Raw genomic sequence first — 111,189 nt, 5'->3', positions numbered from 1 at the left:
TGGCGTTCCCATAGGGGTGTGGTGGGAGGCGGGTCGTTTCAGCGTTCGGATTCGTCGGACTCGGTTGCGCTCTGTTCGCCCGACCTCTCCGCCGACCCCGACTCGAGTATGGGTGGCGGTCGAGCCGTCCAGGGATGACAACTATTATACACTACCCGCCCGTCGAGTACGCAACGACCGATACCGATGGACAGATCCGACGAGCGTGGGGCGACGGCCCCGCCCGCGATCCGCGTCGACGGCCTGCACAAGACCTTCGGGAGCGGCGAGGCCGCGGTGACGGCTGTCGACGACGTCTCGTTCGAGATCGAACGCGGGACCGTCGTCGGCCTGCTCGGGCCGAACGGTGCCGGGAAGACGACCACCATCAAATCAATGCTCGGGCTGATCGTTCCCGACGCCGGCACCGTCGAAATCGGCGGGATCGACGTCCACGACCAACCGACGCGAGCCTACGGCCGCATCGGTGCGATGCTCGAGGGCGCGCGCAACGTCTACTGGCGGCTGACCGTCCGAGAGAACCTCGAGTTCTTCGCCGGGCTTGGGGGTGACTCCCCCGAAACCGTCGGCGACCGTCACGACGCGCTGCTCGAGGGGTTCGGCCTCGCCGACCGGGCGGACACGGTGGTCAACGAACTCTCCCGCGGAATGAAACAGAAGGTGTCGCTGGCCTCGACGCTCGCCCGCGACGTCGACGTCGTCTTCATGGACGAACCGACGCTCGGTCTGGACGTCGAGACGTCGCTGGAACTGCGCGCCGAGATCCGTCGACTCGCCGATCGGGACGACGTCACGGTCGTCGTCAGCAGCCACGACATGGACGTGATCGAAGACATCTGTGACGGCGTCCTCGTCCTCCAGAACGGCCGGATCGTCGCCGACGAGGACGTCGACGCCCTGCTCGACGTGTTCCGCTCCCGGGAGTACCGGATCGTCGTCGACGCGGCCCTGCCCGCGGCGGCCCGGAACCGACTCGAGGACGCCGTCGACGCCGACGTCACCCGGCGAGGAGACCGCAACTCCGGACGCGGACAAACGACGATCACCTTCACCGCGACCGACGGCGACGACCTCTACGACGTTATCACCGTGTTGGGGCGCTTCGACCTCCCGCTCCGTGACGTCGAGTCGGTGACGCCGAACCTCGAGGACGTGTTCCTCGAGCTGACGGGCGACGGGGCAGATCGACTCCCGGAACGGGAACCGGAACCGGAACGGGAACCGGAACCGGAACCGGAACGAGAACGAGAGGTGACCGAGCGTGACGACTGATCCGGACGGCTCGGACAGGGCCGCGGGGCGGGGGTCGGAGTCCACCCGGGCGACCGACGCGAGCGCCTCGAGCACGCTGGCGGCGACCGGGACGACCAGTGAAACGGCAACGATCGCCGACGCCTCGATCCTGCCGCTCCTGCGGGTCATCGCGAAAAAGCAGTTCGTGTTGCTCGTCCGGTACCCGCTGAACACCCTCTCACGGTTCCTGACGATGCTGATCTTCTTCCTGGTGGTCTTCTTCGGCGGGCGAGCCGTCGCCGGTCCCGCGATCACGGAGTCGCTCGACGGGATCATCGTCGGCTTCTTCCTCTTTACGCTGGCCATAACCGGCTACGCCGGACTCGCCTGGAACGTCACCCGCGAGGCCCAGTGGGGGACCCTCGAGCGGCTATTCATGTCGCCGTACGGGTTCGGAACCGTCATGGCCGTCAAGGCCGTCGTCAACGTCTGCCTGAGCTTTCTGTGGGCCACGGCCCTGCTCCTCGTGATGATGCCCGTCACCGGCCGGTGGCTCTCCATCGACGTCGTGACCGTCGTCCCGCTGGCAGCGCTGACGATCGCGTCCGTGATCGGGATCGGCTTCTGCTTCGCCGGGCTCGCGCTGGTGTACAAGCGGCTCGAGAACCTGTTCCAGCTCGTCCAGTTCGGGTTCGTCCCGCTGATCGCCGCGCCCGTCTGGAGCTACGAGTGGCTGAAGCTGTTGCCGCTGGCCCACGGCAGTTTCCTCACGCGGGTCGCGATGAGCGAGGGCGTGCGACTCTGGGAGTTCCCGGCGTCCGAACTCGCCGTGCTGACGGCCGTCAGCGCCGCGTACCTCGCCGCGGGCTACTACTGTTTCGTCCTCGCGAGCCGGAAGGCCCGCCGGGAGGGGCTGCTGGGCCACTACTGACGTCGGACTCGACCGGTGGCAAGCCGTATTCTTCGCGACGAGATGCCGTGAGCTTTAAGCGACCGTCACACCCGTGTCAGGGTATGAAAGCCACCGCGATGGCCCACCCGATCCAGGGCCTGGTGAAGTACCACGGGATGCGAGACGACATCGAGCGGCTCCCCTACCACGACAGCATCAGCGTCTGTACGGCCCCGAGCCACACCCGGACGACCGTCGAGTTCTCCATGGACTACGACGAGGACACCTTCGTCGTCGACGGCGAGGAACTCGAGGGCCGCGCCCACGAGCGCGTCGAAGCCGTCGTCGAGAAGGCCCGCTCGCTGTCCGACGCGGCCCACACCGTCTACCCCGTCCGCCTCGAGAGCGAGAACAGTTTCCCGACGAACGTCGGGCTGGGCTCCTCGTCGTCGGGCTTCGCCGCGGCGGCGATGGCGCTGGCCGAGGCGGCGGAACTCGACGCCTCGCGCGAGGAGATCTCGACGATCGCCCGGGTAGGCTCCGCGTCGGCGGCCCGCGCGGTGACGGGCGCGTTCTCGCAACTGCATACCGGCATGAACGACGAGGACTGTCGCTCCCGGCGCATCCCCTCCAATCTTCACGAGGACCTGAAGATCATCGTCGGACTCGTCCCTTACCACAAGGAGACCGAGGACGCCCACGACGAGGCTGAAGACAGCCACATGTTCCAGGCTCGCAACGCCCACATCCACGAACAGATCGCGAAGATGCGCGACTCGCTGCGCAACGACGACTTCGACTCGGCGTTCGAACTCGCCGAACACGACTCGCTGTCGCTGGCGGCGACGACCATGACCGGCCCCGAAGGGTGGGTCTACTGGCAGCCCGCGACGCTCGCGATCTTCAACCGCGTGCGTGAACTCCGTGAAGAGGAGGACATCCCCGTCTACTTCTCGACGGACACCGGCGCGAGCGTCTACGTCAACACGACCGAGGAACACGCCGAGTACGTCGAGGAGGAGATCAGCGACACCGGCGTCTCGACGACCATCTGGGACGTCGGCGGCCCCGCGCGCCTGCTCGAGGACGAGGACGACCACCTCTTCTAGCGCCGAAATTTCACCTTCCGGGTGCGTTCGTACACCGTCGGTCCATCTCGAGACTGAGCACTCCGCTTCCCGTTCGTTCCGGCCGGCCACCCACACCGGTCGTCGGCCCGCTCGTTCACTGATACGGATCGCTGTCCCGATGTACCGACGAAACCGCGATCCGGCGGCGGTTGCGCCGGAACTGACGGACGGTAAACCGTATGACTCACGGCCGGCGGCCGTTCGTCGTTCCGCGGCGGGTAGTACCGTCGCCTTGCCCGTTGACGGTCGCTTTCCCGTCACTCCAATCCGAGTTCAGTGCATACAGACAATTCAGCCCCCGACACGTCAGAGGACGTTTAATAAACACCCATCTATCTTTATTTACTCAGGAAGCGTAGGGGTATACGGTGAAGAACAATGAGTTTCTATCCGGCTGAGAAGAACGTCGGAGGCCTGGACCGCCTCCTCCGACTGATCGTAGGGCCTGTCCTCCTCGTCGTTTCGGTCGCGGCAGCGGTCGGCGTCATCGCCGTTTCGCCCGTACTGGTCGCGCTGGGCGCCATCGTCGGCCTGATCCTGACGGTTACCGGCCTGACCCAGAAGTGCCCGTTGAACGGCCGCCTCGGGATGAACACCTACAGGGGGCGAACGGAAACGGACACCGCGACGGAGCGGGAAGGCGTCGAGAGACCTTCCTGAACGACCTGTCCCCATTTTCCGTAAGCGGTATTTCGTGACCGATGGGACGAACTGACGCGGGTCCGACCAGTTGATCTCGAGGGTCGGTCCCGACAGCAGCCGTCGGTCCACCCTGCACAACGGAATCGAGGGAACCAGCCGCGTCGTCGACTGCCTGCAAGATATACGCTCTCGATCCGGCAGGAGTCCAAACCCCCGGAGTCACGGGCGTACGGAGCTGTGCTCCGCTATTCGAGCCGCTATCTTAAAGCGGCCGCCACGTACGCGGCGAGTCGTTCAGCCGCTCGTGGCCGTCCTCGGTGACGACCACCAGATCCTCGATCCGGACGCCGAACTCGCCCTCGAGGTAGACGCCCGGCTCGACGCTGAAGACCATTCCCGGCTCGAGTTCGCGGTCGTTGCCCGCGGTGATGTAGGGGGGCTCGTGGACGTCCAGGCCGACGCCGTGGCCCGTTCGATGGATGAATTCGTCGCCGTACCCTCGCTCCTCGAGGACGTCGCGGGCGACCCGGTCGATCTCCTCGGCGGGCACGCCGGGCTCGACGGCCTCGACAGCCGCGTTGTGCGCCTCGAGGACTGCGTCGTGGACTTCCTCGAACGCCGCCGGTGGTTCGCCGTCGAAGACGACGGTGCGGGTCTGGTCGCCCGGATAACCGCCGGCCCGGGTGCCGAAGTCGAGGACGACCGGGTCGCCGGCCTCGATGGTCCGATCGCCGCTGCGGTGGTGGGGCCGCGCGCCGTTCGGCCCGGAGCCGACGACGGTCTCGAAGGAGACTCCTTCGCCGCCCGCGTCGGCGAGTCGCTCCTCGATCTCGGCCGCGAGTTCGTTTTCGGTCATGCCGATCGCCTCGGCCCCGAGCGCGCGGATCTCCTCGCTGACCGTATCGGAGATTTCGGCGGCCTCGCGCAAGGCCTCGAGTTCGGCCTCGTCCTTGCGGAGCCGCAGTTCCTCGGTGACCTCGCTGGCCAGGCCGAACGAGGCCTCGGGGAACGCCGTACGGAGGTCCTGGGTGAACAGCGCCCACATCCGGTCGTCGACCAGCAGACGACCCCCCGAGAGGCCGAGTTCGTCGCCGACCCGTTCCACCAGCGCGACAGGGTCGTCGCCGTCGCTCCAGGTGCGGATGTCGGTCACCGGCGAGGCGTCACGGAGCTGGTCGTCGTACATCTCGGGGGCGACGAACAGTTCGGTCTCGGGCGTGACGAACAGGAACAGGTGCCGTTCCATCGGCTCCTCCTCGAAGCCCGCGAGGTAGCCCATGTTCGAACTCGGGAAACAGACGAGAGCGTCGATCCCCCGCTCCGAGAGCCGGTCGCGGGCACGCTCGAGTCGACGCTGGACGACGTCGTCGGACTGATCCGTGGTCATAGCCGTCGATTCGGGAGCAGGGGTAAAGTTCCCGCCGATACCGACCGTTTGGCTGCCAGTATATGGGCGTGGAATCCCAACGTCCGGTATGCACGTCGTCGTTCTCGGCGGTGGCTACGCCGGATTGACCCTGACGCGACTGCTCGAGCGGTCGTTGCCGGCCGACGCCGAGTTGACGCTGGTCAACGAGACGCCGGACCACCTCGTCCAGCACGAACTCCACCGCGTCATCAGGCGTCCGGAACTCGCCGACGCGATCACCGTCTCGCTCCCCGCCGCCCTCGACCGGGCGAGCGTCCGCGTCGCCCGCGTGGAGGGGATCGACCGGGAGCGACGGGTCGTTTCCCTCTCGAGCGGCCGGCTCGAGTACGACGTCGCGGCGATCTGTCTCGGTGCCCGCACGGCGTACTACGGTCTCGAGGGCGTCCGCGACCACTCCCTGCCGCTCAAGCGACTGCGACACGCGAACCGGATCCGGAAGCGCGTTCGGGAGGTCTGCCACGGGGACTACGACGGGCAAACGCCGCGGATCGTCGTCGGCGGGGCCGGTCTCTCGGGGATCCAGATCGCCGGCGAACTGGCCGAACTCGTCCGTGAAGAGGGGAGTCGGGCGACGATCACGCTCATAGAGCAGCGCGAACGCGTCGCGCCGAACTTCCCGGCGAACTTCCAGCGGGCCGTCCGGGACGCGCTCGAGGACCAGGGCGTCGAGGTTCGCACCGCGACGGCGGTCCAGCGCGCCGACGACGACCGTGTCTTCCTCGAGTCCGACGAGACGCTCCCCTACGACGCCTTCGTCTGGGCCGGCGGGATCGGGGGCCCCGACGCGCTCGAGGGGGAGCGGCCGACGGTCGGGAGCGACCTGCGACTCGACGACCGGACGTTCGTCGTCGGCGACGCGGCCCGGGTGGTCGACGCCGACGAGGAGTTCGTCCCGGCGAGCGCGCAGGCGGCGGTCCGCGAAGCGCGGACGGTCGCGACGAACGTCTCCCGGGTGGTCGACGGACAACTCGATTCCGAATTCGATCCCGAACCCGACCACCCACCCGACGGAGGCCCCGATCTCGAGTCGTTCAGATTCGAATCGCCCGGCTGGATCGTCAGCGTCGGCGACGAGGCGGTCGCGACGGTTGGCTCTCGAGTCCTCACAGGCCGATCCGCGAAGGCGCTGAAGGCGAGCATCGGCGTGGGCTACCTCTCGGGGGTCGGCGGCGTCGGCAACGCGGCCGACCTCGCCTCCAAGGAGTTCGTCCCGGAGCGGTTCCGACGGGGAGGGTGAGCGGACGATCGTCGCCACGACGAAAAACGAAGCGTGAGCCCGGGCGTATCAGGTCCAGCGATCCAGTCCCGTCTGCGTGACGCTCTCTTCGATCCGTTCGAAGCCGCGGGCGACCTCGTCCCGGTCGACGCCCCACTCGTCGGTGACGTACTCGCGGGCCGCCTCGAGGTCCGGATCGAGCGTCGTCTCGAACTCGTAGTCGTCGGTGACGTTCGGATCGCGGAACAGTTGCCGGACGCGGTCGCCGTACTCGACGGTGTCGCCGCGGGCCTCAAGGACGCTCCAGAGGTCGCCGTGTTCGGTGATCTCCGTGATGGCGGTCTTGGGGCCGATGCCGGAGACGCCCTCGTTGAAGTCCGTGCCGATCAGGATGGCGGCGTCGATCAGTTGCTCGAGCGTGAGGTCGTGCTCCTCGAGGGTCGCCTCCAGGTCCATCAGTTCGGGGTTGCCCTTGCTCGTGAGCTGGCGCAGCGTAAGCGGCGCGCCGAACAGCAGGGCGTCGTAGTCCTCGGAGCCGACGTAGTCGGCGTCGCCGTGTCGGACCATGTGTGCCGCCTGGGCCTCGCCCTCCGCGGGGGCCTCGACGATCGGCACGTCGAACAGGCGCAGCAACTCGCGGCTGGTCTCCTGGATGGTCGGCGTCAGCCGCTGGGTCCGGGACTCGAGTTGTGCGATGGCGACCTCGTCGCCCTCCTCGCGGGCGGTCTCGAGCTGTTCCTCGTAGGAGCGGCGCTGTTCGCGCCGGGACTCGATCTCATCGGCCTTTAGCTCGGAGGGGCCGCCGTCGAAGACCATCACGGGCGTGACGTCGTTCTCGAAGAACTTCGGTAGGCCCTGAACGATCCCGACGAGGTTGGCGACCTCGGTGCCGTCGGCGGTCGTGTAGATGTCGCTGTTAGTCCACTTGACCGTCGTCGTCAGGTACCGGTAGAGCCAGTTGTGCGCGTCGACGGCGACCACACCCTCGATCTCGTCGAAGGGGATCTCCTCGATGACCGCGATGTCCCGAAGTGCAGCGTTTCCCATTACGTGTGCGTTGGCGCGACTGGGATTTGAAACGTTGGCTTCCCGAACGCCGGTTCCCGCCCGCGTTGCTCGAGGAGAAAGTATTTACGAGCCAGTTATGACAGTGATGTCGAATGACTCAGGTCCCCGAATCGGCTCCCAGTCGGCGGGCGTTGCTCGCCGGACTCGGCTCCCTTCTCGGTGCGGGCTGTCTCGGAGCCAGCCGTTCCGACGGCTCCGAGCGGCCGGCGACCGATCGGGACGACGAGTGGCGCATGTACGGCCGCGACCCGGGTCGGTCACGATACGTTCCGGACATCGACGTTCCGCGCGAGGAGCCCGAAGTCGTCTGGGATCGGCAGGTCGGCGCGTCCGGCTGGCGGCCGCCCGTCGTCGCCGACGGAACCGTCTACTGCCAGTACGCGAACGGCCTCTTCGTCCTCGACCTCGAGACGGGAGCGGGCCGGCTCACGAACACCTACGGAGGGTTCGGCCGGGGAACCGGCCCGATGGCGCTCCCGCGGACGGAGATCTACCGCGACGGAACGCTGGTCGTCCCCTACGGCGAGGCGATCGCCGGCTACGCGGCCGCCCCGAAACGCTTCCCCGGTGAAATCTCGGGGTTCGGCGACGGGTTGCTGCGGTGGTGGTCCGACGGGGAGACCGTCGGCACCGACGCCGCCGGGATCGGTTCCCGCTCCCTCGGCCCGGAGTTCACCTCCGTCTCGTCCGCGCCGGTCGCGGTCGCCGGCGACCTCGTCACCCTCCACGCCATTTCCGACTCCGTCTCCGCCGTTCGAGCCGACGACGGCAACCCGCGCTGGCGGTACGACCTCGAGGACGCGGCCCCGGACGACTGGGATCACGGCGTCGGCCCGCTCGGCCACGTCGTCGACGAGGCGACCGACACGGTCGTCGTCGCGGGACGGCTGTTCACAGCGCCGTACCTGATCGGTCTCGATCGCGCCACGGGCTCGCTCGAGTGGACCGTCGACGGGCGAACGACCGACGCACGGGCGCGCTCGAGCGGCGAACCGAACGGACTGCTCGCACGCGACGGCACGGTGTATGCCGTTTCGATGAACGCGGAGCGGGAGCTGCGGCTGCTCGCGGTCGACGCCGCCTCGGGCGAACGCGGCTGGAAGCGAACGCTGTCGCGCTCGGCCCACGTCGGGCTCGCCGCCGGAGACGACCGGCTGTACTCCGTCGCGACCGTCTCACAGGAGGGGACCGACCCGCTCGCGATCACGGCGCTGGACATCGAGGACGGGCGCGTCCGCTGGGAACGCGTGCTCGAGGACCCGACGCGTGGCCCACCACTCGCCGGGGGGCAACCACCGACGGTCGCCGGGAACGCGGTGCTCGTCCCGGGCGAACGCGGATTGCACGCGCTCGAGGGGACGACCGGCGACCACCTGTGGACGTTCACCGAGACCGTCGGAACCTCAGGCGGGGGCGAGACGGAACGGGCCGCGGTGACGCCCGCGGTCGTCGCGGACGATCGTCTCGTCGTCGGAACGACCCTCGCGCTGTACGGGCTCGAGGTGGCCTGAAATGAGCGGTTTCGAACCCTCCGATCGGGACACGAACGAGCCGGGCGATACCGGATCCGGCAGCGACTCGAGCCCGGACTTCGTAGGGACCCTTCGATCGGCGGCTAACACAGTTCGCGACCGACCGGCAGCCGTCATCCCCTTCCTCCTTGCCGGGATCGTCGGCGCAGTCAGTACGCTCGGCAGGATCGAGACGCCCTATCCCGTCGGCATCGCGTCGGTCGCCCACGGCTCGTTCGCGATTCCGATTCCGCTGGTTCCCCGCCTCGAGCCCGCAATCGAACTCTCGCCGACGCTGCTGTACGGCCTGGAACTCGAGTACACCGCCGGGTTCGTCGGCTGGCAGGCGACGATCGCTGTCGTCACGGCCCTCACCTTCGGAATCGGTCTCCGGACGGCGGCGAGCGAGCGCGGCCATTGCCCGCCGGCAGCCCGTCTCGGCTGGCTCGCAGCGTACGTCCTCGCGGTCCAGGCGCTTCCCTTCGCGATCGCGGTCGCTTTCGGGCGCTGGAACGGGTACGAGTACGGGTTCGGACTCGGCACAGCGCTGCCGGTCGTCGCCGCGGTAGTCGTCGGGGCCGCGTTGCTGGTCGCGCCCGCGTCGATCGTCGTCGGCGGGAATCGTCCCGTCCGGGCGGTCCGCGAGAGTCTCGCCGTCGCGGCCGCTCGACCGTTCTCGAGCGTGGTGCTGGTCCTCTGTCTCGGCGTCCTCGCCGCGGCCCCCGTGTCGGCCGCGACCGCCGTTTCCCGCTCTACACTCGCGCTCGGCGTCGGCACCGTCGCGAGCGTGACCCTCGCCGGAACGGCACAGGCGGCGGTCGTCGCCCGATTCTACGAGGGGGGATAGGCTCAGCAGCGCTCGGTGGTCTACGATTCCGTTCGATCCGCCGCGGGTGGTTCGCCTTCGGCTCGGTCCTCGAGGAACGCCTCCTCCTCGACCGAGAGGTCGCGATCGCGAAACTCCTCGAGTCCCGCCCGATAGCGTTCGATGGGGTCCGACCCGCCATCGCCCGTCGGCCGCGGATACTCGAGTACCAGTTCCGCGATCCCCGTCGTCTCCCCGGTGTAGCCGAATCCGGCGCGGTACAGCGCCTCGTAGGCGAAGGGGTTGTTGACCGCGATCCGGAGTCGCTCGTAGCCGCGCTCGAGCGCGCGGTCCCGGACGAGCCGACAGAGCCGCGGTCCGATCCCCTCGCCGCGGCGGTCGAGCGCGACGGTGACGTAGCGCAGCCACAGCGTGCCCTCGTCGGTTCGATCCTCGTTGAACGCGAGGGCGGCGACGATGCCCCCCGTTTCCGTTCCCCGTTCGGCTTCGTCGGCCTCGCGGGCGACTGCCTTCCCCGTGTTCGACATGACGAACTTGCCGGCGTAGCTGAACCGCTCGTGATCGAGCCGGAGCGTCGGTCCGTCCGTCGGCCAGCCGAGTATCTCGTACTCCAGGTCCACGGCGGGCGTACGACCGCCGGCAACTAAGTCCCTCGTTCCCGTCCCTCATTTCCCGTTCCCCGTCCCTGCCCACAGCGAAGACGTCACCCGCGCTCGAGATCGGCGCGCGGATTTTTGTCGGTCGGCGTGGAACCCTCGAGTGATGTCCGACGACGAACACGATCCCCAGAGCGAGACCGAGATCGAAGACGACGAGGAGACCGAATCCGAATCCGAAGACGAGGTAGAGGAAGAAGAGGAGGAAGAGGAAGAGGAAGAGGAAGAGGAAGAAGAACTCCTCGAGACCGAACTCGAGGTCCCGCTCCGAGAGGTACCGGACAGCCTCCGCGAACTCGCAGACGCCCTCGAGGAGGCCGCCGAGGGCGGTGACAGTGACGACCGAGAGGGAGGCGAACTGACACTCGAGGCCGAAGGCACCTCCGTAACGGTTCCGACGCCCGCTGGCGACGAGATCGTAGAGTACGAGATCGAACTCGAGCGCGAACACGAGGACGAGGGCGACGAGTTCGAACTCGAGGTCGAACTCGAGTGGACGATTCCCGGCGAGGAGTCGTCGGTCGATATGGAGGAGGACGCCGAAGACGACGAGGATTCCTGACGACCCGCGATCAGAACCGATTTCGCCACCGCGTCGTCCGCAACACCTCGTCTTTCATCGCCGAGCAGTGTTCCTTCGCTCGTTCCTCGTCGAACTCGTCGGTCATATCGTCGACGCAGGACTCCCAGGAGCCGCCGATCGACGACCAGTACTCGAGGACGCTGTCGCGGTCCCACCCCTCCGGAAGCCCGTCGAGCGCGTCGACGTCTTCGTCGACGACGTCAGTCAGCGCGTCGCCGTCCGTCGCGTCGGTCGCCTCTTCGTCCTCGAGATCAGTCTTCTCGAGTGCCGACGCACGGTAGACCCTGGAGCCGACGGTCTCGAGGCCGACGACGTAGGCCGGTCGGTCGTCGCTGGCGTCGACCGGGACGAGGTCCTCCCCACCCTCGTCTCCGTCGCTGCCACCCTGCGGGAACTCGAAGTCGTCGGTCAGGACGGCAGCCACGACGCCACTCCCGTCGGGCGCGGCCACCTGGTCGCCTTCCTCGTATCGGGTATCGCTCATAGCGGGACGTTCGGCCGGAACCGGCGTAGGGACAGTGCACGGATTCGCAAGGAATCGGCAACCAGCGTTAACTGGACACGGTCGCGAGTGGGGAACGGTGCTCGAAAGCGTCGATACGATGCGGACCGCCCTCGAGGCGGTCACTTCGACGGAAGGTCGGATGGCAGTCAGCGTAGGCCTGGTTCTGGTCGCAGCACTCGTGGGCTTCGTCCTCGCGCCGATCGTCGTCCGGCGAGCCGTCGCTCTCGTCGGTCGTACCCTCCGGGAGAGCGAGGCCGGAACCCTGCTCGAGACCGTCGACGACCTGCTCGATGTACCGTTCCCGATGCGGGCGGTGGTCCGGATCCTACAGGCGGCGGTGCTCGCCGCAACCGGCCTCGGGTTGCTCGTCGTCTGGGGATACGCCTCGCTGGCGGCGCTTGCCGTCTCCGGGTTCGCCGAGGTGCTCCCGTACTTCCTCAAAGTGCTTCTGACGGTCGGGCTCCTGACCGGCGCCGTCGTCGGGACGCGATACCTCGAGCAGCGCCTCGAGGACTGGCTCGCGGACGCGAACTACGTGACGGCCCACCAGGAGGGCGTCGTCTTCCGGGTGTTGCAGGTGACGATCTTCATCGCGGTCGGCCTCGCGACGCTCTCGCTGTGGCGGGTCGATCTCGGCGGCCTGCTCGTCGGGGCCGGGTTCCTCGGGATCGTACTCGGCATGGCCGCCAGGCAGACGCTCGGCTCGCTGATCGCCGGCTTCGTGCTGATGTTCTCCCGGCCGTTCGAGATCGGCGACTGGGTCCGGATCGACGACCACGAGGGGATGGTGATCGACATCACGATCATCAACACGCGACTGCGGAGTTTCGACGGCGAGATCGTCGTCCTGCCGAACGATCGCGTCTCCTCGAGTACGGTCATCAACCGGAGCAAGCGCAACCGGCTGCGACTGCGCCTCGAGGTCGGCGTCGACTACGATACCGATCTGGAGCGCGCCGAGAACGTCGCGATCGAGGCAATGGAAGCGGTCGACGACGTCGCCCCGGCCCCGAAACCGCAGGTGATCCCGACCGAGTTCGGCGACTCGGCGATCACCCTCGAGTGTCGGTTCTGGATCGATCAGCCCAACGCCCACAAGAAGTGGACGACGATCCGGTCTGTCGTCCACGAACTCAAGACGGCCTACGACCGCGAGGGGATCGGGATTCCCTACCCCCAGCGGCAACTCAGCGCCCGCGGAGACGGGGTTCGCGTCCTCGAGGACGGAACTTCCGGAAAAGCGTGCCGTGCGGACGCCGAGAACGGCGGGAACGGCGACGAGTTCGCGTACTCCGAACCGGAGTGATAGGGTTGGACGATCCCGACGTCGTCGCTGTTCGGTCGAGTAGGGGAGAAGTGCGCGGACCGGGATTTGACCCACGCCCGAGAACCTGCTCACTTCGTTCGCAGAACCTCGGTCTGATTTGAATCCTCGTACGATTGCTGTCGCTCACGAGTTTGTTCGCGACAGCAATGCGCGGACCGGGATTTGAATCCGGGCCATGAGCTTGGAACTGTAATACGTACCATCCGGTCTACCAGTGTTTTCAGTTGATCACGATCTCTCACCGTACGGGGTCTCAGTGATCGATCCGAACGATTACCCGAATGTGAAGGCAGACTACGTGATCACTGATCCTGATTTCCCGACCGACGACGGACTCGAGAACATGACACCTGAGGCGATTCGTGTGCGATTGCTGCGGTTCATCGGGCGACGCGACATGGACCGTCACCAGGGGATTACGACGCGATAGCCGACGAATCTCAAAACTCCGTCTCAGAATCGTACCGCGCCCGGATGATCCTCGGAAGTCGCGTTCGCGTCACTTCCCACAGTAGTCCGACGGGAGTGTCTTCCAGAAAGTCGACGCCCTGGTACTGGTAGTCGCTCCCCGGCGAGGCTCGCTGCTGAAAGTGGTCGAACGGGATGTCCGACTCCTCCGGATGCGGTTGTCGGTGCCAGCCGCAATCGTAGCCCGACGACTCGACGTAGTGGAACTTGAACTGGTCGTCGATCCCGACCGGATGCGTCCACCAGTTGATCTCGAGTTTGGCTTCGTCCGCGTCGACGAGCCCATCGACCAGGATCTGCGTATCGAAGTGAGCGACGAGTTTCCTGTCTTTCTGGTCACGTGTCGGTCTGACGGCTACCGTCTCGGTCGCGGGGTGGTGGTTCAGGTTGACCCGTAACTGCTCGAAGATCCGACCACGACGACCGGAGAGCCCGATCGGGTCGGATCCGCCATCTGCCAGCAAAGCGCCGAGATACATTTATACAGCAGAATCTACCGGCGGTTGGTAGTGCTCGCTGAATTTCTCGTATCGCTCGAGCGCTTCCTCTGCTATCGAGACCATGTGCGAGTGTGAGTCCCACTCGGAAGCCTTTTTGAAGTATTCCCGCGCCTCCGTCGAGGAGGTGTCTTCAGCCGTCGCGAGTTTCCGCAGTTCGTCTGGGCTCTCGACACCGTACGTTTCCCTGAGTTCCTCGATGTCCTCCTTTGCAGTGACCGCTATCGTCTCGATCTCGTCGCGAGTATGTTCCTCGATCAACTGTGATACTTCTTTGAACCGCTGGTACGCGGCATCTGGGTAGTACGTCTTCGCACCTCGCTGTTCGACGGCACTCAGGATATGTAGATCAACTAACCGCTCGAGGTGCCCCCGTGCCGTCGTCGGTGATACCTCCGCTTGCTCCGCGATCCAGTCCGCCGTCCGCGGTTGTTCGAGCGTCAACGCGACCGAAATCACGCGGTCGACTCCCGGCATCTCCTCCGTCCATTCGTCGGTATGTTCCGCCTCGTCCCCGATCTCGATCGCTTCGGGTGGTGCCAGAGATTCGTCGTCAGCCATATCTTGATCTATTATTTGACCTCGAGAACAATAACCTTGTGCGTGAGCTAATTATTTGGACAGAAATCATCCCATCTGCTCGAGCGCGGCCTCCCAGACCCGCTCCCGCTCGTCACGCGTGAGAAAATCGCGCGGACTGTGGAGCGATCGCGATCCAAACGATAGTTTCGGCCCCCATTCGACCGCGCTATCGAACTCGTATCGCTTCCACTTGAACAACGTCTGCACCGTTTTCTGACAGCAGTGGTTGTAGCTCTGGGAGTGATCCGTCTCTGATAACTCTTCCATCCAGGCGTCCGCATGTGTGGGCGTGATCTTCTCTGTGTATCGATTCTCTGCTTCCACGTTTTTCGGTAAAGCGTATCGAGACGGTACGCTCGTTGACGAGTCGTCGAAAGGGCGTAGCCGGTCGATCGCTTCGGGTGTTTTCCCTCGGATAGCATCCAATCGACGAGCTTGCGTCGATGGTCTCGGTAGGAAATGCGCTGCCGAGAGTTGAGGTGTTTCGCTGATGGTTCGGGTACGAGGACGATGTTCTCGGTTTCTTAATGGACCGTGTACTGTCTATGTGAGGAAACCCGGAAGCAACGAGCCACGTCTCGTCCAGTTTCACGTGAACCTGTTCGTGGGTCGCTGGCTTACTGCACTGAGATGCTCTTCGATCGAACCGGCGTTACCGACGCGGAGAACGAGGTATGTGCGGACCGGGATTTGACCCACGCCCGAGAACCTGCTCACTTCGTTCGCAGAACCTCGGTCTGATTTGAATCCTCGTACGATTGCTGTCGCTCACGAGTTTGTTCGCGACAGCAATGCGCGGACCGGGATTTGAACCCGGGCCATGAGCTTGGAAGGCTCAGGTCCTACCACTAGACCATCCGCGCGCACCCTGGATTTTTCGCTCCGTGTTTAAGGGTCTTCCTTTTTCGTTCGGCCGTCCTCTATCGATCTCGAGCGAACACGGAAGCGAACGAACCCGCCGTATCGGTTCCTGGAACCGGATGTGGGTGTAGTTGGCCGTCGGAACGGCCTCGGTGGCGATTTCGGTGGCTGTGGTGGGTGTGGGGTGTGTCGATGTCGTGGGGGTCGGTGGTGTGTCGATCGGTGATCGGGAGCGAACCGTCGAACCGGCGGACCGTCGAGCCGGCGGATCGACGACCGATCCGCCGCTCGAGCGCGTTATCGCTCGAGGACGATCCCGCCGCTCCCGACTGCGAGGTCGACGCTGCCGCGGTCGACGGCCTGCAGGTTCTCGCCGACCGGGGTCGCGTTCTGGGTCCACTCGCCGTCCTCCTGCTCGAAGATCACCCCACCGCCGCCGACGGCGTAGCCGTCACGGCCCTCGGTCTCGACGTCGAAGAGGTCGGCGTCCCCGAGGCTCTCTGGGATCCACTGGCTCCCGTCGTACTCGAAGATCGAGGCGTTACCGCCGCTGACGGTGACGTCGTCCGCGGCGTCGCTGTCGAGGCCGTAGAACGTGACGTCGGCGTCCTCGATGCCGATGGGGTTCCAGGTGACGCCGTCGTCGGTGGCGAAGACCTTGCCGTTCGTGTCGATGGCGTGGCCCGCGCGGTCGTCGTGGAACTCGATGGCGGGGAAGCCGGAGCCACTGCCGGGGACCTCGTACTCCCAGGTCCCTTCCTCGCCGTTCTCGAAGCTGTAGTGGATCGACCCGGAGTCGTCGGCGACGTAGACGTCCGCATCGCCGGCGGGGCCGGTGACCGCGACGTCGTTGAAGTTCGCGGTGAAGTCGTTGGGCGCGGAGCGGTCGACGAGGTTCCCGGTGATCACGTCGTACTCGCCGATCGCGCCGCTCGCGCCGACGATCCAGAGCCGCTCGCCGTCGTCGGTGACGTCCGCGCCGAAGAGGTCGTTGCCGTTGCCGGTGGGCCCGCCCTGGAGGACGACCTCCCAGCCCGCGTCGGTGCGCTCGATCACGAGGCCACCGTCCGCGACCGCGTGTGCGTTCGTCGCCGTGTGGGTGACGTCGTGGAGGGTACTGTCGATGGGAGTTTCGGCGACGGTCCAGCGCGTCTCCTCGTCCTCGGCGGAAACCGTCGCGGGGACGGTAACTGCGGCAAGCGATGCGCCTGCGAGCTTCATCATCGAACGTCGGGTGGTACGCGTCATGGCGCAGTCGAGGCTGGGGGTGTGGAGATCATAAAATCCGGAAGCGGTTAACGGGGATTACGGACCCTTGCAGACGTTTTACTTCATTTAGTTCCATTTCTTGAAGAAGAATGTTTTATCGTCCGGGCCTGACTGACGGAAAATCGGTGAATATGCTCGTGGCTGACAATTTCGCTCCGTGTGGGGTTGCAGTATCGACCTCACCGTACAGAACCGTCGGCCCCGGCGACCGTCGCGTAACAGTTGCCGCTCGAGAGTTCCCAGTCGACGACCTCGAGGTCGCTGCGCTCGAGTTGCCGTTCGAACTCCTCGGGGGCGTAGATGTGGTAGAACCGGTCGACCGTCTCGCCGCCGGGTAGAGTCCACTCGACGGTCGTGTCGAAGCCCTCGGTGCCGTCGGCGTCGAACCGGTCGTGGGCCGTCGACCACGCGCTGACGAGCGCGCGTCCGTCCGGCGAGAGGACCCGTGCGAGTTCGTCGAGGCTCGCGCGGCGCACGGACGCGGTCGGGAGGTGGTGCAGCGTCGCGACGTAGACCGCGAGGCCGACGGTGCCGTCGGCCAGCGGAAGCGTCGATGCGTCCCCCTGGCAGAGTTCGACGTCGAACCCTTGCTCGCCCGCTCGCTCACGGCCGGTCTCGAGCAGGCCGCGACTGGCGTCGACGCCGACGACGGTCTCGAGGTCGGGTACGTCGGCCAGTAGTTCGGCGTGTCGACAGTTGCCACAGCCGAGATCGAGGCCGACGGTGGGGGCCTCGAGGCTCCCGTGATCGTCGACGAACGCCTCGACTTCGGGCCAGGGGTACTCCCGGGTGGAGGCGAAGTGCGAGGCGATCCGATCGTAGGTGTCACGGACCGCCGCTCGATCCGGCTCCCCCGGTTCCGTCGATTTCGACCCGGCTTCCGGTTCGGCACCCGTTCCGTCCGGCTGATCGTCGGCCATCGTCGGCCGTTCGTCGTACACGTAAAAAGGGTTCGCGGTAGGCGACGACGGGAGCTATCCGAGGAACGTGAACAGCACGACCGTCAGCGCGATCATGACCGCAGCGTGTTTCGCGCCGGCCCGAACGTCGCCGGTGCTCAGTTGGCCGGCGATCAACCCGGACAGTAGCCCCTGGACGAGGGTCGCGTGGTAGAAGAGGGTGCTGTAGGTCGTCGCCGCATCCTCGGAGAGGCCGCCGAGGCCGTCGACCTCCGGGCCTCCGCTCGCCGCATCGACGCCCTCGGTCGGCAGGTTCGGCAGCAGGTAGCCCGCGAGCACGGCGATGATAAAGAGGAAGACGAAAAACGAGACGTAGACGACGATCGTGTACTCCATCATCGCCTGCTTTCGCTCCCGCTTGAGCCGACGGTCGGCCGCGGCCTGGCGAGCGGCGATCCGAAGCACCGTCGAGAGGTTGCCGCTCGCGTTCATCGCCTCCGTCAACAGGGTTACGACCCGCGAGGTCGCTCGGGTTCGAACGCGGGTCTCGAACCGCCGGAGGGAGGTCTGGAGATCTGAGCCCCACTGGACGTCGGCCCAGACGCGATCCAGTTCGGTTCCTAGCGGCCCGAGATCGGACTCTCGGACCTTGTCGAACGCGGAGACGACGGACATCCCTGCCTCGTTGACGCTCGCGAGTCGATCGAGCAGGTCCGGGACGGCGGCCTCGATCGCGTTGATCCGTCGCCGGTGGAGTTCGTAACAGATCGCGAAGACGGTCAATACCCCGAACGCACCGACCGCGATCGTATCGTCGACGACCGTCGGATCGAAGCCCTCCCCGACGAACGCCGCGGGAAGTTTCCGGAGCACCGCCGCGAGCGCGACCGGTGCGGACACGGCGATCGCCATGTTCGGCCGCTCGAGCAGGGTTTCGACCGGGCGTCCGAGTTGCTGCCGGACTCGGTCTACGTGGCGGTAGTAGCGGACGCGCTCGACGTTTGCGGAGACGGTGTCCGTTCTCCCATCGTCGTCCCCGACCGTCGAACCGCCATCGGTTCGTCCACCTGTGGCTCGCCTCGAGTCCGTGCCGGCGGCCGGACGGGAAGCGACGTCGTCGTCATCGTCCGCACTCGATCCCGAACCCGAACCCGAACCCGAACCCGAACCCGAACCCGGTACCACCGACTCGGTCACCATGCTCAGGTAGACGATGAACCCGAAGTTAGCGAACGGCAGAATCAGGTAGATCAGCGCCCGGAGCGGGGTGATCGTGTTGCCGACGGCGATTCCGATGACCACGAGGATCGTAATGAGAAAGAGCGGACCGGCGACGAGGACCGTCACGTAGGCCTCGGCGAGCGTCCCGAGCAGTTCGATGGTCGACTCCTGCTGTGACTCGGACTCCTCCTGGTAGTCGTGGTACTGGCGCTCGAGGAACGACGAGAGGCTGTGTCCGCTCTGGAGGACGCTGACGAGGTTCTCGGTGAACTCCTGAAACTGTGGGCTGGGGGTACGCCGCCCCATCTCCTGGAGGGCACTGACGAGGTCCATCCCGAAGGTGTCCATGTTCCGGACCGCGATCTCGAACTCGGCGGCGGCCTCGCCGTACGTGTCCTCCTGGGCGGCGACGATCCGGACCACCTTCGGGAACTCCATGCCGCTCTTCGAGAGGGCGTAGACGAACGCGACCGTCGAGGGCAGCGCAGTCTCGATCCGCCTGGCCCGTTCGTCGGCGACGTACCCGGGATACCACCAGCGCAGCCAGTAGGTCGCGGTCCCCGAAAGCGCCCCGACCGTCAGCGAAGAGACGAGCACGAGGACGAACAGTTCGCCCGCCGATAGCGTCGGGACGCCCCCCAGATTCGCCAGGAACTCGAGGGCGCCCGGCAGCGCCTCGCGCATCATTTCGGGGTCGATCGCGAGCAGTCGGAGCAGACCCCAGATGGCGTAGATACCGAGGATCGCCCCAACGAGCGCGAGGGTCGCCGCGTACAGCACCGTCTTCGAGCCGTACTCCCGGTAGGTGACCGGGAACTGCGCGGCCCGCAGCGCCGACTGTCTGTCGGGATGTTCGCCCCGGAACTCGTCGACGTAGTCGCCGAACAACCGGATCGAGGTCCGGGTGACGAGACGATCGAACCCGCTGTGGACCGTCCCGAGGGCGAGGGCCGCACACAGGAGCAAGGCGAAAGCCAGCGGAACGGCGTTCGCGAGCACGGGGCTCATCGTCGTCGGCCGTCCCCGCGGTCGGCGGCGTCGGCGTCCGTGTCGGCGGTGCCGCCGTCGGTTTCCGTTTCCGTTTCGGTTTCGGTTTCGGTTTCGTTCCCGGTAGCGCCCCCGTCACGGCTCGAGGTGATGTCGTCGATCGTCACGCGGCGGTTCTCCGGGTTATCCTGGTCCTCGTCCTTGGCGTCGGCGTCGGCGTCGGCCTCCTCGGCCTCGATCGTCTCGAGGACGCGCTCCTTGTCCGCGTAGTACTCGTTGACCAGCGCCGTGAACCGCCGGTAGTCGGTGATCCCGTTGTCCCACAGGTACTCGAGGAACCGTTTCCGGTTCCGCAGTTCCGTCAGCAACTCGCTCTGGGACCAGCCCCGTTCGTCCCGGATCTCGGTCAGGACGTGGCTACCGCTCGACCGGAAGGTGTCGGTCTCGCCGTCCCAGGTGTAGGCCGTCGAGTAGTCGAGTTCACCGGTCCGCTGGTCGATGCCTTCGATCTCGGCGATTACCTTGTTGCGCCGGACGCGACCGTCGTCGAGCCTGGTGAGCGTCTGGACCGAGAGGATGTCGAGGCTCTGGACCATCGGTCGCGGGACGTTGATCGGCTCGTTCTCGAGGCGGTTGATCACCGTCTGGACCGAGTCGGCGTGCATCGTCGAGTAGGTGGTGTGGCCGGTGTTCATCGCCTGGAAGAGGGTGATCGCCTCCTCGCCACGGACCTCGCCGACGACGATGTACTCGGGGCGATGGCGCAACGCCGACCGCAGCAGGTCGTACATCGTGACGTCTTTCCCCTCGTGAAGGCGCTCGCGGGTGACCGAGGAGAGCCAGTTATCGTGGTACAACTGGAGTTCACGGGTGTCCTCGATCGTCAGCACCTTCGAACGGGGCGGAATGAACATCGAGATGGCGTTCATACTCGTCGTTTTCCCCGAGGCCGTCCCGCCCGCGAAGATCAGGCTCTTGTTGTGCTCGATCGCCAGCCAGAGGTAGGCCATCTGTTCGACGCTGAAGGTTCCGTACTCGAGCAGGTCGATCGGGGTGAACGGCTCGTCCGCGTATTTTCGGATGGTAAACGCCGACCCCCGTGGAGTGACTTCCTCGCCGAGTGCGAGTTCCGCGCGCGAACCGTCCGGAAGCGTGGTCTCGACCATCGGGTCGCCGATCGAGATGTGCCGGCCGGAATGCTGGGCGAGTCGGACGACGAACCGGTCGAGCGCCTCCTTCTCGAAGTCGACGTTCGTCGCGACGTCGGTGTACTCCTCGTGGTAGACGAAGATCGGCAGGTCGTAGCCGTCACAGGAGACGTCCTCGACGCGGGGGTCGTGCATGATCGGATCGAGTCGGCCGTACCCCCGGAAATCGCGGTGGATGTAGTAGAACAGGCGGTAGAACGTCGCGACGTCGACCTCGGCCCCGTACCGTTCCAGGTACTCTCGGATCGTCTCCTGAAGGATCGACTCGACGTCGTCGCCGTCGGCCTCCCGATACAACAGCGGATCCCGAACGTCGTCCTGGAGCGTCTCGATCAGGACCCGTTCCTCCGCGGTCAGGGTCGGCTCGACGGTCCGGTACCGGTGCTGGTTGCGTTCCGCATCGTAGCCGATCGTAACGAAGGAAAACGGCGCGTTAACCCAGTAGCGATCGACCTCCTCGATTCCGTCTTCCCCGTCGAACGAGACCAGCGAGCCGTGGACGCTCGGGTCGTAGTCGACGACCTCGATGCTCGAGCCGCGGATCGTCTCGAGGACGCGCCGGATCGTCCGGCGGGCGGTCGCGAACAGCGAGTCCGTCCCGTTCTCGCCCGTGGCGGTCTCGGCGGTCTCGGCCTCGAGGGTGGAGCCATCTGAGTCGGGCCAGACCCTATCGCTGGCTTGCCGACCGTCGGCGTCGGCGTCGCCGTCGCTGTTGCCGTTGGCGTTGCCGTCGGCGTTGGTGTCGGTGTCGGCAGCATCGGGCACCACAGCCGCGTCGTCCGTGGCGCTGACGTCCGCGCGGGCTTCGGTGTCACTCCCGACACCCGCTTCGGGTCGGTCTCCCCCCGCTCCCCCGTCCGGTTCGCGCTGGTCAGTCATCGTAGCTGCCGCTCGTGTCACCGACTATCTCGAGCGGACGGTCTTAAAACAGGCGGCCACGCGCCGAGGGGCGAGTCCGTCGATGGTCCGTTTCCGCGTGCAGGCGGTTCGTTTCGACGATCCGTCGTGCGTTACGTTCATACGCTGGGAGGACTAACTACGAACCACGGAATGAGGCGCGAGCACTTCACGCTAGACGTCGATAACGTCGAGTGGGTCGACACCGACGACGAGCCTTGCAAACCCTCGGTATCGATCGACTTTACCGGCCCGGCGACGATGCTCCGCGAGCGCCTTACGGGGACCGACGGCGACGTCCTCGAGGCCGGGGAGACGGACGTCGCCCTGCGGCTTCAGGACCCGCTCGGCGACGACGCCCGCGGCGTCGTGAGCGTGACGAACCGGATCACTGGCGAATTCATCCTCGAACTCAACGAAGCGGCCGACGACGTCCTGAAGTTCATCCGCGCGGCCCGCGGCTATGGCGAGGCCGCCAACGACGACGACGGGCGGTACGAGGTCGAGATCACTCTCGACGGGGAACCCTACGTCACTTACGACAAACGGACGTTTCTCGTCTACGACGACGAGGGGAGCCTGCTCCGCCAGCACAGCCTGATCCCCAGCGGCGTCGAACTCTGAGTCTTCGTTCGTGTTCCCAGGTGGCTGGAACGGACCGGCAACTATAAGTGTTTTAGGCGTCCCTAAACCTATGTACGCCGGCAGACGCCGGAGTCGACCATGGCGAACGGGCAACTACTGACGACGGCCGCCGACGAATCGACGGCGACCCCAGAAGCGACGGGAGACGTCGTGCTGGAACTCGAGGACGTCGCCAAGCAGTACGGGGCCGAAGAGGTTATCTCGGAGCTGTCGCTGTCCGTCCACGACGGCGAAATTCTGACCCTCCTCGGCCCGTCAGGCTGCGGTAAAACGACCACGCTGCGGCTGATCGCCGGCCTCGAGAAACCGAACGCCGGCCGGATCACCCTCCGTCACGACTCGGTCGCCGGCAACGGCCGGTTCGTCCCGCCGGAGGATCGGGGCGTCGGCGTCGTCTTCCAGGAGTTCGCGCTGTTTCCCCACCTCACCGCGCGCGAGAACATCGCATTCGGCCTGCAGGACTGGAGCCAGGAGGAACGGGACGCCCGCGTGGACGAACTGCTCGAACTGGTCGGGCTCTCGGAACACGACGAGGACTACCCCGACGAACTCTCCGGCGGCCAGCAACAGCGGATCGCGCTCGCCCGTTCGCTGGCACCCGAACCGGAGATGCTCTTGCTCGACGAACCGTTCTCGAACCTCGATGTCGACCTCCGGGTCGAGATGCGCGAAGAGGTCCGCCGGATCATCAAGGAAACCGGCGTCACCGCCGTCTCGGTCACGCACGACCAGGAGGAGGCCCTCTCCATCTCGGACCGCGTTGCCGTGATGAACGACGGGAACATCGAACAGGTAGATACGCCCGAGCGCGTCTTCCAGCAGCCAAAGTCGCGGTTCGTCGCGGGCTTTCTGGGACACGCGAGTTTCCTCTCGGGTGAGGTACAGGGCGATCAGGTCCGGACGGCAATCGGTCGCGTGCTCCGGGACGACGTCAACGGCCTCGCCCACCAGTACGACGGCAGCAAGATCGACCTGCTCGTCCGCCCCGACGACGTGACCGCGTTCCCGGCCGACGACGGCGAGACGAACGGGCGCGTCGTCTACCGCCGGTATCTCGGCCCGACGGTGCTGTACCGCGTCGAACTCGACTCCGGGGAAACGATCGAGTGCATGCACAACCACTCCGACCGGATCGACCTCGACGAGCGCGTCGCCGTTCGCGTGACCGCCGACCACGAACTCGCGTGGTTCCCGGCCGGCCAGCGAAACCGGGACGTGACCGTCGCGGACGACTGATCGGTCCCGTTCGACCGCGCTACCGTGCCACGCCTCGAGTCCCCTCGCTGGAGGCCGTCGCCACCCCATCGCCCGTTTCTGCCGTTGCGCGCTTCTCGATTCCTCGGGTCGTCCATGGTGGCAGTCGTGATCGACGCTGAATCGCCCCCCGGCAGCGGGGCTGAACCGCTGTCGTCGGGCCGACGCTGACGAACGCTCGAAATCGCCGTCAGCCTTCGAGGGACCCGTCCACGCCGGTTTTGCGACTGAGGGCCACACAACCCTTAAGCCCCGACCGTCCGTATGCGCGGACATGCACAAGGACGAACTTCTCGAGCTTCACGAAGAACTCGTCGTCATCATGGAGTACTTCTCCCAGCGGGAGGACGTCGACGAGGAACTGTTCGACCCGTACCACCAGCTCGACGTCGACCCCTCCCACGTCCACAAATCGAAGAGCGAACACAAACACGCCGTGTTCGTCCTCGGTAACGCCCTCGCGAAGGGAATGAGCGAGGACGAGTTCTCGAGTGCCGGCCGGATCGGCAAGCGGATGAAGGAGCTGGCCGAGGACGCCGAGTCGAAGATCTAGGCGAAACGTATTTGGTGGGGTTACCGCTTGTTAAATTATGGACCCACGCACGCAAGAACGCGTCGAGCAGTGGGATTCTCGCCCGTTCAGCGGCGGTTACGATGGTCTCTCCGATCTCGCCGCCGACGACTTCTCGGGGGCGGTTACCGCGGCGGGCACCTGGCTCTTTCTGCTCAACGGCCGTATCGTCGGCGTGTTCGACGGCGACATCGAGGACTTCCGGAACGCGTCCGGCACGCTCTATCAGGCACCGCATCCGTCGCTGCCGCTGCTGTGTACGATGGAAGAACGCGGCGGCGACACGCGGGCCAAGTACTACACCAACGACACGCCCCTGAAAGAGGTCGATAGCACCCTCCAGGACGGGTCGTTCACCGGGTACATCGAACTGAGCGAGAACGTTCTCAGCGGCGACTACTACGCGGTTTACTACGGCGGTCGCCGGATGGCCGCCGCCTACATCGGCAACGCCGAACGGCTCGTCACGGGCGAGGAGGCGTTCGAACGCGCGGCCGACGAGGTCGGCATCTACGAGGTGACCGACGTCGACATCGAGGTGACCGACGTTCCAGGCGAGGAGGAACCCGACGAGGGAACGGCGGGATCCGGAACGGAATCGACCGCGACGGAACCGGACGCCGGCCGGACCCAGTCCGAACCCGGAACCGACCCCACGGAGTCCGCGATCGAGCAGATCGACGTCTCGAGCGGCGACCCGAGCGGGGCCGACGTCGATCCCGGAGCCGGCATCGAGGCGGGAGCCGACGAGTCCAGCACGTTCGACGTCACGCTCGAGGAGTCCGACACCTCCGAGACGGACGCGAGCACGGATCCGTCCGGGATCACGACTGACGATGCCGACGATCTCGAGGGTGGGTCCCGCGGTATCACCGACGGCGAGTCGTCGGGTGACTCCGCGGTCGAGGACGACACCGCCATTCCCGCCCCGCCCGCCGATACCGACGCCGACGCGTCGATCGAGGAAGCCGAGCCGTCCACGCCCGAGCAGGCAACGGAGTCGACACCCGACTCGAGTTCCGAGCCCGCGAGCGCGTCGACTTCAACCTCGACCGGCTCCCCCGACCCCGAAGCGGTCGAAGCCGCAGCCGAACAGCTCGATCAGAGCGGGATTTCCTGGACTGCCGAGGACGAGGAAGACGCGGAGCCAGAACCGGAACCGCCCGCCACACCCGACCGGACCGGCGACGAGCAGACGGAGGACGACCTCGAGGAACGGTTCGAGGAGGAAGAACAGTGGCGCGAGACCAGGAGCATTCCGTCGATCGATCCGGAGAAGACCACAGACGAGTCGGGAGCCTCGAGCGCCGCGTCGGGAGCCGCCTCGAACGCGAGTGCCGGCGCTGGCGCTGGCGCAGGTGCGGCCGCGGGCGGGAACTCGCCGTCGGCCCGCAACGCTGGCTCCGGTTCCGGTTCCGGTTCCGGTTCCAGTTCCAGTTCCGGAGCAGGAGCAGGATCAGGGTCGGCATCCCCATCCAGCACACCTCGCGACCCAACCGACCCCCAGGCCGGGTCCCGTAACACCGAGAGTAGACGGCGATCCGGGACGACCGCCGACGGGAAAAGCGAACGCGTCAATCAGTTGGCCCAGCGCGTCGAGGAACTCGAGCAGCGCCGCGACGCAGTCGAGTCGAAGGCCAAGGAACTGGCTGCCGAACGGGACAAGCTCCGCGAGGAAAACGAGGAACTGTCGGCACAGGTCGACCGCCTCCAGTCCCGCATCGACGAACTGGAGACCGAACTCGAGCGGGCACGCGATGGCGGCATGCAAGAGGCCGGAACCGAGTCCTTCGCGACCGACCTCGCCCCATCACGGGCGCTCTCCGGCACGAACCTCTTCGTCCGGTACGATTCGAAGAGCCAGCCGACCCTCGAGACGGCCCACGACGGCCAGGCCGACCGGGGCGACGTCGCGACGAACCTGCGGCTCGAGCACCATACGGAGTTCGACGCCAGCGAGGTCGCGGTCGACGGCCAGTCCTACGAGGAGTTTCTCACCTCGTCGATGGCCTACCGGTTCGTCGAGTGGCTCACGGAGCGGGCGCTCTACGAGATCCGCGATACGGGCCACGCCAACGGGCTCGCCGACCTCTACGACGCAATCCCGCGGATCGACCGCGCGGAACTGGACGCCACTATCTCGCTCGAGGACGACGACACCGAGGACGTTCCCGATCGAGTGACGTTCGACGTCGTCGCGTTCGACAAACGGGGGAACCCGCTCGTGGCCGCGACGCTCAACGACTCCCGCGACCCGGTGACCGAGTCCGCGCTCGCCGAACTGGAGGAAGCGGCCTCGGCGGTCAAGGCCAACTACCCCGACCTCGCGGCCGCCATCGCCGTTACCTCGAGTTACTTCGAACCGGGGGCGCTCGAGGTCACGGAACAGGCGACCAGCAGCGGATTCCTCAGCCGCGGCTCGAAGCTGAGTTACGTCAACCTCTCGCGCAAGCAGGGGTACCACCTCTGTCTGGTAGAGTCCCGGTCGGAAGGGTTCCACATGAACGTCCCCGAACTGTAAGGGGGATCACGGTCCACGATTTCGGGTCGTGTTCGAGTCGAGACGCTCTCGAGACGCGTCAGGTAGGTGCCGAGTCGACAGCGGATCCTGTGACTGTCCAGTTACGTTACGATTGCCCTCGCCAGTCGGAACTGGTGTGGGATCGCGTATTCGACGAAGGAGAACAGAAAAACGGTCAGTCGATACCCCACGTCGGCGTCGCTCCGGGCGATCGGTGGAGGTGGATATCGACTGCGAGTCGGTCCGATAGTCGGCGTTAGTTTTCGACTTCGGGGACGTCCTCGATCTTCATTCCGTCGAGTTTGTCGATGATGTCGTCGAGTTTGCCGTCGAGTTCGTCGACGAATTCGGCGGTGCGCTCGGTTTTGATCGCACCCTGGCTGGAGGGCTCGATGAGGTTTTCTTCTTCGAGGACGCGGAGGGAGTAGCGAACCTTGTGGTGGGGGTAGCCGGTCTCGTTCGACATTTTGACGATCCCGATCGGCTCGTTCTCGATGACCATCTTCAGGACCTGCAGATGCCGTTCTAGCATATCGACTTCCTTCTCAAGTCTATCTATCATGGCATTTGTTAACTTGTCTTTGTACCCTTTAAAGGTTACTCTCGCAGAAACAGGTCGACCACTCTCAACCCGAAGATAGTTCTTGCGAGTAGTTAACGCTTCGGGTTGCGGAGGCCGGTCCGACGCCGATTTTGAGGAGTTTCGAGTTGAGAGACGGGAGACTGCGATCCGAATCCGAGAAACGTGTCGGAGGTCGGCCGCTCGACCGGTGACGACGGCTGTCAAGCGGGACTGCTGCGTGTCACTCGAGGGGAGGGACCCAGCGGATAAAGAGGATTCGATCCCGGACGGCGTCGGGATCTCCGACGCGGGCAGGGTGCCGCCAATACCGTAATCTGTTTATCGGCCCGGCAAGAATCCGCCGCTGTTATGACCGTCACAATCGTCGGGTCGCAACTCGGCGACGAAGGCAAGGGTGGCGTCGTCGACCTGTACGGCGACGCTGCCGACGTCGTCGCCCGGTATCAGGGCGGCGACAACGCTGGACACACCGTCGTCCACGACGGCGAGACGTACAAGCTATCGCTCGTTCCCTCGGGGGCCGTTCGCGGCAAGATCGGCGTGCTCGGCAACGGCTGCGTGATCAACCCGCGAACCCTCTTCGACGAGATCTCTACGCTCCAGGAGAAGGGCCTCGATCCGGACGTTCGAGTCGCGGAACGGGCCCACGTCATCCTGCCGTTCCACCGCGTGCTCGACGGCATCGAGGAAGACGTCAAAAGCGAGTCCGACCAGGAGGTCGGCACCACCGGCCGCGGTATCGGCCCGACCTACGAGGACAAGGCCGGCCGCCGCGGGGTCCGGATCGGCGACCTGCTCGACCCCGACGTGCTCCGGGAGCGCCTCGAGTACGTCGTCCCCCAGAAGCGGGCGCTCGTCGAGGACGTCTACGACATCGCCGTCGAGGACCTCGATGATCCCGACGCGTTCGACGTCGACGCGCTCTTCGAGGAGTTCCGCGAGTTCGGCCAGCGCCTCGAGGAGGAAGAGATGACCGTCAACGCCAGTACGTTCCTCACGGACGCGATGGCCGACGGGCAGACCGTCATGTTCGAGGGCGCGCAGGGGACCATCATCGACATCGACCACGGCAACTACCCCTACGTCACGTCCTCGAACCCGACCGCGGGCGGCGCGGCCGTCGGAACGGGACTCAGCCCCGGTGTCATCGCCGACGGTGAAGTCATCGGAATCGTCAAGGCCTACCTCACTCGCGTCGGCAGCGGTCCGCTCCCGACCGAACTCGGCGGCGTCGTTGGCGACACGCCGGGCTACGACGAACAGGGCGACGGCGAAAACGAGGAACTGGCGACGTACATCCGCGAGGAGGGCGGCGAGTACGGCACCGTCACGGGCCGTCCCCGCCGCGTCGGCTGGCTCGACATGCCGATGCTTCGTCACTCCGCCCGCGTGAACGGCTTTACCGGGCTCGCCGTCAACCACATCGACGTCCTTGCGGGGCTCGACGAGGTGAAGGTCGGCCACAGCTACGACCACGAGGGCGAGGAAATCTTCACGATACCCTCGACCACCGAGCAGTGGGGCGAGTGCGAGGCCAACTTCCGCAGCTTCGACGGCTGGCCCGAGGTCGACTGGGAGGCAGTCGCCGAGGACGGGTACGACGCGATTCCGGAGAACGCCCGGACCTACCTCGAGTACCTCGCCGACGAACTCGACACGCCGATCTACGCGGTCGGGGTCGGCCCCGGTCGCGAGGAGACGGTCGTCGTCGAGGACCCCTACGAGTAACGCCCGCCTTCCCGTGGCATCCGGATCGGGACGGTTCGGATCGTCGGCCGACCGATCCGGCCCGATCGACGGACCGCGGTACCGTCGCATTCCCGAAACCTTTTGCTGGAGGCGGCCACCCTTCGTACTATGAAGGAGTCGTTGCTTGAGATCCTCCGCTGTCCGCTCGATAAACACGAACTCGAACTCGAGGACGCCGAGTACGCCGACGACGAGGACGCAGACGAAGACGAGGTCGTCTCCGGCACGCTCGTCTGTACGGAGTGTGGCGAGCGGTACCCGATCGAGGACGGCATTCCGAACCTGCTGCCGCCGGACATGCGCGAAGAAACGCCCGCGTAGTCGGCCGGCCGCAGCCAGTCCAGTATCGCGCCGACACCGAACGCGGAACCGATATCACCGACCCACCGTGTCGACCAACGAGATCACCGTCCACGTCAACCGGGGCCGGAGCGACTCGCTCGAGGTCGAAGCCACCGGCGACGACACGGCGACCGACACCGAGCCCGCGTCCGCAGCCGCGTCTCCCGACCCCACCCTCGAGTTCGAGGGGGCACGGTCGGGAACGCTGATTCTCCGGGGGCACGAAACCCCCGCGCACGTCCACTGTCGACTCGACGGAGATCTCGCTCGCGTCGCCCCGATCGACCAACCGAACTACTACGTCGAACCGGGCGACGTCACGACGGTTCCGATCGCCCTCCAGCCCGACATCGATCTCGAGGGGCCGATCGAGGGTCGCCTGGAGGTGCTGACCGGCTACGGATCGGAGTCGGTAGCGATCGACGTGATCGTGCGACCCGGCCCCCCCGAGATCGACGTCGACGAGACGCTCGCGGAGCCCTCGAAGACGGAGCCCGATCCGTCGCTCGTCGAGCGCCTAGCTGCCGGGAGCGGGATCGACCCCGGCACGATCGCGGTCGGCGCGCTCGGCCTCGTCGCGGTCGCTATCGCCACGATGACCGCGATGACGATCGGCGGGCTGGCAGCGACGATCGGGCTGGCCGTGGTCGTCGCCGGCGTTCTCGTGGCCGGGTTCCTTCTGCTCTCGGGATAAGTCGTCCCGTTCGAAACGCGGAATGATCGTAGTCGCTGAGTCGCGCTAGTCTCCCTTCGGGCCGGAGGACGAGGTATCCGCTAACTCGAGTCCGTCCTCGTCGAACCGTTTCGCCCGGAGGTACCGCGCCCGGTAGCGGTTCGCGCCGTCCGCGACGTCGGCCTCCCGGATCTCGTCGGTTCGACCCTCCGCGACCGCGTCGATCAGGGCCTCGAGTTGCCGGGCCTCGCTCGGCGTCAACTCGAGTTCGTACGTGCGTTCGGGTTCCCGCTCGAGGTCGGTCCACGTCCGCGCCGCGGCGACGACGAGCGAGCAGGGTTCCCGACAGGGGAACGGGCCGTCGCCGCCGTCGACGGCGAGTTCGTCCTCGGGCGCGTACTCCCACTCGCGGCGCTTGAGACACTGGGAGTCGACGCAGCAGGCTTCGGCCATCCACTCGACGGCCTCCCGCGGGAGGTCGGCGACGTCGGCGTACATGCCGGTCTGTCTGTCGGCCGTCTCCCGCCAGTGGTCGACGTCGAGGTCGCCGCGCAGTTCGCGGTGCCAGTTGGCGATCGTCGCCGGGTAGACGGTATCGACCGTCTCGACGAGTTCTGCGCCGGAGAGGCCGACGAAGGCCCATCCGGAGACGAGCGTCGGCGCGGTCTTCAGCGGCCGGTACCGTCCGTCGTCGTCCTCGGTCGCGATCCGACGGGCGTCCCGTGGCCCGTCCTGGATCTCGAGGTCGGCGAGGTCGCGGTCGGCGTCCGCGCGGTGGGTAAGGTCGTAGACGCGCTCGCCGGGCGCGGTTTCGGGGTCGTCGGTCAACCGCACCGTGATCCGCAACTGCCCCCACTCGCGGTCGATCCCGTCCTCGAGCGCGGCGTATCGCTCCGGGACCGGCAGCGGCTCGCGGTCGTCCTGGGGAGTGGTTTCCGTCTCGGCCGCCGCGAGGGGCGCGCGCTCGCACCAGCGCAGGAAGGCCCGGCGAGCGGTCCCCTCGCCGTCGACGTCCTGCCAGTAGCGCCAGTTGGTGAGGTAGGCCGTCACGGGCGGCTCGGCGTCGGCGAGGTCCGCCGGAGAGACGCCCCCTCGTTGCGTCTTTGGCGTGACGAGATCGTACGTTTCAGCGGTCGCAGGCTCGAGTCGTAGCCCGTCGAAGTCGACACCATTGGGGTCGATTCGGGCGAGTAGCGACTCGAGGGCGCCGGGATCGAGCGTCGCCTCGAACCGCGGCTCGGACGCGGTCATGCATCCTCACCTCCGGCCTCGAGCGTCCGTTCTTTCCCCGACTCCGACTCCGGCTCCGGCTCTGGCTCTGACTCCGGGGGCGTACCGGCGCCCTCCGCGGTCGGGTCCGAGTCCGCATCCGGGTCCGGATCCACCGCCGCGTCGATATCGACGTCGACGTCGGCCCCGGCGTCGATCGCCCGCTCGAGGAGCACGTCGGCCAGCAACCCCTCGGTGCCGACCGCGCCCGCGTACCAGATCCGGTGGCCGTCGACGTCGACCGGGACGTCCCAGCCGCGCCGGTAGTCGTCGGTCAGGCCCACGTCCTCAGGGATGTCCTCCCGGGTGTGATAGCCGTCTGCGACGAACAGCGGTACGAGGACGACGTCCCGGCTCTCGAAGTAGTCGGTGACGTCGTCGACTTCGGGCTCCTCGTCCATGAACAGCGCCCGGACCTCGTCGAACCGCTCCCGGTCGCGAACGCGGTCCGCGTGGTACTCGATCGCCTTCGCCGAGTTCTCGTTTCGCTCGGTGCCGTGGCCGACGACCGCGAGGCCGAATCCCTCGCCGACCCCGGGGTCGCCCGTCACCGACTCCGCCCGTCGAACGATCACGTCGGTCATCGCATCGTGGGTCCCGACCGGACCGCAGTAGTGAACCGTCTTCTCGACGTCTTCCGCCTCGAGCGTCGCATGGGTTGCGCTCGTCCCGTCGGAATCCCACAGGTCGGGGTCCCACCCCTCGAGCCGGAGCTCGCGGGGGATCACCCGCTCGGTGAAGTACCCCTCGCTGATAAACAGCGGGACGACGAAGACCTCGTCCGACTCGAGGGTGCGAAGCACCTCGCGGAAGTGTGGCTCTTCCTTCCAGAACGCTTCCCGGACCTCGTCGAACCGCTCCCGGTCGCGGACGGCGTCCGCGTGGGTGTACGCGGGATCGGAAGCGTCCGGATTGAGGTGCGACCCGTGGGCCGCGACGACCAGCGCTTGCATACGGGCGGGTTGGGACGGCGGCCGCTTATAGGCCCTGCCGAATATCGTTTCCTCACTCCGGGACCGTAAAGTCGGTCCGGGCCTCGCAACTCGTTTCCCGTGCCCGCAGTTCCGCGACGGCGGTGTAGTCTCCCGGGATGGGGTCGGGCCACTCGGCCCCGTAGGTGGCCGTCTCGTCGGGTGCGAGCCGCTCGGAACTGATCATCTGTGTGAACGCGCGGCCGTCCGTGTACCGCCAGACCTCGCGCCCCTCGTCCTCGACGACGAACTCGGCCTTGGCTGCGTCGGCGAACTGGAGTTCTTCGGGGGTCGATCCCGCGTTCGTCACCGTGAACTCGAACGCGACGGTGTCGTCGACGCCGTCGGTCGATACGTCCGCCTCGAGCGTGCCCTCGAGTGTCATAGCTGTTCGCCCCTTCGAGGGTACGGTGGATAGTTCTTCCTCCGGCCGGCGTCGAACGGTATATCCGTTCCGACCCCCAACCCGGGAACGAGACGTACACGTGCAACTGGTCGGATACGAGCCGAGCGGCCGGGGGTCGGCGCTGTTGGTCGCCGGCGAGGTCGGCGACGGAAACACCGACGGCAACGCGACGCCCGTCGACCGGCGCGAACTGGCCGCCGGCGATCGCCTCTCGTACTCGCTGGGTACTCGTCGCTGTGCCGGGACGATCGACGACGGCGACCACGTCGCCTGCGATCGCCCGAGCGCGCCCTACTGCGAGTACCACACGGACACCTGGATCTGTGCCCGCTGTACCGGCACCTGCCTGAAAGCGGAGATGGACTGCTACGAGGACCACGCGGTCTATCTCGCGGCATTCGCCCCGGAGACGTTCAAAGTGGGCGTCACCCGCGAGTGGCGACTCGAGACGCGGCTCCGCGAACAGGGGGCCGACCGGGCGGCCCACCTCTATACGGTCTCGAACGGCCGGATCGCCCGCGAGATCGAGGCCGAAATCGCACGCCTGCTCACCGACAGGGTCCGGACCGGGCCGAAGGTCGCCGCGCTCGCGAACGAGGTCGACGTGGACGCCTGGGAGTCGACGCTCGCGGAGTTAGCGGGGTTCGTCGCCGACGCCGAAATCGACTTCGAGTTCGATCCCGCCGCCGAGGACCTCGAGCGCGGCGTCCACGAGAAGTTCGCGTTCGACTACGGGATCGACCTCGAGACCCGTCCCGTCCGGGAGACGATCGCGAGCGGAACCGTCGTCGGCGTCAAGGGCCGGCTGCTCGTCCTCGAGAACGGCGGGACGACCTACGCGGTCGACATGCGCGATCTGGTCGGCTACGAACTCGAGGACGGGGAGACGGACCGGGAGCTCCAGTCGTCGCTGGGGTCGTTCGGCTGACGGCCGCCTCCTGCGCGAGTCAGCGTGTTTCGACGAGACGACGCGTTCAGTCCCGCTCCGAAACGACCGCGTCCCCGACCTCGGCCGTCCGCTCCGCGACGTCGACAAGCGAAAACCAGGTGTTCAACGCCGCACGAAGGGCGACGACGTCCTCGGCGTCGATCTCGAGGACGATCGTCGCGCCGGTCCGATCGATAGTCGTCCGCGAGCGCTCGTCGTCGATCTCGCCGATCTCGCGAGCGACGCTGTCGGCGACGAGGCGCGCACGGGACGTCGAGTCGTAGTCGAACTCGAGCGTCGCGCCGTGAGAAGACACCGTTGCGTTACTGGACGTCGACTTCCTTGACGTCGCGGCTGCGTTCTTTCAGGAGTACGCGGTGTCCGCAGTACGGACAGCGGACGCCGCCGTACTCGTCGAGCTGGACGTCGCGTTTACAGCGGGAGCACTTGTAGCTCATGCGAATACTGATTCGTATCGCTCGTTATTCGTCGTCCTCGGCCAGTGCGGCGCGGATCGAGCGCTGGACGGTACGGCCGGCGGGGGTCTCCGGACGGTACGCGCCGCCGGTGAAGACCTCGCCGGTCTCCTCGTTCTTCCAGATGCCGGTCCCGACGCGAGTGACGTCGTCGCCGTCGAGCTGGGCGTTCTCCATGTCGTCTTCGATCTCGCTGACCCGACGTCGGGCGACGCGACCGTAGCGTGCGCCGAAGCGGCCCGCACTGCCGACGTTTCCTTTGTCGCTCATAGTAGGGGTAGCTATCCCCAGCGGATTATTAAACCTGTTGAGTCGTATCGGCCCGACGGGGAACGCGGCGGTCACGCCGACCGGCCGACCGGGCCGACGAGCAACTCCCGGAAGACGAGCGCGAGCGCGGCCAGGTAGCCGGCCGGGGCCAGCGGGGCGGCGAGCAACCCGGTAGCGACGCCGGTCGTCGCGATCAGCGATCGGAGGGCGAGTCCGCTGAGGGCGAGCAACGGGATCGCAGCCAGGACGGCGTCCGGTCGCTCGAGCATGACTAATTACATCTCATTACGGACGCGCGGATAAGCCCGGGACAACCAGCAGAGGGTGTCACTTCCAGAAACTCGTGACCGCCACGGCCGGCGACGGATCCACCCGCGTCGGCCTGAGCCGGGGTTTCGTTGTCCGCATCGATTAGTGACAACGAATGACAATCACTCGCGTGCGTGACACCGTATTATGACTCGAGCCGTGGTATGCAGACTATGCGGCGCCGGAGATATCTCGCTACTGGGGGGAGTCTGGTGGCGACACTGGCGGACGGGAGGGAAGCGATCGAACGCGAGCGTTCGGTACGAGACGTCCGTACCGACGACCACGACGACGGGGACGGGGACGGGGACGGAAGCGACGTCGAAGTACGCATTCTCGAGACGAACGCCCCGGTTCGTGGCGGTTCGCTGCTGGAGGCGGCGGTCGAGGTCGAGAACGTCGGACCGACGCGGGCCAGACCGGGGATCGAGTTCTCGTACGAGGGCGAGTACCGGTGGACGATCCGGACGACGGTCGAGGCGGGCGAAAGCAAGACGATCGATCCCATCCGGTTTCGAACCTACCCCGTCGAGTCGGACGACGAAGTGACGGTAGGGGCCGCAGTCGAGAACGGCGGCGACGCCGACGAGCGGACGGCCGTCGTGCTCGCGGTCGATCCCTTACACCCCGATCGGACCCGCCCGGACCGGCATCTCTCGGTACGGCCGGAGACGTCGCTCCTGTTCGAGGTCCTGGACGTCGAGCGGTACGGCGGCCGATCGCAGTGGTTCGTCGACCGCGAGCACGCGGGCGCGTCGATGGGGCCCTGGTACGGCGCGTACTACGAGCGGGAAGGGGCCGACTTCTGGCGGACGTCGTTCGAGTCGCCGGGGACACACGAGGTCGCCGTTGCCGTCCTCGAGGACGAAGACGAGATCCGCCGGGCGACGTGGTCGGTCGAGGTGGCCGAAACCGGGGTCGAACCCCCGTCGATCGAGGCGATCCGCCCCGACGAGGAGTCGCTCGAGGTGAGCCGCGGCGAACCGACCGAACTGCAACTCGACGTGGCCCACCCGGACGGGCTGCTCGATCGGGTCGTCTGGTGGCTCGGCCACGCTGACGTCGTCCTCGACGTCACTCCAGTGAGCGGAACGACGGATACGGCAACGTACGAACTCGAGAGTTCCTGTCACCGCTGTCCGATCATCGTCTGGGTCGTCGCCGAGAACGGGAGCGTCGCGTCCGCGAGCCCCTGGGTGATCGACGGGGTCGACGACGCCCCCGACGCGGAACTCGGCGTGACGATCACGGAGACGAACGACCCCGTCGACGCGGGGGAGGTCCTCGAGGTGAGCGCACGGGTCGAGAACCGGACGGACGGGGCGATCACCCGGGACGCCGAGTTGATCGTCGGCCACGATCCGACGCTGGTCGACCGGGCATCGGTAACCGTCGGCGGCGGCGAAACCGAGACCGTCGACCTCGAGTTCGAAACGGCGGTGGTCAGGCGAACCCAGACGTTCCCCGCACGGGTCGAAATCGGGGAGGCCGCCGACGAACGGACGGTCGAGGTGATCGGTACCGGGGACGTCGGGCCGTCGGTGACGATCACCGGGACCAACTCCCCGGTCCGGACGGGCGAGGTCCTCGAGGTGACCGCCGAACTCGAGAACCCCCACTCGTCGACGTTGACGCGCGAGGTACAGCTGGTCGTCGGCCACGACCCTGAGGTCGTCGAGACGAGAACGGTGACGCTCGAGCCGGGCGCGACCGAGACGGTGATCCTCGAGTTCGAGACGGCCCTCGTCGAGCACGACCAGGAGTTCCCGGTTCGGGTCGAGACGGAGGGAGACGCCGACGAAGTCCCCGTCTTCGTGTACGTCGAGGCGCCCCCGATGCTGGTGCGCATCCTCGACACGAACGATCCCGTCGCCACGGGCGACGTCCTCGAGGTGACCGCCGAGGTCGAGAACGTCGCCCGGTCGACGGCGACGCGGGACGTCGATCTCGTCGTCGGTCACGATCCGACGCTCGTCGACACCGAGACGGTGACCGTCGGCGGCGGCGAGACGCGGACGGTGGTCCTCGAGTTCGAGACGGCACTCGTCCGACGAACCCAGACGTTCCCCGCTCGGGTCGAGAGCGGCGACGACGCGGCCGTCCGGGACGTCGAGGTGATCGGCACCGAGGACCTCGAGGTCGACGTGACGATTACGGGGAGCAACGATCCCGTGGACGCGGGCGAGTGGCTCTCGGTGACGGCAGTCGTCGAGAACGCGAGCGACGTCGCGGTCACCGGGGAGTTCGAGTTCGTCGTCGGCCACGATCCGACGGTCGAAGACGGCGCGACGGTTCGGCTCGGTCCGGGCGGGACGACGACCCTCGAGATGGGGTTCCGGACGGCGATCGTGGAAAACGACCAGACGTTCCCTGTCCGGGTCGAGAGCGCGCTCGCGAGCGACGAACGGACGGTCGAAGTCCGGGGCACCGACGGCGCGTAGCCGTCGATCGAGTCCCTCGGACACGGAGGCCCAGACGGCTCGAGCGGAGTACGGTCCGTCCGGAGACCGAACGGAACGGCCGACGCTACTGGAAGTCCGCCTCCGACAGCACGTCGTTGAGGTCCTCCCGGATCCGTTCGCCCATCTCCCGATCTCGAGCCGTCGTCACGACCCGGTTCTCCTGAACGCTCGAGCCGTCCCGCAAGAGCATGCGAACGTTACCGCCGTCGTCGGCCCGGGTGACCTTCGCGCGCAGGCCGGACTGGGAGCCCTTGCCGCCGGCGTCGATCGGGCCGGGGATCACCTTCTTGACGTGGGGGTGGCCCGCGACGGCCTGGATCGCCTGCATCCCCGTCCGGCCGCCGATCAGCGTCGAGTGGCTGCCGCCGATCTTCTCCGTCGGCGGGGTGTCGACCACGTCGAGCGCCCGGTTCCCCCGCCGATCGCGGACCGCCTGGACAGGCTCTTCGTCGTCGACGCGATAGAATGGGTGGTGAACCTCCTCGCGGACGGCGCGGATCACCGCCCGGTCACCGCCGGCGTAGACCTCTTCGGGGCGTTTCCGCCGGATCTCGTCGCCGATCAGCCCCGCGAAGTTCCGGAGTTCGACGACCTCGTTGTCGCCCTCCTCGGGCATCGTCGTGATCGTCGTCTTCCCCAGCACCGGCTCCTCGCAGTCCTCGTCCGCGAGCATCGTCAGCGTCGCCCGGTCGCGCGCCGCCTCGAGGACCACCGCTTCCGTGTTGGTTTCCCGGCAGACCAGACAGAAGTCCCCGGGTTTCTCGAGCGGCGACGCGCAGTGGCGACACTCCATACCGGCGGTTGCCGTCGGACGTGTAAAACCGACGCGTTTTCCTCCGGGGTCGACCGGTCAAAGCGCCACGGCGTCCTCGAGGAGCCGCCGGACCGGCTCCGAGTCGACGAGTTCGTACGGCGCGACCAGCGGCGAAATCGCCAGTTCGTCCCCGAGGAGGGCGTGACGGTCGGTGTCCGGTGGGTCCGGGATGTCCCGGTTGGCCATCTGCTGCCAGAGGCGGTTCGTCAGCCGGAAGCGACCGTCCTCCATCGTCGCGTCCATCTCGTAGACCTCCGTCGGGCGCACGATCGAGACGCCGTCGATGGGGCGGTCCGGCCGGGGGACGTTGACGTTGAGGTAGTCGACGCGGTCGAAGAGGCCGGTTCCGGGCGCGCTCTCGACGATCGAGGCGGTGACCGCCGCCGCGCGCTCGAAGTCGACGGGCTCGAGATCACCGTCGGACTCGAGGTTGTCGCCCGCCCGCTCGTAGCCGAGGGTGTCCATCGAGACGGCGATCGAGGGAACGCCGAGGAACGCGGCCTCCATCGCCGCGCTGACGGTGCCCGACCGGGAGAGAACGTACGCGCCGAGGTTGGCACCCGCGTTACAGCCCGAGACCACGATATCGGGGTTCGGCTCGATGGCGTTGACGCCGACGATGGCGCAGTCACAGGGGGTGCCGTCGACCGCGTAGCCGAGTTCGTGGTCGACGTGGGGGACCGGAGAGGTAAACGAGTCCGCGGGGATGTCGACGGCGAATCCGCCGTCCCTCGAGGCGGTCGCGGCTGCGTCGGCGTTCGTGTCGCGGGAGTTCGATGGGGAGTCCGCGTCCACATCCGTGTTCGCGTTCCCGTCCGCGTTCCAGTCCCTGTCCTCGTCCCTTTCCCCGTCGTCGCTCGTCCGGCCGTAGGTCAGCGCCCGGCCGACCGCGCTTCGGTTCCGGTCCGGGGCCACGACCGTCACCGAACCGACCTCCGAGAGCGCGTCGTACAGCGCCCGAATGCCGGGCGCGTCGATCCCGTCGTCGTTGGTCAACAGAATCTCCGGCGATGAATCCATGTGCCGTCCCTTGGGTGGCCGGATGGATATGCGTATCCGTCCCGGACACCGGGCCCCGATCGGACCCGAGACGTGCCCCGGGCCTTCGTTTCCCTCCCGAACGCTCAAGACTCGTCCCCGCCAATACGGGATCGATGCACCGTCGTGCGTTCCTCCCGCTCGCGCTCGGCCCGCTGGCGGCCGGGGTCGGCGCCGGGTGCCTCGAGTACCTCGACGACGACGGCGAGGAGATCACCGACCCGGGCGACGTCGAGATCGTCTGGCACGACCTCGTCCGGGACGATCCCGGGACCGAAGACGAACGTGTCGCCGTCTGGGGGATCGTCAGGAACGTCGGCGACCGGACGCTGACCTACATCGAGATCCGGGCGACGTTCTTCGGGCCGGACGACGAGGAACTCGAGAGCGTTATCGAGAACGTCGACGGGGACGTCAGTTCGGGTGAAGAGTGGGCGGTCGAGGTCGAATTCCCCCACTTCGGGGAGCGGGCCGCCGAGGTCGAACGATACGAACTGGAACCGGCGACGGGCGTGTGAGCGTGGGATACAAGCAAGCGGGGGAAGCCGGGACACCCGCCTGGACGGAGGCCGTTCCGGTTCCGGTCGCGGCCGCGGTTCGCTCCCGGCTTCGCTCCCGCACCGGACTCGAGGCCGAACCGGACGAAGACAGGCGAACCCCATGACCGATCACGACGAAGGTGTCTCGACGCTGGCGAAACAGGGAAGCATCACGTTCGTCGGGAACGTGGTCAATGGGATCCTCGGCTTCGGGATCGTCATGCTGATGACCCGGTTCGTCAGCCCCTCGGTCTACGGCCTGTTCGTCCTCGCGACCTCGGTTATCCTCTTCATGCAGGTGTTCGCCAACCTCGGGCTCCCCCTGGCAATCGACTACTTCGTCCCCCAGTACCTCGCCGACGAAGAACGGGGGAAGGCCAAGGGGGTGATCGTCCAGGTCACCGCGACGGTACTCGTGACCTCGTCGCTGGTGGCGTTCGCACTGGCGGCGAGCGCGGGGTTCGTCGGCGACTTCTTCCGGGAGCCGTCGATGGAGGTCGCGCTGTTGCTCCTGTCGGTGACGATCCCGATGCTGGCGATCTACAACGTCCTCCTGACCTCCTACTACAGCATCAAGAAGCTACAGTACCGGGTCATCATGCGGGACCTCGTTCGCCCGATCGTCCGGTTTAGCATCACGGCGGGCCTCCTGCTGATCGGCTACGGGCTGCTCGGACTCATCGTCGGCTACGTCGTCGGCCTCTTCGTCGCGATCTCGATCGGCGCGGCGGTCTTCACCTACAAGGCCTGGGATCTCCTGACCGCCGACCTCGAGCTGGTCGCCCCGAAACCCCTCGTCACCTACTCCGTGCCGCTGGCGATGACGAGCGTCGTCTTCGTCCTGATGGGCCACGTCGACTACTTCGTGCTGGGCTTTTACCTCTCGTCGGACGACGTCGGCATCTACCGGGTCGGCTACATGCTCGGGTCGGGGCTGATGATCATTTTCAACTCGCTGTCGCCGGTGTTCAAGCCGCTGATCGCCGAGACCCGCGAGGACGTCGAACTCGTCCAGGCGCGGTTCCGGACGATGGCCAGGTGGATCGCCGGGATCACGCTGCCGATCGCGATCGTCGTCTCGCTGGGAGCCAGTTCGTACCTCTCGGTGCTGTATACCCCCCAGTACGCCGAAGCCAGCGCCGTCGTCGCGTTGCTCGCCGCTGCCTTCCTCTTCAACGTCACCTTCGGCGGCCCGGACGGCTCCTTGCTGCAGGGGATGGGCTACTCGCGGATGGTCTTTGCGAACACGCTCGTCCTCTTCGGCGCGAACTTCCTCGTCTCGCTGGCGCTGGTGCCGATCGTCGGCATCGAAGGGGCCGCGATCGGTTCGGCGACCGCGCTCTTTCTCGTCGGGGCGCTCACCCTGATCGAGATCTACTACCTCGACGGGATCCACCCCTTCACCCGGGAGTTCGGCAAGATCGTCGCGGCGGGCGTCCCCGCGGCGATCGCCGGCACACCGGTCGTCTACCTCCTCGAGTCGGACCTCCTCGTCGTCGTCGCGCTCCCGGCCGTCGTCATCGGCACCTACCTGCTCACGCTGCTCGCGAGCGACGCGTTCACCGAGGAGGACGCCCGGATGCTCGGGGAGTTCAGCCCGCGACTCGAGAAGTGGTTGCCGGTGGGCTAGTACCGTTCCAGGCGTCGACCGTATGGTCGGGCGTGGACTGCCACTGGATCAGCCGTCGGCCGAACAGCCGAACGACCGCCAGATGCTCAGATACGATTCGAGGTCGTCCCGCACGGGGTCGCCGACCCGGATCATCAGCTCGACGCACTCGTGATCGTACTCCCGGAAGTCGACCGTCTTCCGCTCTTCCCGCGTTTGATCGTCCCGTCGTGCGTGGAGGACGTACCCGCCGGCTTCGGCCGGTATTCCCTCGAAAACCGCTTCGCCCGGATTTCCCGTCTCCGAATCGGCTGCGGGGACCTCGAGCGACCGCTCGTAGACCGATTCGTCGTCCTCGACCATCCTCGCGTGGACGACGTGGCGCTCGTCGTCGAAGTTGACGACGGTCAGCCCCGCTAGCCGGGTGTCGACCGCCGCCGTCTCTGTGGCTCGGTCGAGGCACCCACCGAGCACGAGCGGGACGGTCGTACTCGTCGCGAGTATTCGTCGGCGCGTACAGTGGGGGGAGAAGCGGGAGGACGACATACGAACGCAGTACAGAGAACGGACGGATAGGCTTTCCCGTCACGTTCAGTCGTCGACCGACTCCCGCTCGCCGTCGGCGGGGACGTCCGGCCGGCCCGTCGACTCCCCGTCGGGCGGTTCCCCGGCGTCCGCATCCTCGTCGATGACCCCCTCGCGCCAGGTGCCGAGCCGGAACCACGCGACGGCGACGACGAACGAGGCGATCATCCCGAACGAGTAGGCCCACCAGATCCCTTCGATGCCGAGGTCGATCCCCGGGACGGTCGGGACCGTTACGCCCAGCACTGGAATCGTCACGGCGGTAAAACCCAGCGCGAGCGCCACGGGAACCCGGAAGATCCACCTCGAGAGGAAGGAAAGCACCATCGCTTCGCGGGTGTTGCCGGCCCCGCGGAACGCCCCCTGGATGACCATCACGCCGGCGAACAGCGCCCAGAACGGCCCGATGATTCGCAGGAAGACGACGCCCTCTGCGATCACGTCGGGATCGGCGACGAAGACGCGCATCGCCTGTGCCGGGAAGGCGACGAGCACGGCCGCGACCGCGAAGATCAGTACCATCGTCCCCGCGGTCGCAGTCCTGGCGACGGCGGCGGCGCGGTCCGGCGTCTTCGCGCCGAGGTTCTGTCCGACGCCGGTCGCCGCGGCGTTGCCGACCGCGCCGGCGACGGCCCACGTGACCGACATGTACCGGACCCCGATCCCATAGGCCGCGGTCGGGGCCGCCCCGAAACGGGCGACGAAGCCGGCCATCGCGACCGCCGCGAAGCTCCTGGCCCAGCCGTCGATCGTCGACGGGTAGCCGACGTCGATCAACTTCCGCTGGATGCCGAGATCCGGCGCGAGGTCCCGCGGCCGGAGTCTGACACCGAACCGTCCGTCAAGCAGGATGTAGATCCCCACCACGGCCGCGACCGCCCGCGAGATGAACGTCGCGACCGCCGCCCCGCGGGTCCCCATCGCGGGGAACGGCCCCCAGCCGAGGATGAAGAAGGGGTCGATGACGACGTTGATCCCGGCCGAAACGAAGACGAGCCACATCGCCGTCTTCGTGTCTCCGGCACCCTGGAGCGAGGCCCGGAAGGCGAAGAAGAGGAAGGTCAGCGGCAAAGCGAGGAAGATCACTTCGATGTAGGCCAGCGCCTCGAGGAACACCTGATCGCGGGCCCCGATCAGCCACAGCAGCGGGCGCCGGAAGTAAAGGCCCGCGAGCGCGAGCGCGCTCGAGACGGCCAGCGCGAGCAGGATCGTCTGTGCGACGACCCTGTCGGCCATCCGGTCGTCGTCGGCCCCGACGTACTGGGAGACCAGCGCGATGGTGGCGGCGGTGATCCCCATCGCCGTCGAGACGAACATCCACGAGAGGGGGAACATCAGCGAGACGGCGGCGACGGCGTCGCTCCCCACCCGGCCGACCCAGAACATGTCCGCCAGGTTGTAGACCGTCTGGAGGAGGTTCCCCAGGACCAGCGGCCAGGCCAGGTGGAGGAGTTTCGGGGGGATCGCCCCGGTCGTCATGTCGACCCGCTTGCGCTCGGGTTCCGCTCCCACGTCGGGATCGGTGGCCGAGTCCGGGTCGCTCGGCGTCTCGTTTTCTCCCACGACGGTTCATGGCTCGCCCGGGCGGCTAAAAAGGGCTCGCCTCCCGTAGTCGGTTGCCGGATTCGATTCCCGGCCGGCGGTCCGAAGCCGCCCGTCTTTGGGGGTTTCGACATTGATGCGGCCGGGGCCTGATACGGTTTACTGGCGGTCAGTTCCGGCGCAACCGCTGTCCGGGTCACGGTTGTGCCGTTACATCGGTACAGCGATCCGTATGAGTGGCCACAACGTCGAACACACTCGAGGCCGACGAGTTCGCCGCGCTCACGACCGTCGGCGAACGACAGCCGGTCACGTTCGAGTGCGACGCGGACGGCGACCCGAACCGGTTCGTCGACCGCTGGCAACTGCACCGACAGTAGTGGCTGAATCAGTGAAGTCCTGGCTCGATACATTCACGACGTTCGCGAAAAGCGGCCGAAAAGTTGAATTATCTATCACACAGCGTGTCGACATATATCGATGGGAGGGGGATCCGTGGAGACGGCCGTTCGGCGGGACGGAGCGATGGACCCGGTGACAGTACTCGTCGCAGCGGCCGACCCGGATCGGGGGCGGTCTGTGAAGGGGCGACTCGAGCGGGCCGAGGAGTCCCTGACGGCGACCGTCGAAACCGGCGAGGGCGCGCTCGCGGGGATCGATTCCAGAGGGGTCGACTGCGTCCTCTGTACGGAGCGGTGGGTGGCCGCTGCCGACAACGGCGTGCGGGGTGATCTCGAGCACATCCTCGAGCGCGACGCGGACCGCATGACGCCGCCGATCCTGTGTCTCGGCGACGGGGATACCGTCTCGCCGCGGGCGGCGCTCGAGGCGGGACTGACCGACTACGTGCTGGAACCGTCCGGCGGCGACCCGGAGTCGCCCGGGGCGGATCGAAACGCCCTTCTCGCGCGCCGGGTCCGGAACGCCGGGGAGCGCCACCGGGCCGAACGGGCGGCGACGGAGTACCGATCGATCTTCGAGGCCCTGCCGGACGCCGTCGTCGTCCACGACGCGGCCGGCAACTACTCCCACGCGAACCGGCGCGCGACCGAACTGCTGGGGTACGATCGAGAACGGCTCCTCGAGGAGACGACCGTCGCGGACGTCGAGACCGAACTCGGCCCCGACGACCTTGAGTCCGAGCTCCGGCGGATCGATCCCGGGGACGCGTTGACCCTCGAGGGGCGGAACAGGCGCGCCGACGGGACCGAGGTGCCGGTCCGGGTGAGCGTTCGACGGAGCGAGGCCGACGACGATCGGTACATCGGGGTCGTCCGCGACGTGACGGAACTGCGGGACAGGGAACGGGAACTCGAGCGGAGCCTCGATCTCCTCGAGAAGACGGAGGAACTGGCCGACGCCGGCGGCTGGGAACTCGATCTCCGGACCGACGACCTCCGGTGGACGAACGGGACACGGCGGATCCACGCGGTCGACGACGAGTTCGAGCCGACCCTGGAGCGGGCGATCGAGTTCTACCACCCGGACGACCGCGACCGGATCGACGCGACGATCCGGGCCGCGATCACGGAGGGGACATCGTTCGACGAAACGGCCCGGATCCTCACCGCCGACGGGACGACCAAACGGCTCCGCTTGCGCGGCGAGGCCTACTGTGAGGACGGGAGAACGGTCCAGGTCCGGGGCGCGATCTGGGACGTCACCGAACGACACCGACAGCGCCAGGAGATCCGCGCCAGCAACGCGAAACTCGAGGCGCTCGCGACGGCGTTCCCGGACGTCGCGCTCGTCCTCGACGAGGAGGGACGCTACCTCGAGGTATACGCGAGCGAGGAGTCCGAAGCGCGGCTGATCGACGCTCCCGAGGCGATGGTCGGCGAACCGGTCGAAGACATCCTTCCGCGGCGACAGGCCGAGACGATCCGGGAGGGCGTCGAGCGCGCGGTCGAGACGGGCGCGACCCAGACGGTCGAGTACCGGCTCGAGGTGCCGGCCGGAAACCGGTGGTTCGAAGGGCGGATCGCGCCGGTCGGCGACCGCATCGGCGGCTCGAGGGCGGTCGTGCTGGTTGCCCGCGACGTGACCGAGCGCAAAGAGACCGCAGCGGAGCTCCGCCAGCGGGAGGCCCACCTCGAGCAGGCCCAGGCGGTCGCGAACATCGGCAGTTGGCACATGGACGTCCCCTCGGACCAGATCTACTGGTCCGACGAGGTCTACGAAATCTTCGGCCTCGAGAGGGAGGACGGGCCGATCGACCACGACCGCTTCATGGCTCACATCCACCCCGACGACAGGACGTTCGTCGATCGGGAGTGGGAGGCGGCGAAACGGGGCGACACCTACGACGTCGAACACCGGATCGTCACCGCCGACGGCGGAACGAAGTGGGTCAGACAGAAGGCCGAACTGACGTTCGACGACGGCCAGCCGGTCAGCGCCGTCGGCGTCGTCCAGGACGTGACCGATCGCAAGGAGTACGAGCGCCGCCTCGAGTCCCAGAACGAACGACTCGAGGTGTTCAATCGCGTCATCCGTCACGACCTCCGCAACCGGATGAACGTGATCGAGGGGTACGCTTCGATGCTCGAGGACCGCGTCGATGACGAGAACTCCTTCGCCAGCCGAATCCGCATCGCGGCCGAGGAACTGCTCTCGGTCGGCGAGGAGATCCACCGAGCGAACCGACTCGTCACCGATCCGTCGCACGATCGCCGTCCCGTCGACCTCCGTGCCGCCCTCGAGAGCGCGCTCGACTCGCTCCGGGAGCGATACGAGGAGTTCGGGTGTACGATGACCGCGCCGGAGTCGGCGTGGGTCCGCGGTGCGGATGGGATCGAAGTCGCGCTCGAGAACGTCCTCGAGAACGCGATCGAACACAACGACGCGGCCCGGCCGCGGATCGAGATCGATGTGGACGTCGACCCGAACGCGGACGCCGACGGGAACGGGAAAAACGATACAGACCGCGACGATGCGATCGAGGTGACGATCGCCGACAACGGACCGGGCATCCCGAAAAGCGAGCGCGAACTCCTTACCGGGCGAAAGGAACGATCGCAACTCGAGCACACGAGCGGGCTCGGCCTCTGGATCGCCACCTGGGTCGTCTCGAGTCTCGACGGGGAACTCGAACTCGCGGAGAGGGAGGGAGAGCAACGCGGCACCGTCGTCCGTATCCGACTCCCCCGAACGGAGCGCCGATCGGCCGGCGGTTCGCCCTCGGATCCGGACCACGAATTCGGTTCGGGATCGAAACCGACCACGAACTCGACCGGGAACACGAACGCGAACGCAGGCATCGAGCCGGGCCCCGCCCGACCGTCCCGCGACGGATGACATCCTCCGCGCCGTAAACGGCGCGGTTTCCTCCGTGGGAGTCTCAGCCGGTCTAAGACTCGCCGGAAGCAACATTCCCGTCACGGTGGACGGTACTCGGGTCTGTGCGCTGTTCTTTGGGATTTGAAGAAGCGTCTGTGGTTGAACGCCATTGATGGTTGTCCCACTCGAACCGCACGGGCCGTGCCATCGGCCTGACTGCTTGCTCTGTGTGCCGCTTCAGGAACGTCTCTGAGGCTGTAAGGTCGGCGTGTCCCTCGAACCCACACGGACAGGTGAGCGTATCCTGATGCCGTGTCGTTCGTTCTGTCGAACCACACTGCGGGCACTCTTGACTGGTCCACGCTTCCGACCGCACCTCCACCGACATACCGTATTCCTCAGCAGTACACGCCAGTCGTTCGGTGAATTGCTTGAACGCCCAGAAGTTGTGGGTCTTGGCGTTCGTCTTGACCGACCAGTGGGTTTCGAGTACGTCGGTCAAGCCACCGATGTACACCGTGTCCACACCGTCCTCGTACAGCCGTTCTAGCAGGTCACGACACAGTGCTTCTTGTGCGTGGTCGCGGCGACGAGTCCGTTTCCGGTACAGCCGCCGGATGCGCTCGCTACTGTATCGGCCTTCCCGTAGTTTGGACTGCAACCGGGCGATTTCTCGTGTCGTGTCACGGAATCGCTGGAACAACTCACGGCCTTCGTACAGATATTGCTCGCCGGTCGTCGTGGTACAGGCAACGAGATTGTTTGCACCAATGTCCAGAGCGGCCTTGTGGTCGGCCAGTGGAGTGCCCCGTGCATCGTCAGAAACAGTTACGGGTTGGGAAGCTCGGAAGGTGCTATCAGTCTCGTCGTACCACAGTTCTAACCGGCTCTGGTCCGTGTAGTCGGGCCAGTTCGGATCGCCAACAATTTCCAGTCGGAGACGGCTTTTCGGGCTGTTGTGTCTGTCCCGGAGTTCTTTGCCGACGACCATCTCAAGTCGGGAGCGGTCGCCCCATTCGACCGTGTAGGCGTCCTTTCGGACGACGCCTTTGAGAACACGTCCATCGTCTTCGTTGCCACGGAACCCCGGCGGTTCCGGGTGTTCAGTAACCGACGTGTTCGGCTCGTCGTGAAACTTCTTCTTGTTCTCGAAGAAGCCGCGCCACGCTTCGCTGTTCGCTCGCCGGACAGTTTGAGCGGTGGACGCGCCGAGAACACCTTTGTATTTCCCTTCGAGAGCGCCGGTATCGGCGTCCCATACGTCGCCCTCGAAGCCGTCTTCATCGTTGTAGCGCATGAGGCGCTGGTAGTTGATCTCGTTCCAGAGAGCGGCGGAAGCGTCCAACAGGTCGCGTAGCACCTGCTCATCGTCGTCGGTGAGCGGTCGCACGGCGAACGTGTTGGTACGCTTCATCCAAAGTATAATGGGTCCCAATGTCTAATAAGTCTACCGATGAGGCCAAACATCGACATTGACTGGGCAATCCACGGACGAATCAAAGACTACGCAGAAGCGAACGACATGAACCTCTCGGAAGCCTATGCAGAGGTTTTAGAAGCGGGACTCGATACATTGGAGACTCACGACCAGCAGTAACGCGGCGGTTTTTCACCAGAGCTTACGCGATTCACTCCCGCCCTGCTCAGTCCTCGGTTCCGACTGAGCGACGGAACCCTCGTCCTTCGCGGGAAGGGCGGGATTCTCTCGCTGATTCAAGATAGTTCGCCGCCGGCACGGGAGCTTTCGGTCTCGAGTGTGCGGTCTCGAGCGTGGCACCCCCTGACGGCTTCAGGCCGAGATCGGCGCGTGCCCGCGCTGCCCAAGCGGGCGCGCGCCGCACGCACACCCGCGCTGTCTGTCGGTTTGGCCCCGAAAGGGTTATCAGATCCTCCATCGTAGCGGCCGACGATGAACGACACGCCTCGCCCGCGCGAGCCGACCGCCCGCCACGGAGGTGATCCGCCGTGGAACTGATCATCACCGAGAAGGACAACGCCGCGAGACGGATCGCCGACATCCTGAGCGGCGGGACCTACGACTCGAGCCGCGAGAACGGCGTCAACGTCTACGAGTGGGGCGGCAAGCGCTGCGTCGGGCTGTCGGGCCACGTCGTCGGCGTCGACTTCCCCGCGGAGTAAACATCGTCGCCACGCTGCGGATCCTCGCGCGCAAGGCAAACCGCGTAACGATCGCGACGGACTACGACCGCGAGGGCGAACTCATCGGCAAGGAGGCCTACGAGATCGTTCGGGACGTCAACGAGGAGGTACCGATCCGGCGCGTTCGGTTCTCATCGATCACCGAGAACGAGGTGCAGGACGCCTTCGAGAACCCCGACGAACTGGACTTCGACCTCGCGGCCGCAGGGGAGGCCCGCCAGATCATCGACCTGATCTGGGGCGCTGCCCTGACCCGCTTCCTCTCGCTGTCGGCCGGACAACTCGGCGACGACTTCATCTCCGTCGGCCGGGTCCAGTCGCCGACGCTGAAGCTGATCGTCGACCGCGAACGCGAGATCCAGGCGTTCGATCCCGAGGACTACTGGGAACTCTTTGCGGATCTCGCAAAGGACGACACGAGCTTCGAGGCCCAGTACTTCTACCGCGACGAGGACGGCAACGAAGCCGAGCGCGTCTGGGAAGAGGCGACCGCCGACGAGGTCTACGAGACCCTCGCCGACCGCGAGGCGGCGACGGTCGTCGACGTCAACCGCCGCACGCGGACCGACACGCCGCCGACGCCGTTCAACACGACCCAGTTCATCCGCGCCGCGGGCGCGCTGGGCTACTCCGCCCAGCGAGCGATGTCGATCGCCGAAGACCTCTACACCGCCGGCTACATCACCTACCCGCGTACGGACAACACCGTCTACCCCGACGACCTCGAGCCTGCGGACCTGCTCGACGAGTTCGTCGGCCACTCGGTGCTGGGCGACTCGGCCGAGTCGCTGCTCGAGGACGCCGATGACGAAATCGAACCCACCCGAGGCGACGAGGAGACGACCGACCACCCGCCGATCCACCCGACCGGCGAGATCCCCTCGCGGGGCGACGTCTCCGACGACGAGTGGGAGATCTTCGAACTCGTCGTCCGGCGGTTCTACGCCACGGTTGCCGACGCCGCGGTCTGGGAACATCTCAAGGTCGTCACCGAGGTCGACGAGTATCGGCTCAAGTCCAACGGCAAGCGGCTGGTCGAGCCGGGCTACCACGAGGTCTACCCGTACTTCAGTACGGCGGAGAACTACGTGCCGGACGTCGACGAAGGCGAGGAGCTTCGCCTCACCGACGTCGAACTCGAGGAGAAACAGACCCAGCCGCCCCGCCGTTACGGCCAGTCCCGGCTCATCGAGACCATGGAAGACATGGGGATCGGAACGAAGAGTACCCGCCACAACACCCTCGAGAAGCTGTACGACCGGGGCTACATCGAGAGCGATCCGCCACGGCCGACGAAGCTCGCGATGGCGGTCGTCGACGCCGCCGAGAACTACGCCGACCGCGTCGTCAGCGAGGAGATGACCGCCCAGCTCGAGGCCGACATGGACGCCATCGCCTCGGGCGAGGCCGACCTCTCCGAGGTCACCGACGAGTCCCGCGAGATGTTAGAGGAGATCTTCGCGAACCTCGCGGAGTCCCGCGACGAGATCGGCGATCACCTCCGCAAGTCGCTCAAGGACGACAAGCGCCTGGGCCCGTGTCCCGAGTGCGGCGAGGACCTGCTCGTGCGCAGCAGCCGCCACGGCTCGTACTTCGTCGGCTGTGACGGGTATCCCGACTGCGAGTACACGCTGCCGCTGCCCTCGACTGGCAAGCCACTCATCCTCGACGAGGAGTGTGAGAAACACGGGCTGAACGAGGTGAAGATGCTCGCCGGCCGACAGACGTTCGTCCACGGCTGTCCGCTGTGCAAGGCCGAGGAGGCCGGCGAAGGGCCGGTCCTGGGCGACTGTCCCGAGTGTGGGGAGAGCGCGACGGCGGAGTCGTCGCGAGACGAAGGCGGTGAAACCGCCGACGAACACGGCGGCGAACTCGCCGTCAAGACCCTCCAGAACGGCTCGCGGCTCGTCGGCTGTACGAGGTATCCGGACTGCGAGTACTCGCTGCCGCTGCCACGCCGCGGCGAGATCGAAGTCACCGACGAGCACTGTGAGGAACACGACCTCCCCGAACTCGTCATCCACAGCGGCGACGAGCCATGGGAACTCGGTTGTCCGATCTGCAACTATCAGGAGTTCCAGGCCCGCGAGAGCGAGTCGGGGTCCGACCTCGAGGCGCTCGACGGTCTCGGCGCGAAGACCGTCGAAAAACTGGCCGACGCGGGGATCGAGAGCATCGACGACCTGACGGACGCCGACCCGGACGCGGTCGCGGAGGCCGTCGACGGCGTGTCGGCCGACCGAATCAGGAGCTGGCAGACCGAGGCCTGAGCGCCGAGATTCGGGGTAACTCGAGGGGTCGGATCAGGATTCGTCGCTGACGTCGCCGTCGTCACCGTTACCATCCGCTGGTTCCGTCTCGGCTTCCGTTTCGGCTTCCGCTTCGCCTTCCCCATTGTCGTCGGTTTCGTTCCCGTCCGACCCATCGGAGTCGCTACCCGTGTCGTCCGACGAGAGGGCGTCCTCGAGCAGGGGCTCGACGTTCCTGACGATCCGATCGGCGCTGACGACTCCCGTGTCCGTCCACCGGCTGTTTCCATCCTCGTCGACCGCGACGAGGACGGGGTAGCCGACGACCTGGTACTGCGCCGCGAGCGACCGGCCCGGATCGAAGCCGAGGTACCAGTTCCCCTCGTACTCGAGCCACCACTCGCGGAGGCTGGATTCGGACTGTCTGGCGGTGACCGAGACGACGGTCAGCGCGTCGCCGTACCCCGCGTCGACGAGCCGTTCCCGTGCGGCAGCGAGGTGTGGCATCAGTTTCCGGCACGTGCCACAGGCCGGCGAGAAGAACATGACGACCGTCACGCCGTCGTTCGGGACGGGCAGCGTTCCGGCTTCGCTTCCGCGGGCGTCGATCGTCTCGAGTTCGATGGGGCCACCGCTGTCGTTTCCGTTTCCGTTTCCGTCTCCGTCACTGTCGCCGTCACCCCCGCTCGAGTCCGCGGTCGATCCCGCTCCGGAAGCGGTCGCGAAGGACGGCAGGCCGAACCGAAACGTCGCCGCGGCACCCCCGAGGACGCCCGCGCTCGTGACCCCGGCGAGGAGTTCGCGCCGGTTCACCGGTGGCTCACCCCGTCGTTTGGCGTTCGAGTTGCCGGTCCCGGACTCGAGAGGGAATAGTGGAGGGGGCTACCGAGGACGCGGGCCGGTTCGGTTTTCTCGACGCGCACACGCTCGACGCACCCAGGAATCTCGACGGGCACCGTAACGGGACCTGACGAAAGGCCGGGCGGGCGGCCGGTCATACCCCAGTATACTTGCGCCAACGAAAATAGGATACCGGTTCGATCTCGAATTTCGGTCCGGACGATCGCGTCTCGAGTGTGGACTGCTATCGGTCAGTCGTCGTCGCCGTCCGTTTCGTTGGCCGCTGTCTCCTCTTGCTCCGTCTCGTCTTCCGACTCCCCGCCAACTGTCTCGTCTCCCGGATCCTCGCCGACCGCCTCGAGCACTCGTTCGACGTTGCGGACGATCTTCTCGGTCTCGAGGACGCCCTCGTCCTCCCAGCGAACCGTTCCGGAGTCGTCTAGCGCCAGGAGAACGGGGTGGCTGGCGACGCCGTACTCGTTCGCCAGTCTGCGGTCGCCGTCGTACGCGAGGGTCCAGTTCCCGTCGTGTTCGATCCACCAGTCCCGGAGCTGTTCTTCGGTCTGGTGGGCCGCGACCGAGACGACGGTGAGGGCGTCGTCTTCGTCGTACCCGTACATCTCGGCCAGTTGCGCCTGCGCGTCGACGAGGTTCGGCATCAGCGATCGACAGCGGTGACAGACCGGCGAGAAAAACACGACGAGGGCAACGCCGTCGGTCGGGATCGATATCGTCCCGGCGTCGCTGCCTGGAGCTTCGATCGTCTCGAGTTCGATCACCCCGTCCTCGGCGTCCTCGCTCGAGTCGGTCTCGGCGTCGGCCTCCGCCCCGCCGGAACTGCCGTCTCTCGGGGAGCGAAAGCCGCGCCATACGACCGCGGCACCCCCGCCGAGGATGCCCACGCTCGCGACCCCCGCGACGAGTTCGCGCCGCTTCACGCGGCTTCACCTCCCGTGATCGAGGGCCGGACGGACTGCCGGCGTCCGCGACCGTCGACGCTATCGCGGCCGCGCCCTCGAGCGGACCGAGCCGAGCACGGCCGCTCGCGTGCTGGGACGGGGTGGCGAATGCGCATACGTGACACAGGGTCCCGAAAGGAAAATAATCACCGGTGGGGCGACGGGAGGCGTGCCAACCTACAAGACCGCTCGGCTCCTGGTCGCGACCGTGACCGACGACCGAGCGCGGTGGAACGAGAAGTACGACGACCCGGACTTCGACCTTCCCGACGACCCGATCCCGGAACTCGAGCGCCGGATCGACACCGTCCCGGACGGTCGCGCCCTCGACGTCGCGACTGGGACGGGCCGAAACGCGCTTTTTCTCGCCGAACACGGGTACGACGTCGACGCTATCGACGTCTCCGACGCGGCCCTCGAGCGGGCGCGCGACCGGGCCGCCGAACGTGGGGTCGAGGTCGACTGGATCCGGACCGATCTCGCCGAGTTCGACCTCGAGGGGGAACACGCCGGCGAGTACGACGTGATCACGGTGAGCTTCTTCGCCGCGCTCGAGCATCTGCCGGCGCTCAAGGAGGCGCTCGCACCCGGCGGTGTCCTCGTCTACGAACATCACCTCCGCTCGAGCGACCCGATCGAGGTCGGCCCCTCGAGCGACGGTCACCGGTACCGGTCGAACGACCTGCTTCGGGCGTGTCTCGACCTGACGATCCTGCACTACGAGGAACGCCGCCGCGAGGTCATCGGGGGCACTGCGGCCGTCGTGACGCTCGTGGCGCGAAACTCCCGCGGCGGCGCGCAGTCGTATCCGCTGCTGGACGAGTGACTCGAGGAGTGGTGAGCCGTCGTCGGGGATCGGTACCCGTCGGATTCAGTCCGAGTTCGCGCTCGATTCGGCCACGATCGCCTCCTCGACGGTGAACGCGATCGTTCCCGCCCGCATACTGCCTCGGTCACGCCAGCGGACCTCCCCGTCGCCGTCGAGCACGGCGACCGCAGGAAAGCCGGCCACGCCGTAGTACTCGTTGAGCCGGCCGTTCTCGTCGATACCCACCGGCCAATCGCCGTCGTGTTCCCGCCACCAGTCGGCGAGTTCCGCCGGGGTCGGATCGAGTCCCCTCGTCTCGTCGGTCACCGAGAGGAACACGACGGTGCCGTCCGGGCCGAACTCGTAGTCGTCCTCGAGTCGGTCCCTCGCCTCCCCGATCGTCCCGAGGAGTCCCTCGCTCGTCGGGCACTCCGTTCTGGTGAAGTTGACGAGCGTGACGCGTCCCTCCGCCGGTACCGTGATCGTCCCGTCGCGGCTCCCGGGTGCATCGATGGTGGGGATCTCGAACGGCGGTTCGGCGTCCGCTTCGTCGTCCTCGCCCGGCCCGGTCGTCGCCTCCTCTTCGGCCTCCGAACCGTCGTCGACACATCCCGCGAACGGAACGGAGCCGAGACCGCCGGCCGCTACCAGGAGTTCGCGTCGGTTCATCCGTCGCCCCGAACCCGACGGGTCTCCCCAGGATCCGTTGCCACACTCATACGTAGTCAAACGACCGGACAGTAAAGAATCGGGGGGTGCGGAGAAAGCGGAACTCACCGCGACCACTATCCTTTTTACGCTCCCAGGCCGACTCGAGACAGACGTGGCACTGGTAACGACCCTCGCGGGCGCGGTTTTCGGAATCGCGCTCGCCGCACCGCCCGGCCCGATGAACGCGATCATCGCGGAGGAGAGCGTCGTCCGCGGCTGGGCTGCCGGCTTCTGGGCCGGCCTCGGCGCGATGCTCGCGGACGTGCTCTTTTTCGTCCTGACGCTGCTCGGCGTCGTCGCCGTGATCGATCAGTACCCGACGATACGACCGGTCCTCTACCTCGCGGGCGGCGTGCTCATGCTGTACTTCGCCGTCGGCGCGATCTCAGAGGCCCGATCGGCCGCGTCGTTCACGGACGGCGGGCGCGTCGAGTCCAAGGGGTTCCGGAAGACGTTCGCGCTCTCGCTGACGAACCCCTACCAGATCGGCTTCTGGCTCACCGTCGGCGTCGGCCTGCTCGAGTCCGGAACGCTCGACGTCTTCGCTCACGTGCCCGCGGTCGGCGACGCGCTCGCAGGCACGTTGATCGTCGAGACGGGATCGCCGGCGCTGCTGGTCGGCTTTTTCGCCGGTATCGGGGTCTGGATCGTCGCCTATCCCGCGGCGCTGTCGTCGGCGGGGCGGCGGGTCGATTCGCTCGCGCCCGTGATCGCCGCGCTGAGCGCTGCCGTGCTGGCCGGGTTCGGCGCGCTCTTCCTGGCGATGGGCGCGATGGGGCTGCTGTGATCGGTTCCGGACGACGGTCGGCGGTTAACACTCGAGGGTGTCGAACGGCCCCTCGAGAACGACGTCGTCCGAACCCCCGTTCTCGGCGGTCGTATCCACCGTCGGCGTCCGCTCTTCCTCGAGTCCCTTCGATCCGAGGTCGTCGAAGACCGGGAGCCGGAACTCGAACCCCGTAACGACCGCGAACGCCTCGAGCGGGTCCGACGCGAGAGCGCCGACGCCGTCGGCGACGTACTCGGCACCCGCGGCGACCTCGATCGTCGCCGCACCCTCCGCCGAGCCGACGAGTTCGCCGCCGAACGCGGTGCCGGAGTCCGTAAGCGGCCCCAGGTGGAGCCGGACCCAGATGTGGGTATCGTCGCTCGAGCCGATCGTGAACGAACTGCCGCCTGTGAAACAGCCCTGGGTCTCGCGGGCGGTGGCGTTGGCATCCGCCTCCGCTTCTGCCTCGTCGACCTGCCCGACGTTCTCCGCGAGCCGATCGCTCGAGCCGGCATCGACGGCGTCGCCGGCAGCGACTGCGGGACCTGCCAGCAGCGCCAGCAGACAGAGGAGACCGACGGTGAGCAGCGGGGCCGTTCGACGGCTGTGACTCATTACAGGTACGTCGTTCGCTCGGAAGCAAGAAGACAACGGCCGCTTCTCACGCCGTGGAGATCACACTCGTTCGGTGTTCGAAGCGGGAGCGACTCGGGGAACGGCCTGCGTCGATCAGTACCGCTACCGACCTCTCCTCGGGCCCAACCCCGGGGTCGCGGGGAGTCCCGCTTCAGTCCCCGAGCGCGGCGATCTCGTCCTCGAGCCACTCGCGGAACCACTTCACCCGTTTGAGCCGCTGGTGGGCGATGCTCTCGGCGGTGTCGCTCTCGACGCGGGCGGCCGCGTCGTAGCCTCGCTCGAGGACGCGTTCGACCATCTCGTCGGCGTCCATGTGGGTCCGGGCCTCGTACCCCATGCGCAGCAACATGAGGGCGGTCCCGTTGGCACCGATCTTGTCCAGCAGGTCGGCCTCGATGAGACACTGCGTCTCCATGGCGACGTCGTTCAGGTCCCCCTGGTAGGAGTGGTGTTCGACGGCGCGACACACCTGTGTGATGAACGATTCGGGGTAGTCCGCGCGCGACTCGAGGTACTCGCGGGCGACGCGAGCGCCCGCCTCGGCGTGGAGTTCCTGGTCGGTCTCGAGTTTCGCCACGTCGTGAAAGAGGGCGGCGACGCGCGTGACGTCGACGTCCGCGCCCTCCTTCCGGGCGATCTCCTCGGCGAGATCGACCACGTTGAGGATGTGGTTGTGCCGGTACTCCGCGGAGTGCCACGGATACCAGCGCATCCGACCGCCTTCCTCCTCCTTCTCGACGCTAGCGGCGAGGTACTCGAAGACGAACGCCTTCATTTCCTCGAATTCGGCGTCGGACACCCTGGTTTCTTTTATTTCGACGCCCACGAGAGATCCCTCCGCAGTAGACGAACGATAGTCATTGACAGAATGTTCGGTAGTTTCGCTCTTTAGCCTTTGGTTCGGGGTGCTGGACGGCGCGATGACTGTCAGCGTTCCGATCACGACCGCGATTCGTCCCCGAATATCGGCTCCGTCACGGGCGTGTGACCGAACAACGTCCACCAACTTCCGTTAAAGTCAAACATACGGCCCGGGAACGTGGGGGTATGAGCAGCGAACAGGAAGGTGAGTCGATCCGGTGTCTGGTCGCCAAGGTCGGGCTCGACGGTCACGATCGCGGTGCACACGTCATCTCGCGGGCGTTCCGCGACGCCGGATTCGAAGTCATCTACTCGGGACTCCACAAGTCGCCGGACGACATCGTACAGGCAGCCGTCCAGGAGGACGTCGACGTCCTCGGGATCTCCATCCTCTCGGGTGCCCACAACACACTCGTTCCGAAGATCATCGACGGCCTCGAGGAGTACGACGCGGCCGACGACACGCTCGTTCTGGTCGGCGGTGTCATCCCCGAGGAGGACCGCGAGGGACTCAAGGAGGAGGGTGTCGCCGCTATCTTCGGTCCCGGGACGTCGATCGAGGAGACCATCGAGTTCGTTCGCGAAAACGCACCCGAGCGATGACCGAAGGCGGCGACGACGAACGGCTGCTCGAGGAACTGCTCGCCGGGAAACACCGGGCACTGGCCCGTACCATCTCCAAGATCGAGAACCGCGCGCCGGGGTATCGGGACCTCGTCTCCGAGCTCTACGCCCACACCGGCGAGGCCGACGTCATCGGGATCACCGGCTCGCCGGGGGCCGGAAAGTCGACGCTGGTCGACAAACTCGCCGAGGCCTACCGCGAGCGCGGCGAGACGGTCGGCATCATCGCGATCGACCCCTCGTCGCCGTTCTCCGGCGGGGCCGTCCTGGGCGATCGCATCCGGATGGGATCGACCGTCGGCGACATGGACGTCTTCGTCCGCTCGATGAGCGCCCGCGGGACGCTGGGCGGCCTCTCGACGGCGACGGCGGACGCCGTGAAGGCGATGGACGCCTTCGGCAAGGACAAGGTCATCATCGAGACCGTCGGTGCCGGACAGAACGAGATCGACATCGTCCGGACCGCCGACACCGTCGCCGTGCTCGTCCCGCCGGGATCCGGCGACGACGTCCAGACCCTGAAAGCCGGCATCCTCGAGATCGGCGACATCTTCGTGGTGAACAAGGCCGACCGCGACGGAGCCGACCGCACCGTCCAGGAACTCAGGGACATGGTGGCGATGGACGCCGGCGACGGGTTCGGCATGTCGGGAGCGGGTCATCACGGGGCCGACGCGATGCAGATGGACGGTCACGGTCATGGTCACGGACACGGTCACGACGACGGCCACGGCCAGACCCACGACGACACCGACCAGGACCAAGACCCCGAACCCCACGGCGAGGAACCCGACGGCTGGATCCCGCCCATCGTCGAAACCGTCGCCACCCACGGGACCGGCGTCGAGGAATTCATCGACGAACTCGAGAACCACCAGCAGTACCTCGTCGAGTCCGGCACCCGAGCCGAGATGGCCCGAAAGCGGTACGCCGAGGAGATCCGGACCCTCCTGCGCGAGGACGTCCACGGGCTCCTCGAGGACGAACTCGAGGACGCTGGCGGGATCGACGACCTCGCGGAGGCCGTTCGGACCGGCGATACCGACCCGTACACGATCGCGGACGAGGTGCTCGAACCCGTCGAGACGTGTCTCGAGGATCTCGAGCGGGAGGGCTAGCGCGGTTCCCACTCGCCGAATACCAACCGCACTCCTAAGAGCGTCCTCGTCTTATACCCCCGTATGAAAGCCCGAACAGTCCTCGGTACGGCGGTCGGCGCGGTCGGCGCGGCCGTCCTCGGGAACCGGCTGCTCACAAAGCGCGCTGGCGACCTCGAGAACCCGCTGCCCGGCATCGAGCGAACGTACCGCTGGCGGGGGATCGAAACGACCTACACCGTCGCCGGCGACCCGAACGATCCGGACCTGTTGCTGTGTCACGGCCTCTACGCGGGTGCGAGCAGCCACGAGTTCGAACCGATCGTCGAGCGCCTCGCGGAGGACTACCGCGTCGTCGCGGTCGATCTGCCCGGTTTCGGGCGGTCGGAGCGCCCGCCGCTGGTCTACTCGTCGACGCTGTACGCCGAGTTCCTCCGTGACTTCGCCGAGGAGCGCCTCGAGAACCCGATCGTCGTCGCCTCGTCGCTGACCGGCGCGTTCGCCGCGGATGCCGCCGGCGAGACGGAGTTCAGCCACCTCGTGTTGATCTGCCCGACCGACGAGACCGCGCCCGAGCGACCCTGGCTGCGGACCCTCATTCGATCGCCGATCGTCGGGACGACGGTCTTCAACCTGATCGCGAGCAAGCCCGCGATCCGCTACTTCTACGACCGGGACGGCTACTACGACCCCGACCGGATCGACGAGACGGAGGTCGAATACGCCTGGGACAGCGCCCACCAGCCCGGCGCGCGGTACGCGCCTGCCTCGTTCGCGTCGGGGACGCTCGACCCCGACTTCGATCTGGCGACCGAACTCGCGGCGCTGGAGACGCCGACGACGCTGGTCTGGGGCCGGGACGCCGAACTCGTCCCGCTGCGGGAGGGCCGGGACCTCGCGGAGGCCGCGGACCTGGACCTGGTCGTCGTCGACTACGCGACGCAGTTACCACACAGCGAACACCCGGAGCAGTTCCTCGAGTACCTGATGGCAGAGTTGTTACACGCCGGGGCCGACGCGGACGTCGACGTCGATACTGGCCCGGGAGAATAGGACTCGGGTTTCGAGCCGCCGTCGTTACTGCTCTGCAGGTTCGAACGCCACGACCCGCTCGTCCGTCGTCTCCGAAACCGAGACGTCGATCGTCACCTCGAGACCGTTCTCGATCGCCTCGAGGTCGATACCGACGACCTGGCCCGTGATGCGGACGGGGCCGAAGTTCGCGATCGCGGTCGCGTAGGGAGCGTCGTCCTCGAAGGCCGGCGTCGGCACGTGCGTGACGGTGAACGTCTCGATCTCGCCCGTGTCGGGGAGCTCTCGCTCGGCGAGTTCGGTCGCACCGCAGTCGGGACAGACGCGTCGGGGCGGCAGGGAGCCGTGTCCCTCGGGACACTCGAGGTAGTACGCCCCGCCGTTCTCGGCGGCGTCGAGCCAGTCGTCGAAGCCAGCATCCTGGACCGTCTCGTCGTCGGTCATCGTCCCACCTCCTCGAGGACGTGGACGGTCGCGCTCGCGACGGTCCCACCCGCGTTGTGGGCGACGCCGGTCGTCGCGTCGGGGACGTGTTCGCTGTTGGGATGGTCGCCGGCGAGCAGTTTCGTTACTTCGGCGATCTGGGACGCGCCCGTCGCGCCGACGGGGTGGCCCTTCGCCTTCAGGCCGCCCGAGAGGTTGATCGGCGTCTCGCCGTCGGCCGTCGTACGGCCGTCCCGGGCCGCCGAGATTCCCTCGCCGACCTGTTCGATGTCCAGCGCCTCGAGCGCCAGCACCTCGGCGATCGTAAAGCAGTCGTGGACCTCCGCGAGGTCGACGTCCGCGGCGGAGACGCCGGCGTCGGCGTAGGCCTCCTCGCCGGCCTCGCGGGCGGCCGGCGAGCGGGCGAGGTGGTCGCGGTCGTGCAGCGCCAGGCGGTCGCCACCCTGGCCCGTCCCGGTGATCGCGACGGGCGCGTCGAGGTCGTGTTCCTCGGCGTACTCGTCGCTGGTCAGGACGAGGGCGGCCGCGCCGTCGGAGATCGGACAGGAGTCGTACAGCCCCAGCGGCGAGGAGACCTGCGGGGCCTCGAGGACGTCCTCGACGTCGATCGCGCTCTGGTACTGGGCCTTCTCGTTGGTCAGCGCGTTCTCGTGGTTCTTGACCGCGATGTGGGCGAGATCCTCGTGTTCGCCGCCGAACTCCTCGAAGTACGCCTGGGCCATCAGGGCGTACGCTCCGGGGAAGGTCATTCCGGCGCGGACCTCCCAGAGGTCGTCGGCCGCGATCGCCAGGGCTTCGGTCGCACCCGCAGTCCCGAGGTTAGTCATCCGCTCGGCGCCGCCGACGAGGACGACGTCGGCTTCGCCGTTACGGATCCGGACGACGGCGTCCCGGACGGCCGTCCCGCTCGAGGCGCAGGCGGCCTCGTATCTGGTCGCCGGCGCCTGGACGCCGGCGGCCTCGGCCATCAGGGGGCCCTGGTGGCCCTGGTGCTCGGAGAGTTCACCCATGAAGTTCCCGTAGAACAGCGCCTCGACGTCCTCGCGTGGAACGCCGCTGTCCTCGAACGCCGCGACGGTGGCTTCGGCGAACAGGTCACGACTCGTCCGCTCGGGGGTGTTCCCGAACGGGGTCAGCCCCGTCCCAGCAACACGCACGTTACTCATACGCGTACTCTAATGAGTGCAACCGTTAATACTCCGTGGTTAGTATGGAAACCCGACTCGCCGTCCGCGATGCGGTCGGCGGTACGGTCCGCGATTTCCTCGAACGGGACCCTCGAGTGGAGCGGGCTGAACCGGCCCCGTTCGGGCCCCGGGTCCGAACCACTCGATATTACTAATCCGTACCGTCCGAGGCGCTGCGGGCGATTTCCACGCGTTTATATGAGAACCATCCCCACGTCCGCGTATGGCATCCGCTTCGACCCCGTTCGATTTCGATCTGCTTCGCGACCTCACCGAGACGAGCGGTGTTCCGGGCTACGAGGACCGGGTCCGCGAACTCGTCGTGGCCGAACTCGAAGAGTCCGTCGATCGAGTCCGGACCGACGCGATGGGTAACGTCGTCGGGACGCTCGAGGGCGACGCCGATTCGGATTTCTCCGTCGGCGTCGCCGCCCACATGGACGAGATCGGCTTCATGGTCCGCCACGTCGCGGGCGAGGAGGACGAGTACGGCTTCCTCGAACTCGAGGCGCTGGGCGGGTGGGACGCCCGCGTGCTGAAGGCTCAGCGGGTGACGATCCACACCGACGACGGCGACCTGCCGGGCGTCATCGGCTCGCCGCCGCCACACACGCTGGACGAGGAGGACCGCGAGAAATCCCCCGAGGTCGAGGACGTCTTCGTCGACGTCGGCCTTCCCTACGAGGAACTCGAAGAGCGCGTCTCTCCGGGGGACCTCGTGACGATGGACCAGACGACCGAGCGCGTCGGCGAGACGGTCACCGGGAAGGCCCTGGACGACCGCGTCTGCCTGTTCGCCATGCTCGAGGCGGCCCGCCGGATCGAGGACCCCGACGCGACGATCCACTTCTGTGCGACCGTCCAGGAGGAGGTCGGCCTGCGCGGTGCGAAGGCGCTGGGAGTCGACGTCGATCCGGACCTCGCCGTCGCCCTGGACGTCACCGTCGCCAACGACGTGCCCGGGTTCGACGACGGCGAGCACGTCACCGAACTCGGCGAGGGAACGGCGATCAAACTCAAAGACGGCAGCGTAATCACCAGCCCGAAGGTCCACAAGCGGATGCAGTCGGTCGCCGAGGCGGAGGGGATCGACCACCAGCTCGAGATCCTCCCCTCGGGCGGGACCGACACGGCCGGCTTCCAGAATACGGCCGGCGCGAAGCCGGTCGGCGCGATCTCGATCCCGACGCGGTACCTCCACACCGTCACCGAGACGGCCCACGTCGAGGACGTCGCGGCGACGATCGATCTGCTCGAGGCGTTCCTCGAGAGCGAAGGCGGGAGTCACGAGTACACGTTTTAGTCCTCCCCGATCGACTCCTCGCGGACCTTCAGTTTTATATTTTTGTAGAAGTGATTGAAAACTAACTCGATGGGACGACGATACCTCCTCGTCGGCGGTCTCGCCTTCACGGGACTCGCCGGTTGTCTCGATGATACCACCGCAGAGCCCTCCAACGGTCCCCAGGACGAATCCGACGACCGAACGGACGACGACGAAGCCGACGGGGCGGACGACGGCATCCCCGAGGAAGCCCGAGCGGTCGGTAAAGCCACGATCGAGGCGGTCGCCGCCGGTAACGCGACGGAGGCGGCGTCGTACGCCCCGCACGAGTACGTCGTCGACAGCGGTCAAGAGAGCTGGGAGCGGGCCTACGGCGAATTCTGGACTCCCGACGCCGTCCGCTCGATCGCCTTCCGGGGCGAAGCGAGGGATCGCATCGACACGCTGGACCTGTTCGAGGACGGGACGGTCGACGCGGAGCACCAACTCGAGTACGCCCTCGAACTCGAACACGAGGCGACCGGCCAGCGGTACGACCGACGGGCCAGGGCGATCGTGGTCGAAATCGAAGACGAGTGGTACGCGTGGTACCAGGGGGACTCCCAACTGTTCCGTCCACGGACCAACGCTGCGGTCCAGGTCCGGACGGGGGATCTCGGGACGGCCGAAATTACGCTTCTCGACCGGAATGACGCGGCGACCGTCTTCGTGACCGACGGGGACGACGAATCTGCGTTCGATCCCGGCGACTATCGACTCGAGGAACCCGGCGAGACGATCACCATTTCCGCCGAGAACGAGGGCGTCCCCGCGGGAACGTACGAGGTCGTCACCGCGGTCGACGATCCGGCCGAGCCCGGGGCACTGGTCCTCGAGACGGTCTCCCTGGTAGATCCGAGTCCCTGGACCGACGTGACGGAGATCGAACTCGAGGCGAACGTGTCGGGGTGGACCGGCAGCGTACCCGACCACATCGAGGGAGTCGAGAACCCGACGCTCGTCCTCGAGGAGGGCCGAGAGTACACGTTTACCGTCGTCAACGGCGACGGTTCCGTACACGACTTTCAACTCTGGGACGAGAACGAGGGCGTCGTCGACGAGTACGCGACCGATTTCATCGAAGACGACGACGAAACACGTACGCTCACTGTTACGGCAACCGAGGAGTTAGCTGAATACGTCTGTGAACCACACCAGATGACCATGCGCGGCGACGTGGTCCTCCTCGAGTCGTTCGAGGACGAGTGACGATCCGCGGCCCGGATGTCCCGCTCCGACTGGGGGACGATTCCGGTCGAGCCGGTACTGGGAGACAGTAGTCCGTCTGAAATCGCCACGTTTCGAGTCCACTCGGAACGAGACCCGGCTACGGCATCTCGTGGACCGTCAACTCGACCTCGCGGGGTTCGTCCCGTCCCTCGATGTCCGCCACGAGACGCTCGACGACCGTTTCGGCCTCGCGCAGGAGTCGCGGCTGGACCTTCTCGACGACCCAGTCCAGGGAGACGAACCGCGGCAGGGAAATCGCGTCCTTGTTGGCCGAGTAGGGATCGTAGACCGCCTCGAAGTAGATCCGGCTGGGCGTCTCCGCTTCGACGTCGCTTCCGGTCGGGCCGCCGTCGGGGATTGCCCCCGGCTCCGGCTCGACGCGCCACTCCCCGCGGGCGTCGATGTCGTTGACCAACTGCCACTCGAGCGACTCGGGCGGAGAGACCGACGTGACCCGCGAGCGGGCGGTGTAGCTGAGCTTCCACCAGGTCAGCCGGAGGTCGTAGACCGATCCCGCGTCGCCGTCGCCGTGGACGGCAACATCTTTCAGGTGTTCGGTGTAGCGGGGGTACTCGGTGAACGACCGCACGTACGGAAAGACCTCCTCCGGCGGGCGGTAAGCGACGGTACTGAGGAGAATTCTGTCCACGAAGGGCATACGTGCGGTTCGAAAGTAAGAGTTACTCTCCGAGCGGAAGGGGACGAATCGGCGTGTTCGCGGCGACGGAGGGGCGGACCGAGTCGTCCCCGGGTCGACCGAGCGGACGAGGCGGCAAGTTCTATAGGCGTGCGGGCGAACGCCGCGGTATGCGAGACGTTTGCATCGTCGGCGGGGGTGTCTCCGGCCTCGCCGCGTCGATCTTCACTGCACGCGCGGGGCTGGACACGTTCGTCATCAGCGAGGGACCACGTCCCTCGAGCAGCCGGACGCAGTCCGGCGACGACGGCGGCGAGTCCATCCTCGCGCGCAACGCCAGCCTCGAGAACTACCCCGGCTTCCCGGACGGCGTCGACGCCCGCCAGTACCTGCGACTCGTCCGCGAGCAGGCCCAGAACGCTGGCGCGACGTTCGAACTCGGACGGGTGGCCCGCGCCGAACCGGTCGCGGAATCCGACCTCGAGCAGGGGTTCGTCCTCGAGACTGAGGGCGGCGACCCCCTCGAGGCGCGACGGGTGATCGCGGCCTCGTGGCCCGACAGCGACTACCTCGAACCGCTGGACGTCGGCCGGGTTCAGCGGGGGAGCAAGCACTTCGTCTCGGTCGACGATGGCGGGCGGACGGCGGTCAACGGCGTGTACGCGGCGGGACGGATCGCCGGCGAGCCACACCAGGCGATCGTCGCGGCCGGTCACGGTGCGAAGGTCGGCCTCGCGGTCATTCACGACTCGGACGTCAGCTTCTATCACGACTGGGTCACCCCCGAGGGCTACTTCACCGGACGCGGACGGGAAGTGCCGCCCGGCTGTGAGGAGATCGACGAAGAGGAACGAAAACGCCGCGACGAACGGGCGCGGGAGACGATCCTCGAGGCGTTCGCGGAGCCGTTGGACGAGGAGCCGACGATGCACCCGAGCGTCGCGGACTCGAGCGACGAGTAGAATCGACGACGCCCCGCTACGCTTAACATACCGCGAACGAGAGTTCGGGACGAATGCTCGAGGGAGTCAACGTCGCGCTCGGGGTAACCGGATCGATCGCGGCAGTCAAGACGGTCGAACTCGCCCACGAGTTGCGACGCCGGGGTGCCGAGGTCCGGGCCGTGATGACCGACAGCGCGCGCAGCATCGTCCACCCGTGGGCCGTCGAGTTCGCGACCGACAACGACGTCGTCACCGAGATCACGGGCGCGGTCGAACACGTCGAACTCTGCGGTCGGGACGGCTGGGCCGACGTTTTCCTGATCGCTCCGGCGACGGCCAATACCGTCGGCAAGATCGCGAACGCAGTCGACGACACGCCGGTGACGACCTGCGCGACGACCGCCCTGGGCGCGGATACGCCGGTCGTGATTGCCCCGGCGATGCACGAACCGATGTACGACCATCCGGGCGTCCTCGAAGCGATCGACGCCGTCGCGGAGTGGGGCGTCGACTTCGTCGATCCACGCCTCGAGGAGGAAAAGGCGAAGATCGCAAGCGAGGAGGCGATCGTCTGTGAGGTCGCCCGCGCCGCCGGCGACCGGCCGCTCGAGGGCGAGCACGTGGTCGTTACGAGCGGCGCGACCGCCGAATCGATCGACCCGGTCCGCGTGCTCACGAACCGGTCGTCCGGACGGATGGGCCGGGCCGTCGCCCGGGCCTGCTACGTCCGCGGCGCGGACGTGACGCTCGTCCACGGGGTCGTCGGCCCGCAGTCGCTCGAGCGGTCGGCCGCGACGGAGATCCCGGCGTCGGTCCCCTACGCCGACGTCCGGGAGGTCGAGAGCGCCACCGAGATGCTCGCAGCGACCCGCGAAGCGTGTCTCGGCGACGGGACCGGAAACGGCACACACGAAACCGGGGCCGACGCGCTCGTCTCCGCCGCCGCGATCGGCGACTACACGGTCGAGACCAGCGACGAGAAGATCCGCTCCGGGCGAGACTTAGAACTCGAGTTCGAGCCGACGCCGAAGCTCATCGACGAGATTCGCGCCGACCGACCGGAACTCCCGATCGTCGGGTTCAAAGCCGAGACCTCCGGGGACGAAAGCACGATGATCGATCGGGCACGCGAAACGCTCGAGCGGACCGACCTCGCGTTCGTCGTCGCCAACGACGCGAGCGTGATGGGCGCGGACCGGACGAAGGCGCTGTTCGTCCACGAGAAGGACGCCGCCAGGTACGAAGGGACGAAGGCGGGGCTGGCCGGCGAAATCGCCGATTCGCTCGTCGCGATATTGGGGGACGACCGGCCGGACTGACCGACAGTCACCGTGGCGTGGTATTATATAGGAGGCGTTCCTGCCACGAACTGATGGGTGAACGGGCAGAATCGGGGGTATCCCCGATCGACACCGCGAGGTGATCCGTGGTGGCACAGACACAGCGAAACGACAGCCGTAGCCACGAGGACGGCGAGAGCGGGGCCGACGGAGACAACGGTTCTGCGGCCGCCAGCGGAACCGAGGCCGATGGGTCCCCCACCGATCGCATCCCCGATCTCTCCAAGGGTGAAGTCTTCGAGGTGCTGCGCAACCAGCGCCGGCGGTACGTCCTCCACTTCCTGAAGCGGGACGAGCGACCCGTCGAACTCGGCGACCTCGCCCAGCAGATCGCGGCCTGGGAGTACGAGACGACCCTCGAGGGCGTCACCCCCGAACAACGCAAACGGGTGTACACGACGCTCCAACAGACGCACCTGCCGAAGATGGACGAGGCCGGCATCCTCACGTTCGACTCTGATCGCGGCGTCATCGAGGCGACCGACCGCACCCGCGACATCAGTGTCTATCTCGAGATCGTGCCCGGTCGGGAGTTCGCGTGGCGGGAACTGTACCTGTCGCTGGGTGCGATCAGTTGTGCGCTCGTCGCCGCGCTGTGGGTCGGAATCTACCCACTGACGGTCCTGTCGACGCTGACCTGGACGGCGATCATCGCCGTGACGGTTACCGCAACTGCGATCGCTCACATCTATCACGAACGGCACATGCGGCTCGGTCACGGCGAGCAACCGCCGGAGTTGAGCTACGGCGGGGAGTAACCGTTCCCCCGGGCTGGTTTTCCCTCGAGGCATTCCCTTCAGGAACGGTGATTGAGGGCGGGTGCGTCCGCCGCGTCGCGTGTCGACGGGTATCACGTGGCGACGGCGCCACGTATCGTCAACTTTTACTCCGATACCGACCGACCGACGACATGGAACAACTGAAGCAGTCGCTCCTCGACGCGCCGATCATCGAGAAAGACGGATATCACTACTTCGTGCATCCGATCAGCGACGGGCTTCCGAAACTCGATCCGGGCCTCCTCCGGGAGATCGTCATCGGAATCATCCGAAAGGCCGAACTCGAGGACGTCGACCGGATCGTCACGCCGGCGGCGATGGGGATCCACATCTCCACGGCGGTCTCACTGATGACCGACATTCCGCTGACGGTCATCCGCAAGCGCGAGTACGGGCTCGAACACGAGGTCGCGATCTCCCAGAAGACGGGGTACTCCGAGAACGAGATGTACATCAACGACGTCCGCGAGGGCGAGCGCGTACTCGTGCTCGACGACGTGCTCTCGACCGGCGGCACGCTCGCGTCCGTCCTCGACGCCCTGGACGAGATCGGCGCGGAGGTCGTCGACACCGTCGCCGTCATCAAGAAAGAGGGCGGCGAAAACAAGGTCGACGACGCCGGCTACGACGTCAAGACGCTGATCAACGTCGACGTCGTCGACGGCGAGGTCGTCATCGTCGACGAGACCGGCGACTGACCGTCTTCTCCCGTCGCGGCTGTTGACGCCGAACGCCGTCCCACCGTAGCGACCGACGCCGAGATTCAGGGACTCGAGCGGATCGAACGTCTCTCCGTCACACAACCTCGAGGTCGAGGTCGAGGTCGAGGTCGAAATCGGAGTCGGAGTCGAAGTCGGGCCGTCGTCGGTAGCCTGCAAACGGCCGAACGGAGAACAGGAGCCAGCGTGTCCTCACCGCCCTTCGCGCGGACGACTCGCCCCACCGGCCACCCGATTCTCCTTTGCAGGCCGGTTTCTATTTGTACACTTCGAGTGTGCATTCTGTCCGATAGTTCATTTAAACAGTAGAAAACAACAGGTGCGTTTGTCGCAGGGGGATACCGGAGAAAACATAGGGAGTCTCGAAGCGAAGAAAAACAATACAACTATAAGGTAGGATTCCCCATGAGGGACTCATGGTGCAGAATAACAATCAGTCGGGACGCGATATCAACCGACGTCAAGTCCTACAGGGGGTAGGCGGTGCTGGCATCGTCGCAGTCGCCGGGTGCCTCGGTGATGAAGAAGAGGAAGGAGATGCGCCGTTCCAGATTCAGCTGGAAGTCAACGCTGACAACGACGACCGCGTTCAGATGGTGGAGCTGATCGCGGAGTCGATGGAACAGACCGGTTATTTCGATACCACGATCGAGACCTATGAGTGGAACACGTACGTCGGACGTCTCCTCGACACCGAGTACGCCGAACGCGGCCACATCGCGTGCATCGGCCTGTCGGGAACGTTCAACCCCGAGAGTTTCTGTAACGCCCTCCACCACTCGAGCAACCACGGGCAGTGTTGTAACCTCCAGGGGATCAACGATCCCGAGCTCGACGAGATGATGGACGACGCCCGGTACGACATGGACGTCGTCGACGACCCCGAACTCCGTGCCGAGCGCTACGACGAGGTCTGGGAGCGACTCGCCGAGAACCGATACAGCTCGATCACCCACTTCGACCTCCTCGCGCCTGTAATGTCCAACGACCTGCACGGGTACAGTACGTACCCGTTCACGGAGGGACTGTTCAGTTACGGACTCTACGCGCCCGAGGACGAACAGGTTTCCTGGCTCGACCGCGACAGCGACGCCACGCCGGAGGAGACGGGCCTCGGCGACCTGCAGGAAGGCGGAACGCTTCGGATCGGTGCCGGCGCGAACGTCGACTCGTTCGACCCGCCGTACAGCAACGACACGACGTCGACGATGGCCCAGAACTTCGTCTTCGAGCAACTCATTACCTCCGACGCCGACGGGAACGTGTATCCGTGGCTCGCCGAGGACTACGAACTCGTCGAGACCCAGGACATCGACCGGACCGCCTACGAGGAGTACATGATCTCGGTCGGTGCCGACGACGAAGGCGTCCTCGACACCGACGAGCAGATCATCGTCCAGCACCCCGAAGACGATCCGTTCGGGGACGACGAGGTCCGCGTCCTCACGCCCGAACAGGCCGGCGAGGCCGTCGCTGACGGCACCTTCGGGATGCAGTTCCAGTACGACATCCGCGAGGGCGTCGAGTTCCACAACGGCGAGGAACTCACCGCCGAACACGTCGTCCGCTCCTACGAGCGCTACGAGAACTCCGACCTCTCGGCCCAGACGTTCGACTCCGCGCTCTACGTCGAGCAAGTCGACGACTACACCGTCAACATCTACGCGCAGGTTCCGGACGCCGAGGCCGAGCGGGAACTCCCCGCCGTCTACATCCACTCGCTGGAACAGGTCGACCTCGAGGGCGGCGACCTCGACCCGCGACAGGGTAACGAACCCATCGGTACCGGCCCCTACGAGTTCGAGGAGTTCGTCGACGAGCAGTACGCCGAGTACTCCAAGTTCGACAATTACTGGACCGAGGAACTCGGCGTGGACTCGATCGACTGGTTCGATGGCCCCTCGGAGTTCCCCGACGGTCCAGTCATCGAGGATATCGAGTTCGAGATCGTCCCCGACGACGCGACCCGATCGGGTGCGCTCCAGAACGAGGAGATCGACGTCACCTACGGGCTCGCGACGGCGACGCTTGACGACTTCGACCAGTCCGACGGCTTCTTCATCGACGCCGTCGAGACCGGTGGCTACGAGTACATCCAGTACCCCGTCAACGTCGAGCCGTGGGACGACGAGCGCCTCCGCACTGCGGTCAACCATCTCGTCCCGCGAGAACGGATCGTCGAGAACGTCCTCAACGGCTGGGCTCGACCGGCCTGGACCGACATCCCGCAACTCGCCGAGGAGAGCGGGACCGCAGACCCCGAAGCGCTCGAGGCGGAGATCAAGCCGACCAACGAGTACGACCCCGACCGCGCGGAAGAACTGCTCGATGAGGTAGTCGAAGAGTACGACCTCTAAGGTCGAAACCGCCCGCTATCCCGCAATTTCGTACGTATGTATCCATCATGAGTTTACGACGTTTCATACTGAAACGGTTCCTCTCGATCATACCGATACTGTTCGGTGTATCGGTCATCACGTTCGCGCTCGTTCATCTAACACCGGGTGATCCGATCAGCCAGATGGTCGGGTTGAATCCCGATATGACGGCCGCCGACGAGGCACGCCTCCGCGCCCGCTACGGGCTCGACGGTCCTATCTGGCAGCAGTACCTGACGTGGATGGAGAACATCGTCGTCGGCGATTTCGGTGAGGAGATCAGCACCGGACGGGACGTCACCGAGATCATCATGACGCGACTGCCGGAAACGATCGTGCTCGGCCTGTTCGGCTGGGCGTTCGGACTGATCATCGCCATCCCGACCGGGATCTACGCGGCGGTCAACAAGGACAAGCTCGGCGACACGATCAGCCGCTTCCTTGCCCTGTCCGGTATCTCGATCCCCAACTTCTGGCTCGGGCTGATGCTGATCCTGATCGGGTCGCTGTGGCTCGGCTGGTGGAACGTGTTGCCGCCCTCCCGGCAGCCGCTGTACCACCCGGACATGCTGTGGTACCTGCTGCTCCCGGGGATCACGATCGGGACTGCGTCGGCGGCATCGATCATGCGCGTCATGCGGACCTCGATGGCCGAGGAGATGAACAAGGAGTACGTGACGGCGGCCCGCGCGAAGGGACTGCCCGAGCGGTCGGTCGTGCTCAAGCACGTCCTCCGTAACTCCCTGATCTCGGTCGTTACCCTCGCGGCGACACTGACTGCAAGCATCGTCTCCGGGTCGGTCGTCGTGGAGTACGTCTTCAACTGGCCGGGTCTCGGCATGGAGTTCGTCGAGGCGATCAACGGTCGAGAGGTCAATCTCATCATGGCGATCACCCTGTTTTTCGGGGTTACTATCATCATCGCGAATCTGGTAGCAGACATCATGTACGCGGTACTCGATCCGAGGATCAGATATGACTAGGAAGATTTCCGCAGAGCGTGGCCGGATCCAGATCAGCGGTTTCGACGCGGAGAAGGTCGAACGACGCGAACCGCTTTCGGACTGGAGTGAAGAGTCCGGCGACGAGACACAGACGCGGTGGCAGCGGGGCTGGGAACGGTTCAAACGGAACCGGACCGCGCTGATCGGCCTCGCGGTCGTCTCCTTCCTCTCGCTGGTGGCGATCTTCGCGCGGCCGATCTCGGTGATGGGGACGACCGTCCAGCCGTTCTCGCTCGCCCCGTACGACCCGGCGGCGATCCTCTACCTACAGGATCCATCGATCGGCGTGTACGACCCGCCGTCGACCACGAACTGGATGGGAACGGACGCGTCCGGCCGGGACCTGTTCTCCCGGCTCCTCTACGGCGGCCGCTACAGCATTTCGATCGGCTTCATCGTCGTCGTGATCACGGCATCGTTCGGTACCATCTACGGGGCCGTGTCGGGCTACTACGGCGGCTGGACCGACGAGATCATGATGCGTCTCGTCGACACCATCTTCGCCTTCCCGTTCCTGGTCATGGCGCTGGTCATCATCGCGATGCTCGGCGGTGGCTACTGGCAACTCGTGCTCGCGTTCTCGCTTGTCGGCTGGGCGAGCTATGCCCGTCTGATCCGTGGTGAGGTACTGAAGGTCAAGGAAAACGAGTACGTGATGGCCGCCAAGGCCCTCGGTGCACGAGACAAGTCCGTGATCTTCAGACACATCGTTCCGAACGCGATGCCGCCGCTGCTCGTCGTCGCGTCGCTGAACGTCGGGACCGTCGTGATCGGCGTCGCGGCGCTTGGCTTCCTCGGCTTCGGGATGCCGCCGGGCAGCGCGGAGTGGGGGACCATGCTCGACCAGACACGTGAGACGCTCATTCAGGGTCCCGACGGTACGATCCCCTGGTGGGCGACGGTGTTCCCCGGCGCAGCCATCTTCATGTTCGTGATGGCGATGAACATGATCGGTGACGGAATCAACGACGCGCTCGACGCCCAGGAGACGGGCGCGGGTCAACAGGGTGGTGCCTGATGTCGCTGATCGAAGTCAACGACCTGACGGTCAAGTTCTACACGAAGGAGGGCGTCGTCACCGCCGTCGACGACCTCTCCTACCGGATCGAACGCGGGGAGAAGTTCGGCGTCGTCGGCGAGAGCGGGGCAGGCAAAAGCGTCACCGCGCTCTCGCTAATGCGGCTCATCGAGAGTCCCGGACGGATCGAGAGCGGCGAGATCCTGTTCAAGGGCGAGGACCTCCTCCAGATGAGCGAGGAGGAGCTCCGAGAGATTCGGGGCAACGAGATCGCCATGATCTTCCAGGACGCCCAGACCGCGCTCAACCCCGTCTACACCGTCGGCGAACAGGTCTCCGAGGCGATCAGACACCACCTCGATTACGACGACCAGGAAGCGAAAGAGCGGACGATCCAACTGCTCGACCGCGTCGGCATTCCGGAGGCCGAAGCCCGGTACTCCGACTATCCTCACGAGTTCTCCGGCGGGATGCAACAGCGAGCCGTCATCGCGATGGCGCTGTCCTGTGATCCCGACCTGTTGCTCTGTGACGAGCCGACCACGGCGCTCGACGTCACGATCGAGGCCCAGATCCTCGAGGAGATCGAGCAACTCGCCGACGAGTTCGACACTGCGATCCAGCTGATCACCCACGACCTCGGGGTCGTCGCCGAGGTCTGCGATCGCGTGATGGTGATGTACGCTGGCAAGCCAGTGGAGAAGGCTCCGGTCGAGGACCTCTACTACGATCCCAAACACCCCTACACCGTCGGTCTGATGAGTTCGATCCCCCGGATCGGGGACGAACGCGAGCGGTTGCAGACGATCCCCGGCACGATGCCGGACCTCGTCGAGTTGCCCTCCGGCTGTAGCTTCCACCCGCGTTGTCCGTTCGCCGAGGAAGCCTGTACCCGGAAGGAACCGCCGCTGCTCGATCCCGAAACTGGCGAACCCGAACGCGGCCTCGAATCGCCGACCGAACACACCGCTGCCTGTCTCGAGTACACGGGAGCGCTGAAGGAGGGGCTCGATTACTCGGTCGAAATCCGCGATCCGGACACCGACGGCGATACGGAAGCCGCAGTCGCGAACCCGAACGCCCGGTCGGGCCGTCGTACCGAATCCAACGCGAACCCGGAAGGTGAAAGCGATGACTAGACCGAACGAGAGGCCCCTGTTGCGGGCCGAGAACCTGGAGAAGTACTACGACAGCAGTAGCGGAGTCATCGACAGCATCCTCGGCCGAACCCAGTGGGTCAAGGCCGTGGACGGCGTCGACCTCGAGCTCTACGAGGGCGAGACCCTCGGCGTGGTCGGGGAGAGCGGCTGCGGGAAGAGTACCCTCGGCCAGACGCTGCTCCGGCTGATCGAGCCGACCGACGGCTCGGTGTACTACCAGGAGGCCGTCGACCGTCGCGAGGGCCCGGGCGAACCCGAACGCCAGGAGGTCGATCTGACCGAGATCTCGAACAGCCGGCTCCGGGACCTGCGGACTGACCTCCAGTACATCTTCCAGGACCCGTTCTCGAGCCTGAACCCGCGGCTGACCGTCGGGGACATCATCGGTGAACCCCTCGACATCCACGACATCGCCTCGGGCCAGGAGCGAACCGATCGTATCTACGATCTCCTCGAGACGGTCGGCCTGAACGCCAGCCACGCACACCGCTATCCCCACGAGTTCTCGGGGGGACAGCGTCAGCGTATCGGCATCGCCCGCGCACTCGCGGTCGACCCCGAGATCATCATCTGTGACGAACCGGTCAGCGCGCTGGACGTCAGCGTGCAGGCCCAGATCCTCAACTTGCTCGAGGACCTCCAGGAGGAGTTCGGCCTCTCGTACATCTTCATCGCTCACGACCTGAGCGTGGTCGAACACATCTCCGACCGGATCGCGGTGATGTACCTGGGTGAGTTCGCGGAGGTCGGGACGACGGAGGAGATCTTCTCGCCGCCGTACCACCCGTACACGGAGGCGCTGCTCTCGGCGATCCCCGAACCCGATCCGCTCTGGGAGGGCGACCAGATCCTCCTGCCGGGAACGGTTCCGTCGCCGCTGAATCCGCCGTCCGGCTGCCGGTTCCACACCCGGTGTCCGCGGATCATCCCGCCCGAGGAGTACGACCTCGAGCAGGACGTCTGGCGCTCGATCGTCGACTTCAAGCTGCGGCTTCAGGAGGCCGAGAACATCGAGTCGGTGACTGCCATCGCCGAGGAAGAGACCAACGGCGACGACACCGAGCGAATCGATCCGACGACGATCTCCGGTTCGGAGTTCGACGACCTGGTCCGCTCGGAGTTCGACCTCCCCGACACCGTCTCGGACCGCGAGGCGGAGTTGGTCCTCTCCCAGACGATCGACGAACTCCACGCCGGCAACATCGAGGACGCACGCCAGGGGATGGACTCGGCGTTCGTCTCGCCGTGTGAGAAGTTCAGTCCGGACCGGATCCCGATGGGCGACACCCACGAGATCTCGTGTCTGCTGTACGACGAGGAGTTCGCCGACCGCGGGGGCAGGGAACGACGGGATCGGCGGCCGGGAACGGGCACGGGCTCTACGGGCTCTGGCTCGAGCGACGACCCCGGTGACGCCATCGCCGACGACTAATCGGAATCGATCAGGGCGGTTCCTCGACCCCCAATTCCGACCCGCGATTTCTCGAAGAGGTTCCAGACACCCGAATACGGGCTCGAGACGGCCGACACGACCCGAACGTTTTAGTTTTCGCCGCCCCTGCTTGCACCAGTGCGCCGGATCTACGAATCGGATGCGCTCCACAGGGACGACGAGCCGTTTACACCCCGTGAGAAGGACTCGTCGTACAAGATACAGGCGATGCGGTCGGTCGATTCGACCGCGTTGAGCCGGCGAGTTCTCCCACAGGGCCTGCGACACCGTGCGGTGTCGGTGACGGTATCGACGCCCCAGGAGGAGTACGCCGTCGGCGAGCCGATCCCGTTCCGCGTGACGCTTCGGAACCCGCTTCCGGCCCCGGTTGCCATCCCCACGCGCTCGCCGCTTCTCTGGGCGTGGAAGGTCGACGGCTTCGCGGAGGCCGCGGAGATCCAACTCCACGATCCGCCGGACGAGGAGGGCGAACTCGTCCTCGATCGCGGCGAACGAAAGCGAGTAACGAAACGCTGGGACCAGCTGTTTCGGGTCTCCGATTCGGAGTGGGAGCCGGCCGAGCCCGGGGAACACACGATCAGCGCGGAGATCAACGTCGAGGACCCGGTCGGGAAGGGACTCGCAGGGGAGACGACGGTTCGTATCGTGCCGGAAGAGGAGGCCGAACGAACCGAAACGGAGTGACCGGCCGAACGTCGCTTTGGGGCGTGTAAGAACTCGTTTCTCGTCGTTCTACCCTCGAGGTCGAGGCTGCTACACGTCTTTTATTACATACGGTCCTCGATCGCCGACTGCACCCATTAGCCGTCGGTCTCGAGCGTTCGAGACGACGAGCGCGGAGCCGCCTCGACGGCCGAATCGTACCGGTGACACCGAACCTGGCGCTCGTGTCGGTCTCCGTCGGCTGGCGATTCGCGCCCGCATACCGTCGGGAACGCTTCCGCGAGGGTATCGGTCGCAGCATCGAGGTCACCGCGGGCGATCGCCTCGGCCGCGGCGGCGACGCCCTCCTCGGCACGGTCGTCCGGGAGTTCCGCGGGGAGATCGAACGCCTCCCGAACCGTCGTCTCGTCGATTCCTGGCTCCGGGTCCTCGCTCCCGCGGGCGGCGTCGATTTCCGGGGGTAGCTCGCCGGTTCGAACGGAAAACCGGAAGGCTGCGACCGTTCGCCAGAGATCGGCCTCGAGGTCGACGTCCGCGGGGGCGATCACTTCGGGACAGCGCGGATGGAATCGACAGCCGGCGGGCGGATCGCTCGGTTCGGGAACGGAATCGGTCAGCGGCCGGGCCAGTTCCCGATCCGAGGGATCGAGGCTCGGAACCGAGCCAAGCAGGACGCGAGTGTACGGGTGGGCGGGATCGTTCAGCACCTCCGCGGTCGGCCCGCGTTCGACGATCTCGCCGAGGTACATGACCGCAAGCCGGTCGCAGAACTGCCGGACGACGTCGATGTCGTGGCTGATGAACAACACGGCGACGTCGAACTCGCGACGGACGTCGTCGAGCAGGGCGAGCACGTCGGACTGGACGCGGCCGTCGAGCGCGCTGGTCGGTTCGTCGGCCACGATCAGGTCCGGGTTGAGCACCAGCGCCCGCGCGATGGCGATGCGCTGTTTCTCGCCGCCGGAGAACTCGTGAGGGTAGCGGTCGGCGTCGTCGGCCGCGAGACCGACCCGCTCGAGCAGGTCGGCGACGATCCGCTGGCGCCGCTCGGCGTCGTCCATTCCGTGGAGGGCAAGCGGTTCCGCGACGGCCTCGCCGACCGTCATCCGGGGGTTGAACGCGTCGTTCGGATCCTGGACGATCAGCTGCGCGCGCCGCCGGAACGCCCGGAGGTCGGCCCCGGACAGGTCCGTGACCGACTCGCCGTCGAACCGAATCTCGCCGCCGGTCGGCTCCTCGAGGCGCAGCGCCGACAGCGCCGTCGTCGTCTTGCCGCTGCCGGACTCGCCGACCAGGCCGAACGTCTCGCCGCGGTCGATCCGGAAACTCACGCCGTCGACGGCGCGGACGCGGCCGACCTCGCGCCGGAGGAATCCCCGCGTGATCGGGAAGTGGGTCTCGAGGTCCTCGACCTCGAGGAGAGGGTCGGAGCGCTCGTCGGCCCCGCCGATCCGTTCACTCACGGCTCTCACCTCCCGGTCCGCCGAGCAGTCGACGTTCGTCCGGTCCCCTCCGTTCGTCGATCGTCGCCGGGTCCCGCTCCGGGCCGTAGTAGACGCAGGCGGCCCGGTGAGCGTCCCGGCTTTCGACGGGGTGGAAGGCGGGCTGATCGCCGCCGGCACAGTCGTCGACCGCGTGGGGACACTCGCCACGGAACCGGCAGCCGTTGCCCGGGATCGCCCCTCGAGCCGAGCGATCGTCACGACGTGAGACGCCGTCGTAGCTTGCCATCAGTTCGCGGGTGTAGGGGTGGGCGGGGCGATCGAACAGATCCTCGACGGGGCCGCGTTCGACGATCGTTCCGCCGAACATGACGAGGACGCGGTCCGCGAGCGCGGCGACCACCCGGAGATCGTGGGTCACGAGCAGGAGGGACATCCCGCCGTCGATCAGATCTCGGAAGAGTTCGATCAGCCGGGCCTGGACCGTCACGTCGACGGCGGTCGTCGGCTCGTCGGCGATCAATAGGTCCGGGTCGGCCGCGAGCGCGATGGCGATCGCTACCCGCTGTTGCATCCCGCCGGAGAACTCGTGGGGGTAGTCGTCCACGCGCGCGGCCGCGTTCGGGATGCCGACCCGCCCGAGGAGTTCGATTCCGCGGTCGACCGCCTCGCGTTCGGGAACGTCCTCGTGGATCGTGATCGCCTCGACGAGCTGGTCACCGACCGTATAGACCGGATCGAGCGCACTCTGGGGATTCTGGAACACGTGGGCGATGCGGCTCCCGCGGATCGCCTGCAGTTGCGACTCCTCGGCCTCGAGCAGCGAGTTGCCGTCGAAATCGACCGTGCCGCCGACGATCTCGGCCGGCGGTCGGGGGACGAGCCCGGTCAGCGACTGGCAGGTGACGCTCTTCCCGGAGCCCGATTCGCCGACGAGACAGACGGTCTCGCCGCGGTCGATCCGGAAGCTCACGCCGTCGACGGCGCGGATAGAGTCCCCCTCGGTGGTGATGTGTGTTCGAAGGTCCCGAACGGTCAGCAGGGGCTTGCGGTCGCCGCGTCGCAGCGCGTCGGTACCGTCCGTCGTATCGTCGGTGTGAAGCGTCATGGGTTCTGTCGGGGATCGAGCGCGTCGCGAAGCCCGTCGCCGACGAGCTTCAGCGAAGCGAGGGTCAGTGTCAGCGCGACTGCAGGCAGGGTCGAGACCCACCAGATCTCGTGGGCGGCCATCCTGAGCCCGACGCCGGTCACCGGCGGGTCGAGACCCTCCTGGATCGTCGACCCCCACGAGTAGAGTTCGATGTCGTGAAAGCCCAGGAACGCAACCCCGGCCTCGACCAGCACGAGCAGCGCGAGCAGGTGGAAGATCGCCGGGACGAGCGTGTTGGTGATGTTCGGCACGATGTGGCGTTTCGCGATATACACCGGCGATGCGCCCAGGCTGCGAGCGACCAGCACGTGGCCGTCCTCGCGGCGCTGTAACGTCTCGCTCCTGACGAGGCGGGCGATCCCGCCCCAGCTGAGGAGGCCGAACATCGCGAGCAACAGGAGCAGGGAGGCGTTCCAGTACATGTAGCCGATGAAAAACGCGACGATCGCGGGCACGCACAACTGGACGTCGATGTAGCTCGTCAGAAGGTCGTCGATTCGGCCCCCTCTGAAGCCAGCCACGACGCCGACCGTCGATGCCAGCGGGACGATAAACGCGGCGGTAAAGACGAGCACGTAGAGGGTTATCCGTGCCCCTTCGACGAGCAGGTACCCCATCGGGTGGCCCCGGTGGTTCGTTCCCAGCGGATACGAGAGCGAGCCCTCACAGTAGCGCGTGATCCCTTCGCCCTGGTGGATCTCGCCGAGACACTCGGCGTGCCACCCGGCCTGGCTCGTGAACCCGTACGGGGCATGTAGTCGGTGGGCGAACGATAGTTCCGGCGAGCCGAGAATCAGGGAACCGAAGATACCGACCAGCGACAGCGCAGCGAGGAATCCGGCGGCAGCGGCGTGGGTCGGCCGTGAGACGAGCCTCGAGAGGATCCGACGGGTTACGTCCGGTCGTCGAACGGCCGGAACGCCCACGAGCGACCCCAGGACGACCATTCCCAGGACGATCACCCAGTCGATGCGCTCGAGGTGCCACCCGAGCGAGACGATACCGGCCGTCTCGAGGGTATACAGTGCGGTAAATGCGAGTAGACCGACCACGACGGTGGCCCTCGTCGACGAGAGGGATCGTCCCGAGCGGTCGATTTCCTCCCAGTCGATCCGCTCGAAACGGTGGGTATTGTCAGTATCACTCATGGAGGGCGGATGATCGTAATCAGATACCACCATATAATAAAAGTTCGCCCAGTATCGGCGCGGAAGTTCGGGAACCGATACGTTTTTTGTAGGTCCGTTGGTACCACGTCCCATGATTCCCTCCCGGCTCCGACCGGATCGTGTCGGACCGCAATCGCGCTCGATCAGACCCGTCGATCCGTTCGCCCTACGGCGGTCTCGAGGTTCGAATCCCCGATCCCGTCCCCGGTCGGGGCACTGTGAGTATCGAGATGCGTCGCGGCCGACCGTCGCGACCGGTTGCCCTGTCTCCGCGAGGTGAGCGGAGATGGGGTTTCTCCGGGTCGTCGCGAAGCGGTTCGCCATGGGGTTCGTCGCCGCGTGGACCGTCCTGACAGCCGTCTTCGCCGCGTTCACGATGAGCCGCGACTGGGTCGCCGAAGGCCTCGAGGGGCGAATGCGGTTCGTGGGGGCCGATGAGGCCGAGATCGAACGCGCGATGGAGGAGTACCTCGCGACTCACGGGCTGGATCGACCGCTCTGGGAGCAGTACGTGGACTGGATGGGCAACATGCTCACCCTCGAGTGGGGAGAAGCGTTCTTCCTCAGTTCCGAGGGGGGATCCGGCTCCCAGGCAGCGGTCCTGGGATCAGGTGATCCGGTGTTCTCGATGGTGATGGACGCGACCGTGCGGACGGCGATGTACATCCTGCCGGCGATCGGCCTCGCGATCGCGCTCGGTCTCGCCGTCGGCGTCTACGCCGCGTTGCACCCCGAGAGTCGACTCGCCAACGCAGGGCTGTCCACGGCCTACCTCTGTTTCGCCCTTCCGAACTTCTGGATCGGCGGGATGTTGGTCTCGCTGCGCGGCACCGAGGCGGTACCGAACTCGGCGCTTCTGTTCGATCACGCCCTGCCGATCGCGCTCACCGCGACGACGCTGCTTGGCGGCTACGTGAGTTACTCGCGGGCCCACTCGCTCGAGTATGCGTCCGCCGACTTCGTGACCCTGGTGGAGGCCAAGGGCGCGGGGAGCCTGCGGGTGGCGAAACACATCGTCCGTAACGCGGCGATCCCGCTGTTCTCGATGCTGTTCACCGAGGCGCTCGCGTTGCTCGTCCTGGCCGTCTTCGTGATCGAGTCGCTGTTCGGGATCGGCGGTTTCGGCCGGCTCCTCTTCGACGCCGTCCACGCGCGGGACCTGCCGGTCGTCCTCGGCTGTACCCTCGTCATCATCGGCGTCGGTATCGCGGGCAACGTCGTCCAGGATCTCGCGTACAACAGCCTCGATCCGCGGGTCGATACGGGGCGGCGGTAACCCTTCGTCAGGGCTGGACGCCGCCGTCGCTGTCCTGTCCCCTGATTTCGGTCGGGTCGAACTCGAGCAGGGGCTCCCCGCAGTCGCGACAGCCGAGCGCGAGCACCTCGTAGGCGCGACAGCAGGACTCGACCGTCTCGTCGTTCAACTCGATCGCGCCGCCACACTGGGGGCAGGCGTCGTGGAACGACCGGAGCGCCTCGAGCAGTTCGACGCGCTGACCGCGCGGCACCGTCTCCCAGCGGTCCGTCCAGGCATCCAGGGCGTCGTGGGTCGCGAGGTCGGCGATCAGCGCCGCGTCCCCGGGCCACTTGTGGATTCGACGACCGACCTCGATAGCGGGGTACTCGCGGTCTTTGACCTCGACGGCCGCGGACTCCGCGCCGAACAGGTCGGCGACTGCGGCCGGGTCCGGGTCGCCGACGTGATCGGCGTGGCGGTCGATCGCTCCCTCGAGGCGGTCGGCGAACCCGTCAGTGAGACAGAGGTCGTCCGCGTCCTCGCAGGGTTCGACGACGTCGACCTCGAGGAGGAACGTCTCGGGATCGACCGCCTCCTCGCGGTGGCGCTCGAGTTCCTCGAGGGTTTCCCACTCCTCGTCGTCGGGATCGCCGGCGTCGCTCTCGGCCGCGGCGTTCTCGACCGGCGAACCGTTTCCGGACTCGGTCCCGCCGGAAGCCGTCGAGGCGTTCGCCGCCCGCGTCTCCTCGACCGGATGCGGCCCCTTGTCGAACAGCGCGAGGACGCGATCGGGGAAGTACCGCTTGGTGAGCGTCGGCGTCCCGGGGACGAGATACCCGCGAAGGTAGATAGCGAGCAGCGAGGCGACGAAGGCGACGGCCCCTACGCCGGCGGAGACGACCGCGAGCAGCGCGCTCGCGACGGCCGCGATGACAATGTTGACCGCGGTACACGGGAGACAGCGATTGTCGCCCGTATACTCTGGGTTCCGAAACCGCTCGAGGAGCGACGTGGGCTGGCCTGACATACCCCGGCGTTGGAACTCGGGGGTGAAAACAGGTGTGGGATCGTGAGACATTCCCGGGAAATACTTGTGGCCAGACCGACCGAGGCGTCGTGGCATCCGAGCGATTCGGTTCCGGCCTCGAGACGGTTTGAACGATATACCGGTCGCTCACCGCTCGAAAGCGTACTGAGGGCCGTTATCCCGACGAATTCGAAATAGTAACGAGAGCCGCTAGCTACTCTCGCCGCTCGGGGGACTCGTCTCCGTGTCTCGTTAGGTTCGCGGCGAAAAGTAGCGGGAGGTAGATTTGAACTACCGATCTGCGGGTTATGAGCCCGCCGGAATCTCCTGGCTATCCCATCCCGCTACCTCATCGTAACCGAGTGCACTAGTTAAGGGTTGTGATTCCGCTGCCGTGTGGGGATTTCTGTCGCTACTCACGGTGGACCTTCCAGGTAAAGAGGCTCTCGAACGTGTAGTTGACGAAGAAGCCGACGGCGATACCGACCACGTTCGCGAGCAGGTACCAGACACCGAACAGTTCGATAAGCGCCGCGTAGACGCCCAGCGTGACCAGAAAGCCGCCGAATCGAACCGTGTACGACCGCAGGAGGCGCTTGACAAGCGCCCGTGGGGCCATCCGTCCGTACGTCGAGAAGGTCCAGGCCTCGTTGATCGCGAAGATCACCGCGATCGCGAGCACCCAGGCGACGACCTTCGCGGGGACGAACCCGATCCCGACGAGTTCCACGAGCGACAGCAAGACGCCGTTGTCGACTGCCGCACCGACGACGCCGACGCCCGCGAACTGGCCGAATCGCGTGATCGACACCAGCGCACGGGCGCGCATTCGGACCGCCTCGAGCAGGGACTCAATCATCGTCGGCGTTGCCGTCAGGGTCCGATTCGGGCGGGAACTCGGCGTTCGCTCCCCGCTCGAGTTCCAGCCGTTCGATCACCCGTGTCGGCTCCGACGGGCGATTCGCGACGGACGAGAGGGGTCTCCAGCGCCGGCTACCCTGGTCGTCCCTCTCCTCGCTCGCACTCACTCGCGTCGCACGCCGGCGAGCGCGGACCGCACCGCGGACGAGTTCGAGGGGGGTTTCGACCGAGGAGACCGTCGAATCGGGCGCGTCGGCCCACGTCACTGGTACCTCCTCGATCCGATAGCCCAGGGCGTCCGCGAGCGCGATCAGTTCCACGTCCCAGGCGAAGCCGTGTTCCCGGAGGTGCGGACAGACCGCCGTCCAGGCCTCCGCGTCGATGGCTTTCGCGCCGCACTGGTAATCCGACACCGAGACGGCGAGCAACCGGCGGGCAAGCCACGCGAACGCGTCACCGAGGCGCTCGCGGAGCGCCGACTGGCTCGAGAGCACGTCGGCCTCGGGGTGACGGCGGGTGCCGACTACGAGGTCCGCACCCCCTTCGCGGGCCCGGTCGACGATCGTTTCGATGGAGTCGACCGCCGTGCTCCCGTCGGCGTCGGCGAAGGCCAGGACGTCCGTCTCGAGCGCACAGAACCCAGCCGTCACCGCGGCCCCCTTGCCACGCCGGTCGTCGACGGCGTTGATCGTCGCCGGAAGCGCCTCGAGAGACTCGACCGTCTCTGGCCGGGGATCGTCGAGTTCGATCCGGATCGCAGCGGGCTCGAGGCGCTCGTCGAGATCCGACACGTACGCGCGGAGGGCATCGACGTTCGGGCGAAACGCCGGAACGACGAGACCGAGCGTCCGGCTCATTCGTCCGTAGGGTCCCGTCGATCCCTCAAAAACGTACTGAAAATGATAGCTTGCCTGTCAGTTGTGGTGAGCGGGAACCGACTGTCGGGAGGTGACACGTCGGGTGCGACGGGACGAGGTACCCGGAGCAAAAACGGTCGGCGAGCGATCGGGTGCGGCGATCCGCGCGAGGCGCGGTCGGCGTTACAGTGCGAGGTCGCCGTTCGCCCGGATCACGTCGACGTCGGCGGCGTCGACGCGATCGACGTCGAGGAAGTGGGGGACGTAGTTTCGCTTCTCGTAGTCCTCGTACTCGGACTGGTCGCCGACGGTACACCAGAGCTGGACGTCCTCGGGGCCGTGCCACTCGCCGTTGCGGTTGATCCCGAAACAGACCACCTCTTCGCCGTCGTACTCGACGATGGCGCCCTTTCGGATCCCCGGGTCCCCGTAGATGATGAGCTGTTTCATAGGTCGGAGTTCGGAAGAGGGACGATTAAACGCTTCGAACGCGTGACGCACTCGGTCGCTCTCCCGGCGTCCCGGTGGTCGTCGGTTCGATCGGACAGCCCTTCGCCCCCATTCCGTCGGCCGACGACAACGAACCAAACGGGTTTTAAACGGCCCCGTCTTAGGCCACGGCAAGTGAGATAACGATGCAGATGCCACGCCGATTCAATACGTACTGCCCGCACTGCAACGAACACCACGAACACGAAGTCGAGAAGGCCCGATCCGGCCGCTCGTCGGGGATGAAGTGGGACGCTCGGCGTACCGAGCGACACACCTCGAGCATCGGTAACTCCGGTCGCTTCTCGAAGGTGCCGGCCGGCGAGAAGCCGACCAAGAAGACCGACCTCAAGTACCGCTGCAGCGAGTGTGGCAAGGCCCACCTCCGCGAGGGATGGCGCGCCGGCCGACTCGAGTTCCAGGAGTGATTACGATGGCAGGAAACTTCTACAGCGTCCGTTGCGGTGACTGCGAGAACGAACAGGTCGTCTTCGGCAAGGCCTCCACGGAGGTCGCCTGTGCAGTCTGCGGAACCACGCTCGCCCGGCCGACCGGTGGAAAGGCCGAGATCGAACACGAGATCGTCGAAACAGTCGAGTCACGATGAAATACAGCGGCTGGCCCGACTCCGGCGAACTCGTCGTCGGCAAGATCGACGAGATCGAAGACTTCGGCGTCTTCGTCGATCTCGAGGAGTACGAGGACAAGCGCGGCCTCATCCACATCTCCGAGGTCGCCAGCGGATGGATCAAGAACGTCCGCGACCACGTCCGCGAGGGCCAGATCGTCGTCTGTAAGGTGCTGGACGTCGACAAAGACTCCCAGCAGATCGACCTGTCGCTGAAGGACGTCAACGACCACCAGCGCTCCGAGAAGATCCAGCAGTGGAAAAACGAGCAGAAAGCCGACAACTGGATGGAACTCGCGCTGGGGGAAGACGCCGACGACGAGACCTACACGGCCATCGCCAACGAACTGATCGGCGCCCACGGAAGCCTCTACGACGGCTTCAAGCAGGCTGCGATCCACGGCGACGAGGCTCTCGAGGACACTGACCTCTCGGACGAGGAGATCGACGTGATCGTCGACACGGCCCGCGAGAACGTCTCGGTGCCGTACGTCAACGTCCCCGGCTACGTCGACCTCGAGAACCCGTCGCCGTCCGGCGTCGACGGCATCCGCGAAGCGCTCGAGGCCGCCGAAGGCAACGGCGAGGTTCCAGAAGAGGTCGACCTCGAAGTCAGCTACGTCGGTGCACCCGAGTACCGCATCAAAGTGCAGGCGCCCAACTACAAGACCGCCGAATCCCAACTCGAGGAAAGCGCCGAGCGCGCGATCGCCGCGATCGAGGAGGAAGGCGGCGAGGGCGAGTACCACCGCGAGCGCCGCATCGACGACGAATAGGACGAGGACGAAGATGAAATCCGACATCCGGGTGTGTTCGGCGTGGCGCGAGCGACACGACCGCCCGGTGTATACCCTTTCTGTCGACTGTCCCGACTGCGGCGCGGACGCGGTAAACAGCGCCCCGGCACCGTTCGACCCCGAGGACCCGTACGGCGAGTACCGACGGTCTCTTAAGCGTCGCAATCGCTGATACGGGTATGGACCAACTCGAGGTCGACGCGGTCGCCGAAGCGGAACTGGACGACCCCGTACTCGTCGAGGGGTTGCCCGGCGTCGGACACGTCGGCAAACTCGCCGTCGATCACTTGATCGAGGAGCTCGCGGGCGAGAGCACGCTCGTTCGCCGGATCTACTCCCGGGAGTTCCCGCCACAGGTCAGCGTCGAGGACGGCGTCTCCGAGCTGACCTGTACGGAGATCCACGCCGTCTCGGTCGAGGACGGGCGGGACCTGCTCCTGTTGACCGGTGACCACCAGGCCCAGTCCAACGAGGGCCACTACGTGCTGACCGACGCCTTCCTCGACGTCGCCGAGGAGTTCGGCGCGAGCGAGGTGTTCGCGCTGGGCGGCGTCCCGACCGGCGAACTCATCGACGAGTACGCCGTCGTCGGTGCCGTCAGCGACGAATCGATGTGTGACGAGTTCGAAGACGCCGGGGTCGAGTTCCGTGAGGACGAACCGGCCGGCGGCATCGTCGGCGTCTCCGGGCTCCTCCTCGGTCTTGGGGACCGCCGCGGCTTCGACGCGGCCTGTCTGATGGGCGAAACGAGCGGCTACATCGTCGATCCCAAAAGCGCCCGTGCGGTCCTCGAGACCCTCGAGGAACTGCTCGGCTTCGAACTGGAGTACGACTCCCTGGACGAGCGGGCCGAGGAGATGGAGGAGGTCGTCGGCAAGATCCAGGAGATGGAACAACAACAGGGGATGGACGTCCCAACCGACGACGACTTGCGGTACATCGGCTGAGCCGGTCGCGGACCCTCGAGTCGCTTTTCCCGTTTTCTCCGATTCGTCCGGTTACTACGTTCCGAGAGTTCCTCTCGAGTCGTCTCTCGGGTCTACCCTTCGAGCACTTCGTACGAGACGTCGGCGTCCCGGAGCGCGTCCGTGACGCGGCCGACGGAGTCCGTGGTGGCGACGACGGTGACCTCGAGGCCGTGTTCGGCGGCGTCCGCGGCGAATTCGCCGACGGCGAACGTGACGGACGGCTCGACGTCGGTCTGTCGGCAGGCCACAATGGCCTCGATGCCGGTCGCGGCGACCCGATCGGCGCCCGCACAGGCGTCGCGGACGGTGTCGTCGTCGATCGCACGACTGCCGCCGGTCCGGATGCTGGGGACCTGCAACACCGTGACGGAGCCGGGCTCGAGATCCATGACGCCCTCGAAGCTCGTGACGCCGACCTCGGTGCCGGCCTCGGCGTCGGTGGTCGCGATTCCGGTCGCGGGGCCTTCGCTGCCCGGTTCGGCGTGGAGCAGTCCGTCCTCTATGAACAGCGAAACCGTTTCGCCTTCCTCGATCTCCTCGAGGGCGATGTAGGCATCCTCGCTCATCGCACCGAGGACGTCGCCCGTGACGTGGTCCGCGAACCGGCGGACGTCGTCGGCGGCCCTGAACAGCCAGTCGACGCCTTCCTTGGTGACGCGGTACCGCGATCGTCCTTCCTTCTCGACGAGTCCGTCGTTGACCAGTTCACGGATGTACTCACTGACCGCCTGGCTCGTGACGCCGACTTCCTCGGCGATCTCCCCCTGGCTCACGGCGGGCTGGCGCTCGGCGATCTGGACGAGAATCCTGAACCGCGTCGCGGCCCGCTTGTTGTCGAGGACGTCGACCATATTCCTTGGTTTTCGGGAGCGGAGCAAAAAGGTACGCGGTCGCCGACGGCAGACACAAGACGTTGCCCGTCGTACGTGGGAAACGAACAGAGCGACGTCATCCGGGACGTGATCTGCCCGCAATGATCAGGTGAAATATCTGTCCGGATACTGATACCGCGGAGAGACCGGACAGACTAATTAGGCTCCGAGACAGTTCCGAGTTCATGAACGAGCGCTACGACGTAGTGATCGCCGGCGCCGGACCCGCCGGCGGACAGTGCGCCCGCGATCTCGCGACGAGAGGATACGACGTCGTCGTCCTGGAAACCGAACCGGAAGACGAGTTCCCCCGTCAGAGCAACAAATCGACCGCCGGAACGTTCCCGTCGATGATGGCCTCGTTCGGGATCCCCGACGATGTCGTGATGCAGTACACCGACAGCGTCGTCCTCGAGTCGCCGACCGACCACTACGTCCGGGAACAGCCCGGTGCCGTCCTCGAGTTCGCCGACTTCAAGCGGTTCCTCGTCGAGGACAGCCGCGAGAACGGCGCGGAGTACCGGTTCGGCGCACGGGTCACTGGCCCGATCATGGAGAACGGGGAGATCGTCGGCGTCCAGTACAACGGCGACGAGGAGGTCTACGGCGACATCGTGATCGACGCGACCGGCCCGAGCGCACCGATCGCGAAGGAACTCGGCGTTAGCGACCTCCAGCGCGAGAACCATGCGATCGGGATCGAGTACGAACTCGAGGGGATCGACATCGACCGCCCCGGATTCGCCGACCTCCACGACGCGATGATGCTGCGACTCGACCACGATATCGCGCCTGGGGGCTACTCGTGGATCTTCCACACGGGCGAGGACACAGCAAAGGTCGGACTCTGCTACATCCAGAACGGCCACCACCAGCGCTACGCAAAGGACAGCTACACCATCGACGACTACCTCGAGCACTGGCTCGAGACGGACCCGCGGTTCGCGGACGCCGAGCGCATCGAGGGCAAGCAACACCGCGGCTCGGCCCACATCCAGATGCCCGGGAAGATGCACGCCGACCGGTTCATGGCGATCGGCGACACCGTCCCGACGGTCGACCCGCTCTGGGGCGAGGGCATCAACAAGTGCATGCAGTCCGGGCGGATGGCCGCCGCCGCGGCTGACAGCTGTCTCAAACACGGCGACCTCGAGCCGTCCGCGGAGAACCTCGAGGTCTACGAGACGCTGTGGCACCGGGAGGTCGCGCCGAACATGCGCAGCCGCCTCCTGATGACGAAGCTCCTCTATCTCGCGGGGAACGAACGGTACGATCAGCTGATGGCGGACCTGAACCGGCTGGACGACGAGACGCTGGCGAAAGCCAACAAGGGGAACGTCCGGGCGATCATGCGACTGCTCGAGCCCGGCGACCTGCCCATGCTCGCGACGTTCGCGAAACGCGAATTGGATCTCGATCTCCCCTTCTAGGGTCACGTCTCGAAGCCTTCCTCCAGGATCGATCACCTGTCGACCGCGGCGTCGGTGGACGCGATGTCGCGTGTGCCCGTTCCGACTGACGATTACAACGGAGGTTACTGACGAAATCGACCCGAGGTCGCGAGTAAATCCGAACCGAAGTCGTGAATTCCCCGGGATCTACCGAACAGAAACGAAAGAATTAGCAGCGGTTCTAAAACGTCTACGGCCCTCTAGATCGTTTTATTGGCTCTATAAAACGACTCGAAACGGCCGACGAGTGCCGTGATTCGTGAAACAAAGTGAATCACAGCTAATGATATGTTCTTTATATGGGGTCGGAGGGGAAAGGGGAGAGTGAGTCGAACCATGTTGCGGACCCCGAACACGGATCCTCACGCTCGCCCCGCCGCCCGGCGAGTGGCGTCTGCCGTGAGCGAATCCGTCCTCCCTCCGGTGCGAGCGATCGCGTTCTGGCTGACGATCCTGTTGCCGGCGGTGGCTCTCGTCGCGCTTTCGATGGGAGCCACGTCGGTCTCCCCGCCGACCGTCGTCGGGTTCCTCGCGGCGTACAGCGCGTGTGCAATCATCGGTCACGATCACAGTCCCCACTAACAAAACTATGAGTACGAGCGCAACCCAGACCCAGACCCAGTCACAGTCCACACAGCACTCCTCCAAGGCACAGCGGCTCGTCGACTACTTCAAAGAAGAACTCGAGCGCCAGTCCGGCGACCTCTATGTCAAAGGCAAGTTCATCGCGGACGACGTGGACCTCTCGCCGAAGGAAATCGGCGCGCTGATGGTCCAGCTACAGGATTCGGTCGAGGATATCGAGATCGAGAAGTGGTCGTACACGTCCGCGACGACCTGGCGCGTCTCCGACGGATCGTAAGACGGGTCGGGCGCCCTCTACGTCTCCCCCTTCTGACTCGAGCCGACCAACCGACCACGGTCAGACGGATTCGGGCAACCAGCCACCGTCGACTTCGACGTTCTCGCCGCTGACGTAGTCGGTCTCGGGATCGAGGAAGAAGTAAAGCGGCTGGACCAGATCCTCGTAGCTTGCCGGGCGGTCCCGCGGGAGTTCGTCCGGGAACACGTCGGAGTTCTCGACGACGTACGGCGAGATGGCGTTGACCGTGATCCCGTCGTCCTGGGTGTCCGCCGCGAGCATGCGCGTAAACATCAACACGCTCGCCTTCGCGGCGAAGTACGGGAAGTTTCGCGGGCTGACGAGCCCCTTTTCCGAGGAGGCGTAGCCGACGTTGACGATCCGTCCGTAGTCGTCGTCGCGTTCACGCATCGCCGGCAGCGCCCGCTTCGAACAGAGGTAGGTCCCGTCTACGTTGGTCGCAAAGACGCGTTTCCACGTCTCGAACTCGAGGTCCTCCCAGTGTGTCGGGGCGAAGTCGCCGACGTTGTTCACGAGGACGTCGACGGTCCCAAGTTCGGATTCGACGGTAGAGAAGAGGCCGTCGACGCTGCCGGGATCGGTCACGTCGGCCTGAACCGTCGTCGCGTCTTCGGCCCCGCGCTCGAGCGCCTCGTCGGCGACCTCGCGGGCGGCGTCGGCGCTCGTGTGGTAGTGAACGGCCGTCCTGGCTCCGCAGTCGGCCGTCGAAAGCAGGAGTTCGCGGCCGACGCCTTTCGCGCTTCCCGTGACGAGTACGGTGTGGTCCGAGAGATCCGGTCCGTCCATGCCGGGTGGTTGGCGAGCGCGTGGAAAAGTCGCCCGGAAGCGGAAGTCGGCGACGGTATATCGGAGTCCTGCACGGTCGGCCGACGTTCGACCCGACCGTCTCACGGCGTGTATCACACGCGTGGTTTTAGTTACCCGCACGATTTACTGGGGGTATGACCGTAGCACTCGAGACGGTACTTCTCGCCGTCGGACCCGGCGATGCGAACCGAACCGACGAACTCAGCGACGCGCTCCTCGAGGTCGCGGCCCCCGCGGACGCGACCGTCGTGCTCGCACACGTCTTCACGAGCGACGAGTACGACGAGGTGCTCGAGCGCCTCGAGTTCGAGACTGGCGCCGACGTCGACCCCGACGAGGTCGCCGCCCGCCACTCGACGATCCGCGAACTCAGGACGGCGCTCGAGGAACACGGCGTCGAATACGAGGTCCGGGGTACCGTCGGGGATCACGGCCCGTCGATCGTCGACCTCGCGCTCGACGTCGACGCGGACCGCGTGCTGGTGGGCGGCCGTCGGCGCTCGCCGGCAGGGAAGGCGGTTTTCGGGTCGACGGCCCAGGAAGTGTTGCTGTCCTCGCCGTGCCCGGTCACGTTCGTTCGCGGGGAGGAGTAGGCGGTCAGTCTCCTCCTCGCTCGACCCGTCAGCCGCCGAACGTGGGTCGAGGCTATTTATGGTCGCCTTCCCAACTGTCGACCGATGTACGACGACGTCCTCATTCCGACGGACGGGAGCGACGACACGCGGCGATCGATCGAACACGGATTGACGATCGCCGAGCGGTTCGACGCGACGGTTCACGCCCTCTCGATCGTTCCGGAGGGACCGCTGGGCACGTTCGAGAGCGAGGATGCAGCACCGGCGGCCCGTCGAGCGGTCGATCACGTCGCCTTCGAAGCCGACCGTCGCGGGATCGACGCCACGACTGCGGTCCGCCAGGGAGTCCCCCACGAGGAGATCCTGAACTACGCGGACGAGGAGGGGATCGACGCGATCGTCATGGGGACCCAGGGACGGACGGGGCTCGATCGCGTGCTGGTCGGGAGCGTCACGGAGCGCATCGTTCGGATGGCCGACATCCCCGTCGTCACGGTTCGACTCGCCGACGATCTCCGGATCGAGGGGGAAGACGAGGCCGAGCGACTCGCCCGCGACGCGCTCGAGGACCGCGGTGACGATCCGGAAACGCCGCTTTCCGGTCAAATCTACCGGATCAGTGGGACCTGGCGGGTGTCGTTCGAAACGTCGGGCGACGAACCGCTCGAGGCACACGTCGACGGCGTCACCGGCGACGTGGCGTTCGATCGGCCGGACGCGGACGCGTAGCCGGGGACGGGACACGCGTCGGGGTCGAAGGAGAAGAACAAGAGTTGGGGTACATGTTCGGGACGGGATACTGGGCCGTCGATACCGTATCTCGATCCGAGATGAATCCGTTCTCGAGAGGGGCCGACGCGGACGGCGACGGCTTCGACGACGCGTCCGAGTTCGTTCCCGAGCACCTCCCGGATCCCGGTCCGTTCCTCGCGGGCCACGACGTACTCGTCGAGGAGGATCACGTCGGCTTTCACGAACTGACCGAGGAACTGTTCGAGGAGCGGGGCGTCTACGACGCGACGTTCGGCTACAACCTCGCCCGGCTCAACCTCGATCACCGCCACCCCGAGGCGGGCTACCGCTATGCCGTCGACGCCGACGACCCGTCGGTGCTGCGGGCCGAGTTCTCCCCGACGACGGAGTTCTGTCCGCAGGCCGACGCCCTGACGAAGGGATCGTTCCGGGCCTGGAACGGCCTGTCCGACCGCCACGAGTACGACCTGGTCCGGGTGCGCGTCGATCCGACCCACCACCAGGCCGAGGGGCTCAACGAGGCCCTCGAGCGACTCGAGACCGAGTACCTCGAGACTGGCGAGATCCCCGGAAAGGACCGGTCTGCCGACGGGGACGACGAGAGCGATCGGCGAACGCAGTCGCCGTTCTAGCCGATGGGTGCGCCAGCGGGCACCGCGACGGCGACCGTCACCCGCTGGTCGCGGCTCTTCGTCGCGACCGGCGTCGGCTTCTTCGTCGCCTGGCACCTGGCCGCGCTGGCGGGGTATCCCCGGTCGGCGACCGTCGTGCTCGGCGTCAACGGCTTCGTCCTCCACGTCGTTTTCGGGAAAGCCTACGCCCTGATCCCGTCGTACTTCGCGCGCGAACTCGCCGTCCCGACTGCAGCCGTGCTTCATCTGCCGCTTGCCGCGCTCGGAACGGTCGGGGCGTTTCTCGGGGCCGCCGGCGTCGGACCGGCCGTCCTCGAGGCTGCCGGACTCACTCTCTGGCTCGGCGGCTGTCTCGTCTTCGTCGGCGTGCTCGGCTGGACGATCAGTGATAACCCCACTGGGGACGAAACGGGCACCGGCAGCGCGAACGCTGAGCGACGGCCCATCGACCGAATCGCCAACGCTGCCGTTCCGTTCGTGCTCGCGTACCTGCTCGCGGGTTCGTCGCTCGCGCTCGTCGGTGTACTCGGCCTCGAGGGCGGGTTCCCAGCGTTCGTCCCGGCCGGTCCGGGGGTTACGCACTTGCTCGCGGCGGGAACTGCGGCACTGCTCGTGTTCGCGGTCGGGTTTCGTCTCCTCCCGCGGCTGCTCGTCGTCTCGCCCTCGCGGCCGCTCGTCGTCACGGTGCTTGCGACCGGAGTGATGGGACCGGCACTGCTCGCGGCCGACCTCCACGGCGACTGGCTCTTTCGCGCCGGAGCCACGCTCCAGGCGACCGCGCTCGCCGGCTTCGGGACCGCGTACGGCGACATGTTCCGTCGGAGCGATCGACCCCGAGTGGGGGGTCGGACGGTTCTCGTCGCGGCCGCCTTCGCCGTCCTCGCGGCGTTGCTCGGGCTCTCGTTCGCCCTCGGGCCGGCCCTCGGCTCGGGCGCGGCCGCGTTCGACGCCCACTACCGACTCGCCGTCGGCGGCTTCCTCGGGCTGACTATCGTCGGCGTTACCTACTACTTCTACCCGCCCGGGATCGCCACCTCCCGGTTCGTCGACGATCGGACAGCGGGGGCCGCCGCGGCTGCGCTCGCCGTCGGGCTCGTTCTCGAGGCGTGTGGGTTACTCTTGGGTGCCGGCGGGTCGGGAACGTTGCTGGCACTGGCGGTGCCGCTCGGGCGGACGCTCTCGACGGTCGGGGCGGTCATGTACGCGACCGTCGTCGGGACGGTCTTCCTGGAGCGGGGATTGACATAGCGTCAGGGGCCGGCTTCGGGTTCAGAACCGGACCCGGCCGAACCCTCGGCCCCGATATCGACGTCCGGCCCCGGCTCGCTTTCCTCCCCTGACTCCCCGTCCTCGAGCGTCGTGAACACGCCGACGAGGCCATCGGGACTGTGCCGGCGGATCGTCAGCAGCATGTTCGCGACGAACAGACAGAAGCCGACGGTCGCCACCGCCCCGCCGGCCGTGAGGGCGATTCCGGGCAGGTCCGCCAGCGGAGTCGCGACCATCGCGGCGACGCCGACGAGCGTCAGGGCGAGGTCGGCCCGCTCGAGGCGGTCGTCGTAGAGGTCGTCGATCATCGGAACCTGTTCGAAGCCGAGCCGGTCGCTGTACTCCTCGAGCCAGATGATGAACGGAACGATGTGGTACAGCGAGCCGACGACGACGAACGCGAAGACGCCGAACACGAGCAGGTTCGTCGCGTCGGGGTGGCCGAAGAGGCCGGCGTACCCGAGCGGGTCGGACCACCACGCGGGAAAGGCGACGACGCTCCAGGCGACCAGCGAGGCGACGACCACCCAGTAGCGGTCTGTCATCGGCGAGCGGTCCGCGGTCGACCCGCCAAGGATCCGGGCGACGACGACCGCGACGGCGAGCAGCGCGGCGAGAAGGGCGACCCCGCCGACACGGGCGAGGGGTTCGATGCCGAGCCCGCGCCCGACCGAGAGCGCGACGATCGCTGCCGGAAAGAGCGGCTGTTCGACGGCCAGCAGGCGATCGTCGAGAGCCGTGAGATCGTACTGGGCGAACATCTGGCCGAGCTGTACCAGCGCGCCGATGATCGTCCCGATTACGGCTCCGTACAGCGCGAGCGTCGCGTGGGCGAGCACGACCTCACCCCTGGCGAACGGAACGCCCTCGAGCAGCGGCGTCGTGAAATCGACGGCGAGCAGGAATCCAAGCGGCGCGACCGCGGCGAAGCAGACGAGCGCGACGGCGAAGTGGCGTTCCGTGAACTCGAGCGGTCGGGCGCGGAGGAGCGTGCGACCGACGTTGTAGACGAACAGCCAGATGCCGGCCAGCAGCGCCGCAGCGGCCAGAGGGAGCCAGGCGAGGTCGCCGACGAGCAGGATGGGGACGAACGCGACCAGGCCGACGACGACGAGCCACAGCTGGGTGACGGCGAGCCGCCGCGAGTGGATCGTGACGCCGGACCAGACGGGAACGAACTGTGTCATCGCGCCCATGATCGTCACCCCGACCCAGCCAAGCAGGAGGGCGTGGACGGAGGCGATGTCGGCCAGTCCGGGCAGCGTTTCGACGGTCATCGCGGTGGCGCCGACGATCCCGGCGACGAGGAAGGCGAGCGCGAGGACGAAGTGTCGAAGCGGGATCGCCATCGGCGGCTGCTGGTCGGTCCGTAGTCCGCCGGGTATCCGGTTCATACTCGCCCGTTGGGGGCCGAACGCCGTGCCGTTGTGTCCGAACGTGTTCGGGACGGACGTTTCGCGGCTCGGCGGCGTACGTACTGGCATGTCAGCCGACGCAACGAGCCAGGAGCCGGGATCCGAAAGCGATACAGACCGTTCGACCGAGGCCACGACCACCGTCGAGGTCCGCTGTACCGGCCACGTCCGCGAGGCCGTCGGTACCCACGACCTCGAGTTCGCGTTCGAGGGCGACCGGCTCCGGGACTTCCTCGAGGCCTTCTTCGACGAGTACGACGTCGAAGACATGCTCATCGCCGAAACCGAGGACGAGGCAACCGCCCACGGGTGGGCGGAGCCGCCGGAGGAACTCCCGGGGACGTGGCGAAAGAACCCCGAAGGCGAGCAGACTCGTACCTACGCCCGAGTCTGCATCAACGGCCGGTTCAACGAACACTACGACGGGTTCGAGTCCGAACTCGAGGACGGCGACCGCGTCGCGCTCATCTACCCCTTCATGTTTTGCTGCTAGGGCGAACGCGTTCGTCTCAGCCCTTACCCCGCTCGAGGCCGCAGGTGGCCGCATGAGCGAAGACGTCAGCGGCGCCGAACCAGTGACGCGTCGCGTCCACGAGTGCTCGTGGTCGGCGAACCTCGAGAAGCCCGTCCACGCCGACGACCGAGACCTGGTCGTCGAACAGGCCAAGGACGCGGTCGAGGCGACCGCCGACGGCTACCACGTCAACCTGGTGACCCACGGCGACCACGGCCACCCCGAGTCGTACCTCTGGCCGGAACTCGAGGCGGCGTTCCCGGTGGTCGACGGCGATGTGGACGGCGCCGAGCCCCGAATCCGCCTCGAGTACGTCGACCAGTGTGGCTGCGGTGGCCACGTCACCCGCGTCCACGTGGGGGAGTAACCGGCCGTGTCACCCCTTCAGCCCGCCGACGAACATGTCACCGTCTTCCCGACCCCTGGGAAGGAGAGAGTCCCTTTCCTTTGCGTCCTCGTAACCCTCGAGTAATGCGACCCGGCAATCTCGACACCTCCGACCGACCGTTCGTGCTCATCTGGGAACTCAGCCAGGCCTGTGAACTGGCCTGTGACCACTGCCGGGCCGACGCCCAGTCCCAGCGCCACCCCGACGAACTCACGACCGAGGAGGGCAAGCGGCTGCTCGAGGACGCGGCCGAGTTCGGCGAGGGGCAGTTGGTCGTCCTCTCGGGCGGCGACCCGCTCGTCCGGGACGACGTCGAGGAACTCGTCGCCTACGGCGACGACCTTGGGCTCCGGATGACGATTACCCCAAGCGGGACCCACTCGCTGACCGCCGAGCGCATCGAGGCGCTGGCCGACGCCGGCCTCAGGCGGATGGCGGTCAGCCTCGACGGCGCGACACCCGAGAGCCACGACGATTTTCGCGGCGAGGACGGCAGTTTCGAGGAAACGATCCGGGCGGTCGAACAGGCCCGCGAGGCGGGGCTTCCCGTCCAGGTGAACACGACCGTCTGTCGTCAGACCGTCGGCGACCTCCCCGAAATCCGCGACCTGCTGACGGAGATCGGCGCGGTGCTGTGGAGCGTCTTCTTCCTGGTCCCCGTCGGCCGCGGACGGATCCTCGAGCCGATCGATCCCGACGAGGCCGACGCGGTGATGGCCTGGCTCGACGAGGTCAACCGCGAGGAGCCGTTCGGAATCAAGACGACCGAAGCGCCCCACTACCGCCGCGTGGCGCTCCAGCGGGATCGGGACCGAGGGCGCGATGCGGAGACCGACGGGGAACCCGGCCGCTCGAGCCGCGAGAGCAATGCCGACGACGGCATCCAGCGCCGCACCGGGATCATCGCGGGCGACGGCTTCGCGTTCGTGAGCCACACCGGGGAGGTCTATCCCTCGGGCTTCCTCCCGGAATCGGCCGGCAACGTGCGCGAACGCCCGGTACACGACATTTACCGGAACGCGCCGCTGTTCGAGTCGCTCCGGGACCGCGACCGACTCGAGGGCAAGTGCGGCGCCTGCGAGTTCCGCCACGTCTGCGGCGGGAGCCGCTCCCGTGCGTACGCTCACACCGGGAATCCGCTCGAGAGCGATCCGCTCTGCCCGCACATCCCGGAGGGGTACGACGGACCGCTGCCGTGGGATGACGAAGATGCCGCACCCGACCCCGACGTGACGCCGTCGGTCGGGGACTGATACGGATCCCTGTCCCGATGTACCGACGCAACCGCCGTCCGGATCGCGGTTGCGCCGGAACTGACGGACAGTAAACCGTATGAGCCGTTTCCGCCGACCGTTCGATCTTCTTCTACTCGCTACTCACTACCCACTATTCGGTATTCGGTATTTGCCACTCACCACTCACCAATCACCACTCGCTCGAGCGAACGGCGATTCCTGCTCGAGCTACCGAGAACGTGTGGCTCCGCGGATCGAACGGTCGAAAAAACGCTTCGTAGAGAGGGTCGGCGATCGGGTCGACTGACTGACCGAACGACCACCGCAAGTGGGTGAGACGAGACCCACAACCCGATCACCGGTGACGATGGCTCTGTGAGACCGGTGTCGACCGATTCGGGCCGACGTTTGGTCGGACACTCGCACGCAGGAGCCGGGACTGCTACCGTGTACTGAGACGCTCACTGTTGCCGGTCGTCCACGGGGTCGCGTGGACGGGCTCCGCGTGCATCCGGTCCTTTCGACCGGAACCGTTTCGACGTTCGGGCGAAGACGTTCGGCTCGAGCGGACGGGAGGTGGTAGATACGGATAGCTGCCGTTCCCGGCGACCGGTCGACGGCGTCCGTCGGTCGCGATGCGGCCCGCTGGCCGAACGCCCGAAAACGAGCGAAAAAGCGCCCGTTACTCGAGGACGACCAGCGTATCGCCCATGTCGACGCTCTGGTCCTCTTCGACCGGGATCTCGGTGACGGTGCCGCCCTGGGAGGCGACGATGTCGTTTTCCATCTTCATCGCCTCGAGGACGACCAGCACGTCGCCCGCGGCGACTTCGTCGCCTTCCTCGATCTCGATGTCGAGGATCGTCCCCTGCATTTCGGCGTCGACGGTCTCGCCCTCGCCGGCGAGGTCCGCGCCGCCGCCGCTGCTATCGCCGCCGGCCGGCTGGGGCGGGCTCGTCCCGCTGCCGCCGCTTGTCTCGACCTCTCCGGCTGGGATCGCCGGCGCGCCGTGTTCCTCGAGTTCGACCTCGAAGCGCTTGCCGTTGACCTCGACGGTGAACTCGCGTTCGACGGTGTCCTCGTCGTCGCCGTTCCCGTCGCCGGTGTCGCCGCCCCACTGCTGTTGGGCCTCTTCGATCCGGCTCTGGTCCATCTCCTCGTCGAGGTACTTCGTCGTGTGCGTGCTCGCGACGAACTCCTCGTCGGTGAGCATCAGCCGGTGGAACGGGATGATCGTCGGGATGCCCTCGATGTCGTACTCCCGCAACGCGCGCAGCGAACGCTCGATACACTCGTCGCGGTCCTCGCCCCAGACCACGAGTTTCGCGATCATGGAGTCGTAGTCGGTGACGAGTTCGTCGCCTTGCCGCAAAGCGTCGTCCAGACGGACGCCGATCCCGCCCGGCGGATCGTACGTTTCGAGCGTGCCGCCGGTCGCGGGCGCGAAGTCGTTGGCCGCGTTCTCGGCGTTGATACGGAACTCGATCGCGTGGCCGTCGAACTCGACGTCGTCCTGGTCGAAGTCGATCTCCTCGCCCGCGGCGATCCGGATCTGGCGCTTGACGATGTCGTAGCCCGTGATCTCCTCGGTAACGGTGTGTTCGACCTGGATCCGGGTGTTGACTTCGAGGAAGTAGAAGTTCGCGTCCGGGCCGAGCGGGCCGTCCCGGCCGGGTTCCTCCTCGACGAGGAACTCGACGGTGCCGGCGTTGGTGTAGTCGGCCGCGGCGACGCCACGACGGGCGGCCTCGCCGATCTTCTCGCGGAGTTCGTCCGTCAGCGCCGCGGACGGCCCTTCCTCGATGACCTTCTGGTGGCGGCGCTGGAGCGAGCAGTCACGTTCGCCGAGGTGACGAACGTTCCCGTGTTCGTCCGCGAGGATCTGGACCTCGATGTGACGGGGCTGCTCGAGGTAGCGCTCGAGGTAGACGGAGTCGTTGTCGAAGTACGCCTCGCCCTCGCGTTTGGCGCTCTCGAGTTGGTCCTCGACTTCCTCCTCGGAGCGGACGACCTTCATCCCACGGCCGCCACCGCCGCCTTCGGCCTTGATTGCGATGGGGTAGCCGTGTTCCTCGCCGAAGGCCTTGACCTCCTCGGGGTCGGTCACCGGTTCCGTGGTCCCGGGGACGATCGGCACGTCCGCCTCGGACATGATCGAGCGGGCCTTGGTCTTCTCGCCGAGCGCCTCCATGGCGTCGCTGGAGGGGCCGATCCACGTGATCCCCTCGGCGTCCTCGACCTTGCTCGCGAACTCGGCGTTCTCCGCGAGGAAGCCGTAGCCCGGGTGGATCGCGTCGGCGTCGGCCTTGCGCGCGGCCTCGATGACGGCCTCGTGATCCAGATAGGAGTCGGCCGCTCGAGCGGGGCCGACGTTGTACGCCTCGTCGGCGTAGCGCACGTGGCCGGCGTTCTTGTCGGCGTCGGAATAGATCGCGACGGTTCCGATGTTTAGTTCTTTACACGCGCGCATCACTCGGACGGCGATTTCACCACGGTTTGCCACCAAGACCTTCCTGAACATTCCTGTGAGAACTGTCGTCGGGCCACTACCTTACTTTTTCGCAACCGGTCGGCCGTCGACGTCCGCTCGTGGATCCGACGGCGGTGGTCGATGACGATCACCGCCAGGCCGTCGGGAAACCCGGGACGCCCATCGGTTCGTTGAGGGTTATGGTATGTGTCCAGTTCCCATCCTCGAGTCGGCCGGGGCGACCGAACGCCGGGCCGAAACGGAAAGTATATCCGAGCGACGGATCGATACTCGAGTAAGAAAGACCGACGGTGGTCTTCGCCGCGGTTCGATTCCGCGGGTCGGCGTTGAGGCGGCCACAGCGGCGGGGAACACCCGTACCCATCCCGAACACGGAAGTTAAGCCCGCCTGCGTTCCGGCAAGTACTGGAGTGGGAGACCCTCTGGGAACGCCGGTTCGCCGCCTCGCTATTCATACCGTATTTCAGACGTCGATACGCCATATTGACAGGTTCAAGACCAGTCATCGGGCCGTGTTTAGTTAAGCGTGAAAAGTGAGGTGTGCTGATTGCAGCTGTTTCATTACAGAAATCACACGCCTCAGCGGTAGTAGCGACTGGGTTGATTTGGATTTCACTCTTGCGTAGCACATTGTTGATTTCAGAGCATAGCTCGGATGGCGTGTTTGAGAGCAGTTCTCCCAGGCTTTCTGTATAGTTCTCGCCGTAGCTGAAACGCTCTGAGGTACTGTGTGAGTTTGTCCTTCGAGATCCCTCGATGGGGCGAGAGTCACCGTCGCGTCACCGAGGCGTGGCTCTCGCAAGTATTGACGTGTACCTCGTCGCCAGCGTATTCACCGTCACCGTGGACGACGTATCACGGTCGAATGCGTCGTCCTCTTAGAGCGGTTCGTACGCTCGAATGCCGTCAGTATAGACGAGCAACGACTCCTGCAGGCCGACCGCCAGGAGGAGTCGAATCGTCGATCCGTCGGCGGCTTTCGCTGAGATCAGGTACCGTTTTTCAGTCCCGCGATCAGCGAGAATGAACACGGGTGGCTTGTCACCGCTATACGATCCACATCCGCGTGTGGACAGGCCACGCGAGCGCGACTCTTAGTCGCGCTTGCGGCCTTTCTTCCCGTCTGAGACGTATACTTCGTCGATTTCGACCGGGCCAACAAGATTGAGGGAAGGCGCATCGAGCGCGCTGGCGAAGCGCTCGATGCGCCGATGCATCGTTTTGTGTGTAAACTCGATTTCGCACTGTAGCTGCCGAAGACTCGTGTTAAACCGGAGAAACGCGTAGATAGAGAACAACCACCGATGGAGTGCAACCTTCGAGTGAGCGAAGATCGTGCCAGTCTTGTCGTTGAACGTGCGGTCGCATCCTTACAGAGATGCCGTTGAAACTCCCTGTAGCTGCCGTTCTTGACCGTCCGGTCAGAACGGCAGCGAGGACAGGTAACACCGTCACGCCAGCGAACCTGCTGCAACAGGTCCGCTGCGACCGATTCCGACCCAAAAACATCTAGCGGAATCATGCCTAACGGACACCGCTGACGCGGTTTCCTTGCTCTCTTCGATTCTACAGCGACAGCTAAGCGGCGTCAACAATTCCTACAGAAGAGCGATGCTACAAACTATACACGACCAAGGTGAAAGCCGAAATTGACATCATAAATCGGTAGTGATGGGGCACACCTATCCACAGATCCCAAGGAGACCACTCGCAGACCTGATGATTTCGCGTACCGCTGGTTACGAGTGAACAATCATAAAAAGAATTCAGTCGCGGTACTATTGAACGGAGCGACCGTCTATCCCACTCCTCAGGCTCGGATTTCCATACTCTTGATTTTCGCTTCGAACTCCAGGTCAGTTCTCGACCGGTAAAGAGAGACTTCGACACTCCCGCCGATTGCAGCTCCGATCCGGTATACGTCTCCACTTCTGAAGATTCCCTCTTCACTATCGGTTTGTTCCAGCGTGTTGCTGTGCTCGCCACTCCCCTCTTGAATAACCTCAACGACGTCAAAGGTTGTATCGCTACCGAAGTCGGAGGTGATTGTAGTCCCCTGTGTCAGGTTCTGGAGGAACCAAGCAATCTGAACACCGGCGTGTGTGCTGGTATTATCCATCATGTCCCCTACTGAGACTAGGAAGTTCGCACCGCCGAGCGCGATCGGAATGTATTGCACAGCGTCGGGATCAACCGACGTGGATGAGTCGTCATCAGAGGCGGGCTTTTCAATACCCGCTTGCTCGGACTCTGACGTCGGGATGGACCCTGGAACGTCCAGATCGTACTCTAGTCGAGCGTCTACGAACACGTTGGCCTCGTCAGTCTCCATCTCAAACGGCACTCCCATGACGACCCCAAAGTCTGTCGGTGAGCCAGCCGCCTTTTCCGAACATTCGCCACTAACCACACCGTTGTAGCGCCCCCTCGAAGTGTTTTCAACATCCAGCGTGTCCCAGCGGTCATCTTCGTAGATATCGGCAACTTCGAATGGGTAAGAACTGCGATCAAAAAACGAGACAGTGTCCCCCGATTCGATAGTTATAGGTTCGCCACGAGTTTGCGGATCCTCCGGAAGTTCACCTGTGGCGAATGGTTCGTTGCTTTCAGTTCCAATTTCTTCTTCATCGGGGTTGTCTTCTTCGCGAGCTGCGACAGGCATTGTCAGTGCAGTCCCTGCTAGGGCGATGCCACTTGTCTTCAATACCGAACGGCGGGTTTTGCGATCCATGATCCAGTTGTATGATTAATGTGTTTTGACTATAGATTATCTCACGAATGATTTTTCACGATAGAATGGGTTTCGCCACTGCCTGAAGAACATACCCACTCATCAACCATTTGGTTGGAGAATGATCAGGACTAGAGTTTCGCTACAGCAAAGCCCAAATAGACTGTACCAGGTGAGTATTCACTCAGTACTTCCACTGGTTCCCGCTGGCGTTAGTTTGCAACCTGTCGATGAAGGATCGCGAGGCGACACCCATCGTCGTTCTCAACGCAACTCATCGCGCTCAGTGCCCAGTAGTCGGTGTCCAGTGATTGTACCTTCGAATATCCGAGGTTTATTGACGAAGATCAGTACTTTCAGTCGTTCGAGGTCGTATATCCTCGATCGTGTTGTCTAGAGCAGTAAGAATGTCGCTGTCAGACGGTTCAGACTCCAAGCGATACTGGGCGGTAAGAGCAGCCGCGGGAGTAGGCCAAGTGATCACTAACCGTGAGTCGGGGAGACGTTCCCCAACCATATCCGGGTGCTCAAACGTCTCTTCGTACGCATCAGTTTCAACCCACGATAACCACGTACTCCAGGCTTCCCCGCCCAGTAGCGCGATTACCCGCTTCTGTTTGAGCCACTCGACTGCCTGAGGTGCTGCGATGTCGTGAGTATCTGGTATCACGATGAGGTTAGCGTCCTTCGGCGCGTCTACAATCTGCATCGTATCCGGGATTGAGAGCTCAACGTTTAGATCGATGTAGACTGGATGTTCCTGGAGGTTTTCATACTCTTCACTGCTGAGTTCTGAACATCCGGCTAACGTTCCTGTGAGTGCAGTTCCCAAAGCAGTAAGAACATACCGACGCATCAAACTTTCCGAACTATTACGGGCTTGATTAACAGTCTGAAATCGGGGACAGTCGTTTGTGGGGGGCATAGTCAATCAGTCCTGTCTAAAGGCCTTCTTCACTTCGCTTCTAGTAATTATATAATACATCCATTTTAATAGATATTATGATTTGATGTCTGGTCGGCTGATCGACAGAGACATCTTGAAGATGGTGGAATTATTGGAGTTTTTGCAAGCAGTCAAGGCGAATGTCCTGAGGATTGACCCCGGAATCAAGACCGACCTTAATCACATCTTCTTTCGGGAGATTGATACTGAGCCGATGATGATGATCGGTACTTCCCAACCGGTGTGAGAGCCGGTTCTAAAGCGTTGGTCTCATAAGGAAGATGTCTGGTTGAGTGAATGTGTTCACGATCCCTCAAGCAGACGGTGTTCTTTCGGACTCGGATGTCAAAGATGTAGCGGAGAACGTTATCGGCCAGCTCCCGCTGCCAGGGATCGAGGGTTCGCCCCTCGATCCCGGCGAGATCTGGGCTGTCGTCATTCTTGCAGCCGTCAACCAGACCTCTGTCTGGGAAACGTGCAAAGAGAACGACGACACTCCCTGTGACGATACCGTGATGAACTGGTTACACACGCTCGACCGGGAGTGGCTTGAGTTCGTTGCTAACCTCCTGCTCAGACAGTTAGCGATGACGATCCTCGACCCTGACCGGTCGAGGATCGTCTCCATCGACTTTGTCGATAACCCCTATCACGGGACCTACGCCGACGACGAAGGCGAACTCTGTCGCATGCACGCCAAAGATGGTACAACCACGTGTCACCGCTACTGTACGGCGTATCTCGTTTCGAACGAGAAGCCGGTGACGTTGGCCATGACCTACGTCCGCAGCGACGAATCAGAGGCCGACGCGGTCGAGCGTGTCCTCGACCGCGTCAAGACCTATCCCTTCGAGATAGACCTTCTCCTGGCTGATCGTGGCTTCTACAACGAACGCATTTTGCGCCGATCTCGGGAGATCGCTGCAACCGTTGTTCCCGTCCAAAACAAGGGCGATCGTATGCAAGAGAAGCTAGAGACGCACTGCTCGTACATGACGACCTATCGAATGTACGAGGGCCGCGAGCAGGAACTGGAATTCCCGCTCGCGGTCGCAGTGTCCTATCACGCCGGAGATCGGGGAAAAGCGGCGAGGTCGTTCGAGGCTATGTGGCGTGCGATCTGGCCGATCGCACGCCCAAACAGGTCGTACGACTCTATCGAAAGCGCTCAGCGATCGAGACGAGCTACCGGGTGTTTCGTCAAGCACGACCGATAACGACAACACAGGATCCAGTCATTCGGTTTGCGTTCGTCTTGGTTGGATTCTTGCTGGAGAACCTCTGGCTTGTGCTTCGCTGGGCGGTCGTCGCCCGCCCACGTCGGGGCGGGCGCGACCTTCCAGAGGAGTTTACGTTCAAAACCTTCTCTGACTGGATCAGACATGCGTTAGAGGAGGAGTTAGACCGGAGGTGGCAGCTGGAGATGAATGGGGTAGGCGTCCCAGACGCATACGGAGCGGCCGCGGGCTGGCGTCAGCCCGCGGCCTCGGGCCTTCCTCTCCCGAGCTGCAGCACCCGTCCACTACTGCTTCATTCGGGTAATTCAGCCTGAATTCCTCCTGATGTGAGCTCCGTTTCCTCGTTGGTTCTCTATTCTGCTTTGTTGAATAGCTGCTGAATGATGGTTAGAGCGGTTCACAGAGCTTTTCTATGTTGATGATGGCGAACATGAGGACGATTTCACGGAACTATCGATACCAGCCCAGCGCTCGCACGGCATCGCCGAGCGAGCGCTTCGTCGTCGAGTACGACGTTTCGGCCATCCAGCGCTGAGCGTAGCCTTTTGTCCGGATGAGCGCGTTGTTCCCTGTCGTGAGTGGCCTCGATCCACGCTGTGAGATCAGTGGTTCGACACCGAGGGCGTAGAACTCGTATTTGGTGTGCCAGTTGTGGAAGGCTTTGTCAGCCGCCACGGAAAGCAGGTCGTCCGCGTTTCGGCGGACGACCTGCGGCCCTGTCTTCGTATCATGCTTCCACCGGGCCGAAATATGGACGTCAAGAACTGCAAGAGGCTCTACATCGGTTAATGTGGTCACTTTCAGTGTCTGGACGCTATTCCCGGATCTCTGACGGTAGTACGATGAAGCAGCGCGTCGATCAAAGAACGTACTGTCGAGAGCGACGTGCCCAGACTGCGGGTGTTGCTGTGGTGAAACGCGCAGCAACGCCCGCCACACCCACATTTTCAGCCGATCGAACGACTTGTAGATCGTGCTGTAATCCGGCAGCTCGTCCTGATCGAGGTCAAGTACGTCACGAATCTCAGACATGTACTTCAGCCGGTTCGGCGTTTCACGGTAGCTATGGCCCTCTTCGAGCCGAAAACAGTGCAAAACGACGTGTACCCAGCGGGCGAACCCGCCGCTGGCGGGCTCGCCCGCGTGCTTCCCCAACGCTTGTTTAGCTAGGTCTCGACACTGCTCAACGAAGTCGAGGATGTCGATTTCCATACCAACCTCGATTTCCTCGACTTCACCCTTCTAACCCGTGATATCAGCTGATTAGATCGCTATTTAACAGAGCACTCTATTCTGGTGCTGCTACAGTCGTTCACCAGGAATCAGCATAGCTCACAGATCGACGTTCGGGAAGTACCGAATATCCCAATTCAGAGCGCTACCATCTGGCGTTGAAGCACTGAAGTAGACCCCGTACTCGCCTCCGTGGCCCAGGCCCCACGTTTCCGGGTCCAGTGTCCGTTCGAACCGTGCTGATGTGACACCGCCCCCCACTAAATTACAGGATAATAAACCAGAAAATTCCCCCACAATCGTCGGTTTTCTCCATAGCACCAGAATCAAAAGACAATAAATGGAATAAGAAAGAATTTAATAGTTGTAATAAAAATTTCCGATGGAGATATCAATTAGTATGGAGTCCTCAATCACTACCCGTGAAGAAGTACTCAAGAAACGGAACAACCTCCTAGAAAACTTATTGACTGAACCACAGACGAAAGCACAACTCATTGAAAACACAGGGCGATCTCGTTCTACGATTGACAGAGGGATCAAATCGCTTCAGGAACAAGGGTGTGTCCAGTATAAGAATGGGAGATATCATATCACTCAGACAGGCAAGATTTCCCATAAAGAATACACCCGACATCGTCAAGTTCTACAAGGAATTGAGGAAGCGAATGAGATATTAAAAGAATTACCGTCCCAACCCACGATCTCAACTCAGTTCATTAAAAACATTAATGTGAATGTCGCTGATCCGAAGGCTCCTGGGATAGTACTTAAAGAAAGTTATGGGTTGGTCAGAGAAGCGGATCAATTATTTAGATTAGCACCAGTGATAATGCCAGCATTTTCGAAGAACTTACTTGAGACTGTTAAGAAAAGCGAGACATCCATTGAGGTCGTTATAGAGGCGGATGTGTTAGACACAGTTGAAAAGGAAGACGATTCAGAGGTTTCCACTATTATCGCCCATCCAAACACCACTTTCCACAAGTTTGACGGTGAATTGCCTTTCTCCCTCTGGATCACCAAAGGTGATCAAGACTATGTGGGAATAAATATGTATAATCAAGACGGATTACTAGGTGTTTTGATAAACAAGTCAGAAGAAGCTGTTTCATGGGGGATATCTACCTTTGAAAACTACCGAAAACAGAGTACACACTACGACTAAATCGAACGTTCCGAATATAGTTCCGCAACTTCACACTCTTACGACAAATCGACACCTCAAAATCGTTGGAACGATCCCTCATAACACATGGATAAATGCCGTGTGGTTCATTGATAACTGAGTCAATATTCAATTCTTGACCGATCATGTCATTTTTTACTATCAGTTTTAATACTATCCGCCACATGTTGGGAGACCGAAGGCTCTGGGATCGACTTGCTTTCAGCTATCGAGAATCGAACGTGACACGGGCCGTCACCGGCCAGTCATTACACCGTGATTTTAATACGATCGGTACTGTCGCTGATCGTATCCGAATTCTACCGGTGGTAGCGACGCAACTATTACTGGGTTCGCGAACAGTCGCTCGAGCATCCTGTCTCACTGCCGGAGGTGAGCGCTGATGGAGCTGTTTCCCTCGACGAGTTACCGAAACGATCGGCATGGGCGGCGTATCTGCTTGAGCCAGAGCGGGAGCCGCCAGGCGAACCACGCTCCTACACCGGGACCGATACGTATCGCCGGCTCTACGATGCCCTCATCAAGACGTACCAAGACACCCCACGTCCGACGAGGGAACTCGTCGAAGAGATCCGGGGCTCCCCCGACTCGGAGCGAACAGTGTGCTCGAGGAGCCCCTCCAGGAGCGGTTCGCAGACGACCGGGATCGAGTCTCGGTCGAGCAGTTCGACTTCTTCGGAGACTGGAACTCGCTTCTCGAGGTCGACGACGAGTATATCGTCTTCACGAAAGAGGCGCTCGTGACGCTGCCAGAGACGAGGCCGGTCGTCGATCGACTCGAGCGCTTCGCGAAGGACGGATAGATCACGGCAGGGGTCCACATCGAGCAGGTCGGTCCCCATCCGGAGAACGTCCTCGGTCTCCTTCACCGGCAGTACTCGCAGGAGCGTGGCTACAGCGACGGCCTTCTCGAGCAGCTCCGCGAGTCGTCAGTGCTCGAGATAACCGACATGAGCTACGACGTCCACGGGTCGAACCCGCTACATCCGCTGACGCGGGTCCGATGGACGGTCGCGTAGATCCTGGTATCGCGTCGACGAGTACAACGTGGTCGGATGGACGTACCAAACGGGTACGGACGCATCGACCGGAGCACTCGAATCGTACGTGAACGGGCGCGTTAGAACCGATCCGTCCGGCCGGCCGCCGACCAGGCGTCGGTCGGCGCGTCCCAGGGGACGCGAACGTGGCGCTGTTGCTGTGCGCGGATCCGACCGCCGAAGGCCCAGCGCTTGCCGTCCCACGTCTCCTCCTCGTCGGCCGCGGCTGCGGCAGCCGCGAGCGTTTGATCGTGGAGGTGAGCACCGATCGCCGCCACGATCGCGGCCGTCTCTTCGTCGTTCGCGTCGTCCGGGATGTCGACGTCGACGGTCGCCGGCAACGGCCCCGCGAGGTCGTTCTCGCTTTCGTTCTCGCCCTCGCCCCCGCGGGCCGATTCCCGTTCCGTGTCCGTCGCGTCCGTCCGTTCCTGGGATGCCATTGGGTTACAGCGGGATGTTGCCGTGTTTCTTGTCCGGGTTCGATTCGCGCTTGGTCTCTAACATCTCGAGGTCGTCGATCAGGCGGGGCCGCGTCTCGGTGGGAACGATGACGTCGTCGAGGAAGCCCTTGTCCGTCGCGGTGTAGGGGTTGGCGAACTCCTCGCGGTACTCCTCGATGAGTTCGTCCCGCAGTTCGTCGGGGTTCTCGGCCTCCTGGAGTTCGTCGCGGTAGAGGATGTTGACCGCGCCCTGGGGCCCCATGACGGCGATCTCGGCGGTCGGCCAGGCGTAGTTGACGTCCGCGCCGAGGTTCTTCGAGGCCATGACGCAGTAGGCACCGCCGTAGGCCTTCCGAGTGATGACGGTCAGCAGCGGGACGGTCGCCTCGGAGTAGGCGTACAGCAATTTCGCACCGTGGCGGATGATCCCGCGGTGTTCCTGGTCGGTCCCGGGCATGTAACCGGGGACGTCGACGAAGGTGACGATCGGGATGTTAAAGGAGTCACAGAAGCGGACGAACCGCGAGCCTTTCATCGAGGCGTCGACGGTGAGCGTGCCGGCGTTGACCCGTGGCTGGTTGGCGACGATGCCGACCGACCGACCGTCGAGTCGCCCGAAGCCGACGACGATGTTCTGAGCGAAGTTCTCGGCGACCTCGAAGAACGACCCCTCGTCGACGACCGAGTCGATGACGTCGGTCATGTCGTAGGGCTTCTGCGGGCTCGGCGGGACGATGTCGTTCAGCCGCTCGTCGCGGCGGTCGGGGTCGTCCCACGGATCGACCCGGGGCGGGTCCTCCACGTTGTTCTGCGGGAGATAGGAGAGCAGTCGTTTGATGTCGTCCAGGGCCTGCTCCTCGCTCTCGCAGGCGAACTGGGCGACGCCGGTCTTGTTCGCGTGGGTCATCGCGCCGCCGAGTTCTTCGTGGGTGACCTCCTCGCCGGTGACGGTCTCGGTGACGCCCGGCCCCGTGATGTACATGTGACTCGTGTCCTTCACCATGAAGATGAAGTCGGTGATCGACGGGGAGTAGACGGCCCCGCCGGCACACGGCCCCATGATCGACGAGATCTGGGGGACGACGCCGCTCGCCTCCTGGTTCCGGCGGAAGATCTCGGTGAAGCCGGCGAGGCTCTTGACGCCTTCCTGAATCCGTGCACCTGCGGAGTCGTTGAGACCGACGATGGGAGCGCCGACCTCCATCGCCATGTCCATTACCTTACACACCTTCTCCGCGAACACTTCGCCGAGAGAGCCGCCGAAGACGGTGAAGTCGTGAGCGAAGACGAAGACGGTGCGGCCGTTGACCTCACCGTAGCCCGTGACGACGCCGTCGCCGGGGATCTTCCGCTCCTCCATCCCGAACTGGCTCGTCTGGTGGGTTCGGAGCTGGTCGAACTCCGTGAAGGAGCCCTCGTCGAGGAAGTAGTCGATCCGCTCGCGGGCGGTCATCTTCCCCTTGTCGTGTTGCTTCTGGATGCGCTCTTGCCCACCGCCCTGGCGTGCTTCCTCGCGTAACTCCTCGAGTTCGTCGATGCGGTCTTCCATCGTCACGTTGGAACCACCCCAGTCGGTTTCATACGCCGTTGTGTGACGACCAATATGAAAAGGATTCCGTAATACCATCACGATTAATAACTGTTGCGCTGACAGATGTTACTCGGCTACGAAAAGTTATATATGGGTCTTCTTTTAAACAAGTGATCCATGGCACAACGTGAGACATGGTCCACAAGAACAGGGTTCATCCTCGCTGCCGTCGGCAGCGCAGTGGGATTGGGGAACATCTGGCGCTTCCCGTTCGCCGTCGGTGACGGTGGCGGGGCGGCCTTCCTGATCGTCTATCTCGCCTTCATCGCCCTGATCGGGTTCCCGGCGATCCTGGCCGAGTTCGTCGTCGGTCGGAAAACGGGACGGAACCCGGTCGGGGCGTTGATGGAGTACGGTGGCGAAGCCTGGAAGTACGTCGGTGGGGTCTTCGTCTTCATCGGCATCGTCCTCCTCTCGTACTACAGCGTCATCGCCGGCTGGTTCATCCGATACTTCCTGGCGGGCTTCCGGGGGAGCTACGCCGACCACCTCGCCAGCTACAACGGCGAGGCCATCGAGATGTTCTTCGACATGACGTTCGGCATGAGTTCGGTGGTGCTTCACACCGTGTTCATGGCGGCGACGATCGGCATCGTCGCGCTCGGCATCCGGCAGGGTATCGAGTTGGCGGTCAAGCTCATGGTGCCGGCACTGATCGTGCTGCTGGTCGGGCTCGCCGTCTGGGCGTTCACCCTCGACGGTGCGGGCGCCGGCTACGCGTACTACCTCTCGCCGGACGCAGGGACGATCGCCGAAAACTGGGCGACGCTACTGCCGGCCGCCGCCGGGCAAGCGTTCTTCACGCTGTCGCTGGGGATGGGCGTGATGATTACGTACGCCTCCTACCTCGGCGAAGACCGTAACCTGACCAAAGACGCCGCGACCATCATCGGCTTCGACACCGGGATCGCGTTCCTCGCCGGTCTGGTGGTCTTCCCCGTCTTCTTCTCGGGCGGCATCGAACCCGGCGAAGGCGGTCCGATCACCATCTTCGTCTCGATGACCGAAGCGTTCGCGAACATCCCCGGCGGCCGCGTGCTCGGTCTCGTCTTCTTCGGGACCGTCGTCATCGGCGCGCTCTCGAGCGCCATCTCGCTGCTCGA

General features: G+C 65.4%; 108 protein-coding genes, 2 tRNA genes, 1 rRNA gene and 4 pseudogenes (2 of these 115 cut by a window edge). 63 read left to right on the top strand and 52 right to left on the bottom strand.

Annotated elements, in window-relative coordinates; all coding sequences use genetic code 11:
- On the bottom strand, positions 1-12 hold the 5' portion of the coding sequence (nth, locus tag CHINAEXTREME_RS20005) for an endonuclease III (protein WP_007140455.1). It extends 672 nt beyond the left edge of the window; the window shows 12 of its 684 coding nt (coding positions 1-12); the start codon lies at positions 10-12; its stop codon lies off the left edge, out of view.
- Between the two features lie 174 nt (positions 13-186).
- On the opposite strand from nth, the gene CHINAEXTREME_RS20000 reads away from it, so the two are divergent.
- The 4 genes from CHINAEXTREME_RS20000 (at position 187) to CHINAEXTREME_RS19985 (ending at position 3,915) form a co-directional block, all read left to right on the top strand.
- Entirely contained in the window at positions 187-1,272 is a 1,086-nt protein-coding gene (locus tag CHINAEXTREME_RS20000) for an ABC transporter ATP-binding protein (RefSeq protein ID WP_007140456.1), read from the top strand.
- Positions 1,273-1,348: 76 nt separating this feature from the next.
- Positions 1,349-2,164 (top strand): ABC transporter permease, encoded by an 816-nt coding sequence (locus CHINAEXTREME_RS19995; protein ID WP_029601613.1) that lies wholly within the window; start codon positions 1,349-1,351, stop codon positions 2,162-2,164.
- An 83-nt stretch (positions 2,165-2,247) separates the two neighbouring features.
- Positions 2,248-3,234, top strand: coding sequence for a phosphomevalonate decarboxylase MvaD (gene mvaD, locus CHINAEXTREME_RS19990; protein WP_010546718.1), 987 nt, complete (start codon positions 2,248-2,250; stop codon positions 3,232-3,234).
- A 399-nt stretch (positions 3,235-3,633) separates the two neighbouring features.
- Entirely contained in the window at positions 3,634-3,915 is a 282-nt protein-coding gene (locus CHINAEXTREME_RS19985; protein WP_007140459.1) for a YgaP family membrane protein, read from the top strand.
- A gap of 244 nt (positions 3,916-4,159) precedes the next feature.
- Here the strand turns inward: CHINAEXTREME_RS19985 and CHINAEXTREME_RS19980 are convergent, their stop codons facing one another.
- Positions 4,160-5,284, bottom strand: coding sequence for a M24 family metallopeptidase (locus CHINAEXTREME_RS19980; RefSeq protein WP_007140460.1), 1,125 nt, complete (start codon positions 5,282-5,284; stop codon positions 4,160-4,162).
- Positions 5,285-5,372: 88 nt separating this feature from the next.
- On the opposite strand from CHINAEXTREME_RS19980, the gene CHINAEXTREME_RS19975 reads away from it, so the two are divergent.
- Positions 5,373-6,563, top strand: a complete 1,191-nt coding sequence (locus tag CHINAEXTREME_RS19975; protein WP_007140461.1) for an NAD(P)/FAD-dependent oxidoreductase — start codon at positions 5,373-5,375, stop codon at positions 6,561-6,563.
- A 48-nt stretch (positions 6,564-6,611) separates the two neighbouring features.
- Here CHINAEXTREME_RS19975 and fen read toward each other — a convergent pair whose 3' ends face one another.
- On the bottom strand, positions 6,612-7,589 hold the full coding sequence (gene fen, locus CHINAEXTREME_RS19970) for a flap endonuclease-1 (protein WP_007140462.1): 978 nt from the start codon (positions 7,587-7,589) through the stop codon (positions 6,612-6,614).
- Positions 7,590-7,702: 113 nt separating this feature from the next.
- Here fen and CHINAEXTREME_RS19965 point away from each other — a divergent pair, with 113 nt between their 5' ends.
- Entirely contained in the window at positions 7,703-9,121 is a 1,419-nt protein-coding gene (locus CHINAEXTREME_RS19965; RefSeq protein WP_007140463.1) for an outer membrane protein assembly factor BamB family protein, read from the top strand.
- 1 nt (position 9,122) lies between these two features.
- Positions 9,123-9,968 (top strand): hypothetical protein, encoded by an 846-nt coding sequence (locus CHINAEXTREME_RS19960; RefSeq protein WP_007140464.1) that lies wholly within the window; start codon positions 9,123-9,125, stop codon positions 9,966-9,968.
- Positions 9,969-9,988: 20 nt separating this feature from the next.
- Here the strand turns inward: CHINAEXTREME_RS19960 and CHINAEXTREME_RS19955 are convergent, their stop codons facing one another.
- Positions 9,989-10,561, bottom strand: a complete 573-nt coding sequence (locus tag CHINAEXTREME_RS19955) for a GNAT family N-acetyltransferase (RefSeq protein WP_029601612.1) — start codon at positions 10,559-10,561, stop codon at positions 9,989-9,991.
- Between the two features lie 148 nt (positions 10,562-10,709).
- Here CHINAEXTREME_RS19955 and CHINAEXTREME_RS19950 point away from each other — a divergent pair, with 148 nt between their 5' ends.
- Positions 10,710-11,165, top strand: coding sequence for an amphi-Trp domain-containing protein (locus tag CHINAEXTREME_RS19950; RefSeq protein WP_007140466.1), 456 nt, complete (start codon positions 10,710-10,712; stop codon positions 11,163-11,165).
- Between the two features lie 10 nt (positions 11,166-11,175).
- On the opposite strand, the gene CHINAEXTREME_RS19945 is transcribed toward CHINAEXTREME_RS19950, so the two are convergent.
- Positions 11,176-11,670: a hypothetical protein gene (locus CHINAEXTREME_RS19945; protein ID WP_007140467.1), complete on the bottom strand. Its 495-nt coding sequence runs from the start codon at positions 11,668-11,670 to the stop codon at positions 11,176-11,178.
- A 97-nt stretch (positions 11,671-11,767) separates the two neighbouring features.
- On the opposite strand from CHINAEXTREME_RS19945, the gene CHINAEXTREME_RS19940 reads away from it, so the two are divergent.
- Entirely contained in the window at positions 11,768-12,997 is a 1,230-nt protein-coding gene (locus tag CHINAEXTREME_RS19940) for a mechanosensitive ion channel family protein (RefSeq protein ID WP_007140468.1), read from the top strand.
- Positions 12,998-13,458: 461 nt separating this feature from the next.
- Here CHINAEXTREME_RS19940 and CHINAEXTREME_RS19935 read toward each other — a convergent pair whose 3' ends face one another.
- The 8 genes from CHINAEXTREME_RS19935 to CHINAEXTREME_RS19900 all read right to left on the bottom strand — a co-directional run bounded on the left by CHINAEXTREME_RS19935 (position 13,459) and on the right by CHINAEXTREME_RS19900 (position 21,889).
- Positions 13,459-13,965, bottom strand: a complete 507-nt coding sequence (locus tag CHINAEXTREME_RS19935; RefSeq protein WP_007140469.1) for a hypothetical protein — start codon at positions 13,963-13,965, stop codon at positions 13,459-13,461.
- Positions 13,966-14,544 carry a DUF7342 family protein gene (locus tag CHINAEXTREME_RS19930; protein ID WP_007140470.1) on the bottom strand — a complete coding sequence of 193 codons (579 nt, stop codon included), beginning with the start codon at positions 14,542-14,544 and terminating at the stop codon, positions 13,966-13,968.
- A gap of 66 nt (positions 14,545-14,610) precedes the next feature.
- Positions 14,611-14,832: an integrase gene (locus tag CHINAEXTREME_RS19925; protein ID WP_238593327.1), complete on the bottom strand. Its 222-nt coding sequence runs from the start codon at positions 14,830-14,832 to the stop codon at positions 14,611-14,613.
- Between the two features lie 525 nt (positions 14,833-15,357).
- A tRNA-Gly gene (locus CHINAEXTREME_RS19920) sits at positions 15,358-15,428 on the bottom strand.
- Positions 15,429-15,723: 295 nt separating this feature from the next.
- Positions 15,724-16,674 carry a beta propeller repeat protein gene (locus CHINAEXTREME_RS19915; protein ID WP_007140472.1) on the bottom strand — a complete coding sequence of 317 codons (951 nt, stop codon included), beginning with the start codon at positions 16,672-16,674 and terminating at the stop codon, positions 15,724-15,726.
- A gap of 200 nt (positions 16,675-16,874) precedes the next feature.
- A complete protein-coding gene (locus CHINAEXTREME_RS19910; RefSeq protein WP_193790366.1) occupies positions 16,875-17,615 on the bottom strand; it encodes a class I SAM-dependent methyltransferase in 741 nt (246 codons plus the stop codon).
- 54 nt (positions 17,616-17,669) lie between these two features.
- On the bottom strand, positions 17,670-19,823 hold the full coding sequence (locus CHINAEXTREME_RS19905) for a type II secretion system F family protein (RefSeq protein ID WP_007140474.1): 2,154 nt from the start codon (positions 19,821-19,823) through the stop codon (positions 17,670-17,672).
- Entirely contained in the window at positions 19,820-21,889 is a 2,070-nt protein-coding gene (locus tag CHINAEXTREME_RS19900) for a type II/IV secretion system ATPase subunit (RefSeq protein ID WP_007140475.1), read from the bottom strand. The genes CHINAEXTREME_RS19905 and CHINAEXTREME_RS19900 overlap by 4 nt, the downstream gene beginning before the upstream one ends.
- A gap of 171 nt (positions 21,890-22,060) precedes the next feature.
- Between CHINAEXTREME_RS19900 and CHINAEXTREME_RS19895 the strand changes: the two genes are divergently transcribed.
- From CHINAEXTREME_RS19895 to CHINAEXTREME_RS19880, 4 genes are all read left to right on the top strand, one after another.
- Positions 22,061-22,531 carry a DUF5793 family protein gene (locus CHINAEXTREME_RS19895; RefSeq protein WP_007140476.1) on the top strand — a complete coding sequence of 157 codons (471 nt, stop codon included), beginning with the start codon at positions 22,061-22,063 and terminating at the stop codon, positions 22,529-22,531.
- Between the two features lie 99 nt (positions 22,532-22,630).
- Positions 22,631-23,788 (top strand): ABC transporter ATP-binding protein, encoded by a 1,158-nt coding sequence (locus CHINAEXTREME_RS19890; protein WP_007140477.1) that lies wholly within the window; start codon positions 22,631-22,633, stop codon positions 23,786-23,788.
- Positions 23,789-24,080: 292 nt separating this feature from the next.
- On the top strand, positions 24,081-24,359 hold the full coding sequence (locus CHINAEXTREME_RS19885) for a UPF0058 family protein (RefSeq protein ID WP_007140478.1): 279 nt from the start codon (positions 24,081-24,083) through the stop codon (positions 24,357-24,359).
- Positions 24,360-24,396: 37 nt separating this feature from the next.
- Positions 24,397-26,898, top strand: a complete 2,502-nt coding sequence (locus tag CHINAEXTREME_RS19880) for a DUF7527 domain-containing protein (protein WP_007140479.1) — start codon at positions 24,397-24,399, stop codon at positions 26,896-26,898.
- A 256-nt stretch (positions 26,899-27,154) separates the two neighbouring features.
- On the opposite strand, the gene CHINAEXTREME_RS19875 is transcribed toward CHINAEXTREME_RS19880, so the two are convergent.
- Complete coding sequence (locus tag CHINAEXTREME_RS19875) at positions 27,155-27,460, bottom strand: hypothetical protein (protein WP_007140480.1); 306 nt, start codon at positions 27,458-27,460, stop codon at positions 27,155-27,157.
- A 369-nt stretch (positions 27,461-27,829) separates the two neighbouring features.
- Between CHINAEXTREME_RS19875 and CHINAEXTREME_RS19870 the strand changes: the two genes are divergently transcribed.
- The 3 genes from CHINAEXTREME_RS19870 (at position 27,830) to CHINAEXTREME_RS19860 (ending at position 30,266) form a co-directional block, all read left to right on the top strand.
- Complete coding sequence (locus CHINAEXTREME_RS19870; protein ID WP_007140481.1) at positions 27,830-29,209, top strand: adenylosuccinate synthase; 1,380 nt, start codon at positions 27,830-27,832, stop codon at positions 29,207-29,209.
- Positions 29,210-29,338: 129 nt separating this feature from the next.
- Complete coding sequence (locus CHINAEXTREME_RS19865) at positions 29,339-29,551, top strand: methytransferase partner Trm112 (RefSeq protein ID WP_007140482.1); 213 nt, start codon at positions 29,339-29,341, stop codon at positions 29,549-29,551.
- A gap of 67 nt (positions 29,552-29,618) precedes the next feature.
- Positions 29,619-30,266: a DUF7524 family protein gene (locus CHINAEXTREME_RS19860; RefSeq protein ID WP_007140483.1), complete on the top strand. Its 648-nt coding sequence runs from the start codon at positions 29,619-29,621 to the stop codon at positions 30,264-30,266.
- Between the two features lie 45 nt (positions 30,267-30,311).
- Here the strand turns inward: CHINAEXTREME_RS19860 and CHINAEXTREME_RS19855 are convergent, their stop codons facing one another.
- Genes CHINAEXTREME_RS19855 through CHINAEXTREME_RS19845 form a run of 3 tightly spaced genes read right to left on the bottom strand, consistent with a single transcriptional unit; the run spans position 30,312 to position 32,870 of the window.
- Positions 30,312-31,496, bottom strand: a complete 1,185-nt coding sequence (locus CHINAEXTREME_RS19855; protein WP_007140484.1) for a DR2241 family protein — start codon at positions 31,494-31,496, stop codon at positions 30,312-30,314.
- The gene (locus CHINAEXTREME_RS19850; RefSeq protein WP_007140485.1) at positions 31,493-32,467 is read right to left on the bottom strand and encodes a CbiX/SirB N-terminal domain-containing protein; all 975 of its coding nucleotides are present in this window, start codon (positions 32,465-32,467) and stop codon (positions 31,493-31,495) included. The genes CHINAEXTREME_RS19855 and CHINAEXTREME_RS19850 overlap by 4 nt, the downstream gene beginning before the upstream one ends.
- Positions 32,468-32,519: 52 nt before the next feature.
- The gene (locus tag CHINAEXTREME_RS19845) at positions 32,520-32,870 is read right to left on the bottom strand and encodes a BsuPI-related putative proteinase inhibitor (protein ID WP_007140486.1); all 351 of its coding nucleotides are present in this window, start codon (positions 32,868-32,870) and stop codon (positions 32,520-32,522) included.
- A 100-nt stretch (positions 32,871-32,970) separates the two neighbouring features.
- Between CHINAEXTREME_RS19845 and CHINAEXTREME_RS19840 the strand changes: the two genes are divergently transcribed.
- The gene (locus CHINAEXTREME_RS19840) at positions 32,971-33,819 is read left to right on the top strand and encodes a DUF2797 domain-containing protein (protein ID WP_007140487.1); all 849 of its coding nucleotides are present in this window, start codon (positions 32,971-32,973) and stop codon (positions 33,817-33,819) included.
- Between the two features lie 46 nt (positions 33,820-33,865).
- On the opposite strand, the gene CHINAEXTREME_RS19835 is transcribed toward CHINAEXTREME_RS19840, so the two are convergent.
- The 4 genes from CHINAEXTREME_RS19835 to CHINAEXTREME_RS19820 form a co-directional block, all read right to left on the bottom strand.
- Positions 33,866-34,135: a KEOPS complex subunit Pcc1 gene (locus tag CHINAEXTREME_RS19835; protein WP_007140488.1), complete on the bottom strand. Its 270-nt coding sequence runs from the start codon at positions 34,133-34,135 to the stop codon at positions 33,866-33,868.
- A gap of 7 nt (positions 34,136-34,142) precedes the next feature.
- The gene (locus tag CHINAEXTREME_RS19830) at positions 34,143-34,277 is read right to left on the bottom strand and encodes a DNA-directed RNA polymerase subunit P (RefSeq protein WP_006181151.1); all 135 of its coding nucleotides are present in this window, start codon (positions 34,275-34,277) and stop codon (positions 34,143-34,145) included.
- A 24-nt stretch (positions 34,278-34,301) separates the two neighbouring features.
- Positions 34,302-34,565 (bottom strand): eL43 family ribosomal protein, encoded by a 264-nt coding sequence (locus CHINAEXTREME_RS19825; RefSeq protein WP_007140489.1) that lies wholly within the window; start codon positions 34,563-34,565, stop codon positions 34,302-34,304.
- 71 nt (positions 34,566-34,636) lie between these two features.
- Entirely contained in the window at positions 34,637-34,834 is a 198-nt protein-coding gene (locus CHINAEXTREME_RS19820) for a hypothetical protein (RefSeq protein WP_007140490.1), read from the bottom strand.
- A gap of 213 nt (positions 34,835-35,047) precedes the next feature.
- On the opposite strand from CHINAEXTREME_RS19820, the gene CHINAEXTREME_RS19815 reads away from it, so the two are divergent.
- Complete coding sequence (locus tag CHINAEXTREME_RS19815; RefSeq protein WP_238593326.1) at positions 35,048-37,315, top strand: COG1361 family protein; 2,268 nt, start codon at positions 35,048-35,050, stop codon at positions 37,313-37,315.
- Between the two features lie 85 nt (positions 37,316-37,400).
- Here CHINAEXTREME_RS19815 and CHINAEXTREME_RS19810 read toward each other — a convergent pair whose 3' ends face one another.
- Together CHINAEXTREME_RS19810 and surE are read right to left on the bottom strand one after the other, a co-directional pair.
- Positions 37,401-38,129, bottom strand: a complete 729-nt coding sequence (locus CHINAEXTREME_RS19810) for a DUF2103 domain-containing protein (protein ID WP_007140492.1) — start codon at positions 38,127-38,129, stop codon at positions 37,401-37,403.
- A 57-nt stretch (positions 38,130-38,186) separates the two neighbouring features.
- Complete coding sequence (gene surE, locus CHINAEXTREME_RS19805) at positions 38,187-39,170, bottom strand: 5'/3'-nucleotidase SurE (protein WP_007140493.1); 984 nt, start codon at positions 39,168-39,170, stop codon at positions 38,187-38,189.
- Between the two features lie 134 nt (positions 39,171-39,304).
- Here surE and CHINAEXTREME_RS19800 point away from each other — a divergent pair, with 134 nt between their 5' ends.
- From CHINAEXTREME_RS19800 to CHINAEXTREME_RS19795, 3 genes are read left to right on the top strand one after another with little or no spacing between them, the layout of a single operon-like run.
- Positions 39,305-39,706 (top strand): FxLYD domain-containing protein, encoded by a 402-nt coding sequence (locus tag CHINAEXTREME_RS19800; RefSeq protein ID WP_007140494.1) that lies wholly within the window; start codon positions 39,305-39,307, stop codon positions 39,704-39,706.
- Positions 39,707-39,708: 2 nt separating this feature from the next.
- Entirely contained in the window at positions 39,709-39,852 is a 144-nt protein-coding gene (locus CHINAEXTREME_RS21605) for a hypothetical protein (RefSeq protein WP_156875550.1), read from the top strand.
- Positions 39,849-41,357, top strand: coding sequence for a flippase (locus CHINAEXTREME_RS19795; protein WP_007140495.1), 1,509 nt, complete (start codon positions 39,849-39,851; stop codon positions 41,355-41,357). The genes CHINAEXTREME_RS21605 and CHINAEXTREME_RS19795 overlap by 4 nt, the downstream gene beginning before the upstream one ends.
- 48 nt (positions 41,358-41,405) lie before the next feature.
- On the opposite strand, the gene CHINAEXTREME_RS19790 is transcribed toward CHINAEXTREME_RS19795, so the two are convergent.
- Both CHINAEXTREME_RS19790 and CHINAEXTREME_RS19785 read right to left on the bottom strand, forming a co-directional pair.
- Positions 41,406-41,882: a hypothetical protein gene (locus tag CHINAEXTREME_RS19790; RefSeq protein ID WP_007140496.1), complete on the bottom strand. Its 477-nt coding sequence runs from the start codon at positions 41,880-41,882 to the stop codon at positions 41,406-41,408.
- Positions 41,883-41,927: 45 nt separating this feature from the next.
- Positions 41,928-43,400 carry an MATE family efflux transporter gene (locus tag CHINAEXTREME_RS19785; protein WP_238593400.1) on the bottom strand — a complete coding sequence of 491 codons (1,473 nt, stop codon included), beginning with the start codon at positions 43,398-43,400 and terminating at the stop codon, positions 41,928-41,930.
- A gap of 299 nt (positions 43,401-43,699) precedes the next feature.
- On the opposite strand from CHINAEXTREME_RS19785, the gene CHINAEXTREME_RS21600 reads away from it, so the two are divergent.
- A complete protein-coding gene (locus tag CHINAEXTREME_RS21600; RefSeq protein WP_156875549.1) occupies positions 43,700-43,843 on the top strand; it encodes a hypothetical protein in 144 nt (47 codons plus the stop codon).
- 100 nt (positions 43,844-43,943) lie between these two features.
- Positions 43,944-46,760 (top strand): PAS domain S-box protein, encoded by a 2,817-nt coding sequence (locus CHINAEXTREME_RS19780; protein WP_238593325.1) that lies wholly within the window; start codon positions 43,944-43,946, stop codon positions 46,758-46,760.
- A 52-nt stretch (positions 46,761-46,812) separates the two neighbouring features.
- On the opposite strand, the gene CHINAEXTREME_RS19775 is transcribed toward CHINAEXTREME_RS19780, so the two are convergent.
- Positions 46,813-48,156, bottom strand: a complete 1,344-nt coding sequence (locus tag CHINAEXTREME_RS19775; protein ID WP_010546709.1) for an IS200/IS605 family transposase — start codon at positions 48,154-48,156, stop codon at positions 46,813-46,815.
- Positions 48,157-48,195: 39 nt separating this feature from the next.
- Here CHINAEXTREME_RS19775 and CHINAEXTREME_RS21595 point away from each other — a divergent pair, with 39 nt between their 5' ends.
- Both CHINAEXTREME_RS21595 and CHINAEXTREME_RS19770 read left to right on the top strand, forming a co-directional pair.
- On the top strand, positions 48,196-48,339 hold the full coding sequence (locus tag CHINAEXTREME_RS21595) for a hypothetical protein (protein WP_007140500.1): 144 nt from the start codon (positions 48,196-48,198) through the stop codon (positions 48,337-48,339).
- Positions 48,340-48,707: 368 nt separating this feature from the next.
- Positions 48,708-51,172, top strand: a pseudogene (locus tag CHINAEXTREME_RS19770) (DNA topoisomerase I).
- Positions 51,173-51,205: 33 nt separating this feature from the next.
- Here CHINAEXTREME_RS19770 and CHINAEXTREME_RS19765 read toward each other — a convergent pair.
- On the bottom strand, positions 51,206-51,964 hold the full coding sequence (locus CHINAEXTREME_RS19765) for a TlpA family protein disulfide reductase (RefSeq protein ID WP_007140502.1): 759 nt from the start codon (positions 51,962-51,964) through the stop codon (positions 51,206-51,208).
- Positions 51,965-52,242: 278 nt separating this feature from the next.
- Complete coding sequence (locus CHINAEXTREME_RS19760; protein WP_007140503.1) at positions 52,243-52,929, bottom strand: TlpA family protein disulfide reductase; 687 nt, start codon at positions 52,927-52,929, stop codon at positions 52,243-52,245.
- Positions 52,930-53,158: 229 nt separating this feature from the next.
- Between CHINAEXTREME_RS19760 and CHINAEXTREME_RS19755 the strand changes: the two genes are divergently transcribed.
- Positions 53,159-53,776 (top strand): class I SAM-dependent methyltransferase, encoded by a 618-nt coding sequence (locus CHINAEXTREME_RS19755; RefSeq protein WP_029601610.1) that lies wholly within the window; start codon positions 53,159-53,161, stop codon positions 53,774-53,776.
- A gap of 45 nt (positions 53,777-53,821) precedes the next feature.
- On the opposite strand, the gene CHINAEXTREME_RS19750 is transcribed toward CHINAEXTREME_RS19755, so the two are convergent.
- Positions 53,822-54,427 carry a TlpA family protein disulfide reductase gene (locus CHINAEXTREME_RS19750; RefSeq protein ID WP_007140505.1) on the bottom strand — a complete coding sequence of 202 codons (606 nt, stop codon included), beginning with the start codon at positions 54,425-54,427 and terminating at the stop codon, positions 53,822-53,824.
- Between the two features lie 154 nt (positions 54,428-54,581).
- Between CHINAEXTREME_RS19750 and CHINAEXTREME_RS19745 the strand changes: the two genes are divergently transcribed.
- A complete protein-coding gene (locus tag CHINAEXTREME_RS19745; protein ID WP_007140506.1) occupies positions 54,582-55,256 on the top strand; it encodes a LysE family translocator in 675 nt (224 codons plus the stop codon).
- Between the two features lie 24 nt (positions 55,257-55,280).
- Here CHINAEXTREME_RS19745 and CHINAEXTREME_RS19740 read toward each other — a convergent pair whose 3' ends face one another.
- Both CHINAEXTREME_RS19740 and CHINAEXTREME_RS19735 read right to left on the bottom strand, forming a co-directional pair.
- Complete coding sequence (locus tag CHINAEXTREME_RS19740; protein WP_007140507.1) at positions 55,281-55,853, bottom strand: DUF7332 family protein; 573 nt, start codon at positions 55,851-55,853, stop codon at positions 55,281-55,283.
- Positions 55,854-56,025: 172 nt separating this feature from the next.
- Positions 56,026-56,700 (bottom strand): HD domain-containing protein, encoded by a 675-nt coding sequence (locus CHINAEXTREME_RS19735; RefSeq protein ID WP_076738772.1) that lies wholly within the window; start codon positions 56,698-56,700, stop codon positions 56,026-56,028.
- Between the two features lie 221 nt (positions 56,701-56,921).
- Here CHINAEXTREME_RS19735 and CHINAEXTREME_RS19730 point away from each other — a divergent pair, with 221 nt between their 5' ends.
- The 3 genes from CHINAEXTREME_RS19730 (at position 56,922) to CHINAEXTREME_RS19720 (ending at position 59,509) form a co-directional block, all read left to right on the top strand.
- Complete coding sequence (locus CHINAEXTREME_RS19730; protein ID WP_007140509.1) at positions 56,922-57,338, top strand: cobalamin B12-binding domain-containing protein; 417 nt, start codon at positions 56,922-56,924, stop codon at positions 57,336-57,338.
- Positions 57,335-58,477, top strand: a complete 1,143-nt coding sequence (meaB, locus tag CHINAEXTREME_RS19725) for a methylmalonyl Co-A mutase-associated GTPase MeaB (protein ID WP_007140510.1) — start codon at positions 57,335-57,337, stop codon at positions 58,475-58,477. Before CHINAEXTREME_RS19730 ends, meaB begins: the two co-directional genes overlap by 4 nt.
- A 63-nt stretch (positions 58,478-58,540) precedes the next feature.
- A complete protein-coding gene (locus CHINAEXTREME_RS19720) occupies positions 58,541-59,509 on the top strand; it encodes an alpha/beta fold hydrolase (RefSeq protein WP_007140511.1) in 969 nt (322 codons plus the stop codon).
- A gap of 24 nt (positions 59,510-59,533) precedes the next feature.
- On the opposite strand, the gene CHINAEXTREME_RS19715 is transcribed toward CHINAEXTREME_RS19720, so the two are convergent.
- Entirely contained in the window at positions 59,534-59,932 is a 399-nt protein-coding gene (locus CHINAEXTREME_RS19715) for a Zn-ribbon domain-containing OB-fold protein (RefSeq protein WP_007140512.1), read from the bottom strand.
- Positions 59,929-61,098 (bottom strand): thiolase domain-containing protein, encoded by a 1,170-nt coding sequence (locus CHINAEXTREME_RS19710; RefSeq protein ID WP_007140513.1) that lies wholly within the window; start codon positions 61,096-61,098, stop codon positions 59,929-59,931. Before CHINAEXTREME_RS19710 ends, CHINAEXTREME_RS19715 begins: the two co-directional genes overlap by 4 nt.
- Positions 61,099-61,342: 244 nt before the next feature.
- Here CHINAEXTREME_RS19710 and CHINAEXTREME_RS19705 point away from each other — a divergent pair, with 244 nt between their 5' ends.
- On the top strand, positions 61,343-62,422 hold the full coding sequence (locus CHINAEXTREME_RS19705) for a M42 family metallopeptidase (protein WP_007140514.1): 1,080 nt from the start codon (positions 61,343-61,345) through the stop codon (positions 62,420-62,422).
- Positions 62,423-62,491: 69 nt separating this feature from the next.
- Positions 62,492-63,652: a plastocyanin/azurin family copper-binding protein gene (locus CHINAEXTREME_RS19700; RefSeq protein ID WP_007140515.1), complete on the top strand. Its 1,161-nt coding sequence runs from the start codon at positions 62,492-62,494 to the stop codon at positions 63,650-63,652.
- 118 nt (positions 63,653-63,770) lie between these two features.
- On the opposite strand, the gene CHINAEXTREME_RS19695 is transcribed toward CHINAEXTREME_RS19700, so the two are convergent.
- The gene (locus CHINAEXTREME_RS19695) at positions 63,771-64,322 is read right to left on the bottom strand and encodes an SRPBCC family protein (RefSeq protein ID WP_029601609.1); all 552 of its coding nucleotides are present in this window, start codon (positions 64,320-64,322) and stop codon (positions 63,771-63,773) included.
- A gap of 158 nt (positions 64,323-64,480) precedes the next feature.
- Between CHINAEXTREME_RS19695 and CHINAEXTREME_RS19690 the strand changes: the two genes are divergently transcribed.
- From CHINAEXTREME_RS19690 to CHINAEXTREME_RS19645, 10 genes are all read left to right on the top strand, one after another.
- Positions 64,481-65,272, top strand: a complete 792-nt coding sequence (locus CHINAEXTREME_RS19690; RefSeq protein WP_029601608.1) for an NAD(P)/FAD-dependent oxidoreductase — start codon at positions 64,481-64,483, stop codon at positions 65,270-65,272.
- 53 nt (positions 65,273-65,325) lie between these two features.
- Entirely contained in the window at positions 65,326-66,573 is a 1,248-nt protein-coding gene (coaBC, locus tag CHINAEXTREME_RS19685; protein WP_007140518.1) for a bifunctional phosphopantothenoylcysteine decarboxylase/phosphopantothenate--cysteine ligase CoaBC, read from the top strand.
- A 230-nt stretch (positions 66,574-66,803) separates the two neighbouring features.
- Positions 66,804-67,352 carry a DUF7344 domain-containing protein gene (locus tag CHINAEXTREME_RS19680; RefSeq protein ID WP_238593399.1) on the top strand — a complete coding sequence of 183 codons (549 nt, stop codon included), beginning with the start codon at positions 66,804-66,806 and terminating at the stop codon, positions 67,350-67,352.
- A 152-nt stretch (positions 67,353-67,504) separates the two neighbouring features.
- Positions 67,505-68,071 (top strand): hypoxanthine/guanine phosphoribosyltransferase, encoded by a 567-nt coding sequence (gene hpt / locus CHINAEXTREME_RS19675; RefSeq protein ID WP_007140520.1) that lies wholly within the window; start codon positions 67,505-67,507, stop codon positions 68,069-68,071.
- Positions 68,072-68,508: 437 nt separating this feature from the next.
- A complete protein-coding gene (locus CHINAEXTREME_RS19670; RefSeq protein WP_029601607.1) occupies positions 68,509-70,449 on the top strand; it encodes an ABC transporter substrate-binding protein in 1,941 nt (646 codons plus the stop codon).
- A 47-nt stretch (positions 70,450-70,496) separates the two neighbouring features.
- The gene (locus CHINAEXTREME_RS19665; protein WP_010546706.1) at positions 70,497-71,453 is read left to right on the top strand and encodes an ABC transporter permease; all 957 of its coding nucleotides are present in this window, start codon (positions 70,497-70,499) and stop codon (positions 71,451-71,453) included.
- On the top strand, positions 71,446-72,492 hold the full coding sequence (locus tag CHINAEXTREME_RS19660) for an ABC transporter permease (protein WP_007140523.1): 1,047 nt from the start codon (positions 71,446-71,448) through the stop codon (positions 72,490-72,492). Before CHINAEXTREME_RS19665 ends, CHINAEXTREME_RS19660 begins: the two co-directional genes overlap by 8 nt.
- Complete coding sequence (locus CHINAEXTREME_RS19655; protein ID WP_007140524.1) at positions 72,492-73,631, top strand: ABC transporter ATP-binding protein; 1,140 nt, start codon at positions 72,492-72,494, stop codon at positions 73,629-73,631. Before CHINAEXTREME_RS19660 ends, CHINAEXTREME_RS19655 begins: the two co-directional genes overlap by 1 nt.
- Positions 73,624-75,084, top strand: a complete 1,461-nt coding sequence (locus CHINAEXTREME_RS19650) for an ABC transporter ATP-binding protein (RefSeq protein ID WP_029601606.1) — start codon at positions 73,624-73,626, stop codon at positions 75,082-75,084. Before CHINAEXTREME_RS19655 ends, CHINAEXTREME_RS19650 begins: the two co-directional genes overlap by 8 nt.
- Before the next feature lie 138 nt (positions 75,085-75,222).
- The gene (locus tag CHINAEXTREME_RS19645; RefSeq protein ID WP_007140526.1) at positions 75,223-75,789 is read left to right on the top strand and encodes a hypothetical protein; all 567 of its coding nucleotides are present in this window, start codon (positions 75,223-75,225) and stop codon (positions 75,787-75,789) included.
- Positions 75,790-75,905: 116 nt separating this feature from the next.
- Here the strand turns inward: CHINAEXTREME_RS19645 and CHINAEXTREME_RS19640 are convergent, their stop codons facing one another.
- The 3 genes from CHINAEXTREME_RS19640 to CHINAEXTREME_RS19630 are packed head-to-tail and all read right to left on the bottom strand — an operon-like array spanning position 75,906 to position 79,508.
- On the bottom strand, positions 75,906-77,231 hold the full coding sequence (locus tag CHINAEXTREME_RS19640) for an ABC transporter ATP-binding protein (protein ID WP_007140527.1): 1,326 nt from the start codon (positions 77,229-77,231) through the stop codon (positions 75,906-75,908).
- The gene (locus tag CHINAEXTREME_RS19635; protein WP_007140528.1) at positions 77,224-78,318 is read right to left on the bottom strand and encodes an ABC transporter ATP-binding protein; all 1,095 of its coding nucleotides are present in this window, start codon (positions 78,316-78,318) and stop codon (positions 77,224-77,226) included. The genes CHINAEXTREME_RS19640 and CHINAEXTREME_RS19635 overlap by 8 nt, the downstream gene beginning before the upstream one ends.
- Positions 78,315-79,508 carry an ABC transporter permease gene (locus tag CHINAEXTREME_RS19630; protein ID WP_007140529.1) on the bottom strand — a complete coding sequence of 398 codons (1,194 nt, stop codon included), beginning with the start codon at positions 79,506-79,508 and terminating at the stop codon, positions 78,315-78,317. Before CHINAEXTREME_RS19630 ends, CHINAEXTREME_RS19635 begins: the two co-directional genes overlap by 4 nt.
- A gap of 307 nt (positions 79,509-79,815) precedes the next feature.
- On the opposite strand from CHINAEXTREME_RS19630, the gene CHINAEXTREME_RS19625 reads away from it, so the two are divergent.
- A complete protein-coding gene (locus CHINAEXTREME_RS19625) occupies positions 79,816-80,805 on the top strand; it encodes an ABC transporter permease (RefSeq protein ID WP_007140530.1) in 990 nt (329 codons plus the stop codon).
- A 7-nt stretch (positions 80,806-80,812) separates the two neighbouring features.
- Here CHINAEXTREME_RS19625 and CHINAEXTREME_RS19620 read toward each other — a convergent pair whose 3' ends face one another.
- The 5 genes from CHINAEXTREME_RS19620 to CHINAEXTREME_RS19600 form a co-directional block, all read right to left on the bottom strand.
- Entirely contained in the window at positions 80,813-81,793 is a 981-nt protein-coding gene (locus tag CHINAEXTREME_RS19620; protein WP_007140531.1) for a hypothetical protein, read from the bottom strand.
- A gap of 271 nt (positions 81,794-82,064) precedes the next feature.
- Positions 82,065-82,139 (bottom strand) — tRNA-Met (locus CHINAEXTREME_RS19615).
- A gap of 66 nt (positions 82,140-82,205) precedes the next feature.
- On the bottom strand, positions 82,206-82,652 hold the full coding sequence (locus CHINAEXTREME_RS19610) for a GtrA family protein (RefSeq protein WP_007140532.1): 447 nt from the start codon (positions 82,650-82,652) through the stop codon (positions 82,206-82,208).
- The gene (locus CHINAEXTREME_RS19605) at positions 82,645-83,511 is read right to left on the bottom strand and encodes a glycosyltransferase (RefSeq protein ID WP_007140533.1); all 867 of its coding nucleotides are present in this window, start codon (positions 83,509-83,511) and stop codon (positions 82,645-82,647) included. Before CHINAEXTREME_RS19605 ends, CHINAEXTREME_RS19610 begins: the two co-directional genes overlap by 8 nt.
- Before the next feature lie 183 nt (positions 83,512-83,694).
- Positions 83,695-83,961, bottom strand: coding sequence for an HAH_0734 family protein (locus CHINAEXTREME_RS19600; RefSeq protein WP_007140534.1), 267 nt, complete (start codon positions 83,959-83,961; stop codon positions 83,695-83,697).
- Positions 83,962-84,146: 185 nt separating this feature from the next.
- Here CHINAEXTREME_RS19600 and CHINAEXTREME_RS19595 point away from each other — a divergent pair, with 185 nt between their 5' ends.
- From CHINAEXTREME_RS19595 to CHINAEXTREME_RS19575, 5 genes are read left to right on the top strand one after another with little or no spacing between them, the layout of a single operon-like run.
- Positions 84,147-84,428 (top strand): 50S ribosomal protein L44e, encoded by a 282-nt coding sequence (locus tag CHINAEXTREME_RS19595; protein WP_007140535.1) that lies wholly within the window; start codon positions 84,147-84,149, stop codon positions 84,426-84,428.
- Positions 84,429-84,433: 5 nt separating this feature from the next.
- The gene (locus CHINAEXTREME_RS19590; RefSeq protein WP_007140536.1) at positions 84,434-84,607 is read left to right on the top strand and encodes a 30S ribosomal protein S27e; all 174 of its coding nucleotides are present in this window, start codon (positions 84,434-84,436) and stop codon (positions 84,605-84,607) included.
- Positions 84,604-85,404, top strand: coding sequence for a translation initiation factor IF-2 subunit alpha (locus CHINAEXTREME_RS19585; protein WP_076738771.1), 801 nt, complete (start codon positions 84,604-84,606; stop codon positions 85,402-85,404). The genes CHINAEXTREME_RS19590 and CHINAEXTREME_RS19585 overlap by 4 nt, the downstream gene beginning before the upstream one ends.
- Positions 85,405-85,417: 13 nt before the next feature.
- A complete protein-coding gene (locus CHINAEXTREME_RS19580) occupies positions 85,418-85,597 on the top strand; it encodes an RNA-protein complex protein Nop10 (RefSeq protein ID WP_007140538.1) in 180 nt (59 codons plus the stop codon).
- Between the two features lie 7 nt (positions 85,598-85,604).
- Positions 85,605-86,372: a proteasome assembly chaperone family protein gene (locus CHINAEXTREME_RS19575; protein WP_007140539.1), complete on the top strand. Its 768-nt coding sequence runs from the start codon at positions 85,605-85,607 to the stop codon at positions 86,370-86,372.
- Between the two features lie 92 nt (positions 86,373-86,464).
- On the opposite strand, the gene CHINAEXTREME_RS19570 is transcribed toward CHINAEXTREME_RS19575, so the two are convergent.
- Complete coding sequence (locus tag CHINAEXTREME_RS19570) at positions 86,465-87,244, bottom strand: DUF7839 domain-containing protein (RefSeq protein WP_007140540.1); 780 nt, start codon at positions 87,242-87,244, stop codon at positions 86,465-86,467.
- Between the two features lie 206 nt (positions 87,245-87,450).
- Between CHINAEXTREME_RS19570 and CHINAEXTREME_RS19565 the strand changes: the two genes are divergently transcribed.
- From CHINAEXTREME_RS19565 to CHINAEXTREME_RS19555, 3 genes are all read left to right on the top strand, one after another.
- Positions 87,451-88,695 (top strand): digeranylgeranylglycerophospholipid reductase, encoded by a 1,245-nt coding sequence (locus CHINAEXTREME_RS19565; protein ID WP_007140541.1) that lies wholly within the window; start codon positions 87,451-87,453, stop codon positions 88,693-88,695.
- A gap of 420 nt (positions 88,696-89,115) precedes the next feature.
- Complete coding sequence (locus CHINAEXTREME_RS19560; RefSeq protein WP_238593324.1) at positions 89,116-89,298, top strand: hypothetical protein; 183 nt, start codon at positions 89,116-89,118, stop codon at positions 89,296-89,298.
- A gap of 7 nt (positions 89,299-89,305) precedes the next feature.
- Positions 89,306-89,578, top strand: a complete 273-nt coding sequence (locus CHINAEXTREME_RS19555; protein ID WP_007140542.1) for a DUF7123 family protein — start codon at positions 89,306-89,308, stop codon at positions 89,576-89,578.
- Between the two features lie 60 nt (positions 89,579-89,638).
- Here CHINAEXTREME_RS19555 and CHINAEXTREME_RS19550 read toward each other — a convergent pair whose 3' ends face one another.
- Complete coding sequence (locus tag CHINAEXTREME_RS19550) at positions 89,639-90,385, bottom strand: SDR family NAD(P)-dependent oxidoreductase (protein WP_007140543.1); 747 nt, start codon at positions 90,383-90,385, stop codon at positions 89,639-89,641.
- A 155-nt stretch (positions 90,386-90,540) separates the two neighbouring features.
- Between CHINAEXTREME_RS19550 and CHINAEXTREME_RS19545 the strand changes: the two genes are divergently transcribed.
- From CHINAEXTREME_RS19545 to CHINAEXTREME_RS19530, 4 genes are all read left to right on the top strand, one after another.
- On the top strand, positions 90,541-90,999 hold the full coding sequence (locus CHINAEXTREME_RS19545; protein ID WP_007140544.1) for a universal stress protein: 459 nt from the start codon (positions 90,541-90,543) through the stop codon (positions 90,997-90,999).
- 84 nt (positions 91,000-91,083) lie between these two features.
- Entirely contained in the window at positions 91,084-91,710 is a 627-nt protein-coding gene (locus tag CHINAEXTREME_RS19540; RefSeq protein ID WP_007140545.1) for a universal stress protein, read from the top strand.
- A gap of 53 nt (positions 91,711-91,763) precedes the next feature.
- Positions 91,764-92,366, top strand: coding sequence for a hypothetical protein (locus CHINAEXTREME_RS19535; RefSeq protein ID WP_029601604.1), 603 nt, complete (start codon positions 91,764-91,766; stop codon positions 92,364-92,366).
- 3 nt (positions 92,367-92,369) lie between these two features.
- The gene (locus CHINAEXTREME_RS19530; protein ID WP_007140547.1) at positions 92,370-93,614 is read left to right on the top strand and encodes a hypothetical protein; all 1,245 of its coding nucleotides are present in this window, start codon (positions 92,370-92,372) and stop codon (positions 93,612-93,614) included.
- 2 nt (positions 93,615-93,616) lie between these two features.
- On the opposite strand, the gene CHINAEXTREME_RS19525 is transcribed toward CHINAEXTREME_RS19530, so the two are convergent.
- Positions 93,617-95,029 (bottom strand): hypothetical protein, encoded by a 1,413-nt coding sequence (locus CHINAEXTREME_RS19525; protein WP_044961839.1) that lies wholly within the window; start codon positions 95,027-95,029, stop codon positions 93,617-93,619.
- 88 nt (positions 95,030-95,117) lie between these two features.
- Between CHINAEXTREME_RS19525 and CHINAEXTREME_RS19520 the strand changes: the two genes are divergently transcribed.
- The 3 genes from CHINAEXTREME_RS19520 (at position 95,118) to CHINAEXTREME_RS19510 (ending at position 97,205) form a co-directional block, all read left to right on the top strand.
- Entirely contained in the window at positions 95,118-95,543 is a 426-nt protein-coding gene (locus CHINAEXTREME_RS19520; RefSeq protein WP_010546704.1) for a hypothetical protein, read from the top strand.
- 52 nt (positions 95,544-95,595) lie between these two features.
- A complete protein-coding gene (locus CHINAEXTREME_RS19515; protein WP_007140550.1) occupies positions 95,596-95,931 on the top strand; it encodes a CGCGG family putative rSAM-modified RiPP protein in 336 nt (111 codons plus the stop codon).
- 104 nt (positions 95,932-96,035) lie between these two features.
- Entirely contained in the window at positions 96,036-97,205 is a 1,170-nt protein-coding gene (locus CHINAEXTREME_RS19510; RefSeq protein ID WP_007140551.1) for a TIGR04053 family radical SAM/SPASM domain-containing protein, read from the top strand.
- Between the two features lie 664 nt (positions 97,206-97,869).
- Here CHINAEXTREME_RS19510 and CHINAEXTREME_RS19505 read toward each other — a convergent pair.
- Positions 97,870-99,708 carry an acetyl-CoA carboxylase biotin carboxylase subunit gene (locus CHINAEXTREME_RS19505; protein WP_007140552.1) on the bottom strand — a complete coding sequence of 613 codons (1,839 nt, stop codon included), beginning with the start codon at positions 99,706-99,708 and terminating at the stop codon, positions 97,870-97,872.
- A gap of 297 nt (positions 99,709-100,005) precedes the next feature.
- On the opposite strand from CHINAEXTREME_RS19505, the gene rrf reads away from it, so the two are divergent.
- Positions 100,006-100,126, top strand: a 5S ribosomal RNA gene (rrf, locus tag CHINAEXTREME_RS19500).
- Positions 100,127-100,317: 191 nt separating this feature from the next.
- Here the strand turns inward: rrf and CHINAEXTREME_RS19495 are convergent.
- The 3 genes and pseudogenes from CHINAEXTREME_RS19495 to CHINAEXTREME_RS19485 form a co-directional block, all read right to left on the bottom strand.
- Positions 100,318-101,200 (bottom strand): annotated as a pseudogene (locus CHINAEXTREME_RS19495) (IS1595 family transposase).
- 288 nt (positions 101,201-101,488) lie between these two features.
- Entirely contained in the window at positions 101,489-102,409 is a 921-nt protein-coding gene (locus tag CHINAEXTREME_RS22330) for a hypothetical protein (protein WP_238593323.1), read from the bottom strand.
- 334 nt (positions 102,410-102,743) lie between these two features.
- A complete protein-coding gene (locus tag CHINAEXTREME_RS19485) occupies positions 102,744-103,241 on the bottom strand; it encodes a hypothetical protein (protein ID WP_238593322.1) in 498 nt (165 codons plus the stop codon).
- Positions 103,242-103,654: 413 nt separating this feature from the next.
- On the opposite strand from CHINAEXTREME_RS19485, the pseudogene CHINAEXTREME_RS19475 reads away from it, so the two are divergent.
- Positions 103,655-104,823 (top strand): annotated as a pseudogene (locus CHINAEXTREME_RS19475) (ISH3 family transposase); the annotation flags it as partial.
- Between the two features lie 157 nt (positions 104,824-104,980).
- Here CHINAEXTREME_RS19475 and CHINAEXTREME_RS19470 read toward each other — a convergent pair.
- Positions 104,981-105,805, bottom strand: a pseudogene (locus tag CHINAEXTREME_RS19470) (IS5 family transposase).
- A 421-nt stretch (positions 105,806-106,226) separates the two neighbouring features.
- Between CHINAEXTREME_RS19470 and CHINAEXTREME_RS21590 the strand changes: the two are divergent.
- A complete protein-coding gene (locus tag CHINAEXTREME_RS21590; RefSeq protein ID WP_152423882.1) occupies positions 106,227-106,994 on the top strand; it encodes a helix-turn-helix transcriptional regulator in 768 nt (255 codons plus the stop codon).
- 623 nt (positions 106,995-107,617) lie between these two features.
- Positions 107,618-107,818, top strand: a complete 201-nt coding sequence (locus CHINAEXTREME_RS19465; RefSeq protein WP_007140558.1) for a hypothetical protein — start codon at positions 107,618-107,620, stop codon at positions 107,816-107,818.
- Positions 107,819-108,135: 317 nt separating this feature from the next.
- Here CHINAEXTREME_RS19465 and CHINAEXTREME_RS19460 read toward each other — a convergent pair whose 3' ends face one another.
- Together CHINAEXTREME_RS19460 and CHINAEXTREME_RS19455 are read right to left on the bottom strand one after the other, a co-directional pair.
- Positions 108,136-108,495 carry a hypothetical protein gene (locus CHINAEXTREME_RS19460; protein ID WP_007140559.1) on the bottom strand — a complete coding sequence of 120 codons (360 nt, stop codon included), beginning with the start codon at positions 108,493-108,495 and terminating at the stop codon, positions 108,136-108,138.
- A gap of 4 nt (positions 108,496-108,499) precedes the next feature.
- Positions 108,500-110,044: an acyl-CoA carboxylase subunit beta gene (locus CHINAEXTREME_RS19455; protein WP_007140560.1), complete on the bottom strand. Its 1,545-nt coding sequence runs from the start codon at positions 110,042-110,044 to the stop codon at positions 108,500-108,502.
- Between the two features lie 159 nt (positions 110,045-110,203).
- Here CHINAEXTREME_RS19455 and CHINAEXTREME_RS19450 point away from each other — a divergent pair, with 159 nt between their 5' ends.
- A protein-coding gene (locus CHINAEXTREME_RS19450; RefSeq protein ID WP_029601602.1) for a sodium-dependent transporter crosses the window boundary here: on the top strand, positions 110,204-111,189 show its 5' portion. It continues 382 nt past the right edge of the window; 986 of the gene's 1,368 nt are visible here — the first part of the coding sequence; it begins with the start codon at positions 110,204-110,206; its stop codon lies beyond the right edge, outside the window.

Source organism: Halobiforma lacisalsi AJ5, from assembly GCF_000226975.2.
Classification (GTDB): Archaea; Halobacteriota; Halobacteria; order Halobacteriales; family Natrialbaceae; genus Natronobacterium; species Natronobacterium lacisalsi.
The sequence above is the reverse complement of the archived record's forward strand: the minus strand, read 5'-3'. Positions and strand labels throughout refer to the sequence as shown.

Coding starts and splice junctions, on each gene's coding strand:
- CHINAEXTREME_RS19895 (WP_007140476.1), top strand. CDS start 22,061: ATGAGGCGCGAGCACTTCACGCTAGACGTCGATAACGTCGAGTGGGTC.
- CHINAEXTREME_RS19815 (WP_238593326.1), top strand. CDS start 35,048: ATGCGGCGCCGGAGATATCTCGCTACTGGGGGGAGTCTGGTGGCGACA.
- CHINAEXTREME_RS19865 (WP_007140482.1), top strand. CDS start 29,339: ATGAAGGAGTCGTTGCTTGAGATCCTCCGCTGTCCGCTCGATAAACAC.
- CHINAEXTREME_RS20000 (WP_007140456.1), top strand. CDS start 187: ATGGACAGATCCGACGAGCGTGGGGCGACGGCCCCGCCCGCGATCCGC.
- CHINAEXTREME_RS19650 (WP_029601606.1), top strand. CDS start 73,624: ATGACTAGACCGAACGAGAGGCCCCTGTTGCGGGCCGAGAACCTGGAG.
- CHINAEXTREME_RS19540 (WP_007140545.1), top strand. CDS start 91,084: ATGTACGACGACGTCCTCATTCCGACGGACGGGAGCGACGACACGCGG.
- CHINAEXTREME_RS19935 (WP_007140469.1), bottom strand. CDS start 13,965: ATGTATCTCGGCGCTTTGCTGGCAGATGGCGGATCCGACCCGATCGGG.
- CHINAEXTREME_RS19825 (WP_007140489.1), bottom strand. CDS start 34,565: ATGAGCGACAAAGGAAACGTCGGCAGTGCGGGCCGCTTCGGCGCACGC.
- CHINAEXTREME_RS19790 (WP_007140496.1), bottom strand. CDS start 41,882: ATGTCGTCCTCCCGCTTCTCCCCCCACTGTACGCGCCGACGAATACTC.
- CHINAEXTREME_RS19905 (WP_007140474.1), bottom strand. CDS start 19,823: ATGAGCCCCGTGCTCGCGAACGCCGTTCCGCTGGCTTTCGCCTTGCTC.
- CHINAEXTREME_RS19505 (WP_007140552.1), bottom strand. CDS start 99,708: ATGTTCAGGAAGGTCTTGGTGGCAAACCGTGGTGAAATCGCCGTCCGA.
- CHINAEXTREME_RS19460 (WP_007140559.1), bottom strand. CDS start 108,495: ATGGCATCCCAGGAACGGACGGACGCGACGGACACGGAACGGGAATCG.
- CHINAEXTREME_RS19750 (WP_007140505.1), bottom strand. CDS start 54,427: ATGAACCGACGCGAACTCCTGGTAGCGGCCGGCGGTCTCGGCTCCGTT.
- CHINAEXTREME_RS19535 (WP_029601604.1), top strand. CDS start 91,764: ATGTTCGGGACGGGATACTGGGCCGTCGATACCGTATCTCGATCCGAG.
- CHINAEXTREME_RS19570 (WP_007140540.1), bottom strand. CDS start 87,244: ATGGTCGACGTCCTCGACAACAAGCGGGCCGCGACGCGGTTCAGGATT.
- CHINAEXTREME_RS19930 (WP_007140470.1), bottom strand. CDS start 14,544: ATGGCTGACGACGAATCTCTGGCACCACCCGAAGCGATCGAGATCGGG.
- CHINAEXTREME_RS19925 (WP_238593327.1), bottom strand. CDS start 14,832: ATGGAAGAGTTATCAGAGACGGATCACTCCCAGAGCTACAACCACTGC.
- CHINAEXTREME_RS21595 (WP_007140500.1), top strand. CDS start 48,196: ATGAGGCCAAACATCGACATTGACTGGGCAATCCACGGACGAATCAAA.
- CHINAEXTREME_RS19730 (WP_007140509.1), top strand. CDS start 56,922: ATGAGCAGCGAACAGGAAGGTGAGTCGATCCGGTGTCTGGTCGCCAAG.
- CHINAEXTREME_RS19915 (WP_007140472.1), bottom strand. CDS start 16,674: ATGACGCGTACCACCCGACGTTCGATGATGAAGCTCGCAGGCGCATCG.
- CHINAEXTREME_RS19975 (WP_007140461.1), top strand. CDS start 5,373: ATGCACGTCGTCGTTCTCGGCGGTGGCTACGCCGGATTGACCCTGACG.
- CHINAEXTREME_RS19850 (WP_007140485.1), bottom strand. CDS start 32,467: ATGCAAGCGCTGGTCGTCGCGGCCCACGGGTCGCACCTCAATCCGGAC.
- surE (WP_007140493.1), bottom strand. CDS start 39,170: ATGGATTCATCGCCGGAGATTCTGTTGACCAACGACGACGGGATCGAC.
- CHINAEXTREME_RS19855 (WP_007140484.1), bottom strand. CDS start 31,496: ATGACCGCGTCCGAGCCGCGGTTCGAGGCGACGCTCGATCCCGGCGCC.
- CHINAEXTREME_RS19510 (WP_007140551.1), top strand. CDS start 96,036: ATGCGACCCGGCAATCTCGACACCTCCGACCGACCGTTCGTGCTCATC.
- CHINAEXTREME_RS19875 (WP_007140480.1), bottom strand. CDS start 27,460: ATGATAGATAGACTTGAGAAGGAAGTCGATATGCTAGAACGGCATCTG.
- coaBC (WP_007140518.1), top strand. CDS start 65,326: ATGCTCGAGGGAGTCAACGTCGCGCTCGGGGTAACCGGATCGATCGCG.
- CHINAEXTREME_RS19655 (WP_007140524.1), top strand. CDS start 72,492: ATGTCGCTGATCGAAGTCAACGACCTGACGGTCAAGTTCTACACGAAG.
- CHINAEXTREME_RS19705 (WP_007140514.1), top strand. CDS start 61,343: ATGGCATCCGCTTCGACCCCGTTCGATTTCGATCTGCTTCGCGACCTC.
- CHINAEXTREME_RS19900 (WP_007140475.1), bottom strand. CDS start 21,889: ATGACTGACCAGCGCGAACCGGACGGGGGAGCGGGGGGAGACCGACCC.
- CHINAEXTREME_RS19720 (WP_007140511.1), top strand. CDS start 58,541: ATGAAAGCCCGAACAGTCCTCGGTACGGCGGTCGGCGCGGTCGGCGCG.
- CHINAEXTREME_RS19910 (WP_193790366.1), bottom strand. CDS start 17,615: ATGGCCGACGATCAGCCGGACGGAACGGGTGCCGAACCGGAAGCCGGG.
- CHINAEXTREME_RS19890 (WP_007140477.1), top strand. CDS start 22,631: ATGGCGAACGGGCAACTACTGACGACGGCCGCCGACGAATCGACGGCG.
- CHINAEXTREME_RS19455 (WP_007140560.1), bottom strand. CDS start 110,044: ATGGAAGACCGCATCGACGAACTCGAGGAGTTACGCGAGGAAGCACGC.
- CHINAEXTREME_RS19965 (WP_007140463.1), top strand. CDS start 7,703: ATGACTCAGGTCCCCGAATCGGCTCCCAGTCGGCGGGCGTTGCTCGCC.
- CHINAEXTREME_RS19980 (WP_007140460.1), bottom strand. CDS start 5,284: ATGACCACGGATCAGTCCGACGACGTCGTCCAGCGTCGACTCGAGCGT.
- CHINAEXTREME_RS19700 (WP_007140515.1), top strand. CDS start 62,492: ATGGGACGACGATACCTCCTCGTCGGCGGTCTCGCCTTCACGGGACTC.
- CHINAEXTREME_RS19555 (WP_007140542.1), top strand. CDS start 89,306: ATGAGTACGAGCGCAACCCAGACCCAGACCCAGTCACAGTCCACACAG.
- CHINAEXTREME_RS19740 (WP_007140507.1), bottom strand. CDS start 55,853: ATGAGTCACAGCCGTCGAACGGCCCCGCTGCTCACCGTCGGTCTCCTC.
- CHINAEXTREME_RS19595 (WP_007140535.1), top strand. CDS start 84,147: ATGCAGATGCCACGCCGATTCAATACGTACTGCCCGCACTGCAACGAA.
- CHINAEXTREME_RS19820 (WP_007140490.1), bottom strand. CDS start 34,834: ATGCTCGAGCGACCGGACGCCGTCCTGGCTGCGATCCCGTTGCTCGCC.
- CHINAEXTREME_RS19635 (WP_007140528.1), bottom strand. CDS start 78,318: ATGACGCTTCACACCGACGATACGACGGACGGTACCGACGCGCTGCGA.
- CHINAEXTREME_RS19950 (WP_007140466.1), top strand. CDS start 10,710: ATGTCCGACGACGAACACGATCCCCAGAGCGAGACCGAGATCGAAGAC.
- CHINAEXTREME_RS19530 (WP_007140547.1), top strand. CDS start 92,370: ATGGGTGCGCCAGCGGGCACCGCGACGGCGACCGTCACCCGCTGGTCG.
- CHINAEXTREME_RS19580 (WP_007140538.1), top strand. CDS start 85,418: ATGAAATCCGACATCCGGGTGTGTTCGGCGTGGCGCGAGCGACACGAC.
- CHINAEXTREME_RS19670 (WP_029601607.1), top strand. CDS start 68,509: ATGGTGCAGAATAACAATCAGTCGGGACGCGATATCAACCGACGTCAA.
- CHINAEXTREME_RS19550 (WP_007140543.1), bottom strand. CDS start 90,385: ATGGACGGACCGGATCTCTCGGACCACACCGTACTCGTCACGGGAAGC.
- CHINAEXTREME_RS19610 (WP_007140532.1), bottom strand. CDS start 82,652: ATGATTGAGTCCCTGCTCGAGGCGGTCCGAATGCGCGCCCGTGCGCTG.
- CHINAEXTREME_RS19795 (WP_007140495.1), top strand. CDS start 39,849: ATGACCGATCACGACGAAGGTGTCTCGACGCTGGCGAAACAGGGAAGC.
- CHINAEXTREME_RS19880 (WP_007140479.1), top strand. CDS start 24,397: ATGGACCCACGCACGCAAGAACGCGTCGAGCAGTGGGATTCTCGCCCG.
- CHINAEXTREME_RS19665 (WP_010546706.1), top strand. CDS start 70,497: ATGAGTTTACGACGTTTCATACTGAAACGGTTCCTCTCGATCATACCG.
- CHINAEXTREME_RS19870 (WP_007140481.1), top strand. CDS start 27,830: ATGACCGTCACAATCGTCGGGTCGCAACTCGGCGACGAAGGCAAGGGT.
- CHINAEXTREME_RS19845 (WP_007140486.1), bottom strand. CDS start 32,870: ATGACACTCGAGGGCACGCTCGAGGCGGACGTATCGACCGACGGCGTC.
- CHINAEXTREME_RS19985 (WP_007140459.1), top strand. CDS start 3,634: ATGAGTTTCTATCCGGCTGAGAAGAACGTCGGAGGCCTGGACCGCCTC.
- CHINAEXTREME_RS19830 (WP_006181151.1), bottom strand. CDS start 34,277: ATGAGCTACAAGTGCTCCCGCTGTAAACGCGACGTCCAGCTCGACGAG.
- fen (WP_007140462.1), bottom strand. CDS start 7,589: ATGGGAAACGCTGCACTTCGGGACATCGCGGTCATCGAGGAGATCCCC.
- CHINAEXTREME_RS19945 (WP_007140467.1), bottom strand. CDS start 11,670: ATGAGCGATACCCGATACGAGGAAGGCGACCAGGTGGCCGCGCCCGAC.
- CHINAEXTREME_RS19780 (WP_238593325.1), top strand. CDS start 43,944: ATGGGAGGGGGATCCGTGGAGACGGCCGTTCGGCGGGACGGAGCGATG.
- CHINAEXTREME_RS19525 (WP_044961839.1), bottom strand. CDS start 95,029: ATGAACCGGATACCCGGCGGACTACGGACCGACCAGCAGCCGCCGATG.
- CHINAEXTREME_RS19585 (WP_076738771.1), top strand. CDS start 84,604: ATGAAATACAGCGGCTGGCCCGACTCCGGCGAACTCGTCGTCGGCAAG.
- CHINAEXTREME_RS19660 (WP_007140523.1), top strand. CDS start 71,446: ATGACTAGGAAGATTTCCGCAGAGCGTGGCCGGATCCAGATCAGCGGT.
- CHINAEXTREME_RS19545 (WP_007140544.1), top strand. CDS start 90,541: ATGACCGTAGCACTCGAGACGGTACTTCTCGCCGTCGGACCCGGCGAT.
- CHINAEXTREME_RS19960 (WP_007140464.1), top strand. CDS start 9,123: ATGAGCGGTTTCGAACCCTCCGATCGGGACACGAACGAGCCGGGCGAT.
- CHINAEXTREME_RS19800 (WP_007140494.1), top strand. CDS start 39,305: ATGCACCGTCGTGCGTTCCTCCCGCTCGCGCTCGGCCCGCTGGCGGCC.
- CHINAEXTREME_RS19690 (WP_029601608.1), top strand. CDS start 64,481: ATGCGAGACGTTTGCATCGTCGGCGGGGGTGTCTCCGGCCTCGCCGCG.
- CHINAEXTREME_RS19785 (WP_238593400.1), bottom strand. CDS start 43,400: ATGACGACCGGGGCGATCCCCCCGAAACTCCTCCACCTGGCCTGGCCG.
- CHINAEXTREME_RS19620 (WP_007140531.1), bottom strand. CDS start 81,793: ATGTCAGGCCAGCCCACGTCGCTCCTCGAGCGGTTTCGGAACCCAGAG.
- CHINAEXTREME_RS22330 (WP_238593323.1), bottom strand. CDS start 102,409: ATGGATCGCAAAACCCGCCGTTCGGTATTGAAGACAAGTGGCATCGCC.
- CHINAEXTREME_RS19520 (WP_010546704.1), top strand. CDS start 95,118: ATGTCAGCCGACGCAACGAGCCAGGAGCCGGGATCCGAAAGCGATACA.
- CHINAEXTREME_RS19775 (WP_010546709.1), bottom strand. CDS start 48,156: ATGAAGCGTACCAACACGTTCGCCGTGCGACCGCTCACCGACGACGAT.
- CHINAEXTREME_RS19715 (WP_007140512.1), bottom strand. CDS start 59,932: ATGACCGACGACGAGACGGTCCAGGATGCTGGCTTCGACGACTGGCTC.
- CHINAEXTREME_RS19630 (WP_007140529.1), bottom strand. CDS start 79,508: ATGAGTGATACTGACAATACCCACCGTTTCGAGCGGATCGACTGGGAG.
- CHINAEXTREME_RS19710 (WP_007140513.1), bottom strand. CDS start 61,098: ATGAGTAACGTGCGTGTTGCTGGGACGGGGCTGACCCCGTTCGGGAAC.
- mvaD (WP_010546718.1), top strand. CDS start 2,248: ATGAAAGCCACCGCGATGGCCCACCCGATCCAGGGCCTGGTGAAGTAC.
- meaB (WP_007140510.1), top strand. CDS start 57,335: ATGACCGAAGGCGGCGACGACGAACGGCTGCTCGAGGAACTGCTCGCC.
- CHINAEXTREME_RS19810 (WP_007140492.1), bottom strand. CDS start 38,129: ATGGAGTGTCGCCACTGCGCGTCGCCGCTCGAGAAACCCGGGGACTTC.
- CHINAEXTREME_RS19885 (WP_007140478.1), top strand. CDS start 24,081: ATGCACAAGGACGAACTTCTCGAGCTTCACGAAGAACTCGTCGTCATC.
- CHINAEXTREME_RS19600 (WP_007140534.1), bottom strand. CDS start 83,961: ATGAAACAGCTCATCATCTACGGGGACCCGGGGATCCGAAAGGGCGCC.
- CHINAEXTREME_RS19605 (WP_007140533.1), bottom strand. CDS start 83,511: ATGAGCCGGACGCTCGGTCTCGTCGTTCCGGCGTTTCGCCCGAACGTC.
- CHINAEXTREME_RS19590 (WP_007140536.1), top strand. CDS start 84,434: ATGGCAGGAAACTTCTACAGCGTCCGTTGCGGTGACTGCGAGAACGAA.
- CHINAEXTREME_RS19565 (WP_007140541.1), top strand. CDS start 87,451: ATGAACGAGCGCTACGACGTAGTGATCGCCGGCGCCGGACCCGCCGGC.
- hpt (WP_007140520.1), top strand. CDS start 67,505: ATGGAACAACTGAAGCAGTCGCTCCTCGACGCGCCGATCATCGAGAAA.
- CHINAEXTREME_RS19625 (WP_007140530.1), top strand. CDS start 79,816: ATGGGGTTTCTCCGGGTCGTCGCGAAGCGGTTCGCCATGGGGTTCGTC.
- CHINAEXTREME_RS19515 (WP_007140550.1), top strand. CDS start 95,596: ATGAGCGAAGACGTCAGCGGCGCCGAACCAGTGACGCGTCGCGTCCAC.
- CHINAEXTREME_RS21590 (WP_152423882.1), top strand. CDS start 106,227: ATGGAGTCCTCAATCACTACCCGTGAAGAAGTACTCAAGAAACGGAAC.
- CHINAEXTREME_RS19575 (WP_007140539.1), top strand. CDS start 85,605: ATGGACCAACTCGAGGTCGACGCGGTCGCCGAAGCGGAACTGGACGAC.